The following is a 114,887-nucleotide window of genomic DNA, read 5'->3' as shown; positions in this document are numbered from 1 at the left end:
CATTCCGTTGGCGGAAGAGATGGGGATCATCGGTCAACTGGGTCAGTTGATGCTGGAGCAGGGCTGTGCCCAGCTGGCGCAGTGGCAAACTGCGCAGCCGGATATGGTGCTCTCCATCAACCTCTCGCCGCTGCAGTTCCGTGATCCGGCGCTCTGTGAGCGGGTCTCAGCCTGCATCGCTCGCCATGGTCTCAAGGCCAGTCAACTGGAGCTGGAGATCACCGAAGGGGTGTTGATGGAGAACGCCGACGAGATTGAGACCAACCTCGACAACCTGATCGCCGCCGGTTTTCAGTTGGCCATCGACGACTTTGGTACCGGTTACTGCTCGCTGGCCTATCTGCCACGTTTGCAGGTGGCGACCCTCAAGCTGGATCGCAGCTTCACTCAGGGGCTCGCCAGCAATAGCGCGACCACCGCTATCGTGCGTTCGGTCATCGGATTGGGCCATGAGCTCGGGATCCGCATCACCGCCGAAGGGGTAGAGACACCCGAGCAGCAGCTGTGGCTGACCGAGGCGGGGTGTGATCGGCTACAGGGCTATCTGTTCAGTCGCCCCCTGCCGCCGGCGGAGTTCGCTGCCAGCTATCTGGCGTGAAAGCTCGTCAGAAACAACAAGGCCACCGCAAGGTGGCCTTGTTGTTTTACGATGGAGGCAGGATCAATCCTGGAAGTAGGTGCCCCAACCATCGTAATCCACCCCATATTTTTCCAAGATGGGCAGCATCTTGGCGATATCGGCGACGATCGCTTCGACATTCAGCTTGCACTCGATGGTGGCATCGAAGCAGAAGATGGTGGCGCCGTCATCCAGTTCCATCTCTTCGGCATCGGTTACTTCAAAACCGGCCTTGAACAGGTCAACCGCTGCTTTTTCCAGACGGTCGAAATCCTGGCAGGCGAAGTGGTGCTCGATGTCGTAATCCGCATCGGGATTGCTGCCATCGGCCAGCAGTTCGTTGACGATCTCGGTGGTCTCATCACGCCACTCTTGCATATTCAGACTCATGTTGCCTCCAGGCGGTATCATTGCGGCAAAGCATACTCGCAGAGTGGATTCGGCTCAATGCGGCGGACCCACTGAACCTCGAATTTCCATCATATTGGCGCAGCCTGCAGGGCGTGCAGAGGCCAGCAAGTACGGCAAACAGGACTGAAATGGATAATAAATGGCCGCTTCGTTCGGTTGTTGAGCGAACGCGCTTTTTATCGTGCCATCATGGTTGACACTCTGCGCTGGAAAGGGTTTAATGCGCGCCGTTGCCCAGATAGCTCAGTCGGTAGAGCAGGGGATTGAAAATCCCCGTGTCGGCGGTTCGATTCCGTCTCTGGGCACCACAATTCCTCCTTAGTTCAGTCGGTAGAACGGCGGACTGTTAATCCGTATGTCACTGGTTCAAGTCCAGTAGGAGGAGCCAAATTCGAAAAGCCCGCTCAATCGAGCGGGCTTTTTCATTTCTAGTTGCTGTTACATGCTGCCAAAAAGAGCGTCGCGCCACAGGTGGCACTGAACAGCAGCATTCCGGTCTGCAACATGCTGCCAGGGCATGGCTTCTTCTCTCTTTTTCTGGCCCTGATCCACTTCGGTTTCATCACATTCCCTTATCCATTTTGTCGGCCTGAATGGCTGCACTCCTGTGCAGGCGAGCCATCTTTGTTGAATGGCGCCATGGCGTCAATCTCCCCTGCAAAACAATTAATTCAGCACCGTTGAAGAGCGGCTTGTCGGGTGATGCTTCGACCTTTAAGCCATTGTTAACATTTTGGAAAACCGGAGTGACCCTGTGGCCGGGCGGGGATATGATGGGGTCAATGATGTTCCCATCCTGACGGAGAGATCCCAGATGAGCAGCCCCTTGAGCTATGTACTGGACGGCATTCATTGTGAGCCGCACTTTTTTACCGTTCCCCTCGATCATGATGAGCCGGATGGCGACAGCATTACCCTGTTTGCTCGCACCCTCTGCTGCAAAAACAAACTCGATGACAAGCTCCCTTGGCTGCTGTTTCTGCAAGGGGGGCCGGGATTCGGGGCTCCGCGCCCGACGGCCAACAGTGGTTGGCTCAAACGGGCGTTGCAGGAGTTCCGAGTGCTGCTGTTGGATCAGCGTGGCACCGGGATGTCGAGCCCCATCCACGGGCAGAGTCTGGCCAAAATGACCCCGGCCGAGCAGGCGGAGTATCTCGGCCATTTTCGCGCCGACAGCATAGTGCAAGATGCCGAGTTCATCCGGCAGGAGCTTAGCCCCAAGCATCGCTGGAGCCTGCTGGGGCAAAGCTTTGGTGGTTTTTGCTGCCTGACCTATCTCTCGCTCTTTCCCGACAGTCTGCGGGAGGTCTATATCACCGGCGGCATCGCGCCGATTGGCCGCAGTGCCGAGGAGGTTTACCGCGCCACCTACCAGAGGGTGGCTGACAAGAACCGAGCCTTCTTCGCCCGCTTCCCCCATGCTCAGGGGATTGCCAACCGGCTGGCCAACCATCTGCACCAGCATGATGTGCGACTGCCCAACGGCCAGCGCCTGACGGTGGAGCAGTTCCAGCAGCAAGGGCTGGATCTTGGCGCTACGGGGGCTTTCGAGGAGCTTTATTACCTGCTGGAGGAGGCCTTTATCGGTGACAAGCTGAGCCCGGCCTTTCTCTATCAGGTGCAGAGCATGCAGCCATTCAATACCAACCCGCTGTTTGCCATTCTGCACGAGGCTATCTATGCCGAAGGGGAGGCGACTCGCTGGGCGGCGGAGCGGGTCAGAGGGGAGTTTCCTGCGGTGCACTGGGCGCCCGGAAAGGATTTCGCCTTCACCGGCGAGATGGTTTACCCTTGGATGTTCGAGCAGTTCCGCGAGTTGCTACCCCTGAAAGAGGCGGCCCATCTGCTGGCCAACAAGGCGGACTGGGGGCAGCTCTATGATCCGGTCCAGCTGGCCCGCAACAAGGTGCCGGTAGCCTGCGCCGTCTATGCCGAGGATATGTATGTGGAGTTTGACTACAGTCGCGAAACTCTGCGTGGCCTTGGCAACAGTCGCGCCTGGATCACCAATGAATATGAGCACAACGGTTTGCGTGCCGATGGTGAAGCGATTCTTGATCGTCTGATCGCGTTGAATCGGGATCGCTGAATCGTCCGGTAAGGTAGCAGACAACAGGGACCACGGCCCCTGTTGTTTTTTATCAGCTTTTTACCTCTGGTTTGGGGGTATCAGGTTGTGATGGTGGGAGTTGTGGCAACACGATCTGCGGCTGCTCACCGGTCAGGCTCTTGAGGTAGGCAGTCATATCTTCGGCTTCCTGATCTGTGAGGCGCTGCCCCAGCTGGATATCAGCCATGATCTGGACTGCCTCTTTCAGATCCCATACTGCACCATCGTGGAAGTAGGGATAAGTCAGCTCGATATTACGCAGGGTGGGTACCTTGAACCAGCCGATGAACTGCTTTTCTCCGGTGACGGCACCGCGACCCTGAGCCGGGTTGTCCGTTTTGTAACTCTTGACCAGTCCCATCTTCTGATAAGAGTTGCCGCCGATAGCGACCCCGTTGTGGCATGCCGTGCATCCTTTGGCTTTGAACAGTTCATACCCTTTCAGCTGTTGTGCGGTCAGTGCTTTGCTATCCCCTTTCAACCAGCGGTCAAACGGGGCATTGGGGGTAACCAGGGTCTCTTCAAAAGCAGCGATGGCATCGGTGACTTCGTCAATGCCGAAATTGTCCTTGCCATAAACAGCGCTGAAGCGGGTGCGATAACCAGGCAGGGTATGCAGAGTTTCTACCGCCAGATTGTGGGTAAATGCCATCTCCAGCGGGTTGGCGATGGGGCCCGCCGCCTGCTCTTTCAGATCCTTGGCGCGACCATCCCAGAACTGCACGAAGTTGAGGCTGGAGTTGAGTACGGTCGGTGAATTAATAGGGCCCACTTTCCATTTATGGCCGAGTGAGCTGACTTGATTATCCACCCCACCGGTCGCCAGGTTATGGCAGGAGTTACAAGAGATTGCGCCGGATTTGGAGAGTCTTGGCTCGAAAAACAGCATCTTGCCCAATTCGACTTTTTCCGGGTTTGTCACCTTGGCTGGTTCCACGGGCTGTATGGGTTCATTCGCCCAACCGGCACCGGGTAATATCAGTGCCACTAGCAAACAATATTTTCTCATTGCGTCATCTCCCTTGATGCTGTTTATGCCAGCAAGACAAGGATGACGTCAAAGCGCTGCTTATTAATTGATCAAAATCAGGCTTACTTGATTATTTGCAATAAAAACAATTACATATAATTTTTGGCAAAATGGGGGCAGGATAATTAAGAGGAGAGTATGGAATTAGCATCATCTCTGGATTATGTGCGAAGCAAAGAAAATGAACAGGTGATTAATTAGATTGCTGTCATTGAATAAAGCGATTATTCAATATGCTTTGCCATTCTGCCGTTAAATAAATACCTATCAAATGCATCATTAATAATAAACCGACAGGATGAGCAAATTGTATCCTGCGTTTCAACACCCTCTGTCGTCTTGTTCTTTGGAGCGGCGCCGGATGGTCGTGCTTTTCAATCAAGATAAGGATGTATGATGAGAAAGTCTCTGTTGGCCTGCTCCCTGCTGCTGTGCCCTGCCGTGTTTGCTGCCGCCCCCCATTGGGAATATAGCGGTGAGGCGGGGCCTGCCCACTGGGCCAAGCTGACCCCGGAGTTTGGCCAGTGTGCGGGCAGCAATCAGTCGCCGGTTGACCTGAGCGGATTGGTCGAGGCCAAACTGGCCCCGCTGGTACTCCACTATCAGGCGGGTGGCAACACAGTGGTCAACAACGGTCACACCGTGCAGGTCGGTTATGCCCCGGGCAGCACCTTGCAACTCGATGGCACCACGTTTGAACTCAAGCAGTTTCACTTCCACGCCCCGAGCGAAAACCTCATCGAGGGTAAATCCTATCCGCTGGAAGGGCATCTGGTACACGTCAGTGGCAAGGGAGAGATCGCGGTAGTGGCGGTGATGTTCGAGGCGGGCAAGGCGAATTCGGCACTGGCGGCAGCCTGGAGCGCGTTACCTGCCAAGGTGGGCGAGATCCAGGCCCTCAAGACGCCGCTCGTTGCGGAGCAACTGCTGCCCGAGAATCGTGACTACTATCGCTTTAGCGGTTCCCTTACTACGCCTCCCTGTTCGGAGGGAGTGCGCTGGCTGGTGATGAAGCAGCCGGTTGAGGTCAGTCAGGCCCAGATCGACGCCTTCAAGGCGGTGATGCACCACCCCAACAACCGGCCGGTGCAGCCCCTCAATGGGCGCGTGGTACTGCAATAACACAGCGTTGCAATAGCGCTGCAGATAGCAAAAACAACAAGAGGGCCGCGAGGCCCTCTTTTACATAGCGAGGTATCGGCGAGCGATCAGAGGCTGGCGGCGATGCGGGCGCCGAGGGCCGCGTTGTTCAGTACCAGCTGGATGTTGGCGGCGAGCGAGTTGCCGCCAGTCAGCTCGCAGACGCGGGCCAGCAGGAAGGGGGTTGACGCCTTGCCCTTGATCCCCTGCTCATCGGCTTCACGCAGCGCTTGGGCAATGGCTGCGTCGATATCGGCTTTCGGCATGGCGTGTGCGGTCGGGATGGGATTGGCCACCACGGCGCCGCCCGCCAGTCCCAGCTCCCACTTGAGGCGCAGTGCCTCGGCGATGGCTGCCGGGGTATCGAGGCGATAATCGACCCTGAAGCCGCTCTCGCGGGTGTAGAAGGCGGGCAGCTCCTCGGTTTGATAGCCGATCACCGGTACGCCCTGGGTCTCCAGATACTCCAGGGTCAGCCCGATATCGAGGATCGACTTGGCTCCGGCGCAGACTACGGCCACTGGCGTTTGCGCCAGCTCCTGCAGATCGGCGGAGATATCGAAGGTCTCTTGCGCACCGCGATGTACCCCGCCGATACCGCCGGTGGCAAAGACCCGGATCCCCGCCATGGCGGCGATGATCATGGTCGAGGCGACCGTGGTGGCCCCCATACCCTTGCGCGCCAGTACGAACGAAATGTCGCGGCGGCTGCACTTGGTCACGCTGTGGCCTGCCCGGCCGAGTGCTTCCAGCGCACCGGCATCGAGACCCACCTTGAGGCGGCCGTCGAGGATGGCGATGGTCGCCGGAATGGCGCCGTTATCGCGCACCACCTGCTCCACCTGACGGGCCGTCTCCACGTTCTGCGGATAAGGCATGCCGTGGGAGATGATGGTGGATTCGAGGGCAACGACCGGTTTGCCGGCGGCCAGCGCGGCAGCCACTTCCGGTTGGATATCGAGGTAAGCGTTCAGCATGAGTACTCCTCCAGTATGCGGTCAACGGCGGTCTTGCTCAGACCGGAAAAAACGGTATCGGAACAATTGACGGTGAGGGCAGCGCAGCCCAGGGCAAAGCGGGTGGTTTGGGCAATGTCGAGCTCTTGCAGCCAGGCGTGGGCGAGGCCAGCCATAAAGGCATCCCCGCCGCCGGTGACGTTGAGCACAGGACTACCCAGTATCGGCAGGTGACCCTGCTGCTCGCCATCGCTGTAGAAGATCCCCTGTTCACCCAGACTGAGGAACAGTCGCTTGACCCCGGCGCGGTGGAACCAGGCGGCTACCATGGGCCAGGTTTCGGGCCCGGCGATGGTCATGCCGCACAGTTGCTCGGCTTCGCTTCGATTGGGTTTGAGGGTGTGGATCTTGCCGAGCCAGGGGCGGATCTTCTCCACCTTGGCCACCGAAACGGTATCGACAAAGATGGCGTGCTCACCTTGCCGGTCAAACAACCAGTCGAGGGTGTGGATGGCCAGATTGGTGTCGATCACCCAGAGCCGGGCACCGCCGAGAAAGCCACCGAGTGGGGTCAGGCGGGCAGGAGTGAGCTGCTCGATAATGGCCATGTCATTGATGGCACAGCTCATTTCGCCGCTGCCATCATGCAGGCTGAGATAACAGGAGGTGGTGTGGCCATCGAGCACCAGAGTCTGGCGCACATCGACGCCGGCCCGTTGGCTTACCTCCAGCAGATGGTGACCATACTGGTCGTTACCGACTGCGGTCAGCAGTCGGGTATCGCTGCCGAGCCGCGCCAGATTCTCGGCGATATTGCGGCCAACACCACCGGCCGAGGTGCGTACCTTGCCCGGATTGGAGTCGCCGAGCAGCAGGTTGTCGTGGCTGGTGCCGCAAATATCCATATTGGCACCGCCGATCACCACCACGTAGGGGCCTTCTCGCAGTACATAACCTCTGCCTTGCACATACCCCTGCCGGATCAGGCTTGAGATGTGGCTGGCCAGCGCGGAGCGGCTGATGCCGAGGCGATCGGCCAGCTCCTGCTGGGCAATCATGGGATCCTGACGCAGCAGGGCGAGGATCTCTTGTTCACGCTCAGTCATAGACAAACATCCATTTACAAACGTTTGTCTATTATTGCTGGGAAACGTTTGCTGGCTATCGGCTTGTACAAAATTTGTCGGCTTGCGCACAAAAAATCGACATTCAAAGCTGGGTTGGCAAGCGGTTTAGCCGGGGAGGGGACTTTTAACGGGTCGGTGGCCCTGCAACGGCTTATAATGGCCGCCGCAAGATGAGGAGAGATGATGGAAAAGAGTGCATTCTGCTGCGTGGGGTTGGTCAATCCCAAGTCTCCGGAAAATGTCGGCTCCGTGATGCGGGCTGCGGGTTGTTACGGGGTAGACGAGGTCTACTACACCGGCAACCGCTTCGAGCTGGCGCGCCGCTTTGCCACTGATACCAAGCAGATGGTGGAGAAGATCCCGCTGCTCGGGGTGGATGACCTGATGGCGTTTATCCCGCAGGGATGCGTGCCCGTGGTGGTTGATCTGATCGACGGCGCTACACCGCTCCCCGACTATGTCCATCCGGAACGCGCTTTTTATATCTTCGGGCCGGAGGATGGCACGCTCGATCCCGCCCTCTATGGCGCGGTGAAAGATGTGGTTTATGTGCCAACTCAGGGCTGCATGAATCTGGCCGCCTCGGTCAATGTGATCCTCTATGACCGATTGGCGAAGGGGTTCCGGCAACCCTGAGTTGTGGCGTGGCTACGGTGACTCAAACCACAATGGAAAGGTGTTGCTCATGGGCAGGTTGCTGGCGGTGGCCGCGGTTGACGGGGCTGCGGTATCCTTCTCTTTCCCCTATGGTGGGATCAGTTTTCGCCGGCCTTAACCGCCTGCTCCTCGAGAAAGTCGCGATAGTAGTCATAGAGGTGATAACGGCGATATATCTCGGCCAGCGTGCCGCGACGGATCAGATTCACCATCTCTTGATCCCACAACTGCAGTAGCTGGTCGCCCTGCTCGGTATCGGCAAAAATGGGGTAAGTCGGGATCCAGCGCAAAATGGTGCGGTACATATTGGCTGGGGTCTCATCGGCAGAATGGAGCACGCCAGCGGTTAGGTAATAGCGATAGCGCCCCTTGCCAATCAGCTGCAGGGCCATCTCATGGTTGTCGATCTCATGCCATCGCATGGTGACCGGAAGATATTTATCCAGCACCCATCCTCGCCGCCAGAGTACGGTCTCTCCCTCCAGGCTGCGCTCTCCCCGCCATTGTGGCTGCCACTGTTTGAGCATGAAGACGGTAACATCATCGGCGGAGGCTGGCTGATGGGGCTGCTTGGCCCCCTTGATCTCGTCCCGATAGACACTCATGGCCATATCCCCCTCTTGCCTGGCTACCATGGCGACGGCGCGTTTGTAGGGCACGATATGGAGCACGATCTGGTAGCCATGGGGTTGGTAGATGGTTCGCACCAGATCGAGATAGATACCGCGGCCATCCGGTTGGCAGAAACCGGGCCAGCCATCGCAATAGACGTGAATATCGGCTGTGCGAGCGTGGGCGATCGCACATAGAGAGCAAAGCAGCAAACAACCGATGCGCAGCATGGTCAGCATTATCCTCGCAGGGGTGAGGAGAGCATTTATCACCTGATTTATACCATGCATTGATCGCGGCGGGCGGAGAAAACATCTCGCATCTCCATTTTGCGACAGGGTCGAGGGTTATTTGCGCTCGGATCGTTATGATCGAGTAAAGATTCAATAGCACCCCAATCAGTAGAGGAGACTGCATTATGCCATCGATCAAGACTCTGCTCTGTCCAGTCGATTTTTCCCAAATGTCTCGCGCGGTACTCGACTATGCCGTTTTTATGGCACAGAGCCATCAGGCCCAGCTCAAGCTGATCCACGTGGTTGATCAACTGCACGGTTTCGACAGCTACAAGATCCTGCATATGACGGCCATCGAGATAACCCACGAGATGGAGCGTCAGGCCAGAACCCAGCTCAAAGAGCTGGTTGCCACCCTGCCGATCCCGGCCACCTTTGATATTCGCTTTGGTCGCGCAGCCGATGAGATCGTCATTCAGGCCAAGGAGGATGAGGTTGAGCTGATCGTGATGGGCAGCCACGGTCGCTCCGGTATCAGCCATCTGCTGGTAGGCAGTGTCGCCGAGTCTGTGGTGCGTCATGCACCCTGTCCGGTACTGGTGGTGCGCCAATAACGCACCACGTTTAGTGTGAAAAGCGTAACAAACAAGGCCAGCGATTGCTGGCCTTGCGTTTTCTGGTGTTGTGCCCGCTAGCCGTGGGCGTAGATGACACTCCCCCCCTTGATGGTATCTATGATGGCTCTGGCTTGCTCTTTGGGCAGGGCGGGGCAACCCCAACTGCGGCCCAGCTTGTCATATTTGCGCAGATGGGTCGGGCTGGCATAGGCGGCGCCATGTACTACGATGGCACGCTTGCGGGCATTGCTGTTCTTGCCGGGGCTGAGTCCGTCCAGCCGCAGGGAGTAGCCATGCTTGCCCTGATAGGTTTCCGCCGTGCGATAGACGCCAAGGGAACTTTGCCGGGAGTTGAGCTGGTTGGAAAAGTGTTTTGCGGCCAGTTCACCTGAGTTGCGGCCATGACTGACCCAGGTGTGATAGAGCAGCTTGTGGCGTTTCATATCGATGACAAACAGCCTGCGCTGGGTGGATGGCTTGCTGTAATCGATGATGGTGAGAATGGGTTTGCGTTTGTGGCGCACAGTTTGATAACTGTTGAGGGCCTGACGAAAGGTCTGTTTATCCAGCTTGCCGGCCAGACCCAGTTGACGATAGAGGCTCTGATCCCAGCTGGCATCTGCCGTGCTGCTCCAGATGAGCGATATCAACAGCAGTGGCAACAACAGCCACCCGCGTTGCCAGTCTATGTTACCGCGCGCTTGTCTCATCCGTGAATATCTCCTTGTCACTCCCTGTCAACGGCGCGGATATTGCCATCAATCCGCTCGATAGTTATATGCAAGGTGCTGAAAAGGCGCAATAAAAAAACCGGCCGCAGAGCGGCCGGAAGTAATTCAAACAGTAGACATTGGTATCACAGGGTATAACTGACTTCCAATTACTTAGAAGTTGTACTGCAGGGCAACCGCGACTACGTCATCGGTGTTCTTGCCCAGAGAGTTGGTGGACTTGCCATCTACGGAGTCCAGCAGGTTCAGCTTGTAATCAACGTAGGCGTTGAAGTTCTCGGTGAAGTTGTACCAGGCACCGATAGATACGTACTCGGTGTAGGTATCATCGATACCGCGAGCGGAGTCTTTCACGTCAGTGCGCAGGTAGGCCAGAGAAGGCTTGAACTTGCCGATGGTGTACTGGGCAACGGCTTCGTAGCCATCCATCTTCTCGGCGTAGCCGTTGTTGACGAACAGGTGGTCTTCACCGTGGGAGTAGGTTGCAGCCAGGTAGAGGTCGCCAGTTGCATATTTGGCGCCGAAGCCCATCAGCTTGGCATCCTTGTCGCCACCGAAGGCGGCATAGCGAGCTTGCTCGTCAGTCTTGCCAGCCTGGTTATAGGCAGCACCCAGGCTCAGGCCCATATCGAAATCGTAGTTGGCAGATACTGCGAAGCCTTCAGCAGAACCTTTGCTATTCCAGCTTTCGCCGTTGTAGGTGTTGCCGTTGAAAGATTCAGTGATTGCACTGCGACCTGCGTTTTGCGGATCGTTGTTACCGGTGAACTGGGCACCCAGAGTCAGACCCTGATAGGTGTAGATGTACTGGGCCAGACCGTTGGTACGGCCGGTGCCGAATACTTCAGTATCTTTGCCCAGGCCGTCACCGCCCCACTCAGGCAGGACGTCGGTATAGTTGTTGACGGCCTTGGTGAACAGGCCATCCTGACGACCATAGCTGAAGGCGCCGAAACGGTCGTGCTTGATGCCGGCATAGGCATAACGCAGCTCGTCGTTGTCAGAACCGGAAGTCGGCAGGTTGTACTCGGCAAAGCCGAACGCCTTCATCTCGGGAGCAATCTTGGTCTCGCCAGCAACGTGCAGACGGAAGTAGCTCTGGTCACCTTCGGAACCGTTGTCGTCAGTACCGTAGTAAGCACCTTGTGCACGGCCGCCGATTTCCAGCTTGGTATCGTTCTGGTTGTAAACGGTAGCAGCATGGGCGCCGCTCGCCAGCAGCAGGCTGGAGATGGCAATAGTCAGTGCAGACTTCTTCATATGCGTTATTCCTCTGATGTAAACACTTCCGAACTTGTTGTCGGTTCTGTGAAATCGGAAATAGTCCGATAGCCACACGGTAGGCGCCCCAACCTTGACTGGGCCTGAATCCATCGTTGTTTAATTGAGGTGACGAGGTCGTTATCAAGACTGGGTGTGACGGTTTTTGACAAGATAAAAAGAGATTAAATTCAATGAATTATTTTCTAGTGACTTTTTTGACATCAAGGCTGTTCTGAGCAACAAGGTCGATGGCTCAAGTTGTGAGCTAGATCACGCAGGGGAGAATGGGGCGGGGCGGGAAAAGCGGGGCGGGAGCCTTGCAAGGCTCCCGCCAGTGATCAGATAGGCTTTTGCCACAGGGTCAGCAGCAGATCCTGTTCCAGTTCATTCGGGCCCTGTTGAGCGAAAGCGTGACGCTGCTCACCGGTCGCCCGCCAGCCGAGACGGCTGGTCTCCAGAATAAAGCTGCGCATGGCCTGATCCATGGTGAGGCTGAACTGGCAGCGCTGTTGAGCCATCGGATTGAGGCCGCCGAGGGTTGGCCAGCTGAGGGGGTGTTCCATGCTCACCGGATTGAGGCTGACCCGTAGTTGCCACTGATGGCGCGGGCCCGGCTGCAGATAGAGCAGATAGCCACCGGGGGCCAGCCAGCTGACCAGCTGCTCGGTCTTGACCTTGAGATCGTTGACCAGCAGCACCTGAGCAGAGCCCGGTTGCAACGGCGCGCGAGCGGGATCGGCAATGACAAACTGGCCGTCCGGCTGCGCTTTTTTGGCGGCAAAGATGGTGTTCTTGGCGATATCAACCCCAGCAAACTGCCAGCCGGGCAGGCGCTCTGCCAGCGCGCGGCAGTAGTAGCCTTCACCGCACCCAAGATGGATCAGCTCTTGTGGGGCCAGCGGAGCGAGCAGGGCGGCCATGGCCTCAACCAGCGGCAGTTGGTGGCCGGCTTCCAGGAAATGGTGCTTGGCGCGCATCAGGGCACGGCTGTCGCTGTCTTTGGGGTTTTTCTTGCCGGGGATGAGATCCAGATAACCTTCCGGTGCCGGATCGAAGTGATGCTTGTTGTCGCAATAGCGTCCCTGGGAGGCTTCATGAAGATGGAGCGGACTGCGGCAGCGGGGACATTGAAGGTGCATAGTAACTCTCTGGGCGAATGCCGGAACAGTGAAGGGCGTTCGGGATTATAGGGGAGAGGATCAAAAAAGGCTGCCGTAGCAGCCTTTTTTATCCCAAGGCCTCAGTCAGGCCTGCGGACGGGTCATCAGCGAGTGCCAAATACCACAATGGTCTTGCCGTGAGCAGAGATGAGCTCCTGCTCTTCCAGCATCTTCAGGATGCGGCCCACGGTTTCACGAGAGCAGCCGACGATCTGGCCGATCTCCTGACGGGTGATCTTGATCTGCATGCCATCCGGGTGGGTCATGGCATCCGGCTGTTTGGCCAGGTTGAGCAGGGTCTGGGCGATCCGGCCGGTCACATCCAGGAAGGCGAGGTTACCCACTTTCTGGCTGGTGTGTTGCAGGCGCTTGGCCATCTGGCCAGAGAGACGCATCAGAATGTCCGGGTTGACCTGGATCAGCTGGCGGAACTTCTTGTAGGAGATCTCTGCCACTTCGCAAGAGCCTTTCGCGCGAACCCAGGCGGAGCGCTCGGGATTCTCGTTCTCCTCGAACATCCCCATCTCGCCCAGGAAATCCCCCTGGTTCAGATAGGAGAGGATCATCTCTTTGCCCTCATCGTCCTTGATCAAGACGGCCACAGTGCCCTTGACGATGTAGTAGAGGGTCTCCGCTTTTTCACCCGCATGGATCAGGGTGCTCTTGGCGGGATACTTATGAATGTGGCAGTGCGACAAGAACCATTCCAGGGTGGGATCGCTTTGCGGTTTGCCAATGACCATGAGAATTCCTCTGTAGTGTCTTTTTATGGACTTGTGCGTCCGGGCAAGCTGCCAATCTTGCCATTCCTTGTATTGGTCGCAGTAGGATAAGAGCCTTTGCCTGTGCTGACAAGGCTTTGCGGGCTTTTGACAGAGCCCTTTGAGTAATGCCTGCTGCGCCGCTTCGGCCATTCTAGGGAAGATAGAGGTCGGAGATGTTGATTTTGATCTATTTCCATCCCAACTCCCCCTGTTCGGCAGAGATAAGCGACTGGGTTATGCTAGGGATCCATCATCATGATTAACAGGAGAGAGTGCGAGATGAAAGCAAAGGTCAGCTGGATGGAAGGGATGAAGTTTGTGGGTGAGAGTGAATCTGGTCACAAGGTGATCCTGGATGGTGCCAACCCCGGTGAGGGGGCCAGCCCGATGGAGATGATCCTGCTGGCGGTCGGTGGCTGCAGTTCCATTGATGTGGTCTCCATCCTCGAAAAAGCGCGCCAGTCGGTGACCGCATGCCATGTCGATGTCAGTGGCGAACGGGTCGATAGTGTGCCCCGGGTTTTCGAGAAGATTAATCTGCACTTCGTGGTGACAGGCAAGGGATTGGCAGAGAAACAGGTGGCCAGAGCGGTCGAGCTGTCGATGGAAAAATATTGTTCTGTTTCCCTGATGTTGGAAAAAGCGGTACAAATTACCCATAGTTATCAAATTGTTGAAGCTTGATAACGATTGTTTCGTTGGTACCCTGGCATAAGGCCGTTACGTAAGGCCACTGCACAAGGCCATGACATAAAGCCATTACATAAGGAAAGTGCAATGAAAAAATTGATCGCTCTGCTTCCCCTTTTGGGCCTGGCGGCGTGCAGCAGCCCGCAACCTACCCAGTATCAATACAGCCAATACCAGTGTGGCGAAGAGATGCTGGCCGTTACCTATGATGCCCAGGCTGACATGGTGCAGTTCCCCTATGCCGGGGTTTACCACAAGCTGGCGCGTGTTGAGTCAGAGTCTGGCGCCAAATATTCTGACGGCCTGACCACCTTCTGGAATCAAGAGAAACAAGCTCTCCTCACCCAGAAAGGGGTCACACTGCTGACCTGTACGCTCAAATAAGTGACCACGGATAGCTGAAGGTGTGCGGCTTTATGCCCGAGTCTGGCCTAGGCCGGATTGGGTCAAGAGGTTGAGACCACAAAAAACGGCTTGCCGGGAGGCAAGCCGTTTTTCTATCCATCCATTATCACTAAACAAGCGTTAGTTGGTGGGGACGCGATTGAGCAGCTCGGCCGCGAGCTGTTGGCTGAGTGCCTGACGCTGGCTGTCTGCAATGCTCACATCGCTGGTCAGCTGGATGATGCTGCTCCAGACTGCTTTCTGGGTTTTGCGATCGAGCAGCACGATGGCCAGCGACCCTTTGCGCTGGTTGGCCGAGGCATATACCCCGGGTGTCATGCCAAGACGTGCGAAAATCTCGCCATCACTCATATCCTTGCCGCCCGCGACGCCGATGGCGACCCACAGATCCGCCTCGTCGAGCGGTGCACTCTGCCATCCCTTGCCATTGAGCTCCCGGCTTACCGCCTGCTGCATCGGCTCCAGCCACCCTTCCGCCAACTCACCGGCAAATTGATACTGTTCGGCCAGGGCGTAGCGCGGGGTTGCACCATAGGTCCAGTTGCCCATCGGGCGAACCAGCATGGTGCCGGACTCCAGCGTGGGGGCCGCCGGCCCGCTGCTGCAACCGCCAAGCAGGGCGAGCAGTGCCACAGAGAGATAAGCAAGCCGCATCGTGAACTCCTTTGAATCAGGTTATTTTGCCGGTTTCGATCAATTGCTGGATGAGCGGGCGCAGGATCAGCTCCATCGCAAAGCCCATCTTGCCACCCGGCACCACTATGGTGTTCATCCGCGACATGAATGAGCCATCGATCATCGACAGCAGGTAGGGGAAATCCACCTGCTTGATACCGCGAAACCGGATCACCAGCATACTCTCGTCCAGACTCGGGATCACCTTGGCGCTGAAGGGGTTGGAGGTATCCACCGTCGGCACCCGTTGGAAGTTGATATGGGTGCGCGAGAACTGCGGGGTGATGAAGTTGATGTAGTCATCCATGGAGCGAACGATGGAGTCGGTCACCGCCTCGCGAGAATGCCCTCGCTCCGAGGTATCGCGGATCAGCTTCTGGATCCACTCCAGGTTGACGATGGGTACTACACCTATCAGAAAATCCACGTGGCGCGCCACATTGTGATCCTCGGTAACCACACCGCCGTGCAGCCCTTCATAAAACAGCAGATCGGTATTGCTGGGCAGATGCTGCCAGGGGGTGAAGGTGCCGGGCATCTGGTTGAAGGGCACCGCCTCGTCAAAGCTGTGCAGGTAGCGGCGATACTGGCCATTGCCATCCTGCCCATAGCCCTGGAAAAAGCTCTCCAGCAGCCCGAAGTCATTGGCCTCAGGGCCAAAATAGCTGATATGGCGCCCCTGTTCGCGCGCCTTGCGGATCGCTACATCCATTTCCGGTCGGGTGTAGCGGTGAAAACTGTCACCTTCCACCACAGCCGCGGTATATCCCAGTTGATGGAACATGGAGCGAAAGGCGTTGGTGGAGGTGGAGGTGCCAGCACCGGACGAACCGGTAACAGCAATAATGGGGTGCTTGGCCGACATGGGATTCTCTCTTCCTTGGGAATTCCGTTATAAGGTCCGGATTGCGGTTGGGTCAAGACTGCTCGATGAAGCGGTCTTTCATCACGATATTGACCGATTCGTGCAGCTCGCTATAGACGATGACAGCTTTGCCTTGCTGTAATTGTTCTCTCACTGCATCGACTTTGACGCCAAGCGGTACATCCTGCTCTCCATATTCTGTTCCCTCCTGCAACACAAAGTGTTCGATCAGGTTGGTCAGGGTGTCGCCGTCCAGTTCTTGCCAGGGAATGATCATTTAAAGGTCTCACAGCAAAAGAGGTGATCGTCAGGCTATTGTTGTGTTGAATCCCGCGAATGCAATCACTTTTTACCTTTTCACCGGAGTCTGAGAGATGTTGTCTGAAGCGCAGCGCAGCGCGCCGTTAACCCTGACTGAGCATCTGGACAGCGCACGTCGAGAGGCGATTGCCCGAGGCATGGTGTGGTTCTGGTTGTTGAACTGGCTGGTGGTGTTGTTTCTTTCGATACGCTACGAGGTTTACAGCCAGGTCGGGCTAGCCAGTGATGACAGCTTGCCCTGGCGCTTTCAGAGTGAGCTGGCCCTGGTCATGGTGGTGCTATTGCTGCTACCTGTTGTCAGCCTGTTTTGTGACCATATGCAGGACCGCCTCTGGTTACGGATGGCTGCACTGGTGATGGTGCTATGGGGCGGACTCTGGACGCTGCATATCTATACGATTGGTCAGGTGGAGCTGCGGGGAGGGGTCAGCTATGCCAACGGGATCATGCGGCTCAACCTGCTGGCCGCGCTCATCGCGTTTTATCCCGATCGCAAGGTTTTTTATGGCTATCTCTTGGGCCCGATGACGGTGGGTGTAGGGTTGGAGCTCTTTTTGCGCGTCGATTTTCCCCAGATCTACCTGCTTGGAGTGTTGTTTGGCGTGATTGCGCTGGAGGTTGGCCGCCGCATGCTGCACCGCTGGTTTGAGTTGGCGATCATGCGGGAGCATGAAAATCTGACGCTGCTGCGCCAACTTGATCAGCTCGCCAAGCAAGATCCTCTGACCGGAGTCGCCAACCGGCGGCATTTCAATATCGAGTTGGAGCGCGCGTTGGCCCATAGCCAGGAGAGCGGCGCTCCTCTATCGCTCATTCTGATCGATGTGGACTATTTCAAGCGCTTCAACGACTACTACGGCCATCAGGTGGGGGATATGTGCCTCAAGGAGGTGGCACAAGCGCTTAACCGTGCGGTACGCACGCCATCTGATCTGGTTGCCCGCTATGGCGGAGAGGAGTTTGTGCTGCTGCTGCCCAATACCGACCGTCAGGCTGCGGCCAGCGTGGCGCAGCGGCTGCAAGATGGCTTGGCCAGCCTGCAGCTGGAGCATCTGGCGTCCGATGTTGCCCCCTGGGTGACGGTGAGTCAGGGGATTGCCAGCACAGTGTCCGGTGAAGGGGCGAGCCAGTTGCTGGAGCGGGCCGATCAGGCGCTCTATCGGGCCAAGGAGTCGGGACGCAATCAGTTCTGTGTTGCAGAGTGACTCTGTTCGGCAATCCAGCGACTGATCCGTTCATCCAGCCAAAACCGTGGCCGCCAGGGCGTGCCGTGCAGAAAGCCGACATGGCCGCCACGCTGGCTCAACTCATAGCGCACCGTGGGCGAGAGTTGCTCTGGCCGGGGAATGACCGCGCGTGACATAAAGGGATCGTCGGCGGCGTGCAGGATAAGGGTAGGGATGGGGATCTGAGCCAGCAGCGGTAGTCCCGAGCAGCTCTGGTAGTAGTGGTTGGCGCTGTGAAAGCCGTGCAGCGGCGCGGTAACCAGCTCGTCAAAATCGCGCAGGGTGGCAATCTGCTCCACTTGTCGAGGTTGCCAGCGTTCACTCGCTTTCTGCTGCTGGCTGATCTTGTTGAGCAGGTTGCGGCGCATGGTGCGTAGCAGATAGTTCTGATAGACCTTCGAGAAGCCCTGATTGACCCGCTCGGCGCAGCTCGCCAGTTGCAGCGGGGCCGAGACCACCACCGCCGCTTTCAATGCCGCAGGACAGGCCCGCGCCAGTAGATTGACCAGCATATTGCCACCCAGTGAAAAGCCGATGGCGATCAGCGGTTTGCCCGGGAAGCGCTGGCTCAGCTCGGCAATCAGCTCCTGCGCATCACCGATGGCGCCGGAGTGATAGGCCTGCAGGTGGCGGTTGGGCTCACCGCTGCAACCGCGAAAGTGCATCAGCACAGCCTCTCTGCCTTCTTGCTGCAGATGGGCGAACAATCCCTTGGCGTAGTGGGAGTGAATGCTTCCCTCCAGCCCGTGAAACACCACTATCAGCGGCCGTTCATCAAGGCTGACTTCCCCGCTCCAGGCGAGATCGACAAAGTCCCCATCCTGCAGTTCAAACCGCTCCGCCACAAAACGGGCAGGGGTGCGGCGCAGCCATTTGGGCAATATGGTCTGCAGATGAGGATTGCGTGCCCACCAGGGGGCGTGGAAGTGGCTCTCGGTCAGCATGGGGTCAGTCGGTCTGGGTCGAAGATAAGGAGGACGGGAGGTGTGTTCCTCCCGCCAGTCATTGGCTTATTTCAGCAGGCGATCGTGATGTTCGGCGCCGCGCAGCATGGCCTGGATCAGCTCGTTGGCTTCGAACTTGGTCAGCGCCTCATGGGCTCCCACCTGATGGGCACGCTCCACACTGATCTCGCTGGAGAGGGAGGTGTGCAGGATGATGTAGGCCCCCGCCAGTTTGCTGTCGCTCTGGACTTCGAAGGCCAGCTCATAGCCATCGAGCCCCGGCATCTCGATATCGCTCACCAGAATGTCGATCGGGGTCTTCTGGCTCGCCCGCGTCTGCATCAGGGTCAGAGCATCCTTGCCATTGGTGCAGACCTCATAGGGGATATTGATGTAGTCGAGGGCGGCCATCAGCTGACGGCGGGCGACCGAGGAGTCATCGACCAGCAGGATCCGCATCGGCTTGATCCGCTCTCGCTGCACATCGGTCAGCACCGGATAGAGGTGGCTCGGATCATCCGGATAGATCCGAGAGAGGATCAGCTCCACATCCAGCAGCTGGATCAGCTGGTCATTGACCCGGGTCACGCCGGTTACGAACACATTGTGGCCGAGGGAGGCGGGGGGCGATTCGATATCGCGCCAGTTGCACTCGGTGATCTTGTCGATGCCCCGTACCAGAAAGCCCACCAGGGTGCGGCGGCAGTCGGTAATGATGATGAAGCAGTGGGGCATCTCCTCCTTGCTGATGGGGCGATAGCCCACCGCCATCGCCATGTCGATCACCGGAATGGTGGAGCCGCGCATATTGGCGGCCCCCAACACGGTCGGGTGCGAGTGGGGCATTGCCGTCAGCTGGGTGTAGGGCACTATCTCCTTCACCTTGAGGGTACCGATGGCAAAGGATTGTTTGGCTGAAAGGTGAAACAGCAACATGCCCTGGGATTGATTGGCTTTGCTCGTCATGGCAGATGTCCTGTTGGTCGAAACGTTGGCAGTCACTTCAGGCCTCTAGCATAAAGGATTACGGGGGGAATGGCCCTTCCTTGTTAACGACCATCTGGCAAAAAACTGGACTCATTCAGCCAATTTAGTTCGCGCATTCACACCAGCGTCCGGTTATTGATCGCCATCCTCGCCAACGCCCCACTGCTGGCAGGCCGCTTGCAATGCGGCCTCATCGGCATAACCCAGCTTGCTGGCCACCTGCGCAGGTTTGCTGCCGCCTTTAAGCAATCTGAGCGCCTGCAGCAGTTGCCACTGTTGTTGCAATTCACTCCCTTCCACCGGCGCATCGGCTTGTTGTGCCCACTGTTGCAGAGACTCCGTTTGGCCATTGGCCAGCGCTTGCCAGCAGGCTTGCAGCTCACCGTGACCCTGCTGGCTGATGGCGCACTGTTGCAGCTCATCCGGGATCACCTGCAGTCGCTGACCGTAGGCCCCTTGCCACTCTTTCGGACGTTGCCACCGGGCCAGCGAGTCGAGCAGGGCATCGAGCAGCGGGGTGGTCTGCAGCCAGCCTGCCTGCTGCGGCTGAGGCACGCGCAAAGAGACGCTCAGCTGATCGTACTCGCAACCGCTGAGGGGGCTGAAGGCCGCAAGGGCATCGGCGCAGAGCCAGAAGCTGCTGCCTGCCGGCAGCAACAGCTCATGTTGGCCCAGTCTCAGCAGCGCAGCGCCTCGGGTGATCCGCAACAGCTGCCCGACCGGAGTTCGTTTGCGGTTGCCGGCGTGCAGGCCCTGGCAGGAAAAATGGTGATACTCGATGGCGTGATGCATGTAAAAACCCTGATATGATGCTGCCTGGAGGTAACAAATATGGAAACCAGACGTAAAAAACGCTTCATTGCCGGTGCAGTCTGCCCGGCGTGCGGCAAGTTGGATAACATGATGCTGTATCTGGAGCATGGAGTCGAGAAGGTGACCTGCGTCGCCTGTGGCGATACCCAGGTACAAACGCCTGCCGAGGTCGACAAGCAGACTCGAGAGGCGGAAGAGGTGATAGGGGTGTTTCGCCCCTGATAAGGGAACGGCGGGTGGAATGCGGGTCTCCTCGCTGACGCTGTTGCCGTTTTTTTCGTCACTCCGTGGCGCCGCACGGCATATGCGCGGCCCGCTTTTTAGGGTATTCTGAGCCCGTTTTTTTCTATCCGCAGGATCCTGACATGAAAGTAGCTCCTCTGAGCGTGGTTACGCTGGAATACACAGTCACCGACGAGCACGGTGAAGTCATCGACAGCACTGTCGGCAAAGAGCCGCTGGTCTATCTGCACGGCACCCGTTACCTGGTCTCAGGCCTGGAAGCCGAGCTGGAAGGTCGCGCGGTAGGTGAAGCTTTCGAAGTGACTCTGGCACCGAGCCAGGCCTACGGCGAATATGACGAGACACTGGTACAAGAAGTACCGGGCGAGCTGTTCGACGGCATGGAAGTCTCCGAAGGGGATACTTTTGTGGCTGAAACCGACGATGGTCACCGTCCGGTGACCGTGGTTGAAGTGTCCGAAGAGTTCGTCAAAGTGGATGGCAACCATCCGCTGGCAGGCGTAACCCTGGGCTTCAAGGTCGAGATCAAGGACGTGCGTGCCGCCACTGCCGAAGAGCTGGCCCACGGCCACGTTCACGGTGCCGGTGGTTGCGGTCACGATCATGGTCATGACCACGATCACGGCGGCTGCTGTGGTGGTCATGGTCACGACCACGATGAGGATCACGGCCACGGCGGTTGCTGCGGTGGTGCTGGCCACGGTCACGATCATGGCCACGACCACGGTGATGACCATGGTCACGGCGGCTGCTGCGGTGGCGGCGGTTGTGGTGGAAAGGGCCATCACCACTGATCACGGCCACGCCGATGATAAAAAATCTGCCGTAGGAGTCATACCGAGTAATTAATGCTCATTAATTGCTCCTCCTTGGATGATGGAATCCGAAGCCGGTTGTTCTGGCTTCGGATTTTTTATGTCTGTCAAATAGGCTCGCGGCTTTTTCCAAGCTAACAGGGCTGCTTATTTTTGGTTAATGCTCAACATTATTCCCTCTCGGTTCCGCGATGGGGCTTTTGTGCGGAGCGCAAACGCCATCTGCAAACGAGTCATCAAATCGGTGTCTTCATCAGCACAATATGACCAAGTTACTTCATGTTCCAACAGCTATAACGAGCCAGCGTCAGTCTCTATTTGGTCTCGTTGTGCCCCATAAAAAAATAGCCAGTCAGGCTTAACTGACTGGCTGTTGCCTAGTGACTAACTGATTGGCTCGAAGCCTTACAGCTGCTCGATACCGACGATATGCCAAGGGGCATTGTTCTTGGCCAGATCACGTTCGAGGTGCCACACCTCCTTGATGTCTTCTTCGACCTGCTCCTGACGGTCCATGTAGCGGCCGCTGAAGCGCACGCTCACCTGGGCCCAGTCGCTGCCATAGTCAGCACGTACCAGCTGGGTATCCACATACATTACTTCCGTATGCTGGTCGCCAGTCAGTTCGGCGCGCTCGGTTTTGAGCTGCTCAAATAGCTCGGTGCTGACGTACTCGCGCACCTTTTCCAGATCGTTCTTGTTCCACGCCTCTTGCAGGGTGCGATAGTGATCGCGGGCACCGGCCAGGAAGCTGTTCATGTCAAAGCCCGGCGGCAGGCGGAACGGCACATCGCTGTCGGCAAAGCCGGTGGCTTGCGGTGCGCTGTTGCTCTGCTCAAACTGCTGCGGGGCCGCGGATTGCGGTGGCTGATAGCCCGCATAGGCCGCCTGTTGTGGCTGTGGCGTCGCGACCTTGCCCTTGCGCAGGGTACGGATCAGGAAGACGGCACCCAGCGCCAGCAGGGCGATCAGCAGGAAGTCCATTCCTTGCAGACCTTCAAAGGCACCGCTGCCCAGCAGGTAGGCAAACAGGCCACCGGCCAGCAGGCCGCCCAGCAGGCCGCCCATCATGCCGCTCTTTTTCGGCGGAGTCTGGGCATTCAGTGTCGGATTCTTGTTGTCGACCGGTTTGGCCGCAGGCTGGGCCGGCGCAGTTTTGTAACTTTTACCAAAGGATTTGCCGCCGCCAAATTTCTTGGCTTCGGCGTGAGGTGCCCCCAGGCCAATGGCCAGGATCACGGCAAACAGGGTCAGCATCTTTTTCATTTTGACTCTTTTCACTCTCGTCTGTGGGTGGGGCATGCTCCGCTTTGGCAAGCTCAGCAAGGCGCATGGCAGGCTGCCTGTCCCTAATTGTGTCGCAGCTTGTATTCATCAATATCACCTCTGGCATGAATTATTCATGAACGAGGTTGCCGCGATGCGGCGTCAAACAAGAGGAGTAAACCGGATGAAAAGCAGAAGATTGAGTCGCAAGGAGCGCAAAATGCGAAGCAAAATCAAAATGGTCAAGGTAGAGCAGACTCTGGTTTGGCCCTTTATGATGGTATGAGCCGCCAGATAGGGCTCGCCGTAGTTGGCTTTCTTTTGTAAAATTCCCGTCCCCTTCCCGCTGCGGTTTTTATGTGTATGGCAGAGCAAGTGACGGCGAAAAAAGACGCCAAGACACAACAGCTGAAAGTTCCTCCCCACTCTTTTGAGGCCGAACAGTCCGTACTGGGCGGCCTGATGCTGGATAACGATGCCTGGGATCGGGTTGCCGAACGGGTTATCGATCAGGATTTCTACAGCCGTCCGCACCGGTTGATCTTCCAGGCCATGACCCGCCTCTCCAACGCGGGCAACCCCATTGACCTCATCACCCTGCAGGAGGAGCTGGAACGCTCCGAACAGCTGGAAGAGGCGGGTGGCTTCGCCTATCTGGTGGAGATCGCCAAGAACACCCCGAGTGCCGCCAACATCAACGCTTACGCGGAAATCGTGCGCGAGCGGGCGGTGGTGCGGGAGATGATCTCGGTCGCCAACGAGATCGTCGAAGCGGGCTACGAGCCGCAGGGCCGTACCTCCAACGATCTGCTCGATCTGGCCGAGAGCAAGGTATTCCAGATCGCCGAGCAGCGCACCAGCGCCAACGAAGGCCCCCAGCCGCTCAAGCTGATCCTCGAGCAGACCGTCGACAAGATTGAAGAGCTGTTCAAGACCCCCCACAACGGGGTGACCGGGGTATCGAGCGGTTACAACGATCTGGACAAGATGACCGCCGGTTTGCAGCGTTCGGACTTGATCATCGTGGCGGCCCGTCCCTCAATGGGCAAGACCACCTTTGCCATGAACCTGTGCGAGCATGCGGCCCTAACCGCCGACAAGCCGGTGCTTATCTTCTCGCTGGAGATGCCCTCCGAGCAGATCATCATGCGTATGCTCGCCTCGGTGGGGCGTATCGACCAGACCAAGGTGCGTACCGGTCAGCTCGACGACGAGGATTGGGCCCGTCTCTCCTCCACCATGGGATTGCTGCTGGAGAAGGGCAAGATGTATATCGATGACTCCTCCGGCCTCACCCCGACCGAAGTGCGCTCCCGCGCTCGTCGGGTGGCGCGGGACAACGGCGGCATCAGCATGATCATGGTGGACTATTTGCAGCTGATGCGGGTTCCCAGCCTCTCCGACAACCGGACTCTGGAGATCGGTGAAATCTCCCGCTCCCTCAAGGCGCTGGCGAAAGAGCTGCAGTGCCCTGTGGTGGCACTCTCTCAGCTGAACCGAAGCCTGGAACAGCGGGCCGACAAGCGCCCGGTCAACTCGGATCTTCGTGAATCGGGCTCCATCGAGCAGGATGCGGATTTGATCATGTTTATCTATCGTGATGAGGTTTATCACGATGACAGCCCGGACAAGGGGATTGCCGAGATCATTATCGGCAAGCAGCGTAACGGCCCCATCGGCCGTGTGCGCCTCACCTTCCAGGGTCAGTTCTCCCGGTTCGACAACTATGCCGGCCCGGCGTTTGACGACGATTATTGATAAGTAACAATCAGGGCAATCCTGTGGTCAGGATTGCCACTACCGCTCTGACCCGTTTGCCATTTATTGAGAGGCAGCCCGTCAGAGCATGTTTTCCCGGTTCGACAATTATGCCGGTCCGGCCTTCGACGACGATAAGTGAGTGGCGGTCTTCGGCCCGATGAGGGGGAGACCATTTGTGCCCTCGTAAGGGAAAACCATGAAAGCGGCTACTGCCCAAATCAACACTGCGGCCTTGCGCCACAACCTCGCCGTGGTCAAGCGCCACACTCCCGCTTGCAAGATCATCGCTGTGGTCAAGGCCAACGCCTATGGCCACGGACTGCTGCCGGTCGCCCGCACCCTGGTGGATGCGGATGCCTATGCGGTGGCCCGTATCGAAGAGGCGCTGATGCTGCGCTCCTGCGCCGTGGTCAAACCCATTGTGCTGCTGGAGGGCTTCTTCTCCGCCGACGATCTGCCGGTGCTGGCGGCCAACAACCTGCAGACGGCGGTTCACACCTGGGAGCAGCTCGAAGCGCTGGAGCAGGCCGAGTTGCCAGCCCCCGTGGTGGCCTGGCTCAAGCTCGACACCGGCATGCACCGGCTCGGGGTGCGTGCCGACGAGATGCCCGCCTTTATCGAGCGCCTTGCTAAGTGCAAGAACGTGGTGCAGCCGTTCAACATCATGACCCACTTCAGCCGCTCCGATGAGCTGGAGCAGCCCACCACCCGCGAGCAGATCGACTTGTTCAGCAAGTTGACCGCGCCGCTCCTGGGCGAGCGGGCCATGGCCAACTCGGCGGGCATTCTGGCCTGGCCTGACTCCCACTGCGACTGGGTACGCCCCGGCGTCATTCTCTATGGCGTGTCGCCGTTCCCCAACACGGTGGCGGCCGATTACGACCTGCAACCGGTGATGACCTTGAAGACCCAGCTGATTGCGGTGCGGGATCACAAGGCGGGCGAGCCGGTGGGCTACGGCGCCAACTGGGTAGCGGATCGTGACACTCGCCTTGGCGTGATTGCCATAGGCTACGGTGACGGTTATCCGCGCATGGCGCCCAATGGCACTTCCGTGCTGATCAACGGCCGCATCGTGCCGCTGGTGGGGCGTGTCTCCATGGATATGAGCACCGTCGATCTGGGGCCAGGCGCGACCGACAAGGCCGGCGACGAGGCGGTGCTGTGGGGTGAGGGGCTGCCGGTGGAGCGGGTGGCCGACGAGATTGGTACCATCCCCTACGAGCTCATCACCAAGCTCACCTCCCGCGTCTTTATGGAGTACGTCTGATGTGGCAGCAGTGCCTGCTGACGTTGAAGCCCCGTTCGCGGGGCTTTCATCTGGTGACCGACGAGCTGGTGGCCAAACTGCCGATGCTGGCGGATTACCGGGTCGGCATGGCGCACCTGCTGCTGCAACACACCTCCGCCTCGCTTACCCTCAACGAGAACTGCGACCCCAGCGTGCGCAGCGATATGGAGGCTCATCTGCACCGGCTGGCGCCGGAGGATGCCCCCTACTATCGCCACACCTATGAGGGGCCGGATGACATGCCCGCCCACATCAAATCCTCCCTGCTCGGGGTGAGCCTGCTGCTGCCAGTTCGTGATGGTCAGTTGGCGCTCGGCACCTGGCAGGGGATCTGGCTTGGCGAGCATCGTGTCGATGGCGGCGCCCGCAAGGTGCTGGTGACCCTGCAGGGTGAGTAATCAGACTACAACTAGCTGAAAGATGACGATAAAAAAGAGGGATGGCGCCGAGCCATCCCTCTTTTTTTCCTACTGTGCCGTCCTGAATATGGTTTACACCTTTCCCCCCCAATAAATGGAGAACCCGATGGGACAAGGTGTGAAACGGACACAGCGCGATTACTCGCTGACTTTTAAACTGGCACTGGTCGAGCAGATTGAAAAAGGCGAGCTCACCTACAAACAGGCTCAGGTGCGTTATGGCATTCAGGGCCGCTCCACCGTTCTGGTATGGTTGCGTAAACCTAGTCGGCAAGATTGGAGCCAGGGGGCTTCTGTACGTGCCGGCAGGAGCATCACCATGCCTGACCCCGACAACCAGACACCCGAACAGCGCATCAAGGAACTCGAGCAACAGCTGGCGCTGATGAGTCAGAAAGCCCAGTTCTTTGAGGCCGTCGTCGATGTACTGAAGAATGACTACGGCGTCTCCATCGTAAAAAAGCGACCCGGCAAGTCCTCTCGCAGCGGCAAGTCGAGAGGCTGACCATTGTCAGGGCTTGCCTGTTTCTCGGGATAAGCCGGCAGGCTTACTACAAGCGCAATCGGGTCGCCGACGAGCGCCATGCACAGGGATTGCAGGTGGTGCGCTTCGTGCGTCAGGTTCGACTGCGACAACCGCGGGTGGGCACTCGCAAGCTGCATTATCTGCTGCAGGGTCAGGATGATGACGGGCTCAAGGTCGGGCGGGACAGGCTGTTTCGGATATTGACCGAGCACCGCCTGCTGGTGCCACCCAGACGGGCGTATCACAAGACCACCCACAGTTTTCACCGTTTCTACCGTCATCCCAACTTGCTCAAGGCGGGGCCAGAGCAGGTTACGCCGGTGGCCCCGGAGCAGGTCTGGGTTGCAGATATCACCTATCTGCCAGCCAGGAGCGGACCGCTGTACCTGAGCCTGGTGACGGATGCGTACTCACGCAAGATAGTGGGCCATCACGTGCACGAAGGGATGCATGCCGAATCGGTGGCGATGGCGTTCAAGAAAGCGCTGAAGCAACGGCGTGGCGGCGGGGAGCTAATCCATCACTCAGACCGCGGCGTGCAGTATTGCTCGGGACTGTATCAATCATTACATGAACGGTACGGGGTGAAATGCTCGATGACGGATGGGTATGACTGTTATCAGAATGCGTTGGCGGAGCGGGTGAACGGGATTTTGAAAGGAGAGTTATTGTTGCAAAGCCCGCAGGATTTGGCGCAAGCGCGGGAGATGGTGCGTGAAGCAGTAGATATTTACAACGCGGAGCGGCCGCATCATGCGTTGAAATACAGAACCCCCGATGCGGTACATAGGGGGTTCTGAGTAGAGAAATGCTAGTTGAAAATGTGTAAACCTATTTCAGGACTAGACACTCTTCAAGCCGTTGCCTGCCTCACAGAATTCGCGTCACCGCTTACCTTTTGCATTGAATCAAGTATACTTGTGCGCGAATTTAAAGAGCCAAATTGTAAAAAAGGAAATTCACGTGAATCCTATTGTAAAGTCATTCCAGTACGGTCAACACACCGTCACTCTGGAAACCGGTGTGATGGCCCGTCAAGCCACTGCGGCCGTTATGGTCAGCATGGACGATACCTGCGTATTTGTGACCGTAGTCGGCAAGAAAGAGGCCGATCACGGCCGTGATTTCTTCCCGCTGACCGTCAACTACCAGGAGCGTACCTATGCTGCTGGTCGTATCCCGGGTGGTTTCTTCCGTCGTGAAGGCCGTCCGAGCGAAGGCGAGACCCTCATCTCCCGTCTGATCGACCGTCCTATTCGTCCGCTGTTCCCGGAAGGCTTCCTCAATGAGGTTCAGGTCGTTGCGACCGTAATGTCCGTGAATCCGGCCGTATCCCCCGACATCGTTGCCATGATCGGTGCCTCTGCTGCACTGGCCATCTCCGGTATCCCGTTTGGCGGCCCGATCGGTGCTGCTCGCGTGGGTTACATGAACGGTCAGTATGTGCTGAACCCGACCACCACCGAACTGCCGCAGAGCGATCTGGATCTGGTAGTTGCCGGTACTGCCAATGCCGTGCTGATGGTTGAGTCCGAAGCGGCCATCCTCTCCGAAGAGGTGATGCTGGGCGCCGTGGTATACGGTCACGAGCAGATGCAGACCGTGATCAATGCGATCAACGAGTTTGCCGCTGCCGTCGGCACCAAGCCGTGGGACTGGACTCCGCCTGCCGTCAACGAAGCGCTGAAAGCCAAGGTTGCCGAGCTGGCGAGCGCCGAGCTGGGTGAAGCCTACCGCATCACCGAGAAGGCTGTTCGTTACGAAACCATCGCTGCCATCAAGGGCCGTGTGGTTGAGCAAGTTATCGCGTCAGGCGTGGAAGAAGATGCCAAGAAGATTGGCGAAGAGTTCCACAGCCTGGAAAGCCGCATCGTTCGTGGTCGTGTCGTACGTGGTGAGCCGCGTATCGACGGTCGCGATCCGGAAATGATCCGTGCCCTGTCTGTCGCTACCGGCGTATTGCCCCGTGCTCACGGTTCTGCCCTGTTCACTCGTGGTGAAACTCAGGCTATCGTGGTCGCCACTCTGGGTACCGAGCGTGACGCCCAGAACATCGACGAGCTGACCGGCAACCGTGCCGATCGCTTCATGCTGCACTACAACTTCCCGCCATACTGCGTCGGTGAGACCGGCATGATGGGTAGCCCGAAGCGTCGTGAAATCGGTCACGGCCGTCTGGCCAAGCGCGGCGTTGCTGCCGTGATGCCGAGCGCCGCCGAGTTCCCGTACGTGGTGCGCGTGGTCTCTGAAATCACCGAATCCAACGGCTCCTCCTCCATGGCGTCTGTCTGTGGTTCCTCTCTGGCGCTGATGGATGCCGGTGTGCCGATCAAGGCCTCCGTTGCCGGTATCGCCATGGGTCTGGTGAAGGAAGAAGAAGGTTTCGTCGTGCTGTCCGACATTCTGGGTGACGAAGATCACCTGGGCGACATGGACTTCAAAGTAGCCGGTACCACCGAAGGTGTGACCGCGCTGCAGATGGACATCAAGATCGAAGGCATCACCAAAGAGATCATGGAGATTGCGCTGAAGCAAGCTCGTGGCGCTCGTCTGCACATCCTGAAAGTGATGGATGAAGCTATCCAGGCTCCCCGTGCCCAGATCTCCGATTTTGCACCGCGTATCCACACCATCAAGATCAATCCTGAGAAGATCAAGGACGTGATCGGTAAGGGTGGTTCCGTGATCCGTGCGCTGACCGAAGAGACCGGCACCAACATCGAGCTGGATGATGACGGTACTGTACGTATCTCCGCCGTGGCCAACGAAGCTGCCATGGAAGCGATCCGTCGCATCGAGGCCATCACCGCCGAGATCGAAGTGAACCGCATCTATGAAGGTAAAGTTGTTCGTCTGGCCGATTTCGGTGCATTCGTCAACATTCTGCCGGGCAAAGATGGTCTGGTACACATCTCCCAGATCACCGACGCTCGCGTGCAGAACGTGGCTGACCACCTGACCATCGGTGACGTAGTCAAGGTGAAGGTACTGGAAGTGGACCGTCAGGGCCGCGTACGTCTCTCCATCAAGGAAGCGAACGCCCCGACCGAAGCAGCAGCACCTGCTGCTGACGCCGCTCCGGCCGCTGAAGAAGCGCCTGCTGCAGAGTAATCTGCTCGCCTGATACCGGATTGGTTCCGGTTGATGTAAAAAGTCCGGCTCCCCAATGGGAGCCGGACTTTTTTATGGGCAAAACGCGCGATAAGGGATTACTTGCCGAGGATGGCGTATTGCATCTCTTGCAAGGGGAGCACATGGCGGGCGGCTCCCAGCTTGATCGCCTCTTTGGGCATGCCGAAGACCACGCAGGAGGCCTCATCCTGGGCATAGGTGTTGGCACCCGCATCCAGCATCTCGCGCAATCCCCGGGCACCATCATCCCCCATGCCGGTCATGATGATGCCGGTGGCATTCTTGCCGGCATATTTGGCGACGGAGCGAAACAGCACATCCACCGAGGGGCGATGACGGTTGATAAGCGGCCCGTCGACCACTTCGACGTGGTAATAAGCGCCGTTGCGCTTGAGCAGCATATGCTTGCCTCCGGGGGCAATCAGCGCCAGCCCCGGGATCACCCGATCATTGTTCCTCGCCTCCCGCACTTCTATCTGGCAGACCCCGTTCAGGCGTTCTGCAAACATGGCGGTAAATTTCTCTGGCATGTGCTGCACGATGACAATGCCGGGGCTGACCCGGGGCAAGGCTGTCAGCACGGCTTCCAGCGCCTGGGTGCCGCCGGTCGAGGTGCCGATGGCGATGAGCCGTTCGGTGGTTTGTGCCATGGCGTGCTGGTTGGGCGCCAGCATGGCATCCGCGTTGAGCTTGGTGCTGACTGGTACAGAGGAGGGCTTGCCCACGCGCTTTAGGTTGGCCTGGGCCGCGGCACGTACCGCCATGGCCAGGTCGTGGGCAGATTCTTGCAGAAAGCTTTTTATCCCCATGGTCGGCTTGGTGATGATGTCCACCGCGCCGGCAGCCATTGCCTGCAGGGTGGTCTCGGCCCCCTTTTCGGTGAGGGAGGAGCAGATAACCACCGGGGTTGGATGCTCTGCCATGATCTTGGTGAGAAAGGTGATGCCATCCATACGGGGCATCTCCACATCGAGCACTATGACGTCAGGCCACTCTTTCTTCAGTTTTTCCTGCGCAAACAGGGGATCCGATGCTGTGGCGATCACCCGGATATCAGGCTCCTGCTCCAGCACCGCTTGCAATACCTGTCTGACCACGGCGGAATCATCCACCAGCATGACCCGGATCTGCTTCATTCTCGCGACTCCCGTTGATGTGGCAGACGATGATGGCGGAGCCAGACACTGCCGTTGCTGAGCTCAAAGAGCAAGCTTCGGTGGCCGCTATGGCCAAGATGATGAGCCTTGATATCAAGGCCAAGGTGTCGGGTCAGCTGCCAGGCTGCCTGAATATTTTTGGCGGCGACATTGTTGTCGCTCTGTGCGTATTGAGGCTCGGTAAACATGTTGCCACCCCCGAACAACTTGGCCTCATATTCATGGATAGGGGCGGGATAGTGACTGGCCGCTTGCAGCAGCAAGGCGAGGGCTTCATCGGCATAGCGCCCATCCAGCTTGGGAGAGGGATTGCGCCGACTTGGCAGCATGTAGTGACACATTCCTCCCTGTTTCTGCTCCGGATGCCACAAGGTGATAGCAATACAGGAGCCCAGTACGGTTCTGACCACTACATCCTCCTTGCCAAAAAAGAGCTCTCCCGGTTGCAGGATCACCTCCCGAGTCATGACTTATCTCTTCTGATAGATGGAAGGAGAGACAAGCTGCAGGCCGTGGTGCAGGCCATGCAGGCTCTCGGCGTGGCTCACCAGCAGGTAGCCACCGGGTTTGAGTCTGGGTACCAGCCGCTGCAAAACTTGCCCTTTGGTCTCCTTGTTGAAGTAGATCATCACGTTTCTGATGAAGATGACGTCAAACATACCGATGTCCGGCAGATCCTGATTGAGGTTGATCTGCATGAACTGCACCTTGTCCCGTAACTTGCGATCGATGATGAAGATGCCTTCCTGCAGGCCCACACCCTTGAGGCAATATTTCATCAAAAAGGGCAGTGGAATATTTTGCGCCCGCTCGATGGGGTAGCGACCGCTCATCGCCTGTTCCAGCACCCTGGACGAGATATCGGAGGCCAGGATCTCCCAGTTGAAGGTGCTGCGTTTTTCCGCGAGGGTCATGGCCAGGCTATAGGGCTCCTCGCCGGATGAGCTGGCAGCGCTCCAGACCCGCAGTGGTTGCTCGGGCGGGAGCGCTGAGACTATCTCCCGCGTCAGAAACTCGAAGTGTTTGGGCTCCCTGAAAAAGTAGGTTTCGTTGGTGGTAAGGAGATCAAGCGCCAGCTGCAGTTCGCTACTGCGATCGTTCATGATGAGCTGGAAGTAGTCGTCATAACTATCCAGCTCATAGTGGCAGAGCCGTTTCGCCAGGCGGCTGGCCACCAGCGCCTTCTTGGCTGGAGACAGCTCTATCCCCGCCGTTTGATGAAGCCAGCGTTGGAAACGGGAGAACTCATCATCATGCAGCTGGGTTTGATACAAAAAGCCGTCCCTCTACCTATGTTGTCGGAGATGGGAGAGGCAACGCCTCTCCCGTGACTAGAACCGGACAAAATCGCCATCGCCGATGGGGCGTTGGACGGTGGCGGCTCGTTCCCGACTGTTGGCATTGCTCTCGTTCATAAAGCGACCTCGGGTATTGGGGTGAAGATGCGAGGTGGCTGCTTTACCTTCTTTGGCGTGGGCCTCCAGGGTAAAGAACTCCATGGCCAGTTGCAGCTGTTCAGCCTGGCTGCTCATCTCTTCTGCTGTGGCAGCCAGCTCTTCGCTACAAGAAGCGTTCTGCTGGGTAACCTGACTCAGCTGGCTCATCGCAAGGTTGATCTGGCTAACGCCGGTAGACTGCTCATTAGATGCGGCACTGATCTCCTGCACCAGATCCGAGGTCTTGTTGATGGAAGGAACCATCTGATCCAGCAAACGACCGGCTTTTTCCGCCATCTCGACACTGCTGGAGGCCAGCTCGCCAATCTCCTGGGCTGCAACCTGGCTGCGTTCGGCCAGTTTGCGCACCTCCGCCGCCACTACGGCAAAGCCTTTGCCGTGATCGCCTGCCCGCGCCGCTTCGATAGCTGCGTTGAGTGCCAGCAGGTTGGTCTGGTAGGCGATGTCATCGATGATGCCAATCCGTCTGGCGATCTGCTTCATGGCATCCACAGTCAGTTTGACCGCTTCTCCTCCCTCTACGGCTTCTTTGGCTGCCTTGCTGGCCATGCCATCGGTGACCTGGGCATTGTCGGTATTCTGGTTGATGCTGGCGCTCATCTGCTCGATGGAAGCGCTGGTCTCCTCCATGCTGGAGGCCTGTTCACTGCTGGATTGGCTGATCGACTGGGCGGTCGCGCTTACCTGCTCGGCGGCACTGGAGAGGTTGTCAGAGGCGCCGCGTACTTCGGTAACAATCTTGGTCAAGGAGGCGATGGTTGTATTGAGCGCATCCTTGGTGGTGCCAAACACGCCGGGGTAGTCCGCCTCAATCTGCTGGGTCAGATCCCCTTTTGCCAGACATTGCACGATCCGGATGACATCGTTGAGGGTACTGTCGATCACGTCGGCAATTTGATTGATCCCTTCTCCCATCGCCTGAAAGAAGCCGCTCTTGCCAGCAAGTTCCATCCTGCGATGCAGCTCGCCATTGATCACGGCCTGCACAATGTCGGACATCTCTTTCTCTATCATCACCTCCTTGGTTCTGTCGGCCCATTCGACCACGGACCCCAACCGTTCACCGGTATCGCTGAAGACCGGATTGGCGATCAGGGAGAAGGTGCGCCCCCCCAGCTGTATCTGGGTGCGGTAGGTGCTGTTGAGTTTGGCCAGCATGGCGCGCTGATGGCCGGGATTTTTATGAAAGCTGTCGATGTTGGCACCCATCAGCTGATTGGCGTTGAAGCTGTATAGCTCTTTCTTGATGTCGGTCTCAGCCTGATTGAGCATGCCGGTCACAGCCTCGTTCATATAGATAATGTCGAGGTTGGTATCGGCAATCATCACGTTGGTGCTGGCGCAGTCGAGGGCTTTGCGAACCAGCTGGTTCTCATGGAGCAACACCTGGTTCTTTTTAATGTCGTTGCGGCTCTGTTCCAGCTTGTCACTGAGCAAGGTGACCACCTCGTTGATGGCATGCCCTACTTCACGCAAGGGGCTATCCATACCGGAAAGATCGAGTGGTGCTGGAACCTGCTCTGCCAGGACTGCGTGTTGCAGTTGGCCGATTGCGTCGAGTAACTGGGTCCGCTGCCTCACTTCGATGGCATTGTCTCCGAAGAGTTTTCCTAAGAGTGATTGGGTCATGAGCGTTTCCTTATGCTGCATGTCGTGGAGTATGGAGGCCTGTTCAGGAGGGTTGCAGGTTGCCTTGTGGCAACCTTGCCTGTGGCTGGGCCAGTTCGTTGAGTTGAGCCATCTCATCGAGTGACAACACTTTCCCGGTATCGATGAGGATGACGAATTTGCCGTTGACCTTGCCCATGCCGCTGATGAAATCGGCCCGGATGCGGGCACCAAAACTGGGTGGGGGCTCGATATCTGCTTGTGGGATACCCAGTACTTCCGATACGGAATCCACCACAACGCCAATATCCTGACCTACAGGTTCATCGCCCTGCGGGGCCATTCCCTCAATAATGACGATGCAACTGCGGCGAGTGATGACCGAAGGTGCATTGCCAAAGCGGGCATTCAAGTCTACGACCGACACTACCGCCCCTCTGAGGTTGATTACGCCGCGAATAAAGCCCGGCATCATCGGAACCGGAGTGATATTGCCGTATTCGATGATCTCTTTGACCCCCAGAATATTGATGGCGAACATCTCGTTGTTGATCAGAAATGTCAGGTACTGGGCATCGCCACTGTTCTCGTCAGCGGCCGCTGATGGCACCGTGATGTCGGTGGATGTATGCATGGTCGCCTCCGGTTAAAAGCGGATAAAATCCGCGTCATCAATGGAATGGGATGATGGTTGATTGGGCTGGCTGGCCCGTTGTGGGGGGGCGATGAAACTGCCTCTGGGAGGCATGCCCTTGTGGCCGGTTTCATGGGGCCTGGTGTTGAGCTGTGCACTTTTCTCCAGAGCAAAAAAGGCCATGGTTTGCTGCAGTTCGCTGGCTTGTGAACTCATCTCTTCGGCCGTGGCTGCTAGCTCCTCGCTGCTGGCAGCATTCTGCTGTGTCACCTGGTTAAGCTGGTTCATGGCCAGACTGATCTGGTTGGCTGCACTGGCCTGTTCGCCTGAGGCGGCATTGATCTCTTGTACCAGGTCAGAGGTCTTGCGAATGGAGGGAACGATCCTCTCCAGCAGGTTGCCAGCCCGCTCTGCCTTGCTGACGCTGTCGGAGGAGAGCTCACCAATCTCTTGTGCTGCGATCTGGCTGCGCTCAGCCAGCTTTCTCACCTCGGCAGCAACCACCGCGAAGCCTTTGCCATGCTCTCCGGCGCGAGCCGCCTCAATGGCGGCGTTGAGGGCAAGCAGGTTGGTCTGGTAGGCAATGTCGTCGATGATGCTGACTTTCTTGGCGATTTGCTGCATGGCGGTCACCGTCTGTTGAACGGATTGGCCCCCTTCGGTGGCCTCCAGCACCGAGTTGCTGGCCATGCTGTCGGTGATCTTGGCGTTCTCGGTGTTCTGATTGATGCTGGCGCTCATCTGCTCGATAGAGGCGCTGGTCTCTTCAACGCTGGCTGCTTGCTCACTGGTGGCCTGGCTCAATGCCTGCGCAGTGTTGCTCACCTGATTGGAGGCATTGGTCAGGTTGTCGGCGGCGTTGCGTACCTCTTCGATGATATTGGTCAGCGCAGTGATGGTCCGGTTGAGGCCGTCTTTGGTCTGGCCGAAAATACCTGGGTAGGGCTCATCGATCCGTTGGGTCAGATCCCCCTTGGAGAGCGCGGTGGCAATGCGCATCACATCTTCCAGGCTGGTATCTGTCACATGGGAGAGGCGATTCAGCAGCTCGGATACCCGCTTGATATATCCCTGACGATCCTCGAGCGCAATCTTGTGGCTGAAGTCGCCCTGTTCGACAGCGGCAGTGACCAAGGTCTCGATATCCGTGATCAAGGCCCCGAGTTTCTTGACCATGTTATCCATCGCCATCAAGAGCTGACCCGCTTCATCGTTAGACTCTATCCGGATCGATACATCCAGATTGCCATCGGCCAGACTATTGGCCACGCGTAGAGCCTGTTCGATGGGGGTGATGATGCTTTTGATCAGCAGGGTGCCAAACCAGGCTGCGAGTGCGATGCCTACCGCGATAACCACCGCCATGGTTAGCAGCATCACGTCATACCAGGATTGCGCTGCGGTATATTCCGACTTGGCCACATTGAGCTGCAGGTTGACCAGCTCGGTGATTTTGTTGCCTATCGGGTCGATGGAGCCATAGAGGGCACCGTCAAAATTGTTCAGCATGCCAGTAATCATGCCGTGCTGGGTGGCGAGGTATTTCTCCAGCTTGCCAATATCGGTATCGGCCGCATTGAACAGGGTTGTCGCCTCGGCTGACAAGCGCTGTTCTTCCGGTGTGAGGGTGGTGGACTGGTAGTGATGCCACTCGTTTTTGATTATCTGCTGGGCCTGTTGTATCTGCTTCAAAGCCTCTTCTGCCGGGATCAGCCCCGCATTGGCCTTGTTGAGGTTGTCGATGATCGAGACGGCATAGTTGTCGGAGATGGTCTTCAGCTGCTTGAGGGGAACCACCCTGTCGTTGTAAACGCGCTGCAACCCGGTATTGCTGCTCTGCATGTTGTATAACCCGAGGCTGCCAACGGCCAGCAGCAGCAGGCAGAGCATGCAGAGCAGTACAATAAGACGCAATTTGATGGTGGAATTTTTTAACATGATGGTCCCCTCAGTTGATGCTGGATTGAGGCAGGTTGCGCGACACTGTCAACCTGTTGAGCTGACAGGATTCCTGAGTGATTGCGTGCTGGATCAGCGAAGGAATGTCGAGGATCAGGGCTACCTCTCCCCCCCCCAGAATGGTTGAGCCACTGATGCCCTGCAGGCGCTGGAACAATTTTCCCAACGGTTTGATGACGGTCTGGAATTCTCCCAGCAGCTCATCCACCACCAGTCCGGATTTTTTGCCTGCGTGGCTGACCACGACAATGTTCTCGCGCCGCCCCTTGCTGCCATTGGTATCGAAGTAGTGTTGCAGGCGGATAAAGGGCAGCACCTCGCCACGCAAATTGATGTAATTGCGACCCTGGGTGTCGGACAGTGCACTCTGGGTCAATTCAACGCACTCGATCACCATATCGAGGGGAATGACGTAGTGGGTGTCGCAGACTCGCACCAGGAAGCCGTCGATGATGGCAAGGGTGAGCGGCAGGCGGATCTGCACACGGGTTCCTTTTCCTGGGATGCTGTCCAGATCAACCGTGCCGCGCAGGGCAGTGATGTTGCGTTTGACGACATCCATGCCAACCCCGCGACCGGAGAGGTTGGTTATCGCCTCGGCGGTAGAGAACCCCGGCTCGAAGATCAGGTTGTATATCTCCTGATCCGTCAGAGTGGTGGTTGGGTTGATCAGACCGCGCTCGATGGCTTTTTGCTGGATCCTGGCTTTATTGAGACCTGCACCGTCATCCCGAATTTCGATGACGATACTGTTGGAGTCGTGATAGGCATTGAGATTCAGGATGCCACGGGGGGGTTTGCCTGCCAGCAGCCGTTGCTCTGCCGATTCAATGCCATGATCCATCGAGTTTCTGACCAGATGCATCAGCGGATCGCCGATCTTCTCTACCACCGACTTGTCCAGTTCAGTCTCGGCTCCGGAGATCACCAGAGTGATATCCTTGTTCAGTTCCTGACTGACATCGCGCACCACCCGCTGGAAGCGGTTGAAGGTATCGCCGATAGGCACCATGCGCAGGCGCAGTGCACTGTCGCGGATCTCTTCCACCAACATGGCAATGACCGAGGTGGCTTCCTGCAGCTGGCTTTCGCGGGTGCGTTGGGCCAGCAGATTGGCTCCTGAACTGGCGACTACCAACTCCCCGACCAGATTGATCAGATCGTCCAGCTTGTCGGCATGCACCCTGACGTAACGGCCCTCTTTGCTCTTGCTCTCCTTGGTCTGGTTTTGTTTTTTCAGGGCGGCATCGACGACGGCTTCGTTGACGGCTCCCTGCGCAATCAGGATTTCTCCGAGTTTGGGCGCTTGTTCTGCCGGTGTCGCTTGTTGTGCTTGCAGACCGCTTGCTAACTCCTCTGCCGTCAGGGCGCCGGTGTTGACCAGCAACTGCCCCAGCATGGCGCTATCTTCCGGCAGAGACTCGATCAGGTTGATGAACTCGGCGATCTTGCTGTGGGGTGGCAAGATGGTGATCTGGCAGTCATCTCTGACAAATTCAAAAACATCGCTGATGGCTGCCTTATCTGCCTGCGAGTCGAAGTCTATCTCGTAGCCGAGGTAGCAATTTTCCGGATCGAACTGCTCCCAATCCGGTAGCGCTTGATGGATGGTCTCCACTGAACATATGGTTCCGAGGGTGCCGAGATAGCGAAGAAATGCGGCCGGATCCATGCCATTGCGCAGCACATCGGGGCCAAAACGCAGGGAGATATGCCACAGGGAGGCGGAGCTGGTAATTCCTCCCTCTTTTTCGATCTTGGGTTCCGGCGTATGTACAGTATCTGGCAGCGTGGCATGGGGGACGCACTGATGACGGGTGAGAGCGAGCTTCAGCCGTTCATCCTGGTTGGCATCGCCATCGCTTAACGTGCTGCCCTGTTCTGCAACGACACTGATGAGCGTCTGGATGTGGTCACAGCTTTCCAGCAGATCCTTGATCAGAGGAGAGGTGACGGTGAGCTGCTGATTGCGGATCTGGTCTAGCAGATCCTCGACAATATGTGTAAACCCGACGATGGGTTGCAGACCAAACAGGCCAGCAGACCCCTTGATGGTGTGAGCTGCACGGAAGATAGCGCCAATCAGCTCGCTATTGTCAGGGTCAGCTTCCAGTGAGAGCAGCGCTGACTCCATCTCTTCGAGCAACTCGCGTGCCTCGGCGATATAGGTTTGTAAAGCCTGATCAAGATCGATGCTCACGGTGACTCCTTGTCATGCTGGCTCAGGGCCGTTCGCCATGGGTGATGAGGGTGGGGTCGCCAAAAAAGGCCGAGAGTTGGCACAGCTCCAGCAGTTCAAGCACAACATGGCTGTGCCAGACCAGCGAAAGGGAGGAGCCCTGCTGCAGCGCGGTTTTTTTTGCCGCCAGCAGCAGTTGCAGCCCGGCGCTGTCTATCTCGGATACCGCCGCCAGATCCAGCTCCAGTTCGCGCCCTTGATGCAATAAGGGTGAGAGAGCATCTTTCAGCTCGCTGACTGTATAAATGGTTATCTCGTCCGGCATGGTCACCACCACCTTGTTGTCGAGCCGCTCACTCTGTAGTTGCATGATGCGCTCCGGATTACGGCATGATGAGCTTGGCGACTGCAGCCAGCATCTGTTCGGGCTGGAAGGGTTTGACCACCCAGGCTTTGGCTCCTGCGGCTTGTCCCTCCTGCTTCTTGCTGTCTTGAGACTCGGTGGTCAGCATGATGACAGGGGTAAATTTGTAGTTGGCCAGCTTTTTGGCTTCTTTGACGAAGGTGATGCCATCCATGTTCGGCATGTTGACGTCACTGATGATCAGGTTGATCTTCTTGCCATCTAGTTTGTTGAGCGCATCTTTGCCGTCAGAGGCTTCCATGACCTCATAACCGGCTCCCTTGAGGGTCATGCCCACGACTTGGCGAATAGTTGCCGAGTCATCCACGATCAGGATCGTTTTGCCCATATCTCTCTCCTAGAAAAATGTGATGTCGGCGCTGCTTGGTTGCGCGTTGACAGAACGGGTGGTGCGACCATGGTGAATATTGCGCTGTTCGTCGGTGGCGTATGAGAGTTCCATCTCTGCCAGCCAGCGATTGGCATCGATCTGGATTGGCCCTGTCGCATTGCTGCTCTGCTCCGAAGCAACCAGATGGCTGGAGAGGCTCTCCATGTTTTGTCTGACGTGGCTGAGGATCTGGCTGACCCTGTCTTGAAATTGCAGCGAGACAATGACACTGGAGATTTCGCGATGGATATCGGTGCTCTCGTTTTGCAGCAGGGAGGCGGATTCCGCCAGGCTGTCAGTGGCATGGCGAAAACGGGCCAGTACCTGTTCGATTGTCTGCTCCGAATTGAGCGCCGAGGCGTGATCCCGTGCGGCAGCATTTTCGGCAATCTGGAAGGCGCGGCCGATAGCAGTATTGATGGTATCAACCTTGTCGGTCATCTTCTGGGCGGTTTCGCTGGAGAGGCGGGAGAGGTTGCGCACTTCATCAGCGACCACAGCAAAGCCACGGCCTGCTTCCCCTGCACGAGCCGCTTCAATGGCGGCGTTGAGGGCCAGCAGGTTGGTCTGGGAGGCGATTTTGGCCACATCCATGGCCATGGTGTTGAGCTCTATGGTGTAGGTGGTCAGGCTTTTTATCTCACCCAGCATGGCGTCCCGATTGGCCTGGGCGGAGTGCAGGATTGCCACTACCTCATTGAGCTGCTGTTGGCTCTCGCTCAAAACTCCTGCCATGCCACGGGAATTGGCATCACCCAGTTCTCCGGCTGCCAGATGAGAAGCATTGACTGCTTCTTCCAGCTTGTTGGCCAAGCCGCTGAAGCGTTGAGTCAGGTCAATCATCGCGGCTTCGGTTTGTTGACGAGAGCTTTCAATTTGCTGGGACCAGATAGGTAGAGCCTTCTCACACACCTGTTCGAGCCCGATGATGGAGTGGGCGAGAGGATCGGTCGCGACGGTTTGTTCCTCTCCTGCACGATGTCGGTGTGTGTGCTGGTGGAAGTGACTCGATGTCCAGAGCGCGGCGGCAATACCAACCAGCACATTGAGCAGCAGGTAGAGAGGTGACAGCGCATCGGCGAGCTGCAGCAACAGGCAGCTCAGCAGAGCAAGCCCGATGCAGCAAATCCAGCAAACCGGTTCCCAAAGCGGTGTGTTCACGCCACTTTTGTGTTGTGCCATACGTAGCTTATCCCTGTGCTGTGCAATTACTTGGTAAGAGGTAAAGGCGCAGGACCGAAACAGCCATGGTGCCCCTTGACGCTCTTTTCTTTATTTATAGTTGGCACAATAAGGTTAGCGGAAAAAAAATAATTGGCTGCAAATCGGAGTTGTTTGTATCAGCGATTGCCGTATCAAGCGGCTTGCGAAGTGGGGGGCAGAGCTTGGTGGGGATGAAAAGGAGAGAAGGAGCCTGAGGATTCAGGCTCCTGATGAGGATCAAGCCTCGTTGGCGTGAGCCTTCTGGCACCCTTCGACGGCGTGAGCAATCAGTTCCAGTGCACTCTTGTCGCAGGGGGGCAGCTCGGCATCGCACGCCTTGATGGGGGTAACACGATCGCCCCACTTGATGATGGCGGCACCCCAGGTCAGGCCGGCACCGAAAGCGGCGGTCAGCAGATAGGAGTTCGGCTTGACGCGGCCCTGCTCCAGCGCTTCACACAGGGCGATGGGCACAGTGGCGGCGGAGGTGTTGCCGTAATTTTCGATGTTGACCATCACCTTCTCCATCGGCGCATTCATCCGCTTGGCGAGGGTCTCGATGATGCGGATATTGGCCTGATGGGGAACGATCAGGTCGACCTGCTCCGGCGCAATACCGGCCTGCGCCAGCACAGTGCTGGTGGCTTCCCCCATGCCGCGCACGGCGCGTTTGAAGATCTCCGGCCCTTCGAAGTTGAAGGTGAACAGACCATCGATGTCGGCAAAACGCACCCGATCGGTACCGAAGTTCGGCACATGCAGGATCTCCCGCGCTTCGCTGTCACAGCCGAGCTTGTTGGCGATCAGGCCACACTCCAGCTCACTCGCCTCGATTACCACGGCACCGGCACCATCGCCAAACAGCACGGCAGTATCGCGGCGCGCCCAGTCCAGCAGGTAGGTGAGGCGCTCGGCACCAATCACCAGCACCTTCTTCATCATGCCGGTCTGCACCAGCGAGGTGGCGACGGAGAGGGAGTAGACGAAACCGGTGCAGGCAGCATTGAGATCAAACACGGCGGCATTGACGGCACCGAGCTTCTTCTGCACCGCAGAGGCGGCACTTGGCAACAGGTTGTCCGGGGTTGCGGTCGCCAGGATGATGCCATCGAGATCGCTCGCTTCCAGACCGGCGCAGGCCAGTGCGCGGCGACCGGCCAGGGTGGCGAGATCCGAGGTGCTGACATGGGAGATCCGGCGGGCCTTGATGCCGGTGCGCGGATAGATCCACTCGTCTGACGTATCCATGATGGTGCTGAGGTCATCGTTGGTCAGCACGGAGGGAGGCAGGCATTTGCCCCAGCCGGTGATATTGGCGTATTTCATCTTGTTACCGCTTCTCAAAGTGGATCGCCCGCGGGCGGAAAATCGTGCAATTATGCCGTACGAGAGAATGACTGTCATCTTGTGGTCATGGTTCTGTGCTGGACGAGTGGCTGCACTATCTGCCCGCCAAGGGCTACAACGTGCTTAATATGGCAGGAAATTTTACTTAAAACGCGGGACTCCTCTGTCCTAAGATAGGCGTTTCTCCACCGATGAGGGTATCTCCTTGCTCAGAGCCAATCTCAACTTGTTGCCCACCCTCAAGGTGCTGCTGGAGACCCGCAATATCAGTCGCGCCGCCGAGTTGTTGCACCTGAGTCAGCCTTCCATCAGCAAGCAGCTTGCCCAGTTGCGTAGCGAGTTTGACGACGAATTGCTGGTGCGGGAGGGACAACGCTGGCTGCTGACGCCACGGGCCGAACTGTTGGCCGCCCAGCTGGGGGATTCTCTCGGTGCACTGGAGCGGCTCTACGAGGCACCCGGATTTGACCCGAGCCGCTGCGAGCGGGTATTTCGGCTCGCCTCTTCCGATTATGTGGCCCAGCATATCCTGCCCGATATCTGCGCTGCACTCGCCAACGAGGCGCCGTTGGCGGCGCTGGAGTACAGCCTGTGGGACAAGCGTCAGTTGCCGCAGTTGTGGCAGTCCGAGCTGGATCTGGTCTCTACCATCACCGAGCAGGTACCGGAGCAGATCCGTGGTCTGCATCAGGGGAAAGATCGGCTGGCGGTGCTGATGGGACGTCACCATCCGCTGGCTGGCAAGGCATTGAGTCTCGATGATTATCTCGCCTGGCCTCACCTGCAGGTGAGTGGCGGTGGCGACAAGGACAGCCCGGTGGAGCAGGTATTGGCGCCGCAGGGACTGAGTCGGCGCTGGTTTGCCAAAGTCCCCTTCTTTCAGGCTGCGGTGGAGGTGTTGCTGCGCACCGATTGCCTGATGACCACCCCGGCTCATATCGCCTGGCAGCTCTCCTGCGGCCATGAGCTCACCTTTGTCGACCTGCCCTTTGCGACCCGCGACCAGCAGTATCATCTGCTGTGGCACCAGCGCCACCATCAGGATCCGGCTCACCGCTGGTTTCGCGAGCTGGCCTACCCATTCCTGCGGGATCACCTGCAACGTACCGTCGGCGAGAGTCGCAAGCGGCTCGATCTCGGCGGTTAGCCCCGGTCAGTTGTGTGGTGCTATAGCCATGGGTTATGGGTTCTATTCATAACTTTCACTACTGGCATAATGGCTCAGCCCGTACCCTGAGTGCAGGTCATCATATCGAGCACAAAAGAGGAAAAGCATGGAACTGACGAGTTGGCTGGCGCTGGCCACAATCTGCGTGATGGGGGCCATCAGCCCGGGGCCGAGTCTGGCGCTGATCATCCGCAACACGGTGCAGGGCGGGCAGGGACATGGTGTCGCCACTGCACTCGGCCATGGCCTCGGGGTTGGTATCTATGCGCTGGTCACCGCGCTTGGCCTCTCCATTTTGATCACCCAGACCCCGATCCTGTTTGATCTGATCCGCTACGGCGGCGCCGCATTTCTTGCCTGGCTCGGGGTGAAAGCCCTGCTGGCAAAACCAGCCAGTGGTGAAGCGAGTGAAGAGGTGCACCAGCTGCGTGGTCGGCAGGGGGCCTTTGAAGGTTTTATGGTGGCCTTCCTCAATCCCCAGCTGGCGGTGTTCTTCATCGCCCTGTTCAGCCAGTTTGTGCGGGCCGATACCGGCTGGAGTGAAGGGGGCATCATGATGCTCACCGCAGGCGGGATAGATGCCGTCTGGTACGTGCTGGTGGCGCTGGTGCTCTCGCGCGGGCCTGTGCTGGCGTGGCTTAAAGCCAAATCCTTTGTCATCGACAAAGTGAGCGGGTTGGTGCTGCTCGGGCTGGCGCTCAAGGTGGTTATCTAATCCTGTATTTCGCAGATACCTTAAGCGGGATCAAGGCACGGGGGTGGTGAATGGGCTAGAGTAGCGCCCATTTGCTGTCCGCCCTGATCCCGAGACCATGCACCAGAACAAGCACCCGTTAAGCCACAACAACCGGTTGGAGCTGCTGGCTCCGGCCAAGAACCTCGCCTACGGCATCGAGGCCATCAACCATGGTGCCGATGCCGTCTACATGGGCGGCCCTGCCTTTGGCGCCCGCAGTGCGGCGGGCAACTCCATCGAGGATATCGAAGCGCTGGCACGTCACGCCCACCGTTTCGGCGCCCAGGTCTTTGTCGCCTTCAACACCCTGCTGCACGATCATGAGCTGGAGCAGGCCCGGCGGCTGACCCACCAGATCTACGAAGCAGGGGCCGATGCGCTCATCGTGCAGGATATGGGGCTGCTGGCGCTGGATTTGCCACCCATTGCGCTCCATGCCAGTACCCAGACCGATAACCGCACGCCGGAGAAGGTGAAGTTTCTGCAGGATGTGGGTTTCTCTCAGGTGGTGCTGGCGCGCGAATTGTCTCTTGCGCAGATCCGCGAGATCAGTGCAGCGACCAATGTGCAGCTGGAGTTCTTTATCCACGGCGCGCTCTGTGTCTCCTACAGTGGCCAGTGCAACATCAGCCATGCCCGTACCGGCCGCAGCGCCAACCGTGGCGAGTGTGCCCAGCTCTGCCGTCTGCCCTGCTCGTTGCAAAAGCCGGACGGTGAAGTGCTGGTGGCCGACAGCCACCTGCTGTCACTCAAGGATATGGATCAGACCGACAACCTGGAGGCCTTGATCGAGGCGGGGATCCGCTCCTTCAAGATTGAAGGGCGACTCAAGGGGCTCGACTACGTCAAGAACGTTACCGCCTGGTATCGCCAGAAGCTGGACGCCATTCTCGATAGTCGCTCCGATCTGGTGGCCGCCTCTGCGGGTCGTTGCAGCTACAGCTTCACACCTGACCCCAAGAAGAGCTTCAACCGCGGCAGCACCGACTATTTCCTCCATGGCCGCCAGCAGGGGATCGACTCCACCAAAAGCCCGAAATATGTGGGCGAACCGCTGGGGCGTGTCACCAAGGTGACCCGTGACGGTATCGAGATTGATGGCAAACAGGCCACCCTCAACAACGGCGACGGTTTGGGCTTCTTTAAGCCGAACAACGAGCTGGTGGGGATGCGTCTCAACAAGGTCGAAGGTAAGCAGTTACTCCTGTCTGAACGTATGCCGGGGTTGAAGGTGGGGACCGAAATCTACCGCAACCACGATCAGGCTTTCAGCAAGATGCTGGAGAAGGCGAGCGCGGATCGCCGCATCCGGGTCGATATGGTGCTGGCTGAGTGCGATGAGGGCGTGAGCCTCACGCTCACCGACGAGCAGGGCATTAGTGCCGCGGTGACCCTGCCTTGCGACAAACAGCCTGCCGACAACCCGGAGCGGGCGTTGCAGCAGGCGCGGGATCAACTTGGCAAACTCGGCAATACCCTGTTTGTGGCGCGCAAGATTGAGTTGGCATTCACTCACCCGCTATTTATCGCCGCATCACAGCTCAACGGTTTGCGCCGGGATGGCATCGCTGCACTGGAGGCGGCACGGGTGGCCAGCTACCAGCGCCCCGAGCGACGCATTGCCCTGCGGGATATCAACTATCCCCAGCACCGTCTCTCCTACCTTGGCAATGTGCTGAACAGCGCGGCCGAGCAGTTCTTCCGCGAACACGGGGTGGATCGGATTGCTCCCGCCTATGAGGCGAACAAGGAGGAGCGGGAAGTGGTGCTGATGATCACCAAGCATTGCATCCGCTATAGCCAGAACCTCTGCCCGAACGAGGTGCCAGGTCTCAAGGCCGAGCCGCTGGAACTCAAAATGGGTAAAGACACCTTCCGCCTGCGTTTTGACTGTAACCGCTGCGAAATGCATGTGATGGGCAGCCTGAAACGCTGATCAATGAGCCCCTTTCTCCATCCGGAAAGGGGCAATTTTTATCGCAGGTTCTCTGCCTACCCTCCTTTAATTGCCCCTCTCCAGCGCCAGCAGCGTTTTTTTAATCTCCAATCCCCCCGCATAGCCGGTCAGGCTGCCGTTTTGGCCGATCACCCGATGGCAGGGAACGATGATCGAGAGCGGATTGCGGCCGTTCGCCGCGCCCACTGCCCGCACCGCATCGGGTTTGCCGATAGTACGGGCAATATCGCTGTAGCTGCGGGTCTCGCCATAGGGGATGTCGCACAGTGCTTGCCATACCGCCTGCTGAAAGGCGGTGCCACGGGCGGCAAGGGGCAGCGAGAAGCGCTGCAAGCGACCGGCAAAATAGGCGTCAAACTCGGCGAGGAAGGGGGCCAGCGCCTCGTGATCTTGCTGCCAGCCACTCATATCGGGCAGTGCCCGCAGGCCCGCCACAAAGTCCACATGCACCAGACCATGCTCGTTGATGGCAACCAGCAGCTCGCCGCAGCGGGTCGGCAGGATATCGTAGCGGATCATGGGGTTATCTCCTGTTGTGGGTTATCCGGCAGGTTTTCGTTGCCAGTGGCATGGATCTGCAAATCGGGCGCTTCACTCATGGCGTGCCACAGCCAGCTTGCCGCATAGCTGCGCCACGGCTGCCATGCTGCGCTTTGCGCCAATACCTCTTTCACCGGCAGCTTGATGCCGCCTCCGAGAGCCTTTTGCAGTACCAGATCGGAGGCAGGGAAAGCATCGGTATCCATCCCGCAACGCAGCCGCCAGTACGAGACCGTCCAGGGGCCTATACCCGGTAGCGCCAGCAACTGCTCGTCACTGACTGTCGTGAGGGTCAGCTCGCCGCTGGCCAGCGCCTGAGCCACGCCCCGCAGAGTGCGAATGCGGCTGCCGGGCATGCCGATACCGTCGAGATCGAGTTCGCACAACTGGGCGGGGGTCGGCAGTTGCGCCACCCCGAATTGCGCCTCGGTGCGGGCCACCAGTCGCCCGAGTATGGTGATGGCGCCCTTGACCGATACCTGCTGGCCAACGATCGCGCGCAGCATTACCTCGTACTCATCCCAACCACCCGGCAGCCGTACGCCGGGCCAGCGCGCCTGCAAGCGGGCGAGCAGCGGATCCTGACCGAGCAGATCACCGATCCGCTGCATATCGGCATCGAGATCCCACATCCTGCGCACCCGATAGAGCAGATCGGGCAGCGCCGCGAGCGGTAGGTCATGGACAGTAAGCAGCAGGCTGTGCCCCTTGCCTTGCGCGATACGCACCAGCGCGACCTGATCGCCGACCCGGTAGCGCCGCTCATAGACCTCGCCATCTACCCGCTCCAGCCCCGGGATCGCCCGCAGCCGGTAGAACGTCAGCATGGCAGCTACGTCATACGGGGGGCGATAGGGCAGTTGCAGCGTCAGGGTTGCGCCGCGGGGCTGCGCGCTCATGTGCTCTGGCTCGTCATCGTGTTGCTCCTGCTGGCGCAGGGTGCGCGGGGCCAGCCCGTAGGCATTGAGCCAGGCGTCATTGAAGCGGCGGATGCTGGCAAAGCCAGCGGCAAACGCGATGTCGGTGATGGGCAGCCCGGTTTCGGTCAGCAGTCGTTTCGCGAGCAGCAGGCGGCGTGTCTGCTCCACCTGCTTTGGTGAGGCGCCGAGGTGCTGCTCGAACTGGCGGCGCAGGGTGCGTTCGCTGATCCCAGCCTCAGCGGCGAGTTCAGCGAGCGTGCCGTCAGCCAGCTCTCCGCGATCGATGCGCGCCAGCAGACGTGCCAGTTCAACCGGCAGATCGCCACGGGCGGCGGGGGCCAGCTCAGGGCGGCAGCGCAGGCAGGGTCGCAGCCCATACTGCTCGGCGGCAGCGGCGCTTTGGAAGTAGCGCACATTGTGCTCGTGGGGTGGCCGTGCCGGGCAGACTGGCCGGCAGTAGATGCCGGTCGAGAGCACGCCGGTAAAGAAGCGGCCATCAAAGCGAGCGTCGCGAGCGAGCCGTGCGGCGTGACACTGTTCACGGCTGAGGGTGTTGATCACCCCATCTTGTGACGACTCTGGGCTTGGCTTTGCATTCATGGTGTTGGCGGCTTTGCTGGAATAGATGGCAAAAGAGTAAGAGGGCTCGGGGGCCGTGACTAGCCAGAAACGGACAGGGATAGCAAAAATTGGCCGAAGTTTTTTTGCTCTTTCATTGCACGGCCGGGGTTCACTTTTCGTCACGCTGTTATTCATATGTCTCGGCTCGGCAGAAGGGGGCATAACGGACGGGTCGGAGGCACGATTGGCCTAGCTTTATTTGCTTAGCGAGATTAGTGGCGGTGAAAACTGCTTAAAAATTAATAACAGATCACATAATTATCTTTTTTACATTGAGTGTGGCGATTTAGTGTTGTTCAATCGAGTCAGTTAATTTTTTATGATTATTAAGTCATCGCATTTGCGGCCCAGGGCCGACCAATAACAACACTTGCCAAGGATGATAAGTGAACGACTGTAAGGCATGGCCCCATTGCCGGGGGTTTAGTCTGATCGAGTTGTTGATCGCCATGACGGTTGTCAGCATTCTCGCGGCCATCGCATTGCCAGCGTATCAGGGTTATCTGCAACAGGGACGTCGTTACGAAGCGCAGCAGCAATTGCTGGAGCAGGCGCTCGCCCTCGAACGTATCTATACCCAACAGGGCCGTTATCCCGACACGTTTGCCACCCCTTCCAACACGGATTTCTACCAGTTCAGCTACAGCCAGCAAGATGCTGGGGACTACCTGCTCAAAGCCATTCCAACGACGCGACAACAGGATGAGTGCGGCACTCTGACCCTCGATCAGACCGGTTATCGCGCGGCCAATCGCCATGACTGCTGGGGATCATAAGATGAATGTGCGCGGATTTACTCTGATTGAGTTGATGATCACGGTCGGCATCGCCGCCATCTTGCTATTGGTCGGGTTGCCCTCCATGAGTCAGCGCCTCGCGGCCGAACGGCTCGATCGCAGCGCGACCGAGCTCGCGTCTGCCTACCGTTTTGCCCGCAGTGAAGCGGTCAAGCTGACCTTGCCGGTGGTGCTGCAGGGCACCGAGAACGGTGGCTGGGAGGTGATGGCTGACAGCAAGTTGCTGCGTCAGGCGGCAGCACCTGTTGGCGGTGTGGTGATCAAGCCGTTTGACCCTATCCAGATCGCGCCAACCGGCAGCAGCAGCCACGCCGAGATCACTCTGGCCAATCGCCTCGGTGAGCAGCGGGTGCTCTGCGTGGCCCCGAGCGGCCAGCTGCTGCAAGGGAGCTGCTCATGAGACACGCCGCACTTGCCCGCCAGCAGGGCTTCAATCTGGTGGAGATCATGGTCTCCATGGTGTTGGCGGTGATGGTGTTTCTCGGTCTCGCCAAGGGGCAGGTGGTCTCGTTGCAGCAGGCGCATTACAGCTTGCAGAGCACGCTGGCTACGATCGAGGCGAGCAACAGCGTGGAGCAGATCTGGAGTTCGCTGTGTGAAGTGCAGCGCAAGCCCGAGCGGTTCACCCAGGCCGATTTTCTTGCCCGCTTCACCCTGCAGGATGGCCACCGGCTGGTGCTGCCGAACCGTTATAGCGACAACTTTGTGGTCGCTATCGAGTGGCAGGATGAGCGGGTCTCCGGCGCCAAGCGGGTGGAGCTGAACGCAGGATTTCCGCCTTTATGCTGAGCGTCCCCTCACGGCAACGAGGCGTCAGTCTCGTCGAGTTGATGATCTCCATGGTGCTCGGTCTGATGCTGATGCTGGCGATTTTTGCCGGTTATGCCCCGATCAAGAGCACGGTCGAGCAGAGCAAGGCGCTGGAGCAGGCGAACGAAGTGCTGCGCTTTGCCACTCTCACCTTTACCAACAGCATCAAGCAGGCGGATCAGCTGATAGCGGTCACCCCTGATCGCCTGACGCTGGCCTTCAAGGTAGAGGGGGGCAGTCAGGTGCTCTCCTGCCTTGGCAACCAGAAAACCGCCGATTTTACCGAGCAGTACCGCTTCACGCCGCCGGTACTCAGTTGCGATGACGGGGATGGCCCGCGCCTGTTGCTGGCACATCTTCAGGATCTTGAATTCGGCCAGCAGGGGGCGCTGGTCAATATCCGCATCTTGCCCGAAGGGCTGCCCAGCTATCTGGCGCCGGGAGTCGAGGTGCAGGTGGCCCGCCGCAAGGCGGTCTGGGCGGCAGCGTTGTCCACATCCGGTGCCAACGCCACAGCAGGGGGAGCGGGATGAACAAGGGATTGCAGGGGCAGCGGGGAGCCGTACTGCTGGTGGTGCTGGTAGTGAGCCTGCTGTCGAGTCTGCTGGTGTTTACCAGCATTCAGGAGAACCAGTTGCAGACTCGCCTGAGCGGCAATTTTCACAAGAAGATCAATGCACAGCTCAGTGCCGAACAGGGGATGAACGAGAGTTATCGAGCCCTGCATCAGGCCCTTGGCGCTGAACCACGGATAGAGTGGGCTCAACTGGTGCAGAAGGTGCCAAGCAAGGGCGAAGGGGCCATGGCGGGCAGCCGCTTCAGCATAGATCAGCTGGATGCCTCCGCCGGGAGCAAGCTGGCGTTGCAGAGCCATGGCCGCTATCTGGAGGGGAATGCCAGCCTTAATGCCCTGTTTGCCCTCAAGCGTGAGCCCGGCAATCTCATCTTTCAGGATTCGGTGGTGGCATGCGAAGGGCTAAGCCTCTCCGGTAGCGGTTTTATCGACAGCTACGACTCGCGCAAGGGGGCGTACAAGGAGTCTGTTTCCGGGACTCTTAATCAGGGGCAAAACGCCAAGGTGGCGACTGTCAGCGACAAGGCCAATGTAGTGCTCGCCGGGCACTCCCCCATCTGGGGTGATGTGCGGGCGACCGGCTCGGTGACCTTGAACGGCTCTTCACCTGTTGCGGGTAATGTACTTGCTGGCGGCGATATCACCATTTCTCCCTCTGATGGGGTCGTCAGGGTTGAGGGCAGCGTGAACGGGAGTGGAAATTTTGCCTTGCAAGGGGGGCATATTGCCGGAGCTGTTGCGATCAATGGTGATGTCTCTATGGGTCATGGCACAAGCATTGCTGGCGACAAGTTGAACTATGGTGGGAAGGGGGCATTCCTTGATGCCAAGCATCAGAAGTATCTGGATCCCCAATACCGCACTCACCCCAAGCTGCCACCGGTAGCCGGGCAGGTGTGTGACCCGCTCAATGTGGCCGCGCTGCCCAAATCGTTTCCCCCTGCCACACTGCCCATCAATGGGCCGCTGACGCTGGGCGCCACCCAGCAGATGGTGCTGACCACGGATCCCGCCACTGGCTCGGTAACCAGCAGCAACCAGCACAAGCCCGGGCTGCCGCTACCCGGCAAGGGGGAGCTGTTTGGCAAGGATCAGACCATTTATCAGCTCGACAGTCTCAATATGGGGGCCGATGCCACACTCACCATCAAGGGGGATGTGGTGCTGCTGATCGACAAGGATTTCACCATGACTGGCAGCAACAAGTTGACGGTGAGCGAGGGGAGCAGCCTGACCCTGATCGTCAGCGGCAAGGTCGATCTCGGGGCCGGTGCCGAGGTGACGGCAGCCAAGCAGGGGCTGACCACTGGCGGTACGCCTGCTATCTCCCTCTATTCCGCGTATAGCGGCAAGGATGGGGTCAAGCTATCGGGTAATACCCCGCTCTATGCCGCTCTCTATGCCCCGCTGACCGAGATGAAGATCAGCGGAAGTGGCGGTCTGTTCGGGGCGGTGCGGGCAAAACACTTGACCGAGAGCGGTGCGGGCGGGGTGCACTATGACGAGGCGCTGGGCATGGCAGATCTGGGGGAGGATCAGGGGCCGCCTCCAACGCTGGCCCTGCGGCAGTGGCACTTTGTGCAATGAGGCTGGTGAGCCGCTAAAAAGGATCGAATGGGGCGCGCAACTGTGAGAAGGTGGAGATCTGTCCACCCAGCCGTTCACTGTTGAGGAGAGCTCCATGTCTGGCCCCGCTCGCGCCGGTGCCCTGATCTATGCCAAGGATCTGGGCTTGCTGACCCACTTTTACCGTACATTGCTGCAGATGGTGGTCTGCAGTCAGGATGAGCAGTTGGTGGTGCTGGAAAACAGCGATATCCAGCTGCTGATCCATGCCATTCCCGAGCCTTATGCCGGGCAAGTTGTTATCAAGCGGCCGCCGGAATTGCGGGAAGAGGGGGCCATCAAGCTGTTCTTCACCGTCTCCAGCCTCGCTTGGGCAGAAGCGAAGGCGGCGGATCTCGGCGGCGGTTTGCTGCCACAGCAGTGGACGGGGCCCGGCTTTGTGGTGCGCAACGCCTTCGATCCTGAGGGCAATATCCTGCAACTGCGCGAGTTGCTGGGTTCCCCGGACCTCCTCTGAACTCCCTATTTTTACAGCATTGTCGTGACGGCGTGCTGTGCCATGCACCGCCATAAAAATGAACCGCCATAAAAACGGGGCCCTGTAGTGGTTAACTAAAAAGGGCCCGTTCTGCTGTTAGCTTACTGCGCTCATTACTTCAGGTAGCGCTGTTCCAGATGCTGGCGCAGCCAGTGCGGGTTGAGCGCTTCACCGGTGGCTCGGCGCACCAGCTCGTCGGTGCTGTGCAGGCTCCCCTGTGACCAGATGTGGCGTCCGAGCCAGCCGAAGATCTCCGGCAGGCGGCCCGCCGCGATCACCTCACCCATGCTGCCCAGCTCTTTTTCGAGGGCAAAACGCAGCTGGGCGGCATACATGGCACCCAGGGTGTAACTCGGGAAATAGCCAAACGAGCCGTCGGTCCAGTGAATATCCTGCATGCAGCCATTGCGGTAGTTGCCCTTGGTGGAGATCCCCAGCCACTGCTGCATCTTGGCGTCCCACAGCTCGGGGATGTCAGCCACCTCGATCTTCCCTTCCACCAGATCGCGCTCCAGCTCGTAGCGCAGAATAACGTGGGCCGGATAGGTCACCTCGTCCGCATCGACCCGGATAAAGCCCGGCTCGACCCGGCTGTAGAGCTTGGCCAGATTGTCCGGCGCAAACGCCGCCTGCTCGCCGAAGTGGTGACGAATACGTGGCGCCAGCAGCGCGAGGAAGGCCGGATGATGGCCCAGCTGCATCTCGCAAAACAGGCTCTGACTCTCGTGGATCGCCATGGAGCGCGCCTCGGCCACCGGCTGACCCAGCAGATGGCGCGGCAGCCCCTGCTCGTAACGGGCGTGGCCGGTCTCGTGCACTATGCCCATCAGGCTGGAGACAAACTCCTGCTCGTTATAGCGGGTGGTGATCCGCACGTCGGTCGGCACGCCGCCACAGAAGGGGTGACTGCTCACATCGAGGCGGCCGTGGGCGAAATCAAAGCCGAGTAGTCCCATCACCTCCTGACCGAGCGCCTGTTGGGTCGGGATGGGGAAGGGGCCTTGCGGCAGCAGCAGGGCATCGCCCTTCTGCTGTTCGCTCACCATCTGAATAAGGTTCGGCAGCCAGCTGGCGAGATCGCCGAAGATCTGATCGAGCCGTGCGCTGGTCATGCCCGGCTCATAGAGCGCCAGCATGGCGTCGTAGGGGCGCACGCCAAGCGCATCGGCCCGCAGCTGCGCTACTTCACGGGAGAGTTTCACCACCTCCTCGAGATTGTGGGCAAAACCGGCCCAGTCGTTGTTCTTGCGCTGGCTGCGCCAGGCGTGTTCGCACTTGCTGCCAGCGAGCGACATCGCTTCGACCAGCTCACCGGGCAGCAGGCTGGCATCTTGCCACTGGCGCTTGATCTCGCCGAGGTTGGCCCGTTGCACTTCATCCAGCGGCTCACTCTCGGCCTTGGCAATCCAGTCGCCCAGCTCGGGAGCGGTGCGCTTCTGGTGGACCAGCAGACCGAGTTCGGCCATCGCTTCGGCGCGAGCATCGTTGCCCCCTTCCGGCATCATGGCCGCCTGATCCCAGCCGCAGATGGCGGCGAGGTGGCTAAAGCGGTGGATCTGCTGCTGATGTTGTTCAAGCTTTTGATATGACATGGGATTGTCCTTGTTATCGTCCCTGATGGTATGCCGCCCCGTACCTGGCATGCTCGGGGCCGTTCGATGCTAACACCGCCGCCGCATCGTTGACCACCATCATGCTGGTGGGCCAAAGGCGTAGTGGCGAGAGGCGGGTTAGCCGAGCCGCTTCTGGTGCCGTTCGCGGTTTTCCGCTTTTTTGCGTTCGCTTTTACGCAGCAGCACATAGAGGGCACCGCTGCCGCCGTGGCGACGCTCGGCGCTGTGGATCGCCATGACGGCGGGCAGTTGTGGCAACCAGGCGCTCAAATAGCTTTTCAGCAGGGCGCGCGGGGTGCTGCGCTCCCCCTTGCCGTGCAGGATCAGCAGGCAGCGGATATCCCGGGCTTCACAATCCGCAATGAACTGCACCAGCGTCTGGCGCGCCTCATTGAGGGTTTTCTGGTGCAAGTCCAGACTTGCCTGTAGCTCATATTTGCCGAGCCGCAGCTTCTTGTAGACCCCCTCCTGCACCCCATCGCGTTTGAAGCCGACGATTTCGTGCGGATCGCGCATCTCGATGGCCTCCATGGTGAGGTGGTCGAGGGCGAGTTGCTCGGCGGTGGCAGCCTGACGGCGAGCGAGCTGCGCCTCGGTCGGGGCGGATTTGGCCGCATGGGGATGGATGTTGTCGCTGCGAATGGGCCGCACGTCGGCCACTTCATTCATAAATAGCGAGAGTTCGTCGTTATGAGACACGGCAGGCTCCCCATAAGAAAAAGTGGGGGCCATTATAACGGCCGCAACCGGCACAGAAAACGGGGAAAGGGGGAGGAGATAAGGGGCACCCGGCATGGACACAGGTGCAGCCTGGCCCGGGAATCACAGTCGCGAACCATAAAACAGCACAGGCGGTCAGTGTGAACTGCCGCCTGTGGTCAGAGGATTATTTGCCCTCTTTGGGTTGTTGAGAATGGGGTTGCTGTGAATGAGGCGGTTGCGAGTGCATCACCTTGTAGATGAAGTAGGCCGCGTAAGAGCTGATGAGCAAGAAGGTGCCGATAATCACCAGCATCGACATCAATCCCACGCTGTTGCCAAACATCAGGTCCAGCCAAAAGTCCATTTTATTGCTCCTGTCACCCGGTTGATGACAGGCATGATAAATACCTCTTTGCCCCGTCCGGGATGATCCCGATCAACTCCCTTGCAGGTTGTTTAATAACCAGCGCGATCTGTGATCGTTCTCACTGGACTCCTTGCTACCGAGCCTGCACAGGGCCCGGTGTGGTGAGCGGGGTAATGCGCCACCCTTGCTGCTCCAGCAACGCCAGCAACCCCTGTTCGCCGTAAAGGTGCAGGGCGCCTACCACGATAAAGCTCTCGTTGGGCAGGGCGGACCATTTCTTCAGCCAGTTGTGGTTGCGCTCGGCCAGCAGAGTCTGCTCCATCCAGCTCTGTAGCGCGGGCGGGGCCATCTCCTCCTTGAGCAGATTGATCAGCGTCGCCTCATCCCCCTGCTGCCACGCCTTCATCACGGCGGCGAAACCACTCTCCAGCATCGGTAGCTCATCCAGGGTGCTGGCGAGCATCAGGGTCTGGTTGTCACCCACGCTGGCCAGATAACCGAGCTGCTCCAGCAGGGTTTCAAAACCCACTACCGGTTTGCCCTCTTTGGCGGCCCGGGTAGCGAAGTGCTGGTCTATCCCGAGTTCACTCTTGAAGTCGGAGCGGGCCATGGCGGCCTGGGTCAGGGTAATGGCGGCAAACCAGGGGCGCAGGGTGGCGAGGGTAGCCTCGTCGATGCCATAGCGGGCGCCCGCCATCAGGGTGCGTTGATAGAGCTCGGCAGGCAGATGATCCTTGAGCGGTTTGCCATCCACCAGTCGGGTGAGTGAGCCGGTCTGTTGCCACTGATCCGGCGTGATGCTGTTCATGTCCACCTCCATCACCAGTGCGCGACTCTGCAGCCAGGCACGCTCCACTGACTCGGGCAGAGGATAGAGGGCTGGTTTGCCCGCATGGATGGAGCCCAGCAGCCAGTGTTGCTGGTTGCCCTTGCTCACCCGATAGAAGGCGGGATCGGCAAAGGCGTGCAGCGGTAGCAGCAGGCAGAGCAGGAAGGCAAAGAGGGTGCGATGAAATCTCATGGGGATCCTTAATATGCGCCGGGTGACTTCTCTTGCTGACAATAACCCCTATGATAAGTCCTCATTTCAGATAACCAAGAGGTTTGCCATGCCCCATCTTCGTTTTCGCGCCGTGGCGCTCGAGACCCTGCAACAGGTGAGCGGCCCGCTGCTGGCCGAGCTTTGCGAGCTGACCGGCGGCAAGCCGGAGTTTGTCACCATGGAGCGGGTGGAGAGCTGCTGGATCCGCAACGGCGAGCCAGAGGCGGGATTTCCGTTTGTCGAGTTGCACTGGTTCGAGCGGCCACAAGAGATGCAGGACGCCGCCGCGCGCCTTATCACGCGCCATTTGAAACGGGTGCTGGGGGAGCAGACCTATGTGGTGGTGCAGGTGATCCCTCTGGTCAAGAGCGCCTACTACAGCAATGGCGAGCACTATTGAAGAGAGGGACAAACCAGGTTGGCGGGTCGGGTGACGCCGCTATACAGCTAACTCAATCCGGGCGGCAGGATGCTTGTCGCCCATCACGGGATCAGGCCGATTTGGCCAGCAGTTTATCGAGCCAGCGAGTGGGCAATACCCGTCGCAGGAAGGCAAACAGCCGGGTCGGAGTAGTCACCGGATAGCGCGCCTTGGGATGGGCGTGGGTCAGCGCATGGAGCAGCGGCGGGATGCAGGCTTCGCTTGGGAGGGTAAAGCCGCTGGTGGCCCCCTCTTTTTCCAGCCGTGTCAGGGTCTGGCGGTAGGCCGACTGATGACGGCTCTGGGCCGGATCGATGTGCCGCAAGAAGGCGCTGCGGGCATTGGCACGAAAACGGGTATCGATGGGGCCCGGTTCAATCAGGCTGATATGTACCCCGCTACCCGCCAGTTCGAGGCGCAGGGTATCGCTATAACCTTCCAGCGCAAATTTGCTGGCGTTGTAGGCGCCGCGATACTTCATGGCAACCAGTCCCAGCACCGAGCTGTTCTGCACTATCCGTCCCTCTTTGGCCTCCAGCATCGGCGGCAGCACCTGACGGATCAGATGGTGCCAGCCAAACAGGTTGGTATTGAACTGCTCCCTGAGCGCCTCGGTGGGCAGATCTTCCAGCGCCCCGGGTTGGCCATAAGCGCCATTGTTGAACAGGCCATAGAGGCGCCCGCCTGCCAGATGGAGCGCCGCACTGGCACCCAGCTCGATGGACGCTGGGTCCGCCAGATCCAGTTGTACCGCCAGCAATCCCTGTTGCTGCAGACGGGCCACATCTTCCGCCTTGCGCGCCGAGGCGATCACGGTAAAACCGTGCTGCCCGAGCGCCTGTGCGGCGGCGAGGCCAATACCGCTGGAACAACCGGTGATCAGAACAAAACGGGGCATGATGGCGTCCTTGTTACTGCTGATAAAAGCGTGCGGGCTGGTGAGCGGATAAAATCCTTATCCGGCTCGCATGTTAGCCTGCCAACCGGCAAAAAGAAAACCGGGCCAAGTGGCCCGGTTTGCTGACATCGTATTGCCTGATTACATGAAGGTAAGCGGCATGATGATGTGGAACTTGACGTCTTTCTCTGACGCAAATACGTTCGGGTATGCCCAGCTAGGCAGATCGTTGTTGTAGTCGGTGTAGTGCAGCTTGAACAGGGTGCCTTTCAGCTTGCCATCCTGCACGGTATAGCTGACATCGAAGTTGGCTGCCCATTCAGTATCTTCACCGGAAGCATGCTTCTTGCCATAGCCATCCTCAATATCCCAGCCATAAGCACCGGATACACCGACAGACCAGCCAGGGGCACCAACCAGGTCATCCAGAGAACGGGTCACGCCGAAGAACAGCGCTTTTTCGTTGTTGGCGTTCCAGTCAGAGCGGGAGTCCCACCAAATTTCGTTGGCGCCCTGAGAGTTGGCGTAGCCACGGGTCAGACGGGGCAGGTAGTTGCCTTCATCACCCTCAGCCTTGGTCCACAGACCTTCCAGACGGAAGCCGTATTGGGCGTAGTTCCAAGCTGCGGTCAGCGCTTGTTGCCATGCCAGCCCATCGTAGGTCTTGCCTGAATCGCCGCCAGCAACGGCACTTGCATCAAAGTCAGATGTTTCGGAACCGTAGAATTGGTAGCTGGTGGAGAGACCGCCAATCACATCAAACTTATGAGCCAGTTTGAAGTGGTAGCTATCCATATAGTCTTTGGATTGACCGAAAGAACCGGTTACAGCAGTGCCATTTTCGAAGGTATAGCGCGCAGCGATACCATGGATGTAATCGATCTTGTATTGCTCTTCTTGCGGGCTGTAGCCAGAAACCCACGGCTTGGATTTAGCTCGTGAGAAAATTTGGGTTTCTTTGAACCATGGTGCTTTGTATTCATCTGCGATGGCGTAGGTCAGGTAGAGACCGCCAAAGTTGCCTTCGATTTGACCACCACGATAGGTACCCGGCTGATAAGACCAGTTAACACCGATAACGCCTGGAACATAGAGCTGGGTATAGCCGCCTTTGGCTGTAACACTGTCACCAAATTTGAACTTCAGAGCTGCGTTAGTGACGCTAAAACCGTTGCCGGCATTTCCATCTTTAAAGTTGTTATCCCAGTTTCTACCGGCGAAAGAAAATTCATTCTCTTGGTTGGCAGGAGAGCGATCATCGGTGAGGTCATAGGCACCATAGCCACCCAAGTCCAATCCAACGACATTCCAAGCGTAACCGGAGTTAAAGTTCAGTGCGGCTTGAGTCGTTGCGTGACTCAGATTGGATGCGTACTCACCTGTGCCGCCAGTATCTTTGCGGTCGCGATCACGCTGGAAGTAGAACAGACCGCCGGTCAGTTTGGAGTCTTTCACGAAGGTTTCATAGGACTGGCCGTATTCCGGGCTCATCATGTCCTGAGCTGCCAACGCCATACCGGGGGCGACCAGAGCGGCTACCACAGCGGCACTCAAAGCGGCGCGCTTGAAGATCACTTTTTCCATTTTTATTGCTCCTGATTTTATGGACTTAGCTTTTTTTTCCGGCAGTTGGCATCGGGCCTACCGCTCGGTATTGGCATTGCAATCAAAACCCCGAAGGGCAAAAAATCTTGTCTTGGCTACCTGCAAACCCGGATGTCTTGGCACATCTGTAGTTGGCAGTCCTGATCATCACATGTTGTTTTTTTATGTTCCGATTCTTGGCTATCGGACAACCCCAAGAGTACGTTCGCGGTGCGAAATATCAATGAAAAGTTCCCTCAACGTTTCAAAAGTATGACCGAGTGCAAATAATCATGGGCAAGGTCGTAAACAGCCTCATGGCAGGTATCGCGGTGATGAGAGCGTTTTCTTGAGGCCGCAGCCAGCGCCAGTGCGGGTTTTCATCCGGTACGGGGGAAGAGGTGTCAGTTAACCTGCCGATAACAGATAATTTTGTGCTACAAAAAAACTTTCCCTCTGGTCGAGGGAAAGTGAGCTGGCAAAGATTTGGGGCGAATAGGGTTCAGCCTTGCTGGCCGAGGATGCGGGGGATCTGCTGCGCCTGATGGTGGATATGGGAGGAGACCTGCACCGAGAGCTGACTCACCTGACGGGCATGCTGATGGATACGGGCGATCAGATCGGCAAAACTGGCCAGCTTGTGTTCCTGACTTTTGGCGTTGTCGGCCCCCTGCAGGGCGATCACTGCGGTGTTGCGGGCGATCTCCCGCACTGCCTGGGTGGTCTGGCGCAGTTGTTCCGCCTGCGCCCGCTGGCGGCTTGATTCGTTGGTGATCCGGTTCAGTACAGTGCCAAGTTGTTCGCCGGATTGGGTCAGGCGCCCCAGAATATCGGTGATCTGGTTGAGGGATTGCTGGGTATTGGCCGAGAGGTGGCGCACCTCATCGGCGACCACCGCAAAGCCGCGTCCCTGTTCCCCTGCGCGGGCCGCTTCGATGGCGGCGTTGAGGGCCAGCAAGTTGGTCTGCTGAGCGATATGACCGATCACATCGACAATGGCCGTCACATCGGCAACCGAGCGGGTGAGGGCTTGCAGCGCCTCATCGCTCTCGTCAATCGCCAGTCCGGTCTGATGAGTAGCGTGAAGCATGCTGCCCACCAGATCTTCACTCTGGCTCATCGCCTGTTCGTTATGGTGGGCATGCTGGGCGATGTCGGCAGCGACCTGATGGACCTCTCCGGCCAGCTGGTTCAGCTCATCCATCATCTGGCCGCTCTCGTCGACCACCTGTTCGGTGGTGCGGGTGCTGTGATGGATCTCGTCAACCTGGCTGACCATTCCTTGCAGGCTGAGGGATACCGCTGACAGCTGCCCCTCTTTTTGCTGTTGGTCCAGTTGCAGACGACCGATCAGCCGATTGTAGCTGGCAACAATATCGGCCAGCTCGTTGCGATCGCGCCCGGTAGGCAACGGCTCGGCCTGCCCCGTCTGATCGAGTTGCATAAAAGCTCCACGCAGTCGCAACAAGGGGGTGAGCAGCCAACGTCGTTGCACCAGCGCAAACAGCAGGGCGACTATCACCAGACAGAGCGCCAGCGTGCCGAGGATGGTGGCCAGCTCCTGATTGACGGCTTGCCGTTCGTGGGCAAGTTGTTCCCCCATCTGTCTGGTCGCTTGCAACATCGCCATGATGTCTTGCTGCACGGTCTGGCGGCCAGCCTGTTGTTGCTGAAGCGCCGTGCGGCTGTTGGCCAATTCCTGCGGATAGCGACCCAGCAGCGAGCGTAATTCGCTGCGCGGTTGATCTCCCAGCTCCTTGCGTACCGGCTCCCCCAGCGTGAACTCATCGGCGGGCGCCTCTTCATACAGGCCGAGCAGCGGCAAGGCTTGCAGCGCTTGCGCCTGTTTTTGCAGTGCCTCCAGCTCGAAGCGGATCCCTTCGAGCAGCTTTTCATTGCCCTGCTCCATATAGCTTTGGCGCAAATGGGCGAGGCGCGGCAGGCCCGCCAGGATCTCGGCCGCACCGCGGCGATATTGCTGTGCCGCGGCAGATTGTTCCGTGTTGGCACCTTGCTCCCCATAGCGGATCAGCGCCATGGCCTGGCTGCCCAGCTCACTCTCGGCATTTTGCAGCAGCAGCTGGCTGTTGCCCGAGAGCTTGCCTGCGGCCTGATAGTCGTGCGCGATGCGCTGCGCCATTTGTTCGAGTTGCTGTCTGAGCGGGGCTGCCACGGCATCATCCTGAGCGGCCAGCGAGGAGAGCGCTTGCTGGCGGACCTTCTCCGCTGCTGTCAGTTGTTGCGGATCGCCGCTGTTGAGGTAGTCACGCAGGCTGTTTTGCAGGGTCACTGTCACCAGTTGTTGCAGCGTCTCGTGCTGATGCTGGGCCTGATTGGTACGGGCAAGCTGCTGCCAGCCGTGGTAGAGGGCCAGCGCCTGTCCTCCCGCGACCAGTAACAAAACAAGGGAGGAGAGGGTGGCGTAATGGGCGATTTTCACGGGGTAATTCCTGTCAGCACAGACCATGGGGGAGCGTGGCCCGAGCCTAAACAGGGATGATGGCGTTTTTATGACAGCATGGTCAGGTGGCCCTATTTTACCGACTTAACTGGCTGGGGATGCCAGTGCTCTGTTGCGTTGGCCCAGCATACCGAGCAGGGCGCCGCCCATGATAAGTGCCCCGGCCAGCAGATGGCGCGAGGTCAGCTCTTCTCCGTTCAATGCCACTAACAGCAAAGTACTCAGCAGCGGTGTCAGGTAGGCAAGGGCACCGATCCGGCGTGGATCGCCATCTCGCAGTGCCAGATACCAGGTCACAAAGGCCGCCCCCATCGGGCCCAGCGCCAGCCCGATGATCAGCCACCAGTCACTGGTGGGGATCTGCGCGAGTGGCAGGGGCCCCTCCAGCAGACGGGCAAGCAGCAGTGCCAGCAAACCTGCGGGCAGACAGGCTGCCGCAGTGATCACGGCGGGGGCTGGCGGCAGACGGCGTGATAATACCGAGTAGGCTCCCCAGACGACAGCTGCACCGAGCGCCAACAGGTATCCCGGCAGATAGGCCTGCTGCAGTTGCAGCTCGCCATTGACCATCACCAGCATGGAACCCGCCAGACCAAAGGCGCCAGCCAGCAGATGACGGGCATGGAGTGGATGGCCGGGCAACAACAGCGGGGTGAACAGAATGATGCAGAGCGGCCAGAGGTAGTTGATGAGGTTGGCCTCCAGCACGGGGGCGTGGCGAAAGCTCATAAAGAGTAGCAGATGGTAGAGCAGTAATGCCGTAACCGTCACCATCCAGGTAATAGAGCGAGCACGCCACTGGCGCCAGAACGGCAAGGCCCCGACCCCGCAGAAAAACAGCACCAGCCCGACCAGCACCAGTGGTGACACGCTGGTGACCCGTGACGTCAGCGCCGCCAGCGAGGCCCATAGCACAATGGTCAGCAGTGCAAAACCGGTGGATCTATCCCACCAGGAACATCCGGACATCCAACACTCCTTTGCAAGATGAATGAGCAACAGAAAAGAGTGCAGTCTAGCAGAGTGACAATCGACAAACAGTTGCGAGGCGGGCGATTACTTGCAAGCTGGTTGTTCTGTCCGAGCGGGCTTAGCCAGTGGAAAGTTAGCACTGGCAAAGGATTGGAAGTTTGCCCTGAAAAGAAGAAATGATCTATTTAGAGCAACTTCTTGCTCGCTAACTGGTGATTTATACGGATTAGGCAAGTAATCACGATTAAATTCACTACTCTAGGCAACTTATTGCGTGCTTGTGCGTTGAGCGAGAACTGGCGGAGTGTAATTATTTGATAAATAAGGAATAAAAAAATGGCATGGACGCTGCTAAAGGTTGGTCGAGTGCTATCTCGTTTAACCAATCTATTTAGGAGCATACACATGCCAACTCCATGTTATATCAGCATCGAAGGTAAAACCCAGGGCAATATCACCGCCGGTGCCTTCACCTCCGATTCCGTCGGCAACATCTTCGTACAAGGTCACGAAGACGAGATGCTGGTACAAGAGTTCCAGCACGTTGTGACTGTCCCGACCGACCCACAATCCGGTCAGCCTGCCGGTCAGCGTGTCCACAAGCCGTTCAAGTTCACCGTTGCGCTGAACAAAGCTGTGCCGCTGATGTACAACTCTCTGGCTTCCGGTGAAATGCTGCCGAAAGTGACCCTGAAGTGGTACCGCACCTCCGTTGAGGGCAAGCAGGAGCACTTCTTCTCTACCGTGCTGACCGATGCCACCATCGTTGACATCGACTGCCAGATGCCCCACTGCCAGGACCCGGCGAAGTCTGACTTCACCCAGCTTATCCAGGTCTCCATGGCTTACCGCAAGATTGACTGGGAGCACACCGTTGCCGGTACTTCCGGTGCGGACGACTGGCGCGCGCCCATCGAGGCGTAAGCCTTGCTTCGGTACTTTGGTATTCCTTGTAAGTAGTAATGTGTCTTTGAGCCGGTTGTTCAACCGGCTTCTTGTACTGTGCATTTTCTCCAGCCTGGCCAACGGGTTGGCTGGAGCTTTTCTGTTTTGTCATCCCCCTGCCGGTGAGTGCGGAGGGATGGCAAAGCACTAAAGGGTGTCCTGTGATGCAGACCCGACCCGCTCGTAACCTGTTAACCCCTTTATCTTTGGTGGCCCTTGCGGCACCGGAGAGGGCGGTAGCGTGGCCGCGCGGTGAGGGCGTGTATGGGCGCGAGAGTAGGCAAGGGCTCAGGCACTGCTTGGCCGTGACAAGAGGGGAAAGCCATGGCTAATCAAACCGGATTGCAATTTACCGTGAAGGTGGGGGCGTTGCCCGAGAGCACCTTTGTGGTGGCCAGTTTCCAGCTGGATGAGGGGCTGAATCGGCCGTTCAATCTGCAGCTGGAGGTGGCCAGCAGCCAGCCTGATGTTGACTTTGGCGCCGTGCTGGACCAGCCGTGCGAGCTGATGGTGTGGTACAACGGCGAGCTGCAACGCCGGGTCTGCGGGGTAGTGAGCGAGTTTGCCCAAGGGGACAGCGGCTTTCGCCGCACCCGTTACAGCCTCAACGTCAAACCCGCCCTGTGGCGATTGGGGCTGCGCCAGAACTCCCGCATCTTTCAGGCGCAGAAGCCCGATGAAATCCTCAGCATCCTGCTGCAAGAGCATGGCATCACCGACTACGCCTTTGCCCTGAAAAACGAGCACGCCCAGCGGGAATACTGCGTGCAGTACCGCGAGACCGACCTCGATTTCGTGAACCGCCTCGCTGCTGAAGAGGGCTTGTTCTACTTCCACGAGTTTGAAGCAGGCAAACACCGCATCGTCTTTGCTGACGATGCCGCAGCCCTGACCGCTGGCCCCGAGCTCTTCTTCAACCTCGGCAACCGCTCGCTGGAACAAGGGCCCTATGTTCGCCAGTTCCACTACCGCGAGGCAGTGCGCCCCTCGGATGTGGAGCTCAAAGATTACAGCTTCAAGACGCCGGCTTACGGCCTCTCCCACAAAAAGCAGGGAGCAGAGCTGGAGCACCAGCGCGACACCTATCAACACTTCGACTATCCGGGTCGCTACAAGCAGGACCTGAGTGGCAAGGCCTTTGCCCAACACCGGCTCGATGCCCTGCGCAATGACGCGGTAGCGGGCAGCGGCAAATCCAACAGCGCGGCCTTGCTGCCGGGCCAGCACTTTTCATTGACCGAACACCCCAACGGCAGCCTCAACACCGACTGGCAAATCGTCCATATCCGCCACACCGGTGAGCAACCCCAGGCCTTGGAAGAGGAGGGCGGCAGCGGCCCGACCGTCTACCACAACGAATTTGGTGTGGTGAAAGCGAGTACCACCTGGCGGGCCCGCATCGGCAGCCCCGAGGCACCCTACAAGCCGATGGTGGACGGCCCGCAAATCGCGATAGTGGTGGGCCCGGAGGGGGAGGAGATTTACTGCGACGAGCATGGCCGGGTGAAGCTGCAGTTCCCGTGGGACCGCTACGGCAGCTCCAACGACCAGAGCTCCTGCTGGGTACGGGTTAGCCAGGGCTGGGCCGGTGGCCAGTACGGCATGATGGCGATTCCGCGCATCGGCCATGAGGTTATCGTCTCATTCCTCGAAGGTGACCCCGACCAGCCTATCGTGACGGGGCGCACCTATCACGCCACCAACCGGCCGCCGTATGAGCTGCCAGCCAACAAGACTCGCACCGTGCTGCGCACCGAAACCCACAAGGGCGAGGGCTTTAACGAGCTGCGTTTTGAAGACCAGGCTGGGCAGGAAGAGATTTACATCCACGGTCAGAAAGACCTGAATGTGCTGATAGAGAACGATGCTGCGTGGCACATCAAGCATGACGAGCATCGTGACATCGACAACGAGCGGGTCACCCGCATCAGAAAGGTGCCGGGCAAGGATGGCGCTCCGCCCAGCCTCGGCAATGACCACCTGACAGTTGAAGGCGAGAAACGGGATCACATCAAGGCGGACTATTCACTGACGGTGGATACCTCCCTGCACCAGAAACTGGGCCAATCCCTGTTGGTGGACGCCGGTGAAGAGGTGCATATCAAGGTGGGTGACAAGTTGGTGCTGGAGGCGGGATCCGAGATCACCCTCAAGGGGGGGGGAAGCTTTGTCAAAGTTGACCCGAGTGGCATCAAGCTGGTCGGCCCCGCCATCAAACTCAATGCCGGCGGCAGCCCGGGAGCAGGCTCTGGCTGGGCTGGTCAGGCTCCCGTTACTCCCAAAGGGGTTGAGGTGGTCAAAGCCCCGGAACTGGTTGAACTGGTCAAGGCGATTGCCACCGAGAAGGCTATGGAGGCGCTCTTGAAAGAAGAGAAGCCAATTGCAAGGGTGAGCTTTTCTGGAAGAGGGAAATAATGATGAGTAAATGGTGGAGTCTGTTTATTGGCTGTATAGCATGGTCAGGTGCCTATGCGGGGACTCTGGAAGAGCAATATAGTGGTTTGCATAATTGCCGTTTTGAGAATGTTTATTATGATCAGCAGCAGAAGCAGTTCGGCCCAGAAGCATATTTTTTTAAAGAGAATAACGCGAAACTTAGTGTATGCTGGGAATCTGAAGATATTACATCATTTTGCATTAATGGAAAATTAAAATTCTATGGTCTTGATGTAAAAGAATTAACACTTTCAGGAAAGAACAGCGACTACTTGGGGATCGTTTTTTTTAATGATGAAGAAACTGTTCGTCGGGTTTTATCAAAGCATTATACATTAGATGTGGCTGATAACGAAAAAAGCTTACCAAGCGTAGATATTTTACCTGAGGATGGATTCGCTCGAGTTTATTGCAATCTCTACAATGTAAAAGAGGATGAGTAACCATGCCTGCTTTTAATCCTGGAGCTTCATTTTCTTTAACAAGCCGATTTAGTAGTGCCAGAAGTCTTATGGGGGTAACAAGGCCTCATAAAGGCGTAGATTTTAGGGCAATATCAGGAACGGCGATTCCTGCTGCCGGTAATGGAAAGGTAGTACTAAAAAAATTTAATAGAGGGGGATATGGTCATTATGTGATCCTTGAACATCGAAACAAAGATGGCGAATTTATCCATACTCTCTATGCCCACATGAAGGAGTCATCTAGATTAAACGTTGGTGACCGGATAGCAAAAGGCTCTACGGTAGGATTTGTTGGCTCAACAGGCAGAAGTACTGGCCCGCACCTTCATTTTGAAGTCCATCGCCATCGTAAGTCTGGGCAGCCACTGGCTAACCCTCGTGAAGAAGTTGATCCTCTTGCATTTGATGTTTCAGGTTTACAGTATCCTGATGAAGTTCATAGTGATACCGCTTCGAATATAGTAAAAAATGAGATAACAGGGGCATCTTGTCTACCAATTACACAATCAGATGGTCGTGAATTTAAAGATGCTAAGGATTTAGCTGCTCTTCTTGGCGATGAAGCTAATTATCTATTAGGCCTAAACACTTGGCATGGTGGTATTCATATTAGTGATGAAAAAGCACCTTGGGTCAAAGATATTCATCCTGTTCGCTGTATGGCTGATGGTGAGGTTGTAGCTTTTCGAATGATGCCTGACTATCTTGTCAGCAATTTTAAGGGGCGGGAATATCGCTATTCCAATTCTTTTTGCTTGGTTCGCCATTATTTCAAACAACCCAAATCAGCAGAGGAAAATAAAGGTTCTACGCAGAAGGAGAGCAGTTCTGAAAAAAGGAGGGGGGCAGAAGATAATGGATTTACCTATTACACACTATATATGCATTTATGTCCTTGGGATAAATGGCCGAAAAACAGCCGCTATCGGTTAAAAAAGGGATGGCGGGTGCGTCATAGTGTACCGAATCATGATTACCAACCTCCCGCACTAACCTTGAAAGCGGGAGAGGAATTCGAACTTGTCGAAGGTGTTACTGCACAACGTGGTTATGTAACAGGTCAAGGGGAGTTCGAATTTGCTCGTATAAAGGTACTGAGTAATGGTGCTAGTAGCAAAGAGGTTTTGGCCACAAAAGGAATGGATAGCCTTTGGATGGCACAAGACCCAAGTGCGATAGAGAAAGTTGGCAACATTGTTAGACCTATGTGGGTATATGACAAAATAGAAGCTCGTGTGAAAGAAGATATGGTTGGTCGTGCCGACCCCAAAGCTCAAAAAGGGAAAACAGGACATTATGTAGCTGGTGACAGTGTTTTTAGTGTACCAGCTGGAAGTCTGATCAGCTTTGATGCACATAGGTGCGAGTGGCAGGAAGTTCGCGGTAGAGCGCGGCGAATGGCTCGTTGTGTCGTACAGCCTCTTGGTCGCCCTGTTTGGTTATGTGTAGAAGAAGAGAATATTGAGATTAAGCGCCAAGAGCCTACTCACTTGGGTAAGCTGTATGAATTGCCAACACCAGTACCAATTCGTGCTGGCGAGACCATTGGCTATCTAGGAATGTACGAAGCGCCAACTTCTACCGAAGGGGGAATGTCGAGCAAGCACATGGTCCACATTGAGCTGTTTAGCGACGATCCACGAGCAGAGGCAGTAGTTAGTAGCAAAGAGTGGAAGGATCAAGGCTTCACGCTGATTGATGGCTCTGATAGTGATGGTGCCCTGGATCCTGCTAAAATCCCCCCATTTTTCCTGAACCTGTATCGTCATGCTTCAGATGATAAAGAATTGAAAGATGATGAACTTACAGTTAAAAAACTGGAGAATGCTGTCGATAGTATAGGAAACTATGACAGGGTTAAAGGGATGGTGGTGAAGCATAGTAGTGAATGGTGGGTTCCAGCTTCGAAAATAATGATGGAGCAGTTTAAAATTATTTTTTGTAAAGTCACTGATCTCCCTCCTTTGGTTGAACACGAGGTTAAACGGGTGGAGGCATTGGGGTGGATGGATAAGCTTAGTCATGTTCATATTGCTGGACCAAAAATGTTGCATTTTTATCCATTTTCAATTAGCTGCGAGAATGTGGTTAAAAGAGAGCTTATATGGATGAAGAGAGTTTTTGAGTTATATGGGATTCAGATCGGTGAGGCGTTTAGAAATAAAGTAATCAAGGTTGGTGGCGAGTTAGGAATTGATCCTAATTATATAATGGCTTGTATAGCACTTGAAACAGGGACGAGGTTTGACCCATCTATAAAAAATCCTTACTCAAGTGCTACTGGCCTAATTCAATTAATGAGAGTAAGCGCAAATGAAATAGGTACGACAGTAGAGGCGTTAGCAAAAATGAATCATGTTGAACAAATGGATTACGTTAAAATGTATTTTGTTCGTAAGGCTGAAATGTTTGGTGTACCCACGAATAGATGGTCGCTAGAAGATGTTTATCTTTCCATTTTTGCTCCTTCAGCGATTGCGATAGATGGTAACGCCCCCGTTTATTCCTCTCCGTCAGAAAACTACAACAGGAACAAGTTTCATGATTTGAATGGGGATGGTAAAATAATGAAATCAGAGATCGCCAATAATATTAGAGTCTTTTATGATAAAGGGTTTTCGTATGAAGGTTAGTCTTTTTTTAGATTTTTGTTTTTTTATTGTGGTATTTTGCTTTTGTATGCCATCCTGCGTGATTGCAGGCGTGAGTTTTAATGATTTTTCCGTTGACAAAGAAGATGTTTATTATGGAAGTCCACATGATCTTACTGAAGAAGATACTGGCTTTTATGAAATAGATTGGGCAAGAAAAAAAGCAATTAAGGAAAAGCCTAACTTCGCTGGGCACTATGTTGTGTACACATTTAACTGTGGTACTGGCGCTGTGTGTAGTGAGGTTCTCGACCTTAAAACAGGACTTGTAATTTCAAGGCTCCCCAATCCTTATGAGTCAGGATCTTTAAGGCTGGATACTATTGTAAAGAGTTATCTAATGATCGTATCTGGTGTGGAAATGGATGTGGAAATGGATGTGGAAATGGATGGTCCACCATTAACAACTAAATGCTATGTTCTAGATAGGAAAGAGCTTGATTTGAAGTTGCTTGATAAGTGCAGCTGAGTTTAACTTATTGTCTTCATTTTTTTATAAATAAGTTTTCTGACCACCAATACATTAGTAAAGTCATTTACCAACTGATGGCCGCTAGAAATAATTTTCTCGAGGCACCGTAGCCTAATTTTTCGGGGGTGTATAGAACTCTCTATTTTTCATTTGTCTTCTCAAAGCAAGGCGTAAGTGATGCGGATGTCTCTGTATAAGTAATATAGTTTGGTAGCAAGAATGAGATGGCTTTTATTTTTTGTTTTATTTGTACGTAATGCAATCGCTGGCAATAACTTGCAATGTTATGACTATTTGGCGGATGCGGTTCGTAGTAGTAATTATGATTTTATATATGTTTCGGCTAAGGATGTAAATGTTATTGTAGATTCTGATGATGGCCAAGAAGTTAGTATGCAATTGACTTATGACACTGATGGTAGTGGTAGTATTGGATGGGCATCATACATTTATTCTGATGCATCATTATGGAATACATCTGCTTACCTTGAAGGTAAAATAAAACTGCAATATGGTGAATCAATAAAGAGTAAGTTGAAAAATTGTTTTGGTTCCCAATCTTCTTTGTCAAAGAAAAACTGACCATTAAACTATTATGATTAATATAGTAAGCTTTACATTCAGTTTTCATGAATATATTAGGTTATAGGATGAATACAACAGTCTTGTTTACCCTACTTTAGGGTGCACTTCTGTTGATGTTAATTCAAGGTCGTTTTGCAGATACGTAAACTCCCTTGGTATCTTTCCCTGCTGAAAAACTGGGATATATTTAGGTGCCAATCAGTTTTCTTTAGTGCCAATTTAACATTGAAAACATTTTAATTGTTGGGGCTTTTGTTGGCAGGGATTTCTATAATTAGAATACTTTATATGTGAAAGGAGATATCCATTACTAATTGATGAGGCTTGATACTGTTGTAATTGTTTTTTAATGTTAAGGATTGAATTGGATATGAATTTTAAATCTCTTGTTTTAATCTCAATGTTGAGTTTATCGAGTGCTGTCAATGCTGGTATTTTTGACTCAAAAGAGGAAAAACAGCCTTTCAAATGTGGTCGTGAGGATGCGGTAAACGCATTAACAGAGGCTCTGCGTGATAATGCCTTGTCGAGGATGTCAGTATCACCAGAAAAACTCGATTTCTTTCAAAGTCAAGTCGAAAAAATTCCCGTTAGCATCTCTGATGTTTCGACTACAAGTGATTCATCACAAGAGTTACGATGTGTAGCGACTGTATCAATGACTGTTCCTGTTGAAGTCAGGGAGTTAGCACAGAAAGCCCCGGACGTGTTCTCTGAGTTTATTAGAGAAAGTCATGGGTTGTATAAAAATGGCAATGTTACGTGGAATGGTGTTTCTTATAAAGCAAGGCTGGCCGATAATGAAAAAGACATTTCGGTCGCTTTAGGGGAGACTTATTATGCCCCAATGTCATTAGCCAAGGCATCATACCTGGCGATCACTAAAGATGATATTGTTAAACAAAATGACCCATCTCGAGTTGCCATCGCCAAGCAGGCTTATGAAGCTGAGGATGCACGCTTGAATAAAATCTGGAAAGCTATTCCAGCATCTTTCAGAGCATCGATGAAAAATGAACAAATTTCTTGGGTATGGCAGAAGGAGAATGATTGCGGTAATATTGAATCTGTAAATAATCCGAACTTATCAATATCTGGTAAAGTGGAATTGTATGAGTGCCAAACCGAGATGACCAAGGCTAGGATAAAATATTTGAGTGGCCAGAAATAAGTTCCTCTATTTATGCATTACTAAAGTTTTTGGCACTATATAGTGAGTTGATATTACCTGACGCCGGCTTAACGCTGGTGTTTTTTTATCGCTACAAATAGTTTTGGTGCAGGATAGCTCGAAGATTTGTTGTATCCAGATGATTTTTCGTTGTGAGGATGGATTTAAATTTGAATCCGAGATGCAGATCCTGGTGATGAAAAAAAGTGATTAGGGGACAAAAAAGAAACCCGCCATGGGCGGGTGGAAGGATTGCAACACTAACCAGGAGGAGGTGTTACCAGGTAGACCCCACCTCTTCGGTAATAGTTCAATTTTATTGAAGTTTTTTCGTTTTCTTAGCGGGGTTTCCATCGGGATCTGTGGGGGCGGATGGGTTATCATTCTGCTCCCGTCATCCGGTTGCAGAGGATCTATGCCCGCGTTCTCCTGGTTAGCGCTCTTTTTCGGCGCCTTCTATTTTGTCTACGGCGCTTACTTGCCGTTCTGGTCGCTCTGGCTGGAGGGGGTGGGCGTCAGCGCCGAGATGATTGGTCTCCTGCTGGGGGCGGGGATGGCGATCCGCTTTGCCGGCAACCTGATGGTGATGGGGCAGATCAAGGGGGCGGGCCATCTGCTGCCGGTTACCCGGTTGCTCTCCCTGCTCAGTCTGCTGGCGTTTCTCGGCTTCTATCTCAGTCATAACCTCTGGTGGCTGGTGGGTTTGACCCTGCTGGCGAACTTTATCTATCCGACCCTGATGCCAGTGGGGGAGGCGCTGGCGACCCGCATGGTGGTGCAAGCGCACCTCGATTACGGCAAGGTGCGGCTGTGCGGCTCCTTTGCCTTTATCGTCGCCTCTACCCTGGTGGGGGCGCTGGTGGGCAACTTCGGGAGCGACTGGATTTTGCACACCATGGTGGCGGGGCTGGTGCTGATGCTGCTGCTCAGCTGGCTGCCGCTTTATCCGGCGCCACAGGATAGTCAGGGCGAGCGCGCCAAGGCGTCCTTGCTGGCAACCCTGCGCAGCGCGTCGGTGCGCCGTTTCCTGCTGCTGACCGCTTTGCTGCAGGGGAGCCACGCCGCCTATTACGGTTTCAGCGCCATCTACTGGAAGGCGCAAGGGTATAGCGGCACCATCATCGGCTATCTCTGGGCGCTCGGGGTGGTGGCGGAGATCTGCATGTTCGCCGCCGACAAGCGTTTCCTGCAACGCTTTGGCGCCCAGAGTCTCTTTATCGCCGGAGCCATCGGTTGTGTGGTGCGCTGGGTATTGCTGGGTGCTTCGACCGAGTTGTGGGTGCTGGTACTGGGGCAGTTGCTCCACTCGGTGACGTTCGGTATGAGCCATCTGGGGGCGGTGCGTTTCATGACCCGTCAGCTACCGGCCGAGCAGTTGATCCCGACTCAGGCGCTCTATGCGGCCCTTGGCCTCGGCATGACGGTGGCGGCCCTGATGGCACTTTGCGGCGTGCTGTTCGAGCCTCTCGGCGGTGGCATCTTCTTCCTGATGGTGCTGGTGGTCTTGCCGGTCTTCTTCCTGCGGCTGCGCCCCTTTGCGCCGTCTGCGCAAGAGAGTGCTCCAGCCTGATATTTGTCTATTTGAATCATCACCTAACAAAAGGGAGAGCCACGGCTCTCCCTTTTTTGTTGCTGCGGTTTGCGGCGTTACTGCTGCTCGCCAAGATAGAGGCGGCTGAGACGGCGCCAGGTATCCGAGCCGATGGTGCCGGCAAGCAGCTCATTGGAGGCGGCATCAAAGCGTCCATCCGGCAGCCAGCCCAGTTGGGGCAGCAGTTGCGCCAGCGTCACGTCATTGTGTTGCAGTTCCCGCTCCAGCGCTTCCCAGAAGGCGCTCCCCTTGACGTAAAAGAGCGGGTAGTAGGAGCGATCGCCCGCCAGCACCTCGCGAGCTGCCCGATAGAGGCCGCTCTCGCGATGGGGCATCTGTTTGCCCCGCTCGGCCAGCTCATTGACCGCCGTGACCTGATGCAGCCGAAAGCGGCGCAGCGCCTTGATGGCGAGGTACTCGGCGAGGCTCTCGTTGACCCAGGTGGGTTGTGGAGCAGAGTGGCGAGCGCTGAGGATATGCACCGCCTCGTGGGCCGAGGTGCGCAGCAGGCGCAAGGGGGCCGCTCGCGTCATTGCCAGCGCAGGCCCACAGCGGCAGCAGCCACAGGGCAAACAGGGTGATATGACGACTCATAAGGGGGTTAGCGCTCCTGCTCGTAGCCCAGCAGATCGCCGGGCTGGCATTTGAGTTCACGGCAGATGGCCTCCAGGGTGGAGAAGCGCACCGCCTTGGCGTGGCCATTCTTGAGGATCGAGAGGTTGGCCTCGGTGATGTCGATGCGCTGGGCCAGCTCGCGGGCGGTCATTTTGCGCTCGGCCAGCAGGGCATCGAGTCGGATGATAATGGGCATACGTTCCTCACACCGTCAGTTGCTGTTCATCGGCCAGCAGTTTGGCCTCGCGCATGACCAGTGCCAGCGCCAGTACGATCAGTCCCGCCAGCAGTACCCGAAAATCGGAGGTACTCAGCGCTATGGTACCGAGTACTTCCGGGCCTCTCATGGTGAGCACCGTATCCAGCAAGGGGGTCAGGATCAATTCGACCAGGAAGGTTGTACAGAGCAGCAGTCCGATCTGCCGATAGCGGCGGATCTGCTCGAAGGTGAAGAGCAGACCGGCGCGGTAGCCGCGAAACAGCTGACGCAGTTGCCAGAGCATCATCATAAAGACCAGATCCGGCAACAGCTGCACCAGGGTGCCGAGTAGCCGGGTGGAGAAGTGAAGGGGATAGTCGGCAGGATTGATGCCGGGGCGGCTCAAGATGGTGTTGAGCTTTTCCTGCAGAAAATCGGCACCACCGAAGGGGGTCCACACCTCCAGCAAGGTGATCAAAGGGGTCGCCAGCAGTGCCAGCAGCAGCAGCCATTCGATCAGCATGCTCGAGCGTTCGAGTTTGTTGGAGATCATCTCATTCCTCACTGTGATGGTTTTATCTGAAAGGTAAAGTTTATCGTTTATCAATATTCACATCGGCAATGTTTATTGTTTTGCGATATACAGTCAAGATAAAACTTATTGAAAAACGATAATTTCAATCTGTCCGAAGGGGATGACTTTTGACTGCTGCCTCTCTAGACTGGCGAGGCTGTATACAAAAACTCAACATGGACAAGGAGTTATCGATGCACCAGGGATGGCTGCTGATCGGATTGTCGCTCACCTATCTGGGGCTGCTGTTTCTGATCGCCTTCGTGGCAGACAAGCACAAACGGCACCGTCTCAAGGGACAACCGCTGCTCTACAGCCTGTCGCTGGCGGTCTACTGCACCTCCTGGACCTTCTTCGGCACCGTGGGGCAGGCGAGTGAATCGCCCTGGTCGCCGGTGCCCATCTACCTTGGCCCCATGCTGGTCTTTCTGTTTGGCTGGCGGCTGCTGGCCCGCCTTATTCTGGTGGCCAAGCGCGAGCACATCACCTCCATCGCCGACTTTATCGCCGCCCGTTACGGCAAATCCCAGCGGCTCGCCATGATGATCGCCCTCATCGCCATCATGGGGATCCTCCCTTATCTGGTGTTGCAGCTCAAAGCCATCGTCACCGGGCTGGATCTGCTGATGGTCAACAGCGGCGGCATCAGCCCGACCAGCAATACCAGCGAGCTGGCGCTCGGGGTCACCCTGCTGCTGGCGCTGTTCAGCATCCTGTTCGGTACCCGCCATCTCGATGCCACCGAGCACCACAGGGGGATGGTGGTGGCCATCGCTTTCGAGTCGGTGGTCAAATTGCTGGCCTTTATCGCGGTGGGGGGCTTCGCCCTCTGGCTGATCCTGAGCAAACCGGGCGAGGCTCACGAACAGGTGACCCGCGACTTCTTTGCACAGGTGGTGGCGGTGAGCCCCGGCAACCTGCTGGAGCTTGCCATCTATACGGTGCTGGCGATGTGCGCCGTCATCTGCCTGCCGCGCCAGTTTCATGTGACTGTGGTGGAGAACAATCAGGGGCAGGATCTGCACTGGGCGCGCTGGATCTTCCCGCTCTACCTGTTCGTGATGGGGCTCTTTATCTGGCCGCTGGCACTGGCGGGCAAGCAGTGGGTGGGGGCTGACATGGCCTCCGACACCTATGTGATCAGTCTGCCGATGGCCCTCGGTTTCGATGGCATGGCGATGCTGGCGTTTCTCGGCGGCACCTCGGCGGCCACCGGCATGGTGATCGTCTGCACCATCGCACTGGCGATCATGGTGAGCAACGATCTGGTGCTGCCGGTGCTGCTGCGCCGCTTCTGGCGGCAGGGGCGCGACGAGCGGCTGGTTCGGCTGCTGTTGCAGGTGCGCCGTGGCGCCATCCTGCTGATCTTGCTGGCGGCCTGGGGGCTCTACCTCTGGCTCGGCGATCTCACCAGCTTGTCGCGCATCGGCTATCTCTCCTTTGGCGCGGTGGCCCAGTTTGCGCCAGCCCTGCTGCTCGGTCTCTACTGGCGTCACGGCAATCGCAAGGGGGTCTATCTTGGGTTGAGCCTCGGGGTTAGCCTCTGGTTCGTGACCCTGCTGGTGGAGAGCGGGCTGCTGGCCGGTTCACCGCTGGCCGAGCTGCTGGCGCCGCCGGACTGGCCCGCGTTTCGCGAGCTGAGTCTCGGGGCCTGGTGCATCTTCCTGAGCCTGCTCTTCAACCTGCTCGGCTATGTGGCAGGCTCGCTGCTGTCGCGCCCTGCGGTGAGCGAGCGGCTGCAAGCGGCCAACTTTGTCGGCAAGCCGAGCCGCGATACCGCCGCCCTCTATCAGGCGCGGGTCTCGGTCAAGGAGCTGGAGATGCTGGCGGCTCGTTTTGTCGGCTCAAGCCGGGTCAAGCGTGCCTTTGGTCGCTTCGCCGGAGAGCGGGGCGGCACCCTTGCGCCCCAGATGCAGGCTTCGGCCGAGCTGATTGCCCACACCGAGCGGCTGCTGGCGGGGGTGTTTGGTACCTCGTCGGCACGGTTGGTGCTCGCCTCGGCCCTGCAGGGGCGCAACATGCAGCTCGAGGAGATCGCCACCATAGTCGATGAGGCCTCCGACGTGTTTCGCTTCAACCGCGGCCTGCTGCAGGGGGCGATCGAGCATATCGGACAGGGGATCTCGGTGGTGGACAGGGAGCTTCGGCTGGTGGCCTGGAACCGCCGTTACATCGAGCTGTTCCACTATCCGCCCGGGCTTATTCAGGCAGGGCGTCCTATTGAAGAGATCATCCGCTACAACGCCCAGCAGGGGCTCTGTGGCTCCGGTGATATCGAGGATCATGTGGCGCGGCGGGTCGCCTTTATGAAGCGCGGTAGCGCCCATATCTCGGCGCGGGAGCGTCCGGACGGGCGGGTGATCGAGATGCAGGGCAATCCCATGCCGGCCGGTGGTTTCGTCATGACCTTTACCGACATCACGCCGTTTCGTGATGCCGAACGGGTGCTGCGTGAAGCCAACGAGCATCTGGAGGCGCGGGTCGCCGAGCGTACCCGCGAGCTCTCTGAACTCAACCGCCAGCTGCTGCTGGTCAACCAGCAGGTGGAGCGGGCCAATCAATCCAAGAGCCGTTTTCTGGCGGCGGTCAGCCACGATCTGACCCAGCCCCTCAACGCGGCCAAGCTGTTTACCTCCTCCCTGCTGGAGATGCTGCCGGCAGAAGAGGAGCCTGCCCGCATCGCCCGTCATATCGACGATGCGCTGGGGGCGACCGAGGATCTCATCAGCGATCTGCTCGATATCTCGCGCCTTGAGGCGGGCAAGTTCAAAGCCAAGAAACTCGACTTCGCCCTGCACGAGCTGTTCGACAACCTGAAGGCGGAGTTCGGGGTGCTGGCGCAGGCGGGGGGGATCCACTTCTCGGTGGTGGAGAGCAAGCACGCGGTGCACAGCGATGTGCGCCTGCTGCGCCGGGTGCTGCAGAACTTCCTGACCAATGCGTTTCGCTACAACCCGGGCGGCCGGGTGCTACTTGGTTGCCGCCGGATGGGGGACAAGATCCGCATCGAGGTATGGGACAACGGCCCCGGCATCCCGCAGGACAAGCAGGAGGCTATTTTTGACGAGTTCTCCCGCCTCGATCACTCCCGCACCGCCAAGGAGCAGGGGCTGGGTCTGGGGCTCGCCATCGCCCGTGGCATCTCGCTGGTGCTCGGTCATCAGCTCACTTTGCAGAGTTGGCCGGGCAAGGGATCGGTCTTTGCGGTGACCCTCAATCTGGCGACCCGGCCGGTCACGGCCCATCAGCTGGCGGCGCCGGTGGTGCGTGACAGCCAGCTGGAAGGTGTAGCCGTGCTCTGTATCGACAACGAGCGGGACATTCTGACCGCCATGAGCACCCTGCTTGGCCGTTGGGGCTGCGAGGTGCGCTGTGCCGTCGATCTGGCCGAAGCCGAGGCGCTGGTGGCACAAGGGTTTGTGCCGAGACTGGTGCTCTCTGACTACCACCTCGACGACGGCAAGACCGGGTTGGAGGCGCTCGCTGCCCTGCAGCGGGTGTGTGGCGACGAGCTGGGAGGCATCATCATCAGTGCCGATCGCAAGAGCGAGTTGCAGGCGCAGATCCGCGAGCGGGGGTATGGCTACATCAGCAAGCCGGTCAAACCACTCAAACTGCGGGCCCTGATGAACAGCCTGCTGATGCGCTAGCCGCAGCCGGGGCGGCTAGCCGTGAACCGGCTCACAAAACCGCGCAATGATCCTGTGACCCGTGGTCATGGATGAATGCCGAAAACAGAGGTTTATTGGCGAAGATCTCTTCATCTTCCTGCGTAATGGCTGCCAGTTACTCTTTTGGCTTGCCACTGTCGGTGAACGCCGACAGTGGCAGACCGGATTGGCTCACTCTATAGTCGGGATGCGATTTTTTGCATCGCAAATGAAGTAACCGAAGGGCAAACCGATCGCAAGATCGGGACGCAAAGCTTCCGGTCCAGGGATGAGCCGTACTTGAGATAGCGGGGCCACCACAGGTTGTTGTGCACCTTTGCCAAGAGGCCGCACTGCCGTCTGCGTTACCTGTCAGGGCGTAGCCCTTTTCGTTGCCAACATAACGAAATAGGGAAATATAAAAATGCTAAGTCCAAAGCCTACCATGCTGGCCCTTGCGGTCGGTCTGTGCTGCGCCTCGTCCGCTTATGCTGCGGCGCCCGGCAAGCCGACCATCGGATGGGGCCCCACCAAGTTTTCCATCGTTGAAGTCGATCAGGCGGCCACTGCCTACAACAATCTGGTCAAGGTAAAGGATGCCGCCGATGTGGAGGTGAACTGGAACCTCTGGAGCGGCGATCTGGGCCAGAGTGCCAAGGTGCTGCTCAATGGTCAGGAGGTGTGGTCCGGCCCCTCGGCCGCGGCGGGCAGCGCCAAATTCAAGGTGAAGAAAGGGGGGCGCTACCAGATGCAGGTGGCGCTGTGCAACGCCGATGGCTGTACCCTCTCTGATGCCAAGGAGATCGTGGTCGCCGATACCGACGGCAGCCATCTGGCGCCACTCAAGGCGCCGCTGCAGGAGAACAACAAGCCCTACGCCAACAAGTCCGGCAAGGTGGTGGGAACTTACTATGTGGAGTGGGGAGTCTATGGCCGCAAGTTTACGGTGGACAAGATCCCGGCCCAGAACCTGACCCATATCCTCTATGGTTTCACCCCCATCTGCGGCGGGGATGGCCTCAACGACAGCCTCAAGGAGATCGAAGGGAGCTTCCAGGCGCTGCAACGGGCGTGCGCCGGCCGGGCCGACTTCAAGGTGGCTATGCACGATCCCTGGGCCGCTATCCAGATGCCGCAAGGCAACCTCACCGCCCATGACGAGCCCTACAAGGGCAACTTTGGCGCCCTGATGGCGCTCAAGCAGGCCTATCCGAACCTCAAGATCCTCCCCTCGGTCGGCGGTTGGACCCTCTCCGACCCCTTCTACTTCCTCGGTGACAAAACCAAGCGTGACGTGTTTGTCGGCTCGGTGAAAGAGTTCCTGCAGACCTGGAAGTTCTTCGATGGTGTGGATATCGACTGGGAGTACCCGGGCGGACAGGGCGCCAACCCGAAACTGGGCAGCCCGAGTGATGGTGCCACCTATGTGGCCCTGATGAAGGAGCTGCGGGCTATGCTCGACGAGCTGGAGGCCGAGACCGGTCGCCAGTATGAGCTCACTTCCGCCATTGGCGCGGGGGGCGACAAGATCCAGGATGTGGACTACAAGGCGGCCCAGCCCTACATGGACCACATCTTCATGATGACCTACGACTACAACGGCGCATGGAGCAACACCGAGCTGGGCCACCAGACCAACCTCTATGCAGCGAGCTGGGACCCCGATACCAAGTACACCACCGACAAGGCGGTCAATCAGCTGCTGGCGCAGGGGGTTGACCCCGGCAAGCTGGTGGTCGGTGCCGCCATGTATGGCCGTGGTTGGACTGGCGTGAGCGGCTATCAGGGCAACAACCCCTTCACCGGCAAGGCGACCGGCAAGGTGAAAGGCACCTGGGAGGACGGGGTGGTGGATTACCGCGACATCGTCAACAACCGAATGGGGGCTGGCTGGGAGAAGGGCTACGACGAGGTGGCCGAGGCGCCCTATCTGTTCAAGGCGGCGACCGGCGATCTGATCACCTATGACAACGATCGCTCGGTCAAGGCCAAGGGGCAGTATGTGCTGGCCAATAAGCTCGGTGGCCTCTTCTCCTGGGAGATCGATGCCGACAACGGTGACATCCTCAACGCCATGCACGAGGGGCTGGGCCACGGCGAGGGGACTACTCCACCAGCCAACAAGCCGCCGCTGGCCAACGCGGGCAGTGACCTCAAGGTGACCGGCCCGACCGAGGTGACGCTGGATGGATCGGCCTCCCACGATCCGGAAAACAGCACTCTCAATTACAGCTGGAAGCAGATCTCCGGCCCGCAGGCTGCCCTGCTCGATGCCACTCAGGCCAAGGCCCGCGTGGTGCTGGATGCTGTGACTGCCGACATCAATCTGGTGTTCGAGCTGACGGTGACCGATGACCAGCAGTTGAGTGCCAAGGATCAGGTTGTTGTCACCAATAAGGCGCCGCAGGCCAATCTGGCGCCGGTGGTGAGTGTACCTGCTACGGCCTCTGTGGAGGCGGGCAAGCAGGTGACCATCAAGGCGACCGCCTCCGATCCGAACGGTGATCCGTTGACTTATCAGTGGAGTGTGCCGGCAGGCATCACCGCAACGGGTCAGAACAGCGCCACTCTGGTGGTCACCGGCCCGAGCGTCACCAGCGACACCGGCTATGACCTGAGCGTCACTGTCTCCGACGGCGGGCTGGATGCCAGTGCGGCAACCCGTCTGACGGTCAAACCGGCCAGCAGCGGCGGTGGTTGCACGGCGACCGATCCGGATGCGGCCAACTGGCCAGTCTGGAAAGCGGCCAGCACCTATAACAGCGGCGACAAGGTGAGCCACAACCAGCTGGTGTGGCAGGCCAAGTACTGGACCCAGGGCAACGAGCCGAGCCGCACTGCGGATCAGTGGTTGCTGGTGAGCAAGGTGCAACTGGGTTGGGATGCCAATGTGGCCTACAACGGTGGCGAGCTCACCACCCATAACGGCCGTCAGTGGAAGGCGCAGTACTGGACCAAGGGCAATGAGCCCGGCAAACACGACGTCTGGCAGGATGTGGGAGCCGTCAGCTGTAAATAAGCATTGAATGGTGGCGGGGCATGCCAGTCATGCCCCGTTTTTTTCTCCCCGCATCTCCACATTCTGGCGGTTCTGCCAACCGGTTTCCCCCAGCTTCTCTCGTGTCCCTGCAAAGTGCTCACTCTTGCCTAGTGATTAATGCTCTCCCCGATAGCTGGCATCTGTGCCGCACGCTGCCCTTTGCCAGCCATTGAGGCTGTTGATAAGCCAGATCATCCCGGCCAGTGGCAAGGCATAAATCGTCAAACGAACAAATTTGTCGTATCTGGATAACCGGGTGCGTGAGGGCAATTCGCTGGGCATGAAGACACCTGCTGGCCATGCAAAGCGGCGATTATAAATTCATTAGTTGCGATACAGATGGGTCTTTTGTCGCATATTGTTCTTACTCATTGATTTTTCTCAATTTTGTGTGATGCGGATCAAAAAAATGGTGTGAGGTATCTGGTTGGAGGTGATGAGATTAGGTCTGCATATCCGGCTGTTTTTTAAACATTAATTTCTTGAAAGTGGGTAATTGTCGGGGTTGGTAACTGGTGGGCTGGCAATGGTCCGATTTGCTTACTTATCAGAATTACCCTACAGTCAATCGGCGATTATTTATCGCCAGAAATAATGTTGTGACAAGGGCAAACCGATTGAAAAGTCGGGACGCAAAGCTTCCGGTCTAAGGGTCAAGGCGACCTAGGATAGCGGGGCCACCACAGTAGAATGCAGGCTGCCCTTGCCAAGGGGTGGCCGTTTTTGTGTCACCTGTCGTGTTGCGTTGCCCTTTCGTTTTTCCCATAACGAAAAGGAAAGCAATATGCTAAGTCCAAAACCTGCACTGCTGGCCATGATGGTCGGCACCCTGCTCGCCTCCTCCGCCGCTTATGCGGCAGCTCCCGGCAAACCCGCCATCGGTTGGGGCCCCACCAAGTTTGCCATCGTCGAAGTCAACCAGTCCGCGACCGCTTATAACGAGCTGGTCAAGGTGAAGGATGGCGCCGATGTGACCGTCACCTGGAATCTCTGGAACGGCGATATTGGCCAGAGTGCCAAGGTGCTGCTGGATGGCAAGGAAGTCTGGTCCGGTCCCTCTTCCGCCGCGGGTACCGCCACCTTCAAGGTGCACAAGGGGGGGCGCTATCAGATGCAGGTCGCGCTGTGCAACGGCGATGGCTGTACCCTGTCTGATGCCAAGGAGATCGTGGTCGCCGATACCGACGGCAGCCACCTTGCACCGCTCAAGCCTGCCCTTCAGGAGAATAACAAACCCTATGTCAACAAGTCCGGCAAGGTGGTCGGCACCTACTATGTGGAGTGGGGGGTCTATGATCGCAACTTCACCGTGGACAAGCTGCCAGCCCAGAACCTGACCCATATCCTCTATGGCTTCACCCCGATCTGTGGCGGTGATGGCCTCAACGACAGCCTCAAAGAGATTTCTGGCAGCTTCCAGGCGTTGCAACGTGCCTGCTCCGGGCGCAAGGATTTCCAGGTCGCCATTCACGATCCCTGGGCCGCGCTGCAAAAAGGGCAGGGGTCACTGGTCGCCTGGGATGAGCCCTACAAGGGCAACTTCGGTAATCTGATGGCCCTCAAACAGGCCTATCCGGACCTGAAGATCCTCCCCTCCGTCGGTGGCTGGACCCTCTCCGACCCCTTCTTCTTCATGCATGACAAGGCCAAGCGTGACGTGTTCGTCGCCTCGGTCAAAGAGTTCCTGCAGACCTGGAAGTTCTTCGACGGCGTCGATATCGACTATGAGTTCCCGGGCGGCGATGGCGCCAACCCCAATCTGGGGGACAAGACCAAAGATGGTGAAACCTATGTGCTGATCATGAAGGATCTGCGCGCCATGCTCGACGAGCTGGAGGCCGAGACCGGTCGCACCTATCAGCTCACCTCCGCCATCGGTGCCGGTTACGACAAGATTGAGGATGTGGATTACAAGGCTGCCCAGCAGTACATGGACCACCTCTTCGTGATGAGTTACGACTACAACGGTGCCTGGAGCAATACCTCCCTGGGTCATCAGGCCAACCTCTATCAGGCCACCAACGGCTCGGCCAACAAGCGCTACAACACTGATGCAGCGGTGCAGCAGTTGCTGGCGCAGGGGGTCGACTCCGGGAAGCTGGTGATCGGTGCCGCCGCCTACGGTCGCGGCTGGAAAGGGGTGAGCGGATATCAGGGCAACGATCCCTTCACCGGCACCGCCACCGGCAAGATCAAAGGCACCTGGGAAGATGGCGTGCTGGATTATCGCCACATCGTCAACAGCCATATGGGCGCAGGCTGGGAGTACAACTACGACGAGACTGCCGAAGCGGCCACCCTGTTCAAGCCCTCCACCGGCGAGCTGATCACCTATGACGACGAGCGCTCGGTCAAGGCGAAAGGCCAATACGTGCTGGCCAACAAGCTGGGCGGGCTCTTCTCCTGGGAGATCGATGCCGACAATGGCGACATCCTCAACGCCATGCATGAAGGTCTCGGTCACGGTGAAGGGGTTACCCCACCAGCCAACAAGCCGCCAGTGGCTAACGCAGGCAGCGATGTGGCGGTGACCGGCCCGGCTACCCTGACGCTGGATGGCTCAGCCTCCTATGATCCGGAAAAAGGCTCTCTGACCTACAGCTGGAAGCAGGTCTCCGGCCCGCAGGCCGCTCTGCTTGATGCCACTCAGGCCAAGGCCCGGGTTGTACTCGATGCCGTGTCCGCCGACATCAATCTGGTGTTCGAGCTGACGGTGACCGATGACCATCAACTGACCGCCAGGGATCAGGTGGTGGTGACCAACAAGGCGCCGCAGCCCAACCTGCCTCCGGTGGTCACTCTGCCCGCCAGCGTCAAGGTGGAAGAGGGCAAGCAAGTTACCATCACCGCCAAGGCATCCGACCCCAACGACGACGAGCTGATCTATCAATGGCAAGTGCCTGCCGGTATCACGGCGACCGGTCAGAACAGTGCCACCCTGGTGGTCACCGGCCCGGCGGTGGATACCGAAACCGGTTATGACCTTTCAGTGACCGTCTCCGATGGCGCACTCGATGCCAACGCGGCCACCCGTCTCACCGTCACGCCAATCAACGAAGGTGGTGAGGGTGGCTCTTGCAATACCACAGATCCGGAAGCAGCCAACGTTCCCGCATGGCAGGCCAGCAAGGTCTACAACGGTGGTGACAAGGTGAGCCATAACCAGCTGGTATGGCGTGCCAAGTACTGGACTCAGGGTAATGAGCCGAGCCGCGCCGCCGATCAGTGGGCGCTGGTGAGTCAGGTTGATCTGGGCTGGAACGCAGCCGTTGCCTACAACGGCGGGGATCTCACCAACCACAACGGCCGTCAGTGGAAGGCCAAGTGGTGGACTCAGGGTAATGAGCCGGGCAAGCACGATGTCTGGCTGGATATCGGGGCTGCAAGCTGTAACTGAGGCCTCCTCACCGATGACGGGGCATGGCGACATGCCCCTCATTCCCGGTAGCAATATGAACGAGAACCCGACAATGACCACAAATGTGACCCGAATCGCTGCCCTCATCATGACAACCCTGGCGGCTGGCCCCCTGTCTGCCGCCACCTCGCCCCTGATATTCAATGACACGACACCGCAAAGCGATCTGGCGGGTAGCCTGGCTGCCAGTGTGCAGTTTGCCCAGAGCCAGATCCTGCCGTCTCATCCCAAGGAGGGGGATCGCCAACCCATCCTGACCAGCCTGCGCAAGAGCCTGTTGCTGGTGAAACCGCTCCAGGCCGACGGGGTGACCCCGATGACGGTGGAGGCCCGCGACGGCATCGGCAAGCTGCTTGGCACCCTGACCCTGTCACCGCCATCGGCGTTGCCCGAGACGGTCTACCACCTCGCGGGGGTTCCCGAAGGCGGAGTGAGCTTCATCCCGGAGAGCGGCAGCACTGCCATCATCAGCAGCAGTGCTGATTTGGCCAAACTGAGCGACAAGAGCGGCGCCTTCCTCAAGGATCGGCTGACTGGTCGCGCGCTGGTGGAGATCCAGACCGCCGACGGCCGCTGGGTTCGGGATATCTACCTGCCCGTGAGCCCGGAGCTGGAGGGCAAGATGGTGCGGATCCGCTCCAGCGCCGGTTATAACTCGACGGCCTTCTATGGCGAGCGACAGGTGACCGTCTCCCGTGGCCAGACCCTGCAGTTCAAGTTTGCCAATGGGCAGTGGTTCCGCGAGGGGGAGCTGGAGAACAACCGCATCACCTATGCAGCGGATACCTGGAGCGGCGAGCTGCCTGCCGAGTGGATCCAGCCCGGACTGACCCTCTCCGTTCGTCAGGGCAATCTCAGTGGTGAACTGCGTGATATCAAGGTCGGCGCCCCCGGCGAGCTGCTGCTGCACACCATCGACATCGGCATGCTCACCACGCCACGGGATCGCTTTGCCTTTGCCAATGACAAGGAGGCCCATCGCGAATACTTCCAGACCATTCCGGCCAGCCGGATGATTGTCAGTCAGTATGCACCGCTCTCCCTGCCTGAGGTGATGCTGCCCAACGGCACATTGCTGACCGACTTTGACCCGAGCGAAGGGGGCTGGCATGGCGGCACCATGCGTCAGCGCATCGGCAAGGAGCTTATCTCCCACGGGATCGACAATGCCAACTACGGCATCAACAGCAGTGCCGGTGAAGGGGAGGGGAGCCATCCCTTTGTGGTGGCTCAGCTGACGGCGCACAACAGCCGCGGCAAATATGCCAATGGGGTTCAGGTGCACGGTGGCTCCGGCGGCGGTGGCATCGTCACGCTGGATGATTCGCTGGGCAACGAGTTCAGCCACGAAGTGGGCCATAACTTCGGCCTTGGCCACTATGTGGATGGCTTCCGTGGCTCGGTTCACCGCAGTGCCGATCAGCTCAACTCCAGCTGGGGCTGGGACAGTGACAAATACCGTTTCATCCCCAACTTCTCGCCGACCCGCACCAATGAGGATGCCTGTCTGGATGGCCAGTGCCAGCCACCGTTCGATGGCCGCAAGTTTGGCTACGATGCGATGGCGGGTGGCAGCCCTCTCTCCGGTGCCAACCGTTTCACCCTCTATACCCCCAATTCTGCCGCCATCATCCAGCGTTTTCTGGAAAGCAAGGCGGTGTTCGATGCCAACTCGGCCACCGGCTTTAGCAAGTGGAACAGTGCGACGTCCAGAATGGAGCCCTATCAGCACACAATCGAGGGGATCGAGAGGGTCGATGCCCCCATGGATGCCCTGAGCGAGGCCGGGCTAAGTGCCCTGCTGGCGGATTACGGCTTGGTCAGGGTCGCCATGTGGGATGGGCGCTGGACTCGTGATATCCGGGTGCCGGTTGCCTCTGCGGACAACCGTGGGCGCAGTCTGACCATCGATCATGGGGCCGGTTACAACAGTCGCCTCTTTATCAACGGCAAGGATATCCTGGTGAGCAGGGGCTTCAAGAAGAGCTTCACCTCGGATGGCCAGAGCTGGGTGGAGGTCTCCCCCATCGATACCAAGGTTGCGCGCAAGCCCGAGCAGTTCGGCGTGCCGGTGACCACCCTGGTGGGCTATTACGATCCGCAAGGAGCCCTGCGCAGCTACATCTATCCGGCTCTGCACGGCGCCTACGGCTTCACCTATCCGGATGACAGCAACACCCTGTCCGGCAATGACTGCCAGTTGCAGGTGGAGACTCGCGATGGTCTACAGCGCTTCAGGCTGGCCAATCACAGAGCGGCCAGCAGTGTCATGAACAAGTTCCACATCAACCTGCCCACCGCCAGCGAGCCCGGTCGCGCCACTATCCAGTGCCGTGGCCAGACGCTGGTACAACAGAGCTTGTTGCCACCGCAGCAGGCGCTCTCCTTTACCGTCAACGGGCGGCCGCTGGAGCAGGGCGTGGTTGAGAACCAGCCTCCGGTAGTGACCGTACCGGCGCAGCTCGGCGGCATCGGCGGTGAGTGGCTGACCGTCACTGCCGAGGCGAGGGATCCCGAGGGCGACGCGCTCAGCTACCGCTGGCACTTTCCGGCGGGCTGGCAGGCGGAAGGCGAGACCAGCGCCAACCTGCGTCTGCTGCCGCCGGCAGTCACCACCAGCGAGCAGCATGAGCTGAGTGTGAGCGTCTCGGATGGGGTACATCAGAGCGAAGGGCGCGTCGTGCTGACGCTGGCGCCCGTGGTCGACGGCTCTTGCAACACCACAGATCCGGAAGCGGCGAATGTTCCCGCATGGCAGGCCAGCAAGGTCTACAACGGCGGTGACAAGGTGAGCCACAACCAGCTGGTCTGGCGTGCCAAGTATTGGACTCAGGGCAATGAACCGGGCCGCGCCGCCGATCAGTGGGCGCTGGCGAGTCAGGTTGAGCTGGGCTGGAGCGCGACCGTTGCCTACAACGGCGGGGAGCTGACCAACCACAACGGCCGTCAGTGGAAGGCCAAGTGGTGGACTCAAGGCAACGAGCCGGGCAAGCACGATGTCTGGCTGGATGTCGGGGCGGCAAGCTGCCCCTAGGTTGAGTCCATGATGAAGATGGCGGAGCCTGCTCAGGCGGACTCCGCCTTTTGCCACAAAACCATAGAGAGCAACAATAATGAAAAAAAACCGCATCACCCTTCTGCTTGCCGGCATGCTGCTGAGCGGCCACCTGTGGGCGGCCGAGGCATACGACATCAACAAATCCTATCCGGGCGGCAGCCAGGTCAATTACAACGGCGAGGTTTTTGAGGCCAAGTGGTGGGTCAACCCGGGTCAGACTCCCGGCATGGCGACCGCCAATGAGTGGGATACCCCGTGGAAGCTTGTCGGCGAAGGGGAAGTGACCCCGCCGGACACTGGCGGCGATGACAAGCCCAATCCGCCGACCCCTACCCCGCCGGATGGCAGTACCACCCCCGTCTATATGAGCCAGGCCGAGCTGGATGCCAAAGAGAAGGCGCTGACCGACTTCCCGGCGATGGAAGCGGTCAAGGCTTCCATCGCTACCCGTGACAATCTGGTGGTCGAGGCGGTGCTGCCGGGTCGTGCCGACAACCCGGGCAACGTCAAGCGGGTCGAAAGCCTGCTGAGCGAGAGCCAGTTCAACTACCTCTTCCCGCTACGCGCCCCCGAGTACACCTATCGCGGCCTGCTGCAGGCGGCGGCCAAGTTCCCGGCCCTGTGCAGCGACTACAGCGATGGCCGCGATGCCGATGCCATCTGCCGCAAGACGTTGGCAACCATGTTCGCCCACTTCGCCCAGGAGACTGGCGGCCATGAAAACTGGCGCCCGGAGGCCGAGTGGCGTCAGGCGCTGGTCTACGTGCGCGAGATGGGATGGAATGAGACCATGCGCGGCGGTTACAACGCCGAGTGCCGCCCCGATGTGTGGCAGGGTCAGCAGTGGCCGTGCGGTACGTTCGACAATGGCGAGTTCAAGAGCTACTTTGGCCGCGGTGCCAAGCAGCTCTCCTACAACTACAACTATGGCCCCTTCTCCGAGGCGATGTTCGGCACGGTGCGCACCCTGCTCGACCGCCCCGATCTGGTGGCCGACACCTGGCTGAACCTCGCCAGTGCGGTGTTCTTCTATACCTATCCGCAGCCGCCCAAGCCCTCCATGCTCCACGTCATCGATGGCACCTGGCAGCCGAATGACCATGACAAGCAGAACGGTCTGGTGCCGGGCTTCGGGGTCACCACCCAGATCATCAACGGCGGGGTGGAGTGCGGTGGTCCGGTCGAGCATGCCCAGTCCCAGAACCGCATCAACTACTACCGCGAGTTTGCCAACTACCTCGGGGTGGCGGTGCCATCCGACGAGGTGCTGGGTTGCAAGAACATGAAGGTGTTTGATGACAATGGCGCCGGTGCCTTGCCCATCTATTGGGAGCAGGACTGGAGCTATGTGGCAGAGAACCCCAACGGCGGCAAGAGTTACGCGTGCAAGCTGGTGGGCTACCAGACCCGTTTCAGCGCCTTCAAGGCAGGGGATTACAGCCGCTGCGTTCAGCACTTCTATCCGGAGGTGGTGATCGAGGATAACGGCGGTGGCACCAACCTGCCGCCGGTGGCCAATATCACTGGCCCGGCGCAGGCCGAAGGTGGCAGCAAGGTGACTCTCTCTGGCCAGCACTCTAGCGATCCGGAAGGCAAGCCGCTCTCCTATGCCTGGACTATCCCGGCTGGAGCATCTGCCCCGGCACTGGATCAGGTCACTCTGGAGTTGACCCTGCCCAAGCCGGCCAGCGATACCAAGCTGGAGATCAAACTGACGGTCACAGATGAAGGTAATCTGAGCCGCAGCACCACCCATAGCCTGCTGGTGAAAGGAGATGAGGGGGGCGTAACGCCGCCTGACTATCCGGCCTATAAAGAGGGGACTCCCTACAAGGCGGGCGAGCGGGTCAGCAACGGCGGTGCCAGCTACGAGTGCAAACCGCACCCCTACACCGGCTGGTGTGCAGGTGCTGCCTGGGCTTATGAGCCGGGCAAGGGTACGGCCTGGGCCGATGCCTGGATCAAGCTCTGAGCCGTTTCAGGGTTACAAGGCTTGCCGACAAGCCAGCGCACTATTCAGTGCAATGACAATCCGGAGCAATAAAAGATGGGGCCTGCGGGCCCCATTCTTGTTTGGTGGAGTTCAGGTTTGGCCGTGGAACATCTGGCCCGGACAGGACAGCGCCTCGAAAGGGCTGTGTGATGATGTGTGTTGTTTTTTTATTACATTTTCCGTGAAAGGCTTTCAGCAATTACTTGCCGTAGCGGAAGTAGTATTCACGGGTGGAGGGGGCATAGGCATCTTTCTCTACAACGCCGTTCTTGGTGGTTGCACCGCGCAGGTGGAACAGAACTGCCAAATTCTCGAACATGGTTTCACCTCATATCTCTGTTGGTTTGTTGCTTTGTGTGACCTGGGTCACGGTTTGATCCTATGGCTATTTGTGAGCCAGATCAACTTTTCGTGTTGTAAATTTACATAAATCATGGAAAGGGTTTTCAAATGCAATGCCCTTTATGGAAAGGCTTTCCCGAGGTGACGGGGGAGAAGCTGATTACCAGCCAGCATAGAGAGGTCTGAGAGCGGGGGGGCGTTGCACGGGGAAAGGGGCTTGCTGCACGGCCTCTCCTGTATAGGTGCTTGAGCCGATTTGTGACATAAAACAGAGAGATAGCACGCGCCTTGCTGGTAAAAACAGCGAACTGCTGCAATTTTGACTAAACGAATCAGTCGCGGTTATTTTAGGGTTGACAGCAAAGCGGGTGATGCCTATCATGCGCCTCCGTTGCCGGAGATAACTTCGGTGGCGCCGAGGTGAGTTGGGGTTATAGCTCAGCTGGGAGAGCGCTTGCATGGCATGCAAGAGGTCCGCGGTTCGATCCCGCGTAGCTCCACCAAATTCTCCTCGAACAATCTGGAATCAAAGGGGTTATAGCTCAGCTGGGAGAGCGCTTGCATGGCATGCAAGAGGTCCGCGGTTCGATCCCGCGTAGCTCCACCAGGTTCCTGATTGACATGAAGTACCCAGGGCAGTGCGGTGTGTATCACCCAAGCCGACCTTTGTGGGGTTATAGCTCAGCTGGGAGAGCGCTTGCATGGCATGCAAGAGGTCCGCGGTTCGATCCCGCGTAGCTCCACCATTATTTAGGATGAATGGCCGCCAGAACCATTCATTCAGTGCCGAATTTGGGGTTATAGCTCAGCTGGGAGAGCGCTTGCATGGCATGCAAGAGGTCCGCGGTTCGATCCCGCGTAGCTCCACCAAATTCAGAGTGACTGCCGGTCATTCACACAAATCGGGGTTATAGCTCAGCTGGGAGAGCGCTTGCATGGCATGCAAGAGGTCCGCGGTTCGATCCCGCGTAGCTCCACCAAATTCTTGTTACAAGAAACAAAAAGGCCACCGCATCGCGGTGGCCTTATTGTTTTCTCCTGTCCCGTCCTGAATATGGTTTACACCTTTCCCCCCCAATAAATGGAGAACCCGATGGGACAAGGTGTGAAACGGACACAGCGCGATTACTCGCTGACTTTTAAACTGGCACTGGTCGAACAGATTGAAAAAGGCGAGCTCACCTACAAACAGGCTCAGGTGCGTTATGGCATTCAGGGCCGCTCCACCGTTCTGGTATGGTTGCGTAAACATGGTCGGCAAGATTGGAGCCAGGGGGCTTCTGTGCGCGCCGGCAGGAGCATCACCATGCCTGACCCCGACAACCAGACGCCCGAACAGCGCATCAAGGAACTCGAGCAACAGCTGGCGTTGATGAGTCAGAAGGCTCAGTTCTTTGAGGCCGTCGTCGATGTACTGAAGAATGACTACGGCGTCTCCATCGTAAAAAAGCGACCCGGCAAGTCCTCTCGCAGCGGCAAGTCGAGAGACTGACCATTGTCAGGGCTTGCCTGTTTCTGGGGATAAGCCGGCAGGCCTACTACAAGCGCAATCGGGTCGCCGACGAGCGCCATGCACAGGGATTGCAGGTGGTGCGCTTCGTGCGTCAGGTTCGACTGCGACAACCGCGGGTGGGCACTCGCAAGCTGCATTATCTGCTGCAGGGTCAGGATGATGACGGGCTCAAGGTCGGGCGGGACAGGCTGTTTCGGATATTGACCGAGCACCGCCTGCTGGTGCCACCCAGACGGGCGTATCACAAGACCACCCACAGTTTTCACCGTTTCTACCGTCATCCCAACTTGCTCAAGGCGGGGCCAGAGCAGGTCACACCGGTGGCCCCGGAGCAGGTCTGGGTTGCTGATATCACCTATCTGCCAGCCAGGAGCGGGCCGCTGTACCTGAGCCTGGTGACGGATGCGTACTCACGCAAGATAGTGGGCCATCACGTACACGAAGGAATGCATGCCGAATCGGTGGCGATGGCGTTCAAGAAAGCGCTGAAGCAACGCCGTGGCGGCGGTGAACTCATCCATCATTCGGACCGCGGCGTGCAGTATTGCTCGGGGTTGTATCAGTCACTACATGAACGGTACGGGGTGAAATGCTCGATGACGGATGGGTATGACTGTTACCAGAATGCGTTGGCGGAGCGGGTGAACGGGATTTTGAAAGGAGAGTTATTGTTGCAAAGCCCGCAGGATTTGACGCAAGCGCGGGAAATGGTGCGTGAAGCGGTGGATATTTACAACGCGGAGCGGCCGCATCATGCGTTGAAATACAGAACCCCCGATGCGGTACATAGGGGGTTCTGAGTAGAGAAATGCTAATTGAAAGTGTGTAAACCTATTTCAGGACTAGACATCCATCATTTATTTTCTCCATACGTCCGCGCCTTTCATTTGTAAATCCAATGACCTGAATGAAAAAGCCCGCGAGAGCCGCGGGCTTTGCTTGCACTATTCAAATGCGCCTGTGGTTAACGGCGACGTCGCCAGGCCAGTGGCAACAGGGCTAGCAGGCCGAGTCCCAGCGCACCACCGCCTGAGGAGGTGTCCGGTTTGGTGGCATCGCTCTCCAGTCTCAGGTCGACGATGATGGGATCATGGTCGGAGGCACTGAAGGGGTTGTCAGACTTGAGCAATGTGCCGGTGTACTGGCTGCCGTATTCGAACAGGGAGCTCTCGAAGGAGTTGATGTGCCAGTCGGCGACACCTGCCACCTTGCTGGCCAGCGCCGGGTTGGCGAGGGCGTAGTCCAGGGTGCCCAGCTCCCCGTCGTAGCTGTAGGAGATGGCTTTCTCCTTGTTGAATTTGACGTTGAGATCGATCAGGCCGTAGCTGCGAGTCACTTCGCGACCGAGCTGTTCATAGGAGTGATCACCGATAAAGGTGTGAGAGGCCGATACGATCTTCCGCTCGCTGGTGGCCGGGTTGTAGTCGGTCAGCACCCGGATCGGATCTTCCTTGGCGTAGGAGTTGAAGTCGCCAACCAGCAGCACCTGGCCCGGCAGTTTGCTGACCGCCTCACCCAGCACCTTGGCGGCAGAGACCCGGAACTCGGTGCACTTGCCCTGCAGGTCGGCCGGTTCTGTCTTGCCATCGCCATTTTCGTAGCAGCCTGACCCCTTGGATTTGAGGTGGTTGACCACCAGCGTCAGCGGTTCCTTGCTCTTGGCGAGGGTGAAGGTCTGAACCAGCGAGTCGCGCTGACCGGCTGTCTTGGCCACACCACCTGTGGTGTAGCGCTGCTCCGGCAGCTTGATGACGCTGGCATCCCCGCTGGGGGTGAGCAGGGCAGGGCGGTAGATCATCGCCACCATGATGGCGTCCCCGCCGAAGAACTTGCCATCGGTAAGGGCAGTGACCGGCAGACGCACATAGGCGTAGTGTTTGCTCGCATCCTTCTGCTGTTCGTTGAGGCGAGTCACCAGATTGTGGAGGGCCGAGTTATCCTCGAAGCCGTTGTTTTCCATCTCCATCAGGCCGAGCAGATCGGCATCCATTGCGGTAATGGCATTGACGATCTTGGTGCGCTGCTTCTCGAACTCGGGCTGGCTCTTGGCCCCCCGGTTGCAACCTTTGGCGTTGTCGGCATCCGCCTGATCCTTGCACAGGATATTGAGTGCGCCGCCGATGCTGGAGTGACTGGTGAAGTAGTTGAGTACGTTGAAGCTGCCGATCCGCAGATCGCTGCCAGCGAGGCGAGCCGGCGCGTCTTGACGATCCTCTTCAGGGCTGCGCAGCAGGGCGCCGGTAGTCAGGGTGATATCGCTCGGTACCACCAGACGGAAGGCATCCTTGTTGTATACGATCACCCCCTCCAGCCCGGTCAGTTGATCACCGATGCGCAGATAACCCTGATCGGCATCCCAGCCAGGGAACCAGGGCAGTACGCCATCCGGCGCTTTGTAATCAGACTCGACTACCAGACGGTTGCTGCCATTTCTGGTGGCTAGTGCGACAGCGTCCGCACTGTTGGCAACATGAAGTTGGGTCGGTTTGATCAGCGGGGTTTTGTGGGCCAACTCTACGTTGTTGCGATAGACCTTGTAGTCGAAGCCGTAGTTGCGGGTCAGGTGCAGGTCACTGCTGCTGTCGAGACGTACCCGCATCCCTTCGTGGCGATTGAGTGCCTGCGCCAGCGTCTCCCCTTCATTGACCTGCAGTACGCTGGTCGGCACATTCAGCCCTTGTGCGGTGACTTGCAGGCGGGCTTTGCTGGATTCGAAGGTGGGCTTGAGCTGGGTGCCGCCGTAGTACTCCTCGACCTTGGCTTCGAGGCAGAGTTCAGCCCCCGGTTTGATGTCTTTATATTTGGTCGCGAAGTCTTTGTCGTTCAGATATACAAAGATGCCATCAGAGGTGGCCGGATTGCCATCTCCCACCGGGTCAGTCAGATAGAAACCCTTGGTCAGGCTTTGGCCCAGCGTCGTCACGATACCGCGAACGTTGAAGGTGCCCGTGCTGATTTTACCGGTCACATTGCCGTTCTTGTCGGTCACGGTCTGGGTGGCCAGCGCGCTGGCGGAGCCTGTGCCCTGAATGGTCGGGATGGGAGTGAGTTGAGCCGGATCGGACGGGCAGACAAATGCCGCATGGGCGCCTGAGGATGCAAGTGCCAGCCCCACGGCCAGCGACAGCAGGGTACGAGTACCTTTCATAGGTGTTCCTTTTTTATTTTTGCCAGTGATTCCATAGCCTTGGCTCGTTGACCAAGGGCGCGCATTGTCACATTTCTGGCATGTCATACCAGTGAGCCAACGCACATTAAATGAATCTGGGAAGGTGCGGGAAAGCGTTTTTATGATCCCAGTAACGATATGATTTTTTTGATAATTCAATCAACTTTAACTCTGTGATCATGACGCTTTCGTGGCAGGGGATAATTCTCTTTGAGAATAAAGATTGAGGGGATCTTGTCGCCTTCCTATACTGGGTTCGTTCCTCACGGAACCCAGGTAAAGGGCAAACCGGCAGTGATGCCGGGGCGCAATGCTTCCGGTCTCGATCGTGGATCCAGATAGCGGGGTTTCCCTGGGTGAGGGGTGGTTTTTGTGGCAGGTCCATTGCCAGTTGTCTGCGCCCATCATGCAGGTTGCGATTGTTCTTTGCCTTGGTGACCAATGCCAAGACAAAACAAGGAAGATAACAATATGCAACAGCTCTTCAGACCCAGCAGGCTTGCCATGCTGGTCGCCCTTGCGGCTGCGCCCGCCTGGGCTCAGGCCGCTTATCCCGCCTATAAATCCGGTACTGCCTACAAGGCTGGCGATATCGTCAGCAACGTCGGTACCCTCTATGAATGCAAAGAATTTCCCTATTCAGGCTGGTGCGGGGCATCCCCCTATCACTATGAGCCGGGGGTAGGTGTAGTCTGGGCCGATGCCTGGAAGCCCTATGGTGGCGAGGTGCCCCCTCCTGCGCTCGGTGTGGCAGTCAGCTCACCGGCTGCTGGTGCCAGTTTTAATGAAGGAGCCAGCGTGGCGCTGGCAGTGGCCCTGAGTGGCCCAGTGACAGCCTTGGCCCGGGTGGAATATCTTGTCGACGGCACGCTGGTCGCCATGGCGAGCGCCTCGCCCTGGAGTGCCAGTTGGAGCGCCGCCGGAGTGGGGGCCCATACCCTCAAGGCTCGCGCGCTGGATAAAGATAGCAAGGTGCTGAGCGAGGCGGATTCGAGCTTCAACGTCGCCGCCGTGGTCGCGTCAGAGGCGCCCAAGGTGAGCATTAGCAGCCCGGGCAGCGGCGCCAAGGTGACCCTGGGTCGCAGCGTGGCGGTGAGTGGCAACGTCACAGATGCCAACAACGATGTGGCCAAAGTCGAGCTCTATGTCGATGGCAAGAAGATTGGTGAAGACACTACTGCCCCCTGGCAGGTGAACTGGACGCCGGATGTCAAAGGCAGTGCCGCCCTCAAGCTGGTGGCCACTGACAAGAGCAATCTGAGCGGCGAGTCGGCGGCAGTGACCGTCAATGTCGAGGAGGCCGCGCTGCCGCCCACCGGTGGCAACCTCTCTTGTGACATTCGCCAGATCTATCGTCCGGATGGTTACGAGTGCATGGGGGATGACCATGCTCGCCGGGTCATCGGCTACTTCACCTCCTGGCGCACTGGCAAGAACGGCCTGCCCGCCTATCTGGTGAGCGATATTCCATGGAACAAGATCACCCATATCAACTATGCCTTCGCGGCGGTGGATGAGCAGAGCCACACCATCAAGGTGGACGATGCAGCCACCAAGATGACCTGGGATGGTGTGCCGGGTGCCGAGATGGATCCTGAATTCGCCTACAAGGGCCACTTCAACCTGCTGTCGAAGTACAAGAAGCAGTATCCGGACGTGAAGACCCTCATCTCGGTCGGGGGCTGGGCCGATACCCGCGGCTTCTACACCGCCACCACCAAGGGCGATTGCTCGGTCAATACTGCCGGTATCAACACCCTGGCTGACTCGGCGGTGAGCTTTATCCGCCAGTACGGCTTTGACGGGGTCGATATCGACTACGAATACCCCACCTCGATGAAGGATGCGGGCAACCCCAACGACTTCCCGCTCTCCAACCAGTGCCGGGCCAAGCTGTTTGCCAACTACGAGGTGCTGATGAAGACCTTGCGGGCGCGGCTCGACAACGCCGGTAACGAAGATGGCCGCAAGTACATGCTGACCATCGCCTCACCGGCCTCGGCCTATCTGCTGCGCGGGATGGAGAACTTCCAGGTCACCCAGTACCTCGATTACGTCAACCTGATGACCTATGACTTCCACGGCGCCTGGAACCACTTTGTCGGTCACAACGCGGCCCTGTTCGACAACAATGCCGACCCCGAGCTCTCCCATTGGGGCGTCTATACCCAGACCCAGTTTGGTGGCATCGGTTACCTCAACGCCGCCTGGTCTGCCCACTACTTCCGCGGTGCGCTGGCGGCTGGCAAGATCAACGTTGGCGTGCCCTATTACACCCGCGGTTGGCAGGGGGTGAGCGGTGGCAGTCATGGGTTGGGTGGCAAGGCAGCCCTGCCGAGCCAGAACGAGTGCCAGCCGGGCACAGGTGGCAGCACCATTCCGTGCGGCAACGGGGCGGTCGGCATCGACAACATCTGGCATGATCTCGACAAGAACGGCAAAGAGATCGGCGGTGGCGCCGTGCCCATGTGGCATGCCAAAAACCTGGAGCATGCAGCCAGCCTCGGCATCACCACGCTGCCGAGTTATGGCACTGCCTGGGGTCTGGATCCCAACAATCCGGCTCACGTGATGCAGGGCAAGTATGTGCGTTACTACGATGACAAGGCCCACGTGCCCTGGCTGTGGAATGAAGAGAAGAAGGTGTTCCTCTCAACCGAAGATGAAGAGTCCATGGGCCACAAGCTCGACTACATCATCAAGCGCGGTCTGGGTGGCGTGATGTTCTGGGAGATGGCGGGTGATTACGCCTTCGATCCGGCCAAGAACGAGTACGGCATGGGCAGTACCCTGACCACCCTGGCTTATGAGAAGTTTGCCAAGGCAACTCCGTACAACACCAAGCAAAACGATCTGGCCGCGCCGAGCGCCCAGCTCGACATCCAGGTCAGCCTCTCCGGCTTCAAGGAAGGGGACTCCAACTACCCGATCAACCCGAAACTCAAGCTGGTCAACAAGTCGACCCAGACCATTCCGGGCGGCGCGCGCATCGAGTTTCTGGTGCCCACCTCTACCTCTGACACCATCACGGATCAGAGTGGCATGGGCCTGAAAGTGGTGGAGAGCGGTGGCAACGACAACTCGGAAGGCATTGCGGGCGAGAAGGACTTCCACAAGGTCGCCATGAACCTGCCGGGCTGGCAGACTCTGGCGCCGGGGGCCGAGATTGAAGTCGCCATGACTTACTACCTGCCCGCCGCTGGCGTGCCGAGCGGTATGCGCATCATCAGCGGCAGCCAGACCATTGGTCTCAAGGCCGAGTTCCCGACCTTGCCGGAGGCCGTGCTGGGCTCGGGTGGCGGTGAGAATCCGGGTACCAGCTGCAGCAGCCAGAACGTTAATCCGGCGGCCTACAAGGCCTATCCGATCTGGCCGCAGGGGGATCATGCCAATGGCGGCGATCGCATCACCCATAACAAGGTTGTGTGGCAAGCAAACTGGTGGACCAGCAGCGAGCCCAAGGCAACCGATGGCAGCTGGAAGTCTGTCTGTAGCTATTGATTTTAAAATCAATGAGATAAGTGAGGCTTCGGCCTCACTTTTTTTGTCTGGTTGGTCGCTCTGGTTGAAAATGCGCCTGCCTTTCCTGGCGGGCAGCCTCTATAATAGAGTCGATTAATAATCAGATGGATATCAGCGTATGGCGAGTATATTGGATTCCGTTGATCAACGAACTCAACTGGTGGGTGAAAACCGCCTCGAGTTGTTGATGTTTCGTCTCGGCACCCGTCAGATGTTCGCCATCAACGTCTTCAAGGTACGGGAAGTGGTCAAGTTGCCCCATCTGAGCAAGATGCCGGGCTCCCATCACAATATCAGCGGGGTGGCCAATATCCGCGGTACCTCGATCCCGGTGATCAACCTGCGTAGCGCCATCGGCATGCGACCCATGCCCATCGACAGTGAATCCAACCTCATCATCACCGAGTACAACCGCACTATTCAGGGCTTTCTGGTGGGGCAGGTGGCCAATATCGTCAACATGACCTGGAAGGATATCCTGCCGCCGCCGCGCTCCGCCGGGCGCGCCAACTACCTCACTGCCATCACCCGCATTCCCGAAGATGGAGTGGAGCAGATCGTCGAGATCATCGATGTGGAGAAGGTGCTGGCGGAGATCATCACCTATGACATCCGCATCTCCGAAGAGGTGCTGGATCGGGAGATCCTGCCCGAGATGCATGGCCGCAAAGTGCTGATCGTCGATGACTCCAGCACTGCCCGCAATCTGGTACGCGAGACCCTGGGCCAGCTTGGGCTTGAGGTGATCGAGTGTCAGGATGGTTTGCAGGCGCTGACCCTGCTCAAGGGGTGGTGCGATGCTGGCAAGAAGGTGACCGACGAGATCCTGCTGATGATCACCGATGCCGAAATGCCGGAGATGGACGGCTACCGCCTGACCCACGAGGTGCGCAGCGATCCGCGCATGTCTGACCTCTTTATCACCCTCAACACCTCCCTGAGCGGCAACTTCAACGAAGCCATGGTCAAGAAGGTGGGGTGCGACCGCTTTATCTCCAAATTCCAGCCCGACTTGCTGGTCGGCGTGGCCCAGGAGCGGTTGCGTCAGGTGCTGGAAAGCTGAGAAGTTGCCTGCCGGTTATGCTAAATCAATAACAACACATCCCGCTTCGGCGGGATGCTTGGTTATGGGATATTGGCGATAGACGGCGGGCTTATTGGCTGAGCAGCGGCTCCATAAAGCGGGCGACTTTATCGCGGATTTGGGGCTGGGCCGCCGAGGTGGGATGAATGCCATCGTTCATCATAAGTTCAGGGCGCAGCGCAATATCATCCATAAAGAAGGGCAGCAGCGGCAGATCGTTAGCCTGGGCCAACTCGGGAAAGATCTGCTCGAACTGGCGCAGATAGCGGGCACCGTAGTTGCGGGGCAGCTGGATCTGGGTCAACACCACACGGGTCTGCTGCTCCTTGGCGAGCGCGATCATGCTGGCCAGATTCTGGCGGGTAATGGTCGGTGCGAAGCCGCGCAGGCCGTCGTTGCCCCCCAGTTCGATCAGCAGCCAGTCCGGCTTGTGCTCCTTCAGCAGAGCGGGCAGACGGGCCAGCGCCCCTTGTGTCGTTTCACCGCTGATGCTGGCATTGAGCAGGGAGTGTTTGCCCCCCTCATCCTGCCATTTCTGGTTGAGCAGGGCGGGCCAGCTCTGCTCAACCTGCATCTGATAGCCGGCGCTCAGGCTGTCTCCCAGCACCAGCAGGGTTTGGGCCTGAGCCGACGAGAGCAGGCTGCCGAGGCCAACGAACAAGACAAACAGAATACGCACCATCAATTCAACTCCCGCTATGGATTGTCATCAAGGGATTGGAACAAAGGATACAGAGCATGAGTTCAACCCCCATTATTGTCGTCAAGGGCCTCAGCAAATCGGTTCGCCTCGGCCAGGAAAGCCTCACCATCCTTGAAGGGATCGATCTGCAAGTCAATAGCGGCGAGACGGTGGCACTGGTCGGCGCCTCCGGCTCCGGCAAGTCCACCCTGCTGGGGCTGCTGGCCGGGCTCGATCTGCCGAGTCTGGGAGACATCGAAATCCTCGGCAAATCCTTGGGCGAGCTGGATGAAGAGGGGCGGGCCAGATTGCGCGCCGAGCAGATCGGCTTTGTGTTCCAGTCGTTCCTGCTGCTCCCGACCATGACGGCGCTCGAGAATGTGATGCTGCCCGCCGAGCTGCGCGGCGAGCGTGATTGCGAACCAAGAGCTCGCGAGCTGCTGGCCGCGGTCGGGCTTGGCGAGCGGTTGCACCATCTGCCGCCACGGCTCTCCGGCGGTGAGCAGCAGCGGGTGGCCATCGCCCGTGCCTTTATGACCCGTCCAAGCCTGCTGCTGGCGGACGAGCCGACCGGCAACCTTGACAGCAAGACCGGCGAGAAGGTGATCGAGCTGCTGTTTGAACTCAATCGCAAGCACGGCACCACCCTGGTGGTAGTGACCCATGACCATCAGCTGGCCGAACGCTGCCAGCGGCAAGTGGTCATGACGGCGGGTCGGTTGGATCGCGAGGTGGCCCATGATGTGGTGTAACGGGGTGAGCTGTGGGTCAAGCGGGAGATGCAAGGGATGATGCAGTGGCGATTGGGATGGCGACTGCTGCGCCGGGAAGGTTTCAGCGGCGAGCTGCGCTGGTTTGTGCTGGCACTGGCCTTGAGCGTGGCGTGCGTCTTGAGTGTGGCATTGGTGGCGGATCGGCTTGATGCCGGACTCAAGGCGTCGGGCCGCGACTTTATCGGGGCTGATCGGGTGCTGCGCACCGCGGCCGCCCTGCCGGATGGCTGGCTGGCCCGAGCGAAGCAGGATGGCTTGGCGGTGCAGACCACCGTCAGCTTCAACAGCATGCTGTTTCACGGTGATGCGCTGCAGCTTGCCTCCATTCGGGCCGTGCCCGATGGTTTTCCCTTCTACGGCAAGCTCACTCTGGAACCTGCCCGCGCCCCGGCTCCCGGCGAGATCTGGCTCTCCGCCCGGGTGATGCAGCTGCTCAAGGCCAAAACGGGGGATGAGCTGGAGGTGGGCAATACGGTGCTCAAGGTGGCAGGCCTGCTTGGCGAGGAGCCGGATCAGGGCTTCAGCCCCTTCCTGCTGGCGCCGCGTGCGCTGATCCACAGTGCCGATATCGAGGCGACCGGTGCTCTGCTCCCCGGCAGCCGCCAGCAGTGGCGCTATCTGTTCAAGGGGCCGCGGGAATCGCTGGCCCGTTACGAGCAATGGTTGTTGCCGCAATTGCAGGCCGGACAGAAGTGGATCAAACCGGATGACAGCGAATCCCAAGTGGGTCGCTCGCTGGCCAATGCCGAGCGTTTCTTCCGGCTTGCCTCGCTAAGCGGGGTGTTGCTGGGGGCGTTGGCGATGGGGATTGCGGTGCGCCACTTTGCCGAGCGCCAGACCAATATGGTGGCGCTGCTCAAGACGCTGGGGGCATCACGTCGCTCGCTCTGGCAACTGATGGGAACCCTGCTGCTGTCGCTGACGCTGATCGGTGCGCTGCTGGGTCTGGTAGCGGGCACCGTCATGCAGTGGATCACCTTGCAACTGCTGGGGGACCTGTTGCCGCCGGATCTGCCGCCCCCATCCTGGCGTCCCTTTGCGCTGGGGGTGGCGGTGGCGCTCTTTATCACCCTGCTGCTCGCTTTTGTGCCCTTCTTGCGTCTGCTGAAGGTGCCGCCGCTGCGGGTATTGCGCCGGGAGCTGGAGGCGGGTATTCCCCCCTGGCTGGCCCTGCCGGTCGGCCTGTTCGGGCTGTTTGCGCTGGTCTGGGGCTTTACCGCCGATGTGCGGCTGGCGCTGGGGCTGGTGGGGGGCATGGGCTTGCTGATGGGGCTGTTGGCCCTGCTGGCAGCCCTGATGTTGCGGCTGGGGACGAAAGTGAGCGGACCTCATGCCTTGCGGCTGGCGCTGGCCCACCTGTCGCGCGAGCGCAGCAGCGGCCTGTTTCAGCTGGCGGGCTTTGCGCTGGCGCTGATGCTGTTTGGCTTGCTCTGGGCGGCCCGGGTCGATCTGCTGGATGAGTTTTCGGCTCGTCTTCCCGTCGATGCGCCCAACCGTTTTCTGGTCAATGTGGCCGAGAACGAGCGGGAGGGGATCCTGAGCGAACTGGCGGCAGCCGGGGCCACCACTTCCGATTTCTATCCCATGGTGCGTGGCCGGCTGACTCATATCGCCGGTGAGGCGGTGGGCGAGGGAGCGAGTAGTGGTCGTGAAGGGGTCGATCGGGAGCTTAACTTCACTACCACGGCGACCCTGCCAATCGACAATAAGCTGGTGGCCGGGAAATGGCTTGCCGGGCCCGGCGAGGTGTCGGTGGATAACGAGCTGGCCAAGCGGCTCGATATCAAACTGGGGGACATGCTCGCCTTTACCATCGAGGGGCGCAGCTTTGGCGCCAGGGTCACCAGTTTGCGCAGCATCAAGTGGGACAACATGCGCCCCAACTTCTACATGATCTTCTCCGAGGATCTGCTGGCACCCTTCTCCCGTACCTGGCTTGGTAGTTACCGATTGCCCGAGGCGGGGCGCTCTGCCGAGGTGGAGTTGATCCGCCGCCACCCCACGGTGAGTCTTATCGATGTGGATGACCTGATTGCGCGGCTCACTCAGGTATCGGAGCAGGTGAGCCGGGCGCTGGCGCTGATGCTGGGGCTGGTGACAGTGGCCGCACTGCTGGTGCTGCTGACCCAGACCCAGGCCAGCATGGCCCAGCGTCGGCGAGAACTGCTGCTTATGCGCACCCTGGGGGCCAGCAGCGAACTGCTGAAAAAGATGCTGCGTTGGGAGCTGGTGGCCAGTGGTGCGCTGGCGGGGCTCTGTGCCGCCATGGTGGTGGAGCTCTGCTCCTTTGGCCTGCAGTGGTGGTGGTTCGAGGGGCAGTGGCAGTTCCACTGGGCCATCTGGCTTGGCCTGCCAACGTTGGGGGCGCTGCTGGTGACGCTGGCGGGGCAGGGGATGCAGCGCCAGCTGCTGGCTGGCACCCTGAGCGATCGGCTGCGGGGGCTGGGTCAGGGACTATTGTAATCCTGCCAGCGCGAGCCGATGCCACTGAGTGCAATAGTGCAGCCACAATAAACAAGCAGCCCGGCCATTGGCCGGGCTGCTTGTTTATTGTGGCGCTGACGAGCGGACGCCGCGAGCGGGTGTGAGTTAGCGGGGCTCACGCAGCAGATTGGTGAGGGCGCTCGGCAGCTCGGGATAGCTGAAGTGAAAACCGGCCTGTTGCAGCCGTGCTGGTATCACCTTTTGTCCGGTCAGCAGCAGATCGGCCGCTTCACCCATCACCAGTTGCAACAGCGGCGCCGGGACGAAGAAGAGGTGTGGACGGTGCAGCGTGGTGGCAAGGGTCTGGCTGAACTCCCGGTTGCTGACCGGATGGGGCGCAGTGCCGTTGAAGATGCCGCTGCACTCTTCGTGATCCAGCAAGAACAGGATGGCGCGCACCAGATCCTGCACATGGATCCAGCTCATCATCTGGCTGCCTGACCCCATGGGGCCGCCGAGTCCGAGTCGGTAGGGAGGGAGCATTTTGGGCAGGGCGCCCCCATCCATGCCAAGCACCAGCCCGATCCGCACGATACAGACCCGTGTCTGGCGGCTCTGGGCCTCTTGCGCCAAGGTTTCCCACTGCTGGCAGAGCTGGTGGGTAAACTCGTCGTTGGGAGAGCGGCACTGCTCGTCGAGGGTTTCGGTGCCCTGTCTGCCATACCAGCCGATGGCGGAGGCGTTGATCAGCACCTTGGGCGGCGTGCTGGATAGCTTGATGAGATCCACCAGCTGCTCGGTCAACAGCCAGCGGCTATCGCAGAGCAGCTGTTTGCGCGACTCGCTCCAGCGTCCGGCGGCGATAGGTTCACCGGCCAGATTGATCACCGCATCCACGTCATTGAGGTCATCAAGCCGGTCGAGGTTATCCAATACCTTGATATCGTGGCCGAGCAGGGTGTAAGCGCGGCTCCCCTGTCTGCTCAATACCACGACCTCGTTATTGACCTTGAGATGGGCAACCAGCTTGCGGCCGATAAAGCCGGTCCCTCCGGTAATAAGAATCTTCATCGCTGCACGCTCCTGCTGCCGTTTGCTCTACTCTAATGGCGTCGTTCTCCTGCAACAAGTGGACGAGCTTGGCATGTGTTGTTCACTAGACTGGTTTTAACTCTATCTTTTTCTTACCAGATATTGTTCAACAATAGTTTGAATTGATTGATTTTTGTTGGGTGGAGATTTGTTGAACAATCGCTATTATGGCGACCCTTTTCGCCTGTCCAACGAGGCTGTCACCCATCATCCGAGCATCAAAGAGGCCGCCATGCCATTTCGTCGTTTGAAATTTCGCCAGCTTTACTCGAGGATTCTCTTGGCGCTGCTGATGGGGGGCGGGATCCTGCTGCTGGGGGTTGTTGCCGTTATCTGGCAGACGGTGACGGAGATAGAGCGTGATGCCGATTCACGGTTGCAGCATGCCCGTATGATGTTTGATCGCTCCATCGGCCATGCCCGGCAGGCGGCCATCAATGTGGAGGGGATGCTTGGTCACTCCTGCAAGGAGGCGGCACAACTGCTGCGCGAACAGGTGGCCACTGTGCCTGATGTCCGTTCCGCCAATCTGGCTGTCGGCAGCCACATCTACTGCACCTCGCTCTATGGTTACTACGATGGCCCCTTCAATCCTGACAGTTATGTGGATGGCAGGCTGCAACTGCTGCCTGGCAATGAGGTCACACCGGATCGCCCCTTGATCGTGCTGCGTCATGAAACGGACAAGGGGAGTGTGCTGATCGGTGTAGATGGCTACTACCTGCGCAATACCCTGGAGATCTCCAGCAAGAACTCCCCGATGGCTCTGGTGGTGGGGCAGAGGGCTCTGTTTGGTTCAGGCCAGGTCGGGGCGGCGCCCTCTCCGACAGAAGAGGGTTATATTGCCCTCGCTTCGGCCGATTTCCCCTATCAGGTCGTCACCCGGGTCACGGTACATGACTACTGGAGCCACGCATGGCGCTACTCCAGATATACCTTGTTCCTCTCTCCGCTGCTGGCGCTGCTGATTGGATTCGGCACCTTCAGGCTAATGAGGCGTAGCAGCTCACCAGCGGAAGAGCTCAAGCGGGCGTTGATCGAAGAGGAGTTTATCCCCTATCTGCAGCCGGTGGTCTCCGGTGAGGATGAGCAGTGGCGTGGCTGTGAGGTGCTGATGCGCTGGCAGCATCCCAAGCAGGGGATGATCTCGCCGGATCGCTTTATTCCGCTGGCGGAAGATAGCGGGCTGATCGTGCCCATGACCAGCTTGTTGATGGCCCAGGTGCGCGATCACTTCTCCCCTTATGCCCGCCAGTTGCCGGCAAAGTTCCATTTTTGCTTCAATATCAGCGCCAAGCACTTTCAGGATCTTGACCTGTTGGCTGACTGCAAGGCCTTTCTCGACGCGTTTAAGGACTATCCCGTTGATTTGGGGCTGGAGCTGACCGAGCGTGAACTGCTGGTAGCCGATGAGACAACCGCCCGGATGTTTGCCGAATTGCGTAAACTGGGCGTGTTGATCTCTATCGATGACTTTGGCACCGGTCACTCCAGTCTCACCTATCTGCAACAGTTTCAGGTCGATGCACTCAAGATTGATCGGAGCTTTGTGGAGATGATCGGCACGGATGCACTCTCCAGCCATATCGTTGAAAACGTGATTGATCTGGCGAAGCGACTTGAATTGATCCTGATCGCGGAGGGGGTCGAGAAGCAGCCGCAGGCGGACTACCTGCGGGCTCGCCACGTTGACTATCTGCAAGGGTATCGTTACAGCCGCCCCATCCCGATGAAGCAGTTTTGCAAGACCCTGTTTGGCTGAACGGTTGAATGGGGAGCATAAAAAAACCAGCGATCGCCGCTGGTTTTTTGTTGGTACCGTTTGTCTGACGATCAGAGCATGCGCTGGAGGGCGCGAGCCAGCCGCTTGACCCCCTCCTCGATGGTCACCTCATCGACGCAGGAGAAGCTCAGGCGCAGGGTGTTCTTGATCTCGGGGCGCACGTAGAAGGGGGCGCCGGGCACGAAAGCCACCTTCTCCTTGATCGCCTCGTCAAACAGCGCCATGGCACTGATGTGGGCTGGCAGGGTCAGCCAGAGGAACATGCCCCCTTCCGGTCGGGTGTAGCTGACGCCGGGCGGGCAGTGACGGGCCAACGCGGCCTCCATGGCTGCGCGCTGGCGGCCATAGACCTCCTTGATCTTCTCCAAGTGAGCGTCGAGGGAGTTGTCGGTCAGGAAGCGGTGCAGCACCTGCTGGCTGAAGGCGTTGCTGTGCAGATCGGTCGCCTGCTTGGCTATGGTCACCTTCTTGCGCAGCCAGTCCGGCATCACCATCCAGCCGAGCCGGAAGGCGGGCACCACGGTTTTCGAGAAGGAGCCGAGCAGCACGGTATTGTTTGGCGCCAGCTTGGCAATGGGGGGCAGATGCTCGCCCTCGAAGCGCAGCTCGCCGTAGGGATCATCTTCCACCATCAACAGCTCGTGGCGAACCAGTCGCTCGGCCAGTGCCTCGCGGTTGGCACGGCTATAGGAGACACCGCTCGGGTTCTGGAAGTTGGGCACGCCGTAGAGCAGCTTGGCATTGGAGCCGCTTGCCAGCAGCGCATCCAGCGCCGCCAGGTCCAGTCCCTCTTCTTCAAGGGTGATCGGCTTGAAGGTGGGCTGGTAGACAGAAAAGGCCTGAATAGCGCCAAGGTAACCCGGCTCTTCGATGATGAGATCCTGACCCTCGTCGATCAGCACCTTGCCCAGCAGATCCAGCGCCTGCTGGGAGCCGCTGGTGATGAGGATGTTGTCCGGATTGATCTGCATGCCGTGGCGGGCCAGATAGCGGTCGGCAATATATTGGCGCAGCGGGGCGAAGCCTTCGGTCGCCGCATATTGCAGGGCAGCAGCCCCCTGTTCGCGCAGTACATCCTGACAGGCCTGATCGATCGCCTTGACCGGAAACAGGTGGGGATTGGGCAGGCCACCAGCGAAGGAGATGATCTCCGGATTGGCGGCAACTTTGAGGATTTCACGGATAAAGGAAGGTTCAACCTTCTCGAAGCGCTGGGCAAAAAACGGCTGCATAGACAATTCTCTCGGCATGTGGGCGGTCGCTCCATTCGACCGCCAGGTTATCCGTTTGTATCAGATTTCAGAAATGAGGCAATGATTGTCACAAAAATCGCCAAAAAAGGGCTGGAACGACTCTACTGCGGATTATATTGGACGGTTAGTCGGTGTGGTGATGCCAGTGAGGGAGCAGGGAAGTGGATGGCCGGAATATTTGTTGCGCGAAACACTTGCGCCTTGGGCCTATCTTGGGATAATTCGCTCCCCTGTTTTCGCGGATCGATGAAATGCCGAGCCGCGAGCGGTCCCGCTCGGGATCGGACACAAGATGTATTACCCGGATTGATGAAATAACGAGACCATTATGCCTGTGACCCAAGATGTATTTAACGAAGACGGCAAGTTCATGCGCAAGATCCGCAGCTTTGTCCGTCGCGAAGGCCGCCTGACCAAAGGGCAGGAGAAGGCCCTGGAAGAGCTCTGGCCGGTCATGGGCATCGATTTTGAGCCAAAGCAGCTCGATCTGGTCGCGCTGTTTGGCCGCGAGGCACCTGTGGTGCTGGAGATCGGCTTTGGCATGGGCGCCTCTCTGGTGGAGATGGCCAAGAATGCCCCCGAGAAGAACTTCATCGGCATTGAAGTGCACTCCCCGGGCGTGGGCGCCTGTCTGGGCAGCGCTCAGGAAGCGGGTGTCACCAATCTGAAGGTGATCTGCCACGATGCGGTCGAGGTGCTGGAGCACATGATCCCGAACGGTTCACTCTCCTGCCTGCAGCTCTTCTTCCCGGACCCCTGGCACAAGAGCCGTCACCACAAGCGTCGCATCGTACAGCCTGCGTTTGCCCAGGATATTCGCCAGAAGCTGGCCATCGGTGGCGTGTTCCACATGGCTACCGACTGGGAAAACTATGCCGAGCATATGCTGGACGTGATGAGCGCCGCCGAGGGTTACGAGAACACCTCCGCCACCGGCAACTGGGTGCCGCGCCCTGACTGGCGCCCGCTGACCAAATTCGAGCAACGTGGCCATCGTCTGGGGCACGGGGTTTGGGATCTGATTTTCAAGCGTGTCAGCTGAGCTGGCACGTCAACACGCCTAGCGTATCAACTAACTTGAGGAGCTATCATGGCCAATCGTAGCCGCCGCCTGCGCAAGAAACTGCGCGTCGATGAATTCCAGGAAATGGGTTTCGACATCAGTTTCAACTTCCCGGTCGGCACTGCCGAAGAGACCATCGATGCGGTAGTCGATGCGATGATCGATGAGGTTGTTGAACCCCGTAAACTGGCTTTTGCCGGCTCCGGTCACCTGGCCTGGGAAGGGATGATCTGCACCCAGCAACTGGGCAAGTGTACCGAAGAAGACCGCGCTGCCGTCAAATCCTGGCTGGAAGACAAGGGGATGGAAGCTGTCGTGGTCACCGAACTGTTCGACCTCTGGTACGGCGAACCCGCCTGATACCAGACTCGCTGTGGCAGGCGATCCGGTGTCGACTGCCTGCCGCAGTCAGATAGACAAATCCCGCCACTGGCGGGATTTTTGTCAGTGGGGATGGGATCTCCACACCCGCATTAGTCATGGAATTGCTTATGGTGTTGTCATCCGAATTACTGGCCAGCATTCTGGAAGAGGTGCGCCCGCTACTGGGACACGGCAAGGTGGCCGACTATATTCCTGCGCTGGCGCAGGTGCCGGCCGACCGGCTCGGCATTGCGGTCTGTACCGTGGAGGGGGAGCTGTTCACTGCCGGTGACGCCTTCGAACCCTTCTCCATCCAGAGTATCTCCAAGGCCCTGAGCCTGACGCTGGCACTCACCCTCTATCAGGAGGAGGAGATTTGGGCCCGGGTTGGCAAGGAGCCTTCCGGCCAACCCTTCAACTCGCTGGTTCAGCTCGAGTTCGAGCAGGGGATACCCCGCAACCCCTTTATCAATGCCGGCGCTCTGGTGGTCAACGATCTGCTGGAGACCCGCCTCACTGCACCGCGTCAGCGTACTCTGGAGCTGGCTCGCCGCCTCTCCGGCAATCCGGCCATCATGGCAGATCAGGTCGTCGCCCGCTCCGAATATCAGCACTCGGCCCGCAACGCCGCCATTGCCTATCTGATGAAGGCCTATGGCAACTTCGAAAACGAAGTGGACAAGGTGTTGCAGAGCTATTTCAATGCCTGCGCCATCCGCATGAGTTGCGTTGATCTGGCGAGAACCTTTATCTATCTGGCCAACCGCGGCTTGCCGCTTGGTGAAACAACCCCGCTGCTGCCGGCGCGCACCACCAAACAGGTCAACGCCCTGCTCGCAACCTGCGGCCTCTATGACGAGGCGGGAGATTTTGCCTACCGGGTTGGCATGCCGGGCAAGTCCGGGGTCGGCGGTGGTATCGTGGCCCTGATCCCGGGAGAATTGTGCGTCTGTGTCTGGTCGCCCGAGCTTAACAAAGCGGGCAATTCGCTGGCAGGGACGGCAGCGCTGGAGTTATTGGCCGAGCGTCTGGGCCGCTCCATTTTTTAACCTTGTTCACTATGAATCGAGAAATCACCATGAAACGACATCTTCGCTTCTTGCAGGCCGCGCTGGCGACCTTGCTGCTCTGGTGTGCCCTGCCCACCTTTGCAGCCGAGTTGCCACCCCTTTCGCTGGCTGACGCCAAGGCCAAACAGGCGGTCATCCTGGATACCCGCGCCAGCTACTTCTATCAGGGGTGGCCCATGGAGGGCGAGAAGCAGGGCGGCCATGTGGCCGGCGCCGAGAACCTCTCCGCCGAGTGGAAATACCGTGATGCGGATTGGCCTGCCGCCCTTGCCACCAAGGGGCTGAAAGCCGATCGTCCGGTTGCGCTCTATGGTGCGCCGCGCGAAGTGGCCGAAGTGGCGCGCATGCTGCGCATGCAGGGCATAAAGCAGCTGTTCGAGCTGCAGGGTTGGCAAAGCGCCCCGCGCGAACACCTGGCTCGCTGGCAACAGCTGGTCTATCCGCGCTGGCTGCTCGACCTGCAGGAAGGCCGGCCGGTAGCTGCAGCGCCCAAGGGTGACTGGAAGCTGTTTGAAGTGGATTGGGGTTCACCCAAGGCCTATCTGCTGAGCCACATTCCGGGGGCGGGTTATATCGATACCAACCGTCTGGAAGAGGAGCCGCTGTGGAACAAGGTCTCTGACGAGGCGCTCAAGGCGCTGCTGCTGGAGAACGGCATCCGCCACGACACCACAGTGATCCTCTACGGTCGCAACACCATGGCGGCTGCCCGCGCTGCGCATCTGATGATGTATGCTGGCGTGGAAGATGTCCGCCTGCTGGACGGCGGCCTGGATGCCTGGTTTATCCAGCACCTGCGCACCGAAACCGGCCTGCCCAACAAATATGAGCCGGTGAAGGATTTTGGCGTGGCCATTCCGGCTCACCCCGAGTACTACACCACGCTAAGTCAGGCGAAAGAACTGCTCAAGCAGCCCGATAGCGCGCTGGTCAGCGTACGTACCTGGGACGAGTTTGTCGGCAACACCTCCGGCTACAGCTACATCAAGCCGAAGGGCGATATCCCGGGGGCCAAGTGGGGTCATGGTGGTGTCGATGCCAACAGCATGAGCGACTTCCATAACCCGGACGGCACCATGAAGCCGGCCCGCGAGATCCTCGCCATGTGGAATGAGTGGAACATCGAGCCGACCCAGCAGGCCGCTTTTTATTGCGGTACCGGCTGGCGTGCCTCCGAAGCCTTCTTCTACGCCTGGCTGATGGACTGGAAGCGGATCAGCGTCTACGACGGCGGCTGGTACGAGTGGAGTTCCGATCCCAAGAACCCGACCGTGACCGGTGAGCGCCAGCCTGCCAAGTCATGATTGCGTTCTTGCGTTGAAAAGAAGAGGCCGGACAGAGATGTCCGGCCTTTTTCATTGCGCTCGCCACCCGGCCAGATAACTAGGCTAAGTCGCTGATTATTGACGGCGATCCCGCTTTGCTCATCGCACCATCCCGTGCCGTGCGATTGAACTAGGCTTCAAGAAACATCCTCGTGGTGAGGATGATCGCAGAAGAGGCCGCAATGAAAAAACTGATGATGATCCTGGTGTGTGCCCTGGGGCTGGTGGCATGCAGCTCCCAATACATCATGAGCACCAAGGATGGCAAGATGATCACCACAGAGAGCAAACCCAAGCTGGACGAGAGTACCGGCATGTATCGCTATTACGATCATGAAGGACGCGAAGTGATGATCAAGAAAGATGACGTGACCCAAATCATGGAGCGCTAAGCGCTCTCTTGCCGCAAGGGCCGCTATCTGCGGCTCTTCTCTTTTTGCCGAAAAGTCGTGCTGTTTTCTCTGTTGATCCCCGCACATTCGCAGCAAATTCAGCCGTGATACAGCTTCCGTTATGGTTTAACCCTTATCATCACACTCCATTTTTTATTGGAGGTGTTATGTCCTTGATGTCTATCTGGAATTCCCGTTTTTCTGCACGCAGCTTGCTGGGTGGTGTCTTGCTGGTGGTGGCGTCAGCCAGCCATGCCGGTGACGATCAGTTCACGCTGGGGCGGACTATTTTACTGGGAGCCGGTGATCATGGTGCGACAATTCCTTTGGTGATTTGCCGTCAGACCAAATATATCAAGGTGAAGGCGGAGCGTGATTTGACCCTGGATCGGGTGGTGGTGACCTATGGTGGTGATCGTACCAAGACCATTCGTTTCGATCGGGAAATGAGCAGTGATAAAGAGACCGAGTGGAAATCACTGGGCTCGCGCCGTTGTGTGAAAAAAATCGAAGTGTACGGTAATTCAGAGCGCAGCAAAGCGGGCGTAAAAGTATTCGGCCGCAAATAATTGATGCAGTTTTTCTGCGCAAACAGATGAGTTAAAAATAATGGCGAGCCGTGGCTCGCCATTATTTTTTATGGTCGGGTTCGCTATTTTTTCGGCCTAAACGGCTTGATGACAGTTTCATCGCACTCGAGATACGGCCCTTCCATCAAATCGATACAGTAGGGGATGGCGGGGAAGACTGCATCCAGACATTCGCGGATTGATTTGGGCTTGCCTGGCAGATTGACGATCAGGGTATCGTCGCGCAGCCCGGCAGTCTGGCGCGATAGAATGGCGGTTGGCACAAACTTGAGGGATTCGGCCCGCATCAGCTCGCCAAAGCCCGGCATCATGCGATCACACACCGCCTCGGTCGCTTCCGGCGTGACATCCCGCTTGGCCGGACCGGTGCCGCCTGTGGTGACGATGAGACAGCACTGCTCCTCATCCGCCAGCCGGATCAGGGTCGCTTCAATCTGATCCTGCTCATCGGGGATCACCTGATAGACAGGTTCCCACTCCGAGGTCAGATAAGCGTTCAGGGTGTCGATGATGGCCTTGCCGGAGAGGTCTTCATAGATGCCCGCGCTGGCGCGATCGCTGACGGTGACGATACCGATTTTTGCCTTGCTCATGGTCTGCTCTTGAATGTCCGATAAAAGTGGCAATTAAAATAACATAATCAGTGGGATATGTTAAACCGTCAGGAGATGACGCGGGTCGGTGAGGGAAGAATAAAGTGTCGAATGAAGCAAAATAAGGCCACCCGGATTTTTATTTGCAATAAAAAACAGAAAATCACAACCTAAAATGTATAAGTGTTTTATCTCGCCTGAATTAAAAACAATCGCTTGTTTCCAAACACAATTAAAATAGATAGACACCCTCGTAGTGACCATTGTCCGATTTAATCCCCAGTGGATGGATTGAACCCTTTTTAGCCGCGTCGTATATACAGATTTATATGGCTGGGACGTGATGGTGTGGTACCGCAGTGTGTTGCCAGCAATAGTCGCCAAGGAGGGCATATGGAGTTGCCTGATTTTGACACCCTGAAGGAGTTGGCTGCGAGTGAGCCCTCCCGGCTGGATGCGATTCTGGAGCAGCAGATCGACCAGTTGATGGCCCGTGCGAGCCCCGATCAGCAGCGCCGTCTGCGCGGGTTGCAGTTCAAGATTGATGGTCAGCGCCGTCTGGCGAAAAACAATCTTGATAGCTGTATCCGGATTACCAACATGATGCGGGAATCTTTTTATTTGATGCGCAGCGAAATGAGCCAGTTCAGAGAAGAGGGGGACTCTCCGCCTGAAAGCGATGGCAGTGGTAAAATAATCCGTCTGGCGGACTATCGACGTCGCAAATAATCTGCAATAACCCCCTTGAATGATATTTCAGCTAAATCGGTGAGGCCATAATAAAGGAGATTCCTGGCGACCTGATTGTTATGGTTTTTAATGTTAGTCGTAATGTATTTGTGATGTAATTTCTTTTCTCCTTCTTGTAATAACTAATTAGTCAGGTTGTGATAGGGGTGGATGAATAACAGTAAAAGTTAGGCTAATATGGCCGAAATTTTTATTGCTACGACTCGAAGGGATTATGAGAAGTATCACACCAAGACGGGTGTTGTCGCGGGAGCAACAGACAGAGATCACCCGCATTATCGTCAAGGTGGGTCAGATGTTGGCCCAGTTCGGGGCGGAGAGCCGGATCATAGAGCAGACCACGGTGCGGCTGGGGATGGCGCTGGGGCTGGAGAGTGTCGAAATGGCCATCTCTTCCAGTGCCATCGTGCTCACCAGTCTCTATCAGGGGGGTTGCGTCACCACTACCCGGCGGGTGCGCGAACATGGCATCAATATGCAGGTGGTGTGCGAGATCCAGCGGATCTGCATCATGGCGGAAAAAGAGCTGATCGGTGCCCGTGAAGTGCGCCAGCGCCTCGAAGCCATCGTTCCCTTCCACTATCACCCCTGGCTGGTGGTACCCATGGTGGGGCTCTCCTGTGGCGCCTTTAGCCTGCTGTTTGGCGGTGACTGGCCCATCTTCCTGGTGACCTGCTTCTCATCTGCCGTGGCGATGCGGGTGCGCCAGTTGATGGCTCGCCATCACCACAGCCCGCTCATCAACTTTGCCGCCACCGGCTTTATTGCCACCCTGCTCTCCTCCAGCGCCACCTTCTTCAATTGGGGTGACCAGCCCTATCTCGCCATGGCGGCCAGCGTGCTGCTGCTGGTGCCGGGCTTTCCGCTGATCAATGCGGTCTCCGACATGGTGAAGGGCTACTTCAACATGGGGCTGGCCCGCTGGGGGACCGCGACCCTGCTGACCATCAGCGCCGCGATAGGCATCATTCTCGCCATGTCGGTCACGGGGATCTGGGGGTGGAAAGTATGATGGATTTGCTCTGGCTACTGGCCAAGGATGCCTTCTGGTCCTCCATTCCGGCGGTGGGGTTTGCCATGCTGTTCAACGTGCCGCCACGGATGCTGAAGTATTGCGCCATGGGCGGCGCGCTGGCTCACAGCTTGCGTACCCTGCTGATCCACTATGGCATGCCCATCGAGTGGGCGACGCTGGCGGCGGCGACTACGGTCGGCTTTGTCTGCGTCTACTGGTCGCGCCGTCTGCTGGCACCGCGTCCGGTGTTCAGCGTTGCCTCCATCATTCCGATGATCCCGGGCAGTTATGCGTTCAAAACCATGATTGCGGTGGTAGAGCTCAATATCAACGGCGTGACCATGGAGTTGATCCAGAGTGCGGTGGAGAACGGCCTCAAGGCGCTGTTTATCGTCGGTGCCCTCAGTTTCGGTTTGGCGATCCCCTCTCTGGTCGTGTACCGTAACCGCCCCATAATCTGACAGATGGTGAGAGGCCCCATGAAGATTTCCATGATTGCCGCCATGGCCCACGACAGGGTGATAGGCAAGGACAACCAGATGCCCTGGCATCTGCCTGCCGATCTGGCCCACTTCAAGCGGGTCACCCTCGGTAAACCGGTATTGATGGGGCGCAAAACCTTCGAATCCATCGGTCGACCGCTGCCCGGACGGCGCAATCTGGTGATCAGTCGCAATCCCGACTATCAGGTCGAGAGCATTGAGGTGGTGGGCTCCGTCGAGGCGGCGCTGGCGCTGTTGGCAGGCAGCTCGGTGGAGGAGTTGATGGTGATCGGTGGTGGTCATCTCTA

99 protein-coding genes, 7 tRNA genes, 1 pseudogene and 3 riboswitches (2 of these 110 only partly in view) are annotated in these 114,887 nt (G+C 57.9%); of the genes and pseudogenes, 62 read left to right on the top strand and 45 right to left on the bottom strand.

All coding sequences use genetic code 11. From position 1 onward, the window contains the following. Positions 1–598, top strand: partial view of an EAL domain-containing protein gene (locus I6L46_RS12585; RefSeq protein ID WP_043820901.1) — the 3' end only. Its footprint begins 1,358 nt before the window's first position; only the last 598 of its 1,956 coding nucleotides appear in the window; its start codon lies beyond the left edge, outside the window; its stop codon occupies positions 596–598. Positions 599–661: 63 nt separating this feature from the next. Here the strand turns inward: I6L46_RS12585 and rraB are convergent, their stop codons facing one another. Beyond that, entirely contained in the window at positions 662–997 is a 336-nt protein-coding gene (rraB, locus tag I6L46_RS12580; RefSeq protein WP_026034893.1) for a ribonuclease E inhibitor RraB, read from the bottom strand. A gap of 265 nt (positions 998–1,262) precedes the next feature. Here rraB and I6L46_RS12575 point away from each other — a divergent pair. The 4 genes from I6L46_RS12575 (at position 1,263) to I6L46_RS12560 (ending at position 3,119) form a co-directional block, all read left to right on the top strand. Then, positions 1,263–1,338, top strand: a tRNA-Phe gene (locus I6L46_RS12575). Positions 1,339–1,342: 4 nt separating this feature from the next. Next, positions 1,343–1,418 (top strand) — tRNA-Asn (locus tag I6L46_RS12570). An 83-nt stretch (positions 1,419–1,501) separates the two neighbouring features. Continuing rightward, positions 1,502–1,714, top strand: a complete 213-nt coding sequence (locus I6L46_RS12565) for a hypothetical protein (RefSeq protein WP_216975756.1) — start codon at positions 1,502–1,504, stop codon at positions 1,712–1,714. Positions 1,715–1,844: 130 nt separating this feature from the next. Further along, complete coding sequence (locus I6L46_RS12560) at positions 1,845–3,119, top strand: alpha/beta hydrolase (protein ID WP_216975754.1); 1,275 nt, start codon at positions 1,845–1,847, stop codon at positions 3,117–3,119. A gap of 52 nt (positions 3,120–3,171) precedes the next feature. Here I6L46_RS12560 and I6L46_RS12555 read toward each other — a convergent pair whose 3' ends face one another. After that, entirely contained in the window at positions 3,172–4,149 is a 978-nt protein-coding gene (locus I6L46_RS12555) for a cytochrome-c peroxidase (RefSeq protein ID WP_064339529.1), read from the bottom strand. A gap of 417 nt (positions 4,150–4,566) precedes the next feature. On the opposite strand from I6L46_RS12555, the gene I6L46_RS12550 reads away from it, so the two are divergent. Beyond that, complete coding sequence (locus tag I6L46_RS12550) at positions 4,567–5,292, top strand: carbonic anhydrase (RefSeq protein WP_216978050.1); 726 nt, start codon at positions 4,567–4,569, stop codon at positions 5,290–5,292. A gap of 86 nt (positions 5,293–5,378) precedes the next feature. Here I6L46_RS12550 and I6L46_RS12545 read toward each other — a convergent pair whose 3' ends face one another. Together I6L46_RS12545 and I6L46_RS12540 are read right to left on the bottom strand one after the other, a co-directional pair. Then, positions 5,379–6,287 carry a pseudouridine-5'-phosphate glycosidase gene (locus I6L46_RS12545; protein WP_204480057.1) on the bottom strand — a complete coding sequence of 303 codons (909 nt, stop codon included), beginning with the start codon at positions 6,285–6,287 and terminating at the stop codon, positions 5,379–5,381. Then, positions 6,281–7,372: a PfkB family carbohydrate kinase gene (locus tag I6L46_RS12540; protein WP_204480055.1), complete on the bottom strand. Its 1,092-nt coding sequence runs from the start codon at positions 7,370–7,372 to the stop codon at positions 6,281–6,283. Before I6L46_RS12540 ends, I6L46_RS12545 begins: the two co-directional genes overlap by 7 nt. Positions 7,373–7,576: 204 nt before the next feature. Between I6L46_RS12540 and I6L46_RS12535 the strand changes: the two genes are divergently transcribed. After that, positions 7,577–8,029 (top strand): RNA methyltransferase, encoded by a 453-nt coding sequence (locus I6L46_RS12535; RefSeq protein WP_005335311.1) that lies wholly within the window; start codon positions 7,577–7,579, stop codon positions 8,027–8,029. Between the two features lie 119 nt (positions 8,030–8,148). Here the strand turns inward: I6L46_RS12535 and I6L46_RS12530 are convergent, their stop codons facing one another. Next, on the bottom strand, positions 8,149–8,892 hold the full coding sequence (locus I6L46_RS12530; protein WP_216975752.1) for an ABC transporter substrate-binding protein: 744 nt from the start codon (positions 8,890–8,892) through the stop codon (positions 8,149–8,151). Between the two features lie 188 nt (positions 8,893–9,080). Here I6L46_RS12530 and I6L46_RS12525 point away from each other — a divergent pair, with 188 nt between their 5' ends. Beyond that, the gene (locus I6L46_RS12525) at positions 9,081–9,512 is read left to right on the top strand and encodes a universal stress protein (protein ID WP_005335309.1); all 432 of its coding nucleotides are present in this window, start codon (positions 9,081–9,083) and stop codon (positions 9,510–9,512) included. Positions 9,513–9,589: 77 nt separating this feature from the next. On the opposite strand, the gene I6L46_RS12520 is transcribed toward I6L46_RS12525, so the two are convergent. The 4 genes from I6L46_RS12520 to crp all read right to left on the bottom strand — a co-directional run bounded on the left by I6L46_RS12520 (position 9,590) and on the right by crp (position 13,412). Next, positions 9,590–10,225 (bottom strand): murein L,D-transpeptidase catalytic domain family protein, encoded by a 636-nt coding sequence (locus tag I6L46_RS12520; protein WP_216975750.1) that lies wholly within the window; start codon positions 10,223–10,225, stop codon positions 9,590–9,592. A 174-nt stretch (positions 10,226–10,399) separates the two neighbouring features. Beyond that, positions 10,400–11,506, bottom strand: coding sequence for a porin (locus I6L46_RS12515; protein ID WP_043820833.1), 1,107 nt, complete (start codon positions 11,504–11,506; stop codon positions 10,400–10,402). Between the two features lie 341 nt (positions 11,507–11,847). Continuing rightward, on the bottom strand, positions 11,848–12,648 hold the full coding sequence (locus tag I6L46_RS12510) for a putative RNA methyltransferase (RefSeq protein WP_139733426.1): 801 nt from the start codon (positions 12,646–12,648) through the stop codon (positions 11,848–11,850). Positions 12,649–12,773: 125 nt separating this feature from the next. After that, positions 12,774–13,412 carry a cAMP-activated global transcriptional regulator CRP gene (gene crp, locus I6L46_RS12505; protein ID WP_005335304.1) on the bottom strand — a complete coding sequence of 213 codons (639 nt, stop codon included), beginning with the start codon at positions 13,410–13,412 and terminating at the stop codon, positions 12,774–12,776. 300 nt (positions 13,413–13,712) lie between these two features. On the opposite strand from crp, the gene I6L46_RS12500 reads away from it, so the two are divergent. Together I6L46_RS12500 and I6L46_RS12495 are read left to right on the top strand one after the other, a co-directional pair. Beyond that, positions 13,713–14,117 carry an OsmC family protein gene (locus I6L46_RS12500; protein ID WP_216975748.1) on the top strand — a complete coding sequence of 135 codons (405 nt, stop codon included), beginning with the start codon at positions 13,713–13,715 and terminating at the stop codon, positions 14,115–14,117. A gap of 93 nt (positions 14,118–14,210) precedes the next feature. Further along, a complete protein-coding gene (locus tag I6L46_RS12495; protein WP_005348285.1) occupies positions 14,211–14,507 on the top strand; it encodes an MliC family protein in 297 nt (98 codons plus the stop codon). 141 nt (positions 14,508–14,648) lie between these two features. On the opposite strand, the gene I6L46_RS12490 is transcribed toward I6L46_RS12495, so the two are convergent. Genes I6L46_RS12490 through I6L46_RS12480 form a run of 3 tightly spaced genes read right to left on the bottom strand, consistent with a single transcriptional unit; the run spans position 14,649 to position 16,345 of the window. After that, positions 14,649–15,182 carry a DUF4136 domain-containing protein gene (locus I6L46_RS12490; protein ID WP_005335300.1) on the bottom strand — a complete coding sequence of 178 codons (534 nt, stop codon included), beginning with the start codon at positions 15,180–15,182 and terminating at the stop codon, positions 14,649–14,651. Between the two features lie 16 nt (positions 15,183–15,198). Then, a complete protein-coding gene (locus tag I6L46_RS12485) occupies positions 15,199–16,068 on the bottom strand; it encodes a phosphoribulokinase (RefSeq protein WP_005335299.1) in 870 nt (289 codons plus the stop codon). Between the two features lie 52 nt (positions 16,069–16,120). Then, on the bottom strand, positions 16,121–16,345 hold the full coding sequence (locus tag I6L46_RS12480) for a YheU family protein (protein ID WP_005335298.1): 225 nt from the start codon (positions 16,343–16,345) through the stop codon (positions 16,121–16,123). A gap of 97 nt (positions 16,346–16,442) precedes the next feature. Here I6L46_RS12480 and I6L46_RS12475 point away from each other — a divergent pair, with 97 nt between their 5' ends. Further along, positions 16,443–17,594, top strand: a complete 1,152-nt coding sequence (locus tag I6L46_RS12475) for a GGDEF domain-containing protein (protein ID WP_216975745.1) — start codon at positions 16,443–16,445, stop codon at positions 17,592–17,594. On the opposite strand, the gene I6L46_RS12470 is transcribed toward I6L46_RS12475, so the two are convergent. The 3 genes from I6L46_RS12470 to I6L46_RS12460 form a co-directional block, all read right to left on the bottom strand. Continuing rightward, complete coding sequence (locus I6L46_RS12470; RefSeq protein ID WP_216975743.1) at positions 17,573–18,559, bottom strand: hydrolase; 987 nt, start codon at positions 18,557–18,559, stop codon at positions 17,573–17,575. The two genes, I6L46_RS12475 and I6L46_RS12470, sit on opposite strands and share 22 nt — an antisense overlap. A gap of 66 nt (positions 18,560–18,625) precedes the next feature. Further along, positions 18,626–19,525: a chemotaxis protein gene (locus I6L46_RS12465; RefSeq protein WP_216975741.1), complete on the bottom strand. Its 900-nt coding sequence runs from the start codon at positions 19,523–19,525 to the stop codon at positions 18,626–18,628. A gap of 153 nt (positions 19,526–19,678) precedes the next feature. Further along, positions 19,679–20,338: a hypothetical protein gene (locus tag I6L46_RS12460; RefSeq protein ID WP_216975739.1), complete on the bottom strand. Its 660-nt coding sequence runs from the start codon at positions 20,336–20,338 to the stop codon at positions 19,679–19,681. Positions 20,339–20,377: 39 nt separating this feature from the next. On the opposite strand from I6L46_RS12460, the gene I6L46_RS12455 reads away from it, so the two are divergent. Then, a complete protein-coding gene (locus I6L46_RS12455; protein ID WP_005335287.1) occupies positions 20,378–20,581 on the top strand; it encodes a YheV family putative zinc ribbon protein in 204 nt (67 codons plus the stop codon). A gap of 143 nt (positions 20,582–20,724) precedes the next feature. Continuing rightward, entirely contained in the window at positions 20,725–21,396 is a 672-nt protein-coding gene (gene slyD, locus I6L46_RS12450) for a peptidylprolyl isomerase (RefSeq protein ID WP_100645229.1), read from the top strand. A 426-nt stretch (positions 21,397–21,822) separates the two neighbouring features. On the opposite strand, the gene I6L46_RS12445 is transcribed toward slyD, so the two are convergent. Further along, positions 21,823–22,683 (bottom strand): Tim44 domain-containing protein, encoded by an 861-nt coding sequence (locus I6L46_RS12445; protein WP_216975737.1) that lies wholly within the window; start codon positions 22,681–22,683, stop codon positions 21,823–21,825. 363 nt (positions 22,684–23,046) lie between these two features. Between I6L46_RS12445 and dnaB the strand changes: the two genes are divergently transcribed. From dnaB to pnp, 5 genes are all read left to right on the top strand, one after another. Then, positions 23,047–24,441 (top strand): replicative DNA helicase, encoded by a 1,395-nt coding sequence (gene dnaB, locus I6L46_RS12440; RefSeq protein WP_201938774.1) that lies wholly within the window; start codon positions 23,047–23,049, stop codon positions 24,439–24,441. Between the two features lie 199 nt (positions 24,442–24,640). Further along, positions 24,641–25,714, top strand: a complete 1,074-nt coding sequence (alr, locus tag I6L46_RS12435; RefSeq protein WP_216975735.1) for an alanine racemase — start codon at positions 24,641–24,643, stop codon at positions 25,712–25,714. Then, positions 25,714–26,133, top strand: a complete 420-nt coding sequence (locus tag I6L46_RS12430) for a secondary thiamine-phosphate synthase enzyme YjbQ (RefSeq protein ID WP_043820871.1) — start codon at positions 25,714–25,716, stop codon at positions 26,131–26,133. The genes alr and I6L46_RS12430 overlap by 1 nt, the downstream gene beginning before the upstream one ends. A 127-nt stretch (positions 26,134–26,260) precedes the next feature. Further along, positions 26,261–27,480, top strand: a protein-coding gene (locus I6L46_RS12425) for an IS3 family transposase (RefSeq protein ID WP_216975733.1) whose coding sequence is annotated in 2 segments (ribosomal slippage) — positions 26,261–26,609 and positions 26,609–27,480 — 1,221 coding nt in all. Because the reading frame shifts where the segments join, the coding sequence is not laid out codon by codon here. 163 nt (positions 27,481–27,643) lie between these two features. Beyond that, the gene (gene pnp / locus I6L46_RS12420) at positions 27,644–29,791 is read left to right on the top strand and encodes a polyribonucleotide nucleotidyltransferase (RefSeq protein ID WP_216975731.1); all 2,148 of its coding nucleotides are present in this window, start codon (positions 27,644–27,646) and stop codon (positions 29,789–29,791) included. A gap of 98 nt (positions 29,792–29,889) precedes the next feature. On the opposite strand, the gene I6L46_RS12415 is transcribed toward pnp, so the two are convergent. The 11 genes from I6L46_RS12415 to I6L46_RS12365 form a co-directional block, all read right to left on the bottom strand. Continuing rightward, positions 29,890–30,948, bottom strand: coding sequence for a chemotaxis response regulator protein-glutamate methylesterase (locus I6L46_RS12415; RefSeq protein ID WP_216975729.1), 1,059 nt, complete (start codon positions 30,946–30,948; stop codon positions 29,890–29,892). Further along, positions 30,945–31,436, bottom strand: coding sequence for a chemoreceptor glutamine deamidase CheD (cheD, locus tag I6L46_RS12410; RefSeq protein ID WP_216975727.1), 492 nt, complete (start codon positions 31,434–31,436; stop codon positions 30,945–30,947). Before cheD ends, I6L46_RS12415 begins: the two co-directional genes overlap by 4 nt. Before the next feature lie 3 nt (positions 31,437–31,439). Next, positions 31,440–32,243: a protein-glutamate O-methyltransferase CheR gene (locus I6L46_RS12405; protein ID WP_040068586.1), complete on the bottom strand. Its 804-nt coding sequence runs from the start codon at positions 32,241–32,243 to the stop codon at positions 31,440–31,442. A gap of 57 nt (positions 32,244–32,300) precedes the next feature. After that, on the bottom strand, positions 32,301–34,055 hold the full coding sequence (locus I6L46_RS12400) for a methyl-accepting chemotaxis protein (protein ID WP_216975726.1): 1,755 nt from the start codon (positions 34,053–34,055) through the stop codon (positions 32,301–32,303). A gap of 43 nt (positions 34,056–34,098) precedes the next feature. Beyond that, the gene (locus tag I6L46_RS12395; RefSeq protein WP_128815057.1) at positions 34,099–34,668 is read right to left on the bottom strand and encodes a chemotaxis protein CheW; all 570 of its coding nucleotides are present in this window, start codon (positions 34,666–34,668) and stop codon (positions 34,099–34,101) included. A 12-nt stretch (positions 34,669–34,680) separates the two neighbouring features. After that, on the bottom strand, positions 34,681–36,606 hold the full coding sequence (locus I6L46_RS12390; protein WP_216975724.1) for a methyl-accepting chemotaxis protein: 1,926 nt from the start codon (positions 36,604–36,606) through the stop codon (positions 34,681–34,683). Between the two features lie 10 nt (positions 36,607–36,616). After that, entirely contained in the window at positions 36,617–38,827 is a 2,211-nt protein-coding gene (locus tag I6L46_RS12385; RefSeq protein ID WP_216975722.1) for a chemotaxis protein CheA, read from the bottom strand. A gap of 22 nt (positions 38,828–38,849) precedes the next feature. Beyond that, positions 38,850–39,176: an STAS domain-containing protein gene (locus tag I6L46_RS12380; RefSeq protein ID WP_216975720.1), complete on the bottom strand. Its 327-nt coding sequence runs from the start codon at positions 39,174–39,176 to the stop codon at positions 38,850–38,852. Between the two features lie 13 nt (positions 39,177–39,189). After that, entirely contained in the window at positions 39,190–39,558 is a 369-nt protein-coding gene (locus I6L46_RS12375) for a response regulator (RefSeq protein WP_005338778.1), read from the bottom strand. A 9-nt stretch (positions 39,559–39,567) separates the two neighbouring features. Beyond that, positions 39,568–40,251: a methyl-accepting chemotaxis protein gene (locus tag I6L46_RS20730; RefSeq protein WP_224970223.1), complete on the bottom strand. Its 684-nt coding sequence runs from the start codon at positions 40,249–40,251 to the stop codon at positions 39,568–39,570. A 789-nt stretch (positions 40,252–41,040) separates the two neighbouring features. Further along, positions 41,041–42,129, bottom strand: a complete 1,089-nt coding sequence (locus I6L46_RS12365) for a ketoacyl-ACP synthase III (RefSeq protein ID WP_100654410.1) — start codon at positions 42,127–42,129, stop codon at positions 41,041–41,043. 226 nt (positions 42,130–42,355) lie between these two features. Here I6L46_RS12365 and I6L46_RS12360 point away from each other — a divergent pair, with 226 nt between their 5' ends. From I6L46_RS12360 to I6L46_RS12350, 3 genes are all read left to right on the top strand, one after another. Next, positions 42,356–43,297, top strand: a complete 942-nt coding sequence (locus I6L46_RS12360) for a LysR family transcriptional regulator (RefSeq protein WP_216975718.1) — start codon at positions 42,356–42,358, stop codon at positions 43,295–43,297. A gap of 127 nt (positions 43,298–43,424) precedes the next feature. Beyond that, entirely contained in the window at positions 43,425–44,033 is a 609-nt protein-coding gene (locus I6L46_RS12355; RefSeq protein WP_216975716.1) for a LysE family translocator, read from the top strand. 97 nt (positions 44,034–44,130) lie between these two features. After that, the gene (locus tag I6L46_RS12350; RefSeq protein ID WP_216975714.1) at positions 44,131–45,990 is read left to right on the top strand and encodes a U32 family peptidase; all 1,860 of its coding nucleotides are present in this window, start codon (positions 44,131–44,133) and stop codon (positions 45,988–45,990) included. Between the two features lie 66 nt (positions 45,991–46,056). Here I6L46_RS12350 and I6L46_RS12345 read toward each other — a convergent pair whose 3' ends face one another. Beyond that, entirely contained in the window at positions 46,057–46,530 is a 474-nt protein-coding gene (locus tag I6L46_RS12345; protein ID WP_216975712.1) for a methylated-DNA--[protein]-cysteine S-methyltransferase, read from the bottom strand. Further along, positions 46,527–48,071, bottom strand: a complete 1,545-nt coding sequence (locus I6L46_RS12340) for a DNA-3-methyladenine glycosylase 2 family protein (RefSeq protein ID WP_216975710.1) — start codon at positions 48,069–48,071, stop codon at positions 46,527–46,529. Before I6L46_RS12340 ends, I6L46_RS12345 begins: the two co-directional genes overlap by 4 nt. A gap of 407 nt (positions 48,072–48,478) precedes the next feature. Here I6L46_RS12340 and I6L46_RS12335 point away from each other — a divergent pair, with 407 nt between their 5' ends. The 6 genes from I6L46_RS12335 (at position 48,479) to I6L46_RS12310 (ending at position 52,356) form a co-directional block, all read left to right on the top strand. Beyond that, positions 48,479–48,868, top strand: a complete 390-nt coding sequence (locus I6L46_RS12335) for a type IV pilin protein (RefSeq protein WP_005343572.1) — start codon at positions 48,479–48,481, stop codon at positions 48,866–48,868. A 1-nt stretch (position 48,869) separates the two neighbouring features. Then, positions 48,870–49,289: a GspH/FimT family pseudopilin gene (locus I6L46_RS12330; RefSeq protein WP_216975708.1), complete on the top strand. Its 420-nt coding sequence runs from the start codon at positions 48,870–48,872 to the stop codon at positions 49,287–49,289. Further along, entirely contained in the window at positions 49,286–49,678 is a 393-nt protein-coding gene (locus tag I6L46_RS12325) for a prepilin-type N-terminal cleavage/methylation domain-containing protein (protein ID WP_005358533.1), read from the top strand. Before I6L46_RS12330 ends, I6L46_RS12325 begins: the two co-directional genes overlap by 4 nt. Continuing rightward, positions 49,672–50,232, top strand: a complete 561-nt coding sequence (locus I6L46_RS12320) for a PilW family protein (protein ID WP_216948108.1) — start codon at positions 49,672–49,674, stop codon at positions 50,230–50,232. Before I6L46_RS12325 ends, I6L46_RS12320 begins: the two co-directional genes overlap by 7 nt. Beyond that, positions 50,229–51,860: a hypothetical protein gene (locus I6L46_RS12315; protein WP_216975705.1), complete on the top strand. Its 1,632-nt coding sequence runs from the start codon at positions 50,229–50,231 to the stop codon at positions 51,858–51,860. Before I6L46_RS12320 ends, I6L46_RS12315 begins: the two co-directional genes overlap by 4 nt. 94 nt (positions 51,861–51,954) lie before the next feature. After that, positions 51,955–52,356 (top strand): VOC family protein, encoded by a 402-nt coding sequence (locus tag I6L46_RS12310; RefSeq protein WP_216975703.1) that lies wholly within the window; start codon positions 51,955–51,957, stop codon positions 52,354–52,356. A 134-nt stretch (positions 52,357–52,490) separates the two neighbouring features. Here I6L46_RS12310 and I6L46_RS12305 read toward each other — a convergent pair whose 3' ends face one another. The 4 genes from I6L46_RS12305 to I6L46_RS12290 all read right to left on the bottom strand — a co-directional run bounded on the left by I6L46_RS12305 (position 52,491) and on the right by I6L46_RS12290 (position 56,080). After that, positions 52,491–53,969, bottom strand: a complete 1,479-nt coding sequence (locus I6L46_RS12305; RefSeq protein WP_216975701.1) for a carboxypeptidase M32 — start codon at positions 53,967–53,969, stop codon at positions 52,491–52,493. Positions 53,970–54,107: 138 nt separating this feature from the next. Next, positions 54,108–54,689, bottom strand: a complete 582-nt coding sequence (gene smrA / locus I6L46_RS12300; RefSeq protein ID WP_110303365.1) for a DNA endonuclease SmrA — start codon at positions 54,687–54,689, stop codon at positions 54,108–54,110. A 187-nt stretch (positions 54,690–54,876) separates the two neighbouring features. Beyond that, positions 54,877–55,056, bottom strand: coding sequence for a DUF3149 domain-containing protein (locus tag I6L46_RS12295; RefSeq protein WP_005338733.1), 180 nt, complete (start codon positions 55,054–55,056; stop codon positions 54,877–54,879). A 136-nt stretch (positions 55,057–55,192) separates the two neighbouring features. After that, on the bottom strand, positions 55,193–56,080 hold the full coding sequence (locus I6L46_RS12290; RefSeq protein WP_069526495.1) for a TraB/GumN family protein: 888 nt from the start codon (positions 56,078–56,080) through the stop codon (positions 55,193–55,195). Positions 56,081–56,168: 88 nt separating this feature from the next. Between I6L46_RS12290 and I6L46_RS12285 the strand changes: the two genes are divergently transcribed. After that, on the top strand, positions 56,169–56,501 hold the full coding sequence (locus tag I6L46_RS12285; protein ID WP_040068558.1) for a DUF1904 family protein: 333 nt from the start codon (positions 56,169–56,171) through the stop codon (positions 56,499–56,501). Between the two features lie 91 nt (positions 56,502–56,592). On the opposite strand, the gene I6L46_RS12280 is transcribed toward I6L46_RS12285, so the two are convergent. The 4 genes from I6L46_RS12280 to I6L46_RS12265 all read right to left on the bottom strand — a co-directional run bounded on the left by I6L46_RS12280 (position 56,593) and on the right by I6L46_RS12265 (position 62,434). Continuing rightward, the gene (locus I6L46_RS12280; RefSeq protein ID WP_042054211.1) at positions 56,593–57,420 is read right to left on the bottom strand and encodes an SDR family oxidoreductase; all 828 of its coding nucleotides are present in this window, start codon (positions 57,418–57,420) and stop codon (positions 56,593–56,595) included. Between the two features lie 141 nt (positions 57,421–57,561). Then, entirely contained in the window at positions 57,562–59,004 is a 1,443-nt protein-coding gene (locus tag I6L46_RS12275) for an OprD family outer membrane porin (RefSeq protein ID WP_216975699.1), read from the bottom strand. Positions 59,005–59,506: 502 nt separating this feature from the next. After that, on the bottom strand, positions 59,507–61,444 hold the full coding sequence (locus I6L46_RS12270; RefSeq protein ID WP_216975697.1) for a methyl-accepting chemotaxis protein: 1,938 nt from the start codon (positions 61,442–61,444) through the stop codon (positions 59,507–59,509). Positions 61,445–61,549: 105 nt separating this feature from the next. Further along, on the bottom strand, positions 61,550–62,434 hold the full coding sequence (locus I6L46_RS12265) for a DMT family transporter (RefSeq protein ID WP_216975695.1): 885 nt from the start codon (positions 62,432–62,434) through the stop codon (positions 61,550–61,552). Between the two features lie 408 nt (positions 62,435–62,842). Here I6L46_RS12265 and hcp1 point away from each other — a divergent pair, with 408 nt between their 5' ends. The 8 genes from hcp1 to I6L46_RS12225 all read left to right on the top strand — a co-directional run bounded on the left by hcp1 (position 62,843) and on the right by I6L46_RS12225 (position 72,731). Further along, complete coding sequence (hcp1, locus tag I6L46_RS12260; RefSeq protein ID WP_005332563.1) at positions 62,843–63,361, top strand: type VI secretion system effector Hcp1; 519 nt, start codon at positions 62,843–62,845, stop codon at positions 63,359–63,361. Between the two features lie 345 nt (positions 63,362–63,706). Further along, positions 63,707–65,797, top strand: coding sequence for a type VI secretion system tip protein TssI/VgrG (tssI, locus tag I6L46_RS12255; RefSeq protein ID WP_216975693.1), 2,091 nt, complete (start codon positions 63,707–63,709; stop codon positions 65,795–65,797). Continuing rightward, complete coding sequence (locus tag I6L46_RS12250) at positions 65,797–66,261, top strand: hypothetical protein (protein WP_124928681.1); 465 nt, start codon at positions 65,797–65,799, stop codon at positions 66,259–66,261. Before tssI ends, I6L46_RS12250 begins: the two co-directional genes overlap by 1 nt. A gap of 2 nt (positions 66,262–66,263) precedes the next feature. Further along, entirely contained in the window at positions 66,264–68,915 is a 2,652-nt protein-coding gene (locus tag I6L46_RS12245; RefSeq protein WP_216975692.1) for a M23 family metallopeptidase, read from the top strand. Beyond that, positions 68,905–69,402 carry a hypothetical protein gene (locus tag I6L46_RS12240; RefSeq protein WP_216975690.1) on the top strand — a complete coding sequence of 166 codons (498 nt, stop codon included), beginning with the start codon at positions 68,905–68,907 and terminating at the stop codon, positions 69,400–69,402. Before I6L46_RS12245 ends, I6L46_RS12240 begins: the two co-directional genes overlap by 11 nt. Before the next feature lie 222 nt (positions 69,403–69,624). Next, entirely contained in the window at positions 69,625–69,987 is a 363-nt protein-coding gene (locus I6L46_RS12235) for a hypothetical protein (RefSeq protein WP_162511782.1), read from the top strand. A 373-nt stretch (positions 69,988–70,360) separates the two neighbouring features. Then, positions 70,361–71,161, top strand: coding sequence for a lysozyme inhibitor LprI family protein (locus I6L46_RS12230; RefSeq protein WP_162183930.1), 801 nt, complete (start codon positions 70,361–70,363; stop codon positions 71,159–71,161). A gap of 415 nt (positions 71,162–71,576) precedes the next feature. Beyond that, a complete protein-coding gene (locus I6L46_RS12225; RefSeq protein ID WP_213386645.1) occupies positions 71,577–72,731 on the top strand; it encodes a 3-phenylpropionate MFS transporter in 1,155 nt (384 codons plus the stop codon). 77 nt (positions 72,732–72,808) lie between these two features. On the opposite strand, the pseudogene I6L46_RS12220 reads toward I6L46_RS12225, so the two are convergent. From I6L46_RS12220 to I6L46_RS12210, 3 genes and pseudogenes are all read right to left on the bottom strand, one after another. Then, positions 72,809–73,273: pseudogene (locus tag I6L46_RS12220) on the bottom strand (hypothetical protein); the annotation flags it as partial. Positions 73,274–73,353: 80 nt separating this feature from the next. After that, positions 73,354–73,563, bottom strand: coding sequence for a helix-turn-helix transcriptional regulator (locus tag I6L46_RS12215; protein WP_005335250.1), 210 nt, complete (start codon positions 73,561–73,563; stop codon positions 73,354–73,356). Between the two features lie 7 nt (positions 73,564–73,570). Then, a complete protein-coding gene (locus I6L46_RS12210; RefSeq protein WP_021229702.1) occupies positions 73,571–74,119 on the bottom strand; it encodes a DUF2975 domain-containing protein in 549 nt (182 codons plus the stop codon). A 215-nt stretch (positions 74,120–74,334) separates the two neighbouring features. Between I6L46_RS12210 and I6L46_RS12205 the strand changes: the two genes are divergently transcribed. The 11 genes from I6L46_RS12205 to I6L46_RS12155 all read left to right on the top strand — a co-directional run bounded on the left by I6L46_RS12205 (position 74,335) and on the right by I6L46_RS12155 (position 91,954). Then, complete coding sequence (locus I6L46_RS12205) at positions 74,335–77,790, top strand: PAS domain-containing hybrid sensor histidine kinase/response regulator (RefSeq protein WP_216975688.1); 3,456 nt, start codon at positions 74,335–74,337, stop codon at positions 77,788–77,790. 234 nt (positions 77,791–78,024) lie between these two features. Beyond that, a riboswitch (cyclic di-GMP riboswitch) is annotated at positions 78,025–78,112 on the top strand. 102 nt (positions 78,113–78,214) lie between these two features. Next, a complete protein-coding gene (locus I6L46_RS12200) occupies positions 78,215–80,809 on the top strand; it encodes a glycosyl hydrolase family 18 protein (protein ID WP_216975686.1) in 2,595 nt (864 codons plus the stop codon). A 618-nt stretch (positions 80,810–81,427) separates the two neighbouring features. Next, positions 81,428–81,515, top strand: a riboswitch (cyclic di-GMP riboswitch). Positions 81,516–81,614: 99 nt separating this feature from the next. Further along, the gene (locus I6L46_RS12195) at positions 81,615–84,227 is read left to right on the top strand and encodes a glycosyl hydrolase family 18 protein (RefSeq protein WP_216975683.1); all 2,613 of its coding nucleotides are present in this window, start codon (positions 81,615–81,617) and stop codon (positions 84,225–84,227) included. Positions 84,228–84,300: 73 nt separating this feature from the next. Further along, entirely contained in the window at positions 84,301–87,282 is a 2,982-nt protein-coding gene (locus I6L46_RS12190) for a M66 family metalloprotease (RefSeq protein WP_254203098.1), read from the top strand. Positions 87,283–87,361: 79 nt separating this feature from the next. Continuing rightward, positions 87,362–89,278: a glycoside hydrolase family 19 protein gene (locus I6L46_RS12185; RefSeq protein WP_216975682.1), complete on the top strand. Its 1,917-nt coding sequence runs from the start codon at positions 87,362–87,364 to the stop codon at positions 89,276–89,278. A gap of 790 nt (positions 89,279–90,068) precedes the next feature. Next, positions 90,069–90,144: transfer RNA gene (locus I6L46_RS12180), tRNA-Ala, on the top strand. 28 nt (positions 90,145–90,172) lie between these two features. Then, positions 90,173–90,248, top strand: a tRNA-Ala gene (locus I6L46_RS12175). A 63-nt stretch (positions 90,249–90,311) separates the two neighbouring features. Further along, positions 90,312–90,387, top strand: a tRNA-Ala gene (locus I6L46_RS12170). 48 nt (positions 90,388–90,435) lie between these two features. Further along, positions 90,436–90,511: transfer RNA gene (locus I6L46_RS12165), tRNA-Ala, on the top strand. A 34-nt stretch (positions 90,512–90,545) separates the two neighbouring features. After that, positions 90,546–90,621 (top strand) — tRNA-Ala (locus I6L46_RS12160). Between the two features lie 113 nt (positions 90,622–90,734). Further along, a protein-coding gene (locus I6L46_RS12155; protein ID WP_216975680.1) for an IS3 family transposase occupies positions 90,735–91,954 on the top strand; the annotation gives its coding sequence in 2 pieces (ribosomal slippage) (positions 90,735–91,083 and positions 91,083–91,954; 1,221 coding nt in all). 164 nt (positions 91,955–92,118) lie between these two features. On the opposite strand, the gene I6L46_RS12150 is transcribed toward I6L46_RS12155, so the two are convergent. Beyond that, positions 92,119–94,302, bottom strand: coding sequence for an ExeM/NucH family extracellular endonuclease (locus tag I6L46_RS12150; RefSeq protein ID WP_216975679.1), 2,184 nt, complete (start codon positions 94,300–94,302; stop codon positions 92,119–92,121). Between the two features lie 293 nt (positions 94,303–94,595). Next, a riboswitch (cyclic di-GMP riboswitch) is annotated at positions 94,596–94,678 on the top strand. 149 nt (positions 94,679–94,827) lie between these two features. Between I6L46_RS12150 and I6L46_RS12145 the strand changes: the two genes are divergently transcribed. Further along, positions 94,828–97,824: a glycosyl hydrolase family 18 protein gene (locus tag I6L46_RS12145; RefSeq protein WP_216978048.1), complete on the top strand. Its 2,997-nt coding sequence runs from the start codon at positions 94,828–94,830 to the stop codon at positions 97,822–97,824. 139 nt (positions 97,825–97,963) lie between these two features. Beyond that, the gene (locus tag I6L46_RS12140) at positions 97,964–98,908 is read left to right on the top strand and encodes a chemotaxis protein CheV (protein ID WP_005362471.1); all 945 of its coding nucleotides are present in this window, start codon (positions 97,964–97,966) and stop codon (positions 98,906–98,908) included. A gap of 91 nt (positions 98,909–98,999) precedes the next feature. Here the strand turns inward: I6L46_RS12140 and I6L46_RS12135 are convergent, their stop codons facing one another. Continuing rightward, a complete protein-coding gene (locus I6L46_RS12135; RefSeq protein WP_216975677.1) occupies positions 99,000–99,611 on the bottom strand; it encodes an arylesterase in 612 nt (203 codons plus the stop codon). Between the two features lie 56 nt (positions 99,612–99,667). Between I6L46_RS12135 and I6L46_RS12130 the strand changes: the two genes are divergently transcribed. Continuing rightward, entirely contained in the window at positions 99,668–100,363 is a 696-nt protein-coding gene (locus I6L46_RS12130; RefSeq protein WP_216975676.1) for an ABC transporter ATP-binding protein, read from the top strand. Between the two features lie 36 nt (positions 100,364–100,399). Next, a complete protein-coding gene (locus tag I6L46_RS12125; RefSeq protein ID WP_216975673.1) occupies positions 100,400–102,847 on the top strand; it encodes an ABC transporter permease in 2,448 nt (815 codons plus the stop codon). 126 nt (positions 102,848–102,973) lie between these two features. Here the strand turns inward: I6L46_RS12125 and I6L46_RS12120 are convergent, their stop codons facing one another. Further along, positions 102,974–103,879 carry a TIGR01777 family oxidoreductase gene (locus I6L46_RS12120; RefSeq protein WP_216975671.1) on the bottom strand — a complete coding sequence of 302 codons (906 nt, stop codon included), beginning with the start codon at positions 103,877–103,879 and terminating at the stop codon, positions 102,974–102,976. A gap of 253 nt (positions 103,880–104,132) precedes the next feature. Here I6L46_RS12120 and I6L46_RS12115 point away from each other — a divergent pair, with 253 nt between their 5' ends. Beyond that, the gene (locus I6L46_RS12115) at positions 104,133–105,662 is read left to right on the top strand and encodes a cyclic diguanylate phosphodiesterase (RefSeq protein WP_216978047.1); all 1,530 of its coding nucleotides are present in this window, start codon (positions 104,133–104,135) and stop codon (positions 105,660–105,662) included. 71 nt (positions 105,663–105,733) lie between these two features. Here I6L46_RS12115 and I6L46_RS12110 read toward each other — a convergent pair whose 3' ends face one another. Beyond that, positions 105,734–106,915 (bottom strand): PLP-dependent aminotransferase family protein, encoded by a 1,182-nt coding sequence (locus tag I6L46_RS12110; protein ID WP_216975669.1) that lies wholly within the window; start codon positions 106,913–106,915, stop codon positions 105,734–105,736. Between the two features lie 349 nt (positions 106,916–107,264). Between I6L46_RS12110 and trmB the strand changes: the two genes are divergently transcribed. The 6 genes from trmB to I6L46_RS12080 all read left to right on the top strand — a co-directional run bounded on the left by trmB (position 107,265) and on the right by I6L46_RS12080 (position 111,718). Continuing rightward, positions 107,265–107,978, top strand: coding sequence for a tRNA (guanosine(46)-N7)-methyltransferase TrmB (trmB, locus tag I6L46_RS12105; protein ID WP_216975667.1), 714 nt, complete (start codon positions 107,265–107,267; stop codon positions 107,976–107,978). Positions 107,979–108,026: 48 nt separating this feature from the next. Further along, complete coding sequence (locus tag I6L46_RS12100; RefSeq protein WP_216975665.1) at positions 108,027–108,359, top strand: YggL family protein; 333 nt, start codon at positions 108,027–108,029, stop codon at positions 108,357–108,359. Between the two features lie 131 nt (positions 108,360–108,490). Beyond that, complete coding sequence (glsB, locus tag I6L46_RS12095; protein WP_033112739.1) at positions 108,491–109,411, top strand: glutaminase B; 921 nt, start codon at positions 108,491–108,493, stop codon at positions 109,409–109,411. A gap of 29 nt (positions 109,412–109,440) precedes the next feature. After that, positions 109,441–110,736, top strand: coding sequence for a sulfurtransferase (locus I6L46_RS12090; RefSeq protein ID WP_216975663.1), 1,296 nt, complete (start codon positions 109,441–109,443; stop codon positions 110,734–110,736). 203 nt (positions 110,737–110,939) lie between these two features. Continuing rightward, positions 110,940–111,149 (top strand): YgdI/YgdR family lipoprotein, encoded by a 210-nt coding sequence (locus I6L46_RS12085; protein ID WP_005335219.1) that lies wholly within the window; start codon positions 110,940–110,942, stop codon positions 111,147–111,149. A 167-nt stretch (positions 111,150–111,316) separates the two neighbouring features. Then, positions 111,317–111,718, top strand: a complete 402-nt coding sequence (locus I6L46_RS12080) for a DUF2541 family protein (RefSeq protein WP_005348146.1) — start codon at positions 111,317–111,319, stop codon at positions 111,716–111,718. 83 nt (positions 111,719–111,801) lie between these two features. Here the strand turns inward: I6L46_RS12080 and mog are convergent, their stop codons facing one another. After that, the gene (mog, locus tag I6L46_RS12075; RefSeq protein WP_005354170.1) at positions 111,802–112,332 is read right to left on the bottom strand and encodes a molybdopterin adenylyltransferase; all 531 of its coding nucleotides are present in this window, start codon (positions 112,330–112,332) and stop codon (positions 111,802–111,804) included. Between the two features lie 393 nt (positions 112,333–112,725). Between mog and I6L46_RS12070 the strand changes: the two genes are divergently transcribed. From I6L46_RS12070 to folA, 4 genes are all read left to right on the top strand, one after another. Further along, positions 112,726–113,061: a DUF3135 domain-containing protein gene (locus tag I6L46_RS12070; RefSeq protein WP_216975661.1), complete on the top strand. Its 336-nt coding sequence runs from the start codon at positions 112,726–112,728 to the stop codon at positions 113,059–113,061. 235 nt (positions 113,062–113,296) lie between these two features. After that, positions 113,297–114,094: a threonine/serine exporter family protein gene (locus I6L46_RS12065; protein WP_005348133.1), complete on the top strand. Its 798-nt coding sequence runs from the start codon at positions 113,297–113,299 to the stop codon at positions 114,092–114,094. Next, entirely contained in the window at positions 114,091–114,558 is a 468-nt protein-coding gene (locus I6L46_RS12060; RefSeq protein ID WP_026035076.1) for a threonine/serine exporter family protein, read from the top strand. The genes I6L46_RS12065 and I6L46_RS12060 overlap by 4 nt, the downstream gene beginning before the upstream one ends. 18 nt (positions 114,559–114,576) lie before the next feature. Next, on the top strand, positions 114,577–114,887 hold the 5' portion of the coding sequence (gene folA, locus I6L46_RS12055) for a type 3 dihydrofolate reductase (RefSeq protein ID WP_216975660.1). Its footprint extends 181 nt past the window's final position; only the first 311 of its 492 coding nucleotides appear in the window; it begins with the start codon at positions 114,577–114,579; its stop codon lies off the right edge, out of view.

Origin of the sequence: Aeromonas sp. FDAARGOS 1416, assembly GCF_019048085.1 — a bacterium.
GTDB lineage: Bacteria > Pseudomonadota > Gammaproteobacteria > Enterobacterales > Aeromonadaceae > Aeromonas > Aeromonas veronii.
The sequence above is the reverse complement of the archived record's forward strand: the minus strand, read 5'-3'. Positions and strand labels throughout refer to the sequence as shown.

Excerpts from the sequence above, each read along its gene's own strand:
- tssI (WP_216975693.1), top strand. The coding sequence starts at position 63,707 with ATGGCTAATCAAACCGGATTGCAATTTACCGTGAAGGTGGGGGCGTTG.
- I6L46_RS12305 (WP_216975701.1), bottom strand. The coding sequence starts at position 53,969 with ATGTCATATCAAAAGCTTGAACAACATCAGCAGCAGATCCACCGCTTT.
- I6L46_RS12320 (WP_216948108.1), top strand. The coding sequence starts at position 49,672 with ATGCTGAGCGTCCCCTCACGGCAACGAGGCGTCAGTCTCGTCGAGTTG.
- I6L46_RS12395 (WP_128815057.1), bottom strand. The coding sequence starts at position 34,668 with ATGCATACATCCACCGACATCACGGTGCCATCAGCGGCCGCTGACGAG.
- I6L46_RS12100 (WP_216975665.1), top strand. The coding sequence starts at position 108,027 with ATGGCCAATCGTAGCCGCCGCCTGCGCAAGAAACTGCGCGTCGATGAA.
- I6L46_RS12085 (WP_005335219.1), top strand. The coding sequence starts at position 110,940 with ATGAAAAAACTGATGATGATCCTGGTGTGTGCCCTGGGGCTGGTGGCA.
- I6L46_RS12275 (WP_216975699.1), bottom strand. The coding sequence starts at position 59,004 with ATGGAAAAAGTGATCTTCAAGCGCGCCGCTTTGAGTGCCGCTGTGGTA.
- hcp1 (WP_005332563.1), top strand. The coding sequence starts at position 62,843 with ATGCCAACTCCATGTTATATCAGCATCGAAGGTAAAACCCAGGGCAAT.
- I6L46_RS12230 (WP_162183930.1), top strand. The coding sequence starts at position 70,361 with ATGAATTTTAAATCTCTTGTTTTAATCTCAATGTTGAGTTTATCGAGT.
- I6L46_RS12070 (WP_216975661.1), top strand. The coding sequence starts at position 112,726 with ATGGAGTTGCCTGATTTTGACACCCTGAAGGAGTTGGCTGCGAGTGAG.
- I6L46_RS12365 (WP_100654410.1), bottom strand. The coding sequence starts at position 42,129 with ATGAAATACGCCAATATCACCGGCTGGGGCAAATGCCTGCCTCCCTCC.
- I6L46_RS12090 (WP_216975663.1), top strand. The coding sequence starts at position 109,441 with ATGAAACGACATCTTCGCTTCTTGCAGGCCGCGCTGGCGACCTTGCTG.
- I6L46_RS12525 (WP_005335309.1), top strand. The coding sequence starts at position 9,081 with ATGCCATCGATCAAGACTCTGCTCTGTCCAGTCGATTTTTCCCAAATG.
- I6L46_RS12310 (WP_216975703.1), top strand. The coding sequence starts at position 51,955 with ATGTCTGGCCCCGCTCGCGCCGGTGCCCTGATCTATGCCAAGGATCTG.
- I6L46_RS12535 (WP_005335311.1), top strand. The coding sequence starts at position 7,577 with ATGGAAAAGAGTGCATTCTGCTGCGTGGGGTTGGTCAATCCCAAGTCT.
- I6L46_RS12135 (WP_216975677.1), bottom strand. The coding sequence starts at position 99,611 with ATGGTGCGTATTCTGTTTGTCTTGTTCGTTGGCCTCGGCAGCCTGCTC.
- I6L46_RS12490 (WP_005335300.1), bottom strand. The coding sequence starts at position 15,182 with ATGCGGCTTGCTTATCTCTCTGTGGCACTGCTCGCCCTGCTTGGCGGT.
- I6L46_RS12540 (WP_204480055.1), bottom strand. The coding sequence starts at position 7,372 with ATGACTGAGCGTGAACAAGAGATCCTCGCCCTGCTGCGTCAGGATCCC.
- I6L46_RS12480 (WP_005335298.1), bottom strand. The coding sequence starts at position 16,345 with ATGATCATTCCCTGGCAAGAACTGGACGGCGACACCCTGACCAACCTG.
- I6L46_RS12545 (WP_204480057.1), bottom strand. The coding sequence starts at position 6,287 with ATGCTGAACGCTTACCTCGATATCCAACCGGAAGTGGCTGCCGCGCTG.
- I6L46_RS12235 (WP_162511782.1), top strand. The coding sequence starts at position 69,625 with ATGAGATGGCTTTTATTTTTTGTTTTATTTGTACGTAATGCAATCGCT.
- I6L46_RS12110 (WP_216975669.1), bottom strand. The coding sequence starts at position 106,915 with ATGCAGCCGTTTTTTGCCCAGCGCTTCGAGAAGGTTGAACCTTCCTTT.
- I6L46_RS12350 (WP_216975714.1), top strand. The coding sequence starts at position 44,131 with ATGCACCAGAACAAGCACCCGTTAAGCCACAACAACCGGTTGGAGCTG.
- I6L46_RS12470 (WP_216975743.1), bottom strand. The coding sequence starts at position 18,559 with ATGCTGACCGAGAGCCACTTCCACGCCCCCTGGTGGGCACGCAATCCT.
- cheD (WP_216975727.1), bottom strand. The coding sequence starts at position 31,436 with ATGACTCGGGAGGTGATCCTGCAACCGGGAGAGCTCTTTTTTGGCAAG.
- I6L46_RS12400 (WP_216975726.1), bottom strand. The coding sequence starts at position 34,055 with ATGACCCAATCACTCTTAGGAAAACTCTTCGGAGACAATGCCATCGAA.
- I6L46_RS12200 (WP_216975686.1), top strand. The coding sequence starts at position 78,215 with ATGCTAAGTCCAAAGCCTACCATGCTGGCCCTTGCGGTCGGTCTGTGC.
- I6L46_RS20730 (WP_224970223.1), bottom strand. The coding sequence starts at position 40,251 with ATGCTGGGTGAGATAAAAAGCCTGACCACCTACACCATAGAGCTCAAC.
- I6L46_RS12520 (WP_216975750.1), bottom strand. The coding sequence starts at position 10,225 with ATGAGACAAGCGCGCGGTAACATAGACTGGCAACGCGGGTGGCTGTTG.
- I6L46_RS12560 (WP_216975754.1), top strand. The coding sequence starts at position 1,845 with ATGAGCAGCCCCTTGAGCTATGTACTGGACGGCATTCATTGTGAGCCG.
- I6L46_RS12340 (WP_216975710.1), bottom strand. The coding sequence starts at position 48,071 with ATGAATGCAAAGCCAAGCCCAGAGTCGTCACAAGATGGGGTGATCAAC.
- I6L46_RS12515 (WP_043820833.1), bottom strand. The coding sequence starts at position 11,506 with ATGAAGAAGTCTGCACTGACTATTGCCATCTCCAGCCTGCTGCTGGCG.
- I6L46_RS12215 (WP_005335250.1), bottom strand. The coding sequence starts at position 73,563 with ATGCCCATTATCATCCGACTCGATGCCCTGCTGGCCGAGCGCAAAATG.
- I6L46_RS12265 (WP_216975695.1), bottom strand. The coding sequence starts at position 62,434 with ATGTCCGGATGTTCCTGGTGGGATAGATCCACCGGTTTTGCACTGCTG.
- I6L46_RS12290 (WP_069526495.1), bottom strand. The coding sequence starts at position 56,080 with ATGAGATTTCATCGCACCCTCTTTGCCTTCCTGCTCTGCCTGCTGCTA.
- I6L46_RS12120 (WP_216975671.1), bottom strand. The coding sequence starts at position 103,879 with ATGAAGATTCTTATTACCGGAGGGACCGGCTTTATCGGCCGCAAGCTG.
- trmB (WP_216975667.1), top strand. The coding sequence starts at position 107,265 with ATGCCTGTGACCCAAGATGTATTTAACGAAGACGGCAAGTTCATGCGC.
- rraB (WP_026034893.1), bottom strand. The coding sequence starts at position 997 with ATGCAAGAGTGGCGTGATGAGACCACCGAGATCGTCAACGAACTGCTG.
- I6L46_RS12345 (WP_216975712.1), bottom strand. The coding sequence starts at position 46,530 with ATGATCCGCTACGATATCCTGCCGACCCGCTGCGGCGAGCTGCTGGTT.
- I6L46_RS12315 (WP_216975705.1), top strand. The coding sequence starts at position 50,229 with ATGAACAAGGGATTGCAGGGGCAGCGGGGAGCCGTACTGCTGGTGGTG.
- I6L46_RS12295 (WP_005338733.1), bottom strand. The coding sequence starts at position 55,056 with ATGGACTTTTGGCTGGACCTGATGTTTGGCAACAGCGTGGGATTGATG.
- I6L46_RS12060 (WP_026035076.1), top strand. The coding sequence starts at position 114,091 with ATGATGGATTTGCTCTGGCTACTGGCCAAGGATGCCTTCTGGTCCTCC.
- I6L46_RS12330 (WP_216975708.1), top strand. The coding sequence starts at position 48,870 with ATGAATGTGCGCGGATTTACTCTGATTGAGTTGATGATCACGGTCGGC.
- I6L46_RS12325 (WP_005358533.1), top strand. The coding sequence starts at position 49,286 with ATGAGACACGCCGCACTTGCCCGCCAGCAGGGCTTCAATCTGGTGGAG.
- I6L46_RS12205 (WP_216975688.1), top strand. The coding sequence starts at position 74,335 with ATGCACCAGGGATGGCTGCTGATCGGATTGTCGCTCACCTATCTGGGG.
- I6L46_RS12125 (WP_216975673.1), top strand. The coding sequence starts at position 100,400 with ATGATGCAGTGGCGATTGGGATGGCGACTGCTGCGCCGGGAAGGTTTC.
- I6L46_RS12460 (WP_216975739.1), bottom strand. The coding sequence starts at position 20,338 with ATGCATCACGCCATCGAGTATCACCATTTTTCCTGCCAGGGCCTGCAC.
- slyD (WP_100645229.1), top strand. The coding sequence starts at position 20,725 with ATGAAAGTAGCTCCTCTGAGCGTGGTTACGCTGGAATACACAGTCACC.
- I6L46_RS12080 (WP_005348146.1), top strand. The coding sequence starts at position 111,317 with ATGTCCTTGATGTCTATCTGGAATTCCCGTTTTTCTGCACGCAGCTTG.
- I6L46_RS12530 (WP_216975752.1), bottom strand. The coding sequence starts at position 8,892 with ATGCTGCGCATCGGTTGTTTGCTGCTTTGCTCTCTATGTGCGATCGCC.
- crp (WP_005335304.1), bottom strand. The coding sequence starts at position 13,412 with ATGGTCATTGGCAAACCGCAAAGCGATCCCACCCTGGAATGGTTCTTG.
- I6L46_RS12140 (WP_005362471.1), top strand. The coding sequence starts at position 97,964 with ATGGCGAGTATATTGGATTCCGTTGATCAACGAACTCAACTGGTGGGT.
- I6L46_RS12445 (WP_216975737.1), bottom strand. The coding sequence starts at position 22,683 with ATGAAAAAGATGCTGACCCTGTTTGCCGTGATCCTGGCCATTGGCCTG.
- I6L46_RS12195 (WP_216975683.1), top strand. The coding sequence starts at position 81,615 with ATGCTAAGTCCAAAACCTGCACTGCTGGCCATGATGGTCGGCACCCTG.
- I6L46_RS12550 (WP_216978050.1), top strand. The coding sequence starts at position 4,567 with ATGAGAAAGTCTCTGTTGGCCTGCTCCCTGCTGCTGTGCCCTGCCGTG.
- I6L46_RS12150 (WP_216975679.1), bottom strand. The coding sequence starts at position 94,302 with ATGAAAGGTACTCGTACCCTGCTGTCGCTGGCCGTGGGGCTGGCACTT.
- I6L46_RS12415 (WP_216975729.1), bottom strand. The coding sequence starts at position 30,948 with ATGAAGCAGATCCGGGTCATGCTGGTGGATGATTCCGCCGTGGTCAGA.
- I6L46_RS12475 (WP_216975745.1), top strand. The coding sequence starts at position 16,443 with ATGTTGTCTGAAGCGCAGCGCAGCGCGCCGTTAACCCTGACTGAGCAT.
- alr (WP_216975735.1), top strand. The coding sequence starts at position 24,641 with ATGAAAGCGGCTACTGCCCAAATCAACACTGCGGCCTTGCGCCACAAC.
- mog (WP_005354170.1), bottom strand. The coding sequence starts at position 112,332 with ATGAGCAAGGCAAAAATCGGTATCGTCACCGTCAGCGATCGCGCCAGC.
- I6L46_RS12485 (WP_005335299.1), bottom strand. The coding sequence starts at position 16,068 with ATGTCGGCCAAGCACCCCATTATTGCTGTTACCGGTTCGTCCGGTGCT.
- I6L46_RS12555 (WP_064339529.1), bottom strand. The coding sequence starts at position 4,149 with ATGAGAAAATATTGTTTGCTAGTGGCACTGATATTACCCGGTGCCGGT.
- I6L46_RS12130 (WP_216975676.1), top strand. The coding sequence starts at position 99,668 with ATGAGTTCAACCCCCATTATTGTCGTCAAGGGCCTCAGCAAATCGGTT.
- I6L46_RS12225 (WP_213386645.1), top strand. The coding sequence starts at position 71,577 with ATGCCCGCGTTCTCCTGGTTAGCGCTCTTTTTCGGCGCCTTCTATTTT.
- glsB (WP_033112739.1), top strand. The coding sequence starts at position 108,491 with ATGGTGTTGTCATCCGAATTACTGGCCAGCATTCTGGAAGAGGTGCGC.
- I6L46_RS12390 (WP_216975724.1), bottom strand. The coding sequence starts at position 36,606 with ATGTTAAAAAATTCCACCATCAAATTGCGTCTTATTGTACTGCTCTGC.
- I6L46_RS12210 (WP_021229702.1), bottom strand. The coding sequence starts at position 74,119 with ATGATCTCCAACAAACTCGAACGCTCGAGCATGCTGATCGAATGGCTG.
- I6L46_RS12375 (WP_005338778.1), bottom strand. The coding sequence starts at position 39,558 with ATGGGCAAAACGATCCTGATCGTGGATGACTCGGCAACTATTCGCCAA.
- I6L46_RS12245 (WP_216975692.1), top strand. The coding sequence starts at position 66,264 with ATGCCTGCTTTTAATCCTGGAGCTTCATTTTCTTTAACAAGCCGATTT.
- I6L46_RS12500 (WP_216975748.1), top strand. The coding sequence starts at position 13,713 with ATGAAAGCAAAGGTCAGCTGGATGGAAGGGATGAAGTTTGTGGGTGAG.
- I6L46_RS12455 (WP_005335287.1), top strand. The coding sequence starts at position 20,378 with ATGGAAACCAGACGTAAAAAACGCTTCATTGCCGGTGCAGTCTGCCCG.
- dnaB (WP_201938774.1), top strand. The coding sequence starts at position 23,047 with ATGGCAGAGCAAGTGACGGCGAAAAAAGACGCCAAGACACAACAGCTG.
- I6L46_RS12495 (WP_005348285.1), top strand. The coding sequence starts at position 14,211 with ATGAAAAAATTGATCGCTCTGCTTCCCCTTTTGGGCCTGGCGGCGTGC.
- I6L46_RS12240 (WP_216975690.1), top strand. The coding sequence starts at position 68,905 with ATGAAGGTTAGTCTTTTTTTAGATTTTTGTTTTTTTATTGTGGTATTT.
- I6L46_RS12145 (WP_216978048.1), top strand. The coding sequence starts at position 94,828 with ATGCTGGTCGCCCTTGCGGCTGCGCCCGCCTGGGCTCAGGCCGCTTAT.
- I6L46_RS12065 (WP_005348133.1), top strand. The coding sequence starts at position 113,297 with ATGAGAAGTATCACACCAAGACGGGTGTTGTCGCGGGAGCAACAGACA.
- I6L46_RS12465 (WP_216975741.1), bottom strand. The coding sequence starts at position 19,525 with ATGACGAGCAAAGCCAATCAATCCCAGGGCATGTTGCTGTTTCACCTT.
- I6L46_RS12355 (WP_216975716.1), top strand. The coding sequence starts at position 43,425 with ATGGAACTGACGAGTTGGCTGGCGCTGGCCACAATCTGCGTGATGGGG.
- I6L46_RS12285 (WP_040068558.1), top strand. The coding sequence starts at position 56,169 with ATGCCCCATCTTCGTTTTCGCGCCGTGGCGCTCGAGACCCTGCAACAG.
- I6L46_RS12280 (WP_042054211.1), bottom strand. The coding sequence starts at position 57,420 with ATGCCCCGTTTTGTTCTGATCACCGGTTGTTCCAGCGGTATTGGCCTC.
- I6L46_RS12380 (WP_216975720.1), bottom strand. The coding sequence starts at position 39,176 with ATGCAACTACAGAGTGAGCGGCTCGACAACAAGGTGGTGGTGACCATG.
- I6L46_RS12115 (WP_216978047.1), top strand. The coding sequence starts at position 104,133 with ATGCCATTTCGTCGTTTGAAATTTCGCCAGCTTTACTCGAGGATTCTC.
- I6L46_RS12510 (WP_139733426.1), bottom strand. The coding sequence starts at position 12,648 with ATGCACCTTCAATGTCCCCGCTGCCGCAGTCCGCTCCATCTTCATGAA.
- I6L46_RS12250 (WP_124928681.1), top strand. The coding sequence starts at position 65,797 with ATGATGAGTAAATGGTGGAGTCTGTTTATTGGCTGTATAGCATGGTCA.
- I6L46_RS12430 (WP_043820871.1), top strand. The coding sequence starts at position 25,714 with ATGTGGCAGCAGTGCCTGCTGACGTTGAAGCCCCGTTCGCGGGGCTTT.
- I6L46_RS12190 (WP_254203098.1), top strand. The coding sequence starts at position 84,301 with ATGACCACAAATGTGACCCGAATCGCTGCCCTCATCATGACAACCCTG.
- I6L46_RS12185 (WP_216975682.1), top strand. The coding sequence starts at position 87,362 with ATGAAAAAAAACCGCATCACCCTTCTGCTTGCCGGCATGCTGCTGAGC.